This window comes from Bradyrhizobium sp. 1(2017), from assembly GCF_011602485.2.
In the GTDB taxonomy this organism is placed as follows: domain Bacteria; phylum Pseudomonadota; class Alphaproteobacteria; order Rhizobiales; family Xanthobacteraceae; genus Bradyrhizobium.
The window spans coordinates 2,668,650-2,783,992 of sequence record NZ_CP050022.2; the positions used below are offsets into that span (position 1 = coordinate 2,668,650).

Sequence of the window (115,343 nt, forward strand, 5' to 3'; positions counted from 1 at the left end):
ATCATCGCGCGCGGATTTTTCGCCGCCCATTCCCGCTGCACCACCGCCACCGAGGCAAGCTGCTCGTGCGTGATGCCATAGGTCTTCATGAAGCGCAGCACGGGAATCGGGAACATGCTGGGCGGGCCGTAGACGCCATAGGGCGCCTCGAACTGGCCGTTGAGGCTGTCGGCCGGCGTCGAGCGCGGCAGCTTGCCGATCATCGACTTGCCGCTCTCGGCATGGGTGATCAGCACGGTCTTGCACAGGCCCGCCTCGATCGCCGCGGCGGCGTGGCGGACGTGCAGCATGAACGAGCAGCCGCCGACCGAGGTGCCGTCGACCCAGGTCGGCTTGATGCCGAGATAATGGCAGACCTGCTGCGGCGTTTCGACCGCGGTGGCAAAGCCGTCGATGTCCGAGAGCTTCAGCCCGGCATCGGCGATGGCATTGAGGGCCGCATCGGCGTGGAGCTGAAGCTGCGAGGCGTTGGGGATGACGCCGAGTTCGGTGGTCTCGGCCGCGCCGACGACGGCAACCTGGTTCTTACGCATGGCTTATCCCTTCTCCGGACGGAAGACGGGGAGGGTGATCTTGTCGTCGAGTTTCTCGAAGGCGACTTCGAGCTTCATGTCGAGCTCGAGGGCCTCCGGCGTCTGCGGACAGTCGATGATGTTGCTCATCATCCGCGGTCCTTCGGCGAGCTCGACCACAGCGATCGCGTAGGGCGGCGTGAAGCCCGGCGCGGCAGGGCGGTGGTTGATCACATAGCTGTAGAGGAAGCCCTTGCCGCTGGCCTTGAAGACGGAGACCTTGCGCGAGGCGCAGGACGGGCAGAACGGGCGCGGCGGGAAGTAGACATGCGCGCAGGCGTCGCAGCGTTGCAGGCGCAGTTCACCCGCCTGCGTACCGTCCCAGAAATGCTGGGTCTCCGGCGTCGGTTTCGGTCGCGCGCGCTGCGGTTCGGCCATCTTGGCGGCTCCTCCAGAAAGACAGGCTTCGCGCCCGCCTGTTTCGATCTTGATGCGACAATCGACCATGGCGCGTCAACGGTCCAGCAATGCGCATGCATGCCATCATGCGCACAATGCTTGTGTCGTGCTGAGGCCGCGCTATAGATTGCGCGCGCCAATATTCCGTGAGACAGACATGCCCGATTTTCCGACGCTGGCGAAGCTCGCCGAAGACCTTGAAAGCGGCCGCACGACCTCCCGCAAGCTGGTCGAGGCCTGCATTGCCAGGATCGCCGATCCCGCCGGTGAGGGCCAACGCGCCTTCATCCACGTCGACAAGGATGCCGCGCTCGCGGCGGCGGATGCGATGGACGGCTTGCGCAAGGTGAAGGCGGCGCCATCGCGCTATGCCGGCATCCCGATCTCGATCAAGGATCTCTTCGATATCAAGGGGCAGACGACGCGGGCCGGCTCCCGTGCGCTCGACGATTCCGATCCGGCGGAACACGATGCGGCGGCGGTTGCGCGGCTGCGCCACGCCGGCTTCGTCGTGATCGGGCGGACCAACATGACCGAGTTCGCCTATTCCGGCATCGGCATCAATCCGCATTACGGCACGCCGAAGGGCGCCTGGAACCGGGCCGAAGGCCACGTGCCGGGTGGCTCGTCCTCGGGTGCGGCGGTGTCCGTGCTCGACGGCATGGCGCATGGCGCGCTTGGCACCGACACCGGCGGCTCCTGCCGAATTCCGGCCGCCTTCAACGGCATCGTCGGCTACAAGCCGACGCAGCGCCGCGTGCCGCTCGACGGCTCGGTGCCGCTGTCGTTCTCGCTCGACAGCATCGGGCCGCTGGCGCGATCGGTCAGCTGCTGTGCCATTCTCGATGCGGTGCTCGCGAACGAGCCGATCGTTCCACTCAAGCCTCGCCCCGTGAAAGGCATGCGGCTCGCGGTACCCACCACGATCGCGCTGGACGACCTTGATGCACAGGTTTCGGCGACCTTCGAGCGCGCGCTGAAATCACTTGCCGATCACGGCGCCATCATCGAGCGCATCGAGATGGCCGAATTCCACGACATCGGCCCGATGAATGCCAAGGGCGGCTTTGCCGCCTCCGAAAGTTACGCCTGGCATCGCTATCTCATCACGGCCAAGGGCGACATCTACGATCCCAGGGTCTTCGTGCGCATCATGCGCGGCGAGGCGCAGAGCGCGGCCGACTACATCGACCTCCTCAACGAGCGCCGCTCGCTGATCGCCCGCGTCAACGCGCGGATCGCGCCCTATGACGCGCTGGTGCTGCCGACCACCGCCAACACGCCGCCGAAGATTTCCGATCTCGCGGATGACAAGGCGTTCACCACCCAGAACCTGCGCGCGCTGCGCAACTGCACCCTGATCAACATGATCGACGGTTGCGCCATATCGCTGCCCTGTCATCGCGAGGGCGACGTTCCCGTCGGCCTGATGCTGGCGGGCGCGGGCGGGACCGACCGTCGTATCTTCGAGCTTGCTGCCGGCATGGAGGCCGTGATCCGTGTTTGACCTGACTTTCACCGTCGACGCCCAGGACACCACAACGCCGCTGACGCTGGCGATCGACCAGATGGTCATCGCCGGCTGGACCGGCCGCGACCCCGTCGCGCGTGACAAGCACATCGCGGAATTACAGGAGATGGGCATCGCTCCGCCGGCCTCGACGCCGATCTACTACCGCGCCTCGGCACGGCGGCTGACCCAGGAAGACAGCATCGAATGCACCGGCGGCGCTTCCTCCGGCGAGGTCGAGTTCGTGCTGATCGGCTGGCAGGGCCGCATATTCGTCGGCTGCGGCTCCGATCACACCGACCGCAAGGTCGAGGCCTACAGCGTCACCGTGTCCAAGCAGATGTGCGACAAGCCGGTCGCCTCCACCCTGTGGGAGCTCGAAGACGTCATCGGTCATTGGGACAGGATGATCCTGCGCTCTTACGCCACCATCAAGGGCGAACGGGTGCTCTACCAGGAGGGCACGCTGGATGCGATGCTGCCGGTGGCCGACCTCATCGCGCGCGGCTTTCCCGATGGGAAACTGCCCGACGGCTGCGCCATGTTCGGCGGCACTTTCGCCGCCAAGGGCGGCATCCGTTCCGCCGATCGCTTCGACTTTGAGCTGGAAGACCCCGTGCTGAAGCGCACGATCAGGCACGGCTATGACGTGACGACGCTGCCGGTGCGGGGCTAGGTCTACCCTCACAGTCATTGCGAGCCAACGGGTGCGCGCGAAGCGCGGCCCGATGACAGGCTCCGCGAAGCAATCCAGAATCCCTCCGCGGAACCAGTTTGGATTGCTTCGTCGCAGGGGTTCCTCGCAATGACGGGAGGACGGTTGTCGGAAATCGGGTGGTTACGGCCGTCAGGACTTGCGACACACTCTCCGTCATTCCGGGGCGCGCCTCTTGGCGCGAGCCCGAAATCCATCGCGCTGCAGCGTCGGCGGATGAATGGATTCCGGGCTCGCGACTTCGTCGCGCCCCGGAAGGATGGAGAGATAGGATCATTGCCATGGCACTCGCGAAACGTGTTCCGGCCGAAGCCGGTGAGGCGATCGACGTCACCTCCCATGTCGACGCCCTCGATTGGCCCCAAATCACCGGCGAACTCGACTCCCAGGGCTGCGCCGTCCTGAAGAACCTCCTCACGCCGGACCAGTGCCGCGCCATCACCGCGCTCTATCCGGATGACGGCAACTTCCGCAGCCGCATCGTCATGGGCCGCCATGGCTTTGGCCGCGGCGAGTACAAATATTTCTCCTATCCACTGCCCGATTTGATCGCGCAGCTGCGTCCGGCGCTCTATGCGCAGCTTCAGGGCGTCGCCAATCGCTGGAACGAGGCGATGGGGATCGACATCCGCTATCCCACAGCGCACGCGGCGTTTCTCAAGCGCTGCCATGAAGCCGGCCAGACCCGGCCGACACCATTGCTGCTGCAATACGAGGCCGGCGACTACAATTGCCTGCATCAGGATCTCTATGGCGAGCACGTGTTCCCGATTCAGGTTGCGATCCTCCTGTCCGAGCCCGGCCGTGACTTTGCCGGCGGGGAGTTCGTGCTGACCGAGCAGCGTCCGCGCATGCAGTCGCGCGCCGAGGTCGTGCCGCTGGCGCAGGGCAACGCCGTTGCCTTCGCCGTGCACCACCGCCCAGTGCAGGGGACACGCGGCACATACCGCGTTAACATGCGCCATGGCGTCAGTCGTATCCGATCCGGCCACCGCCACACGCTGGGTGTGATCTTTCACGATGCCAAATGAGTGGAGCGATTGACCGCGGATCTGTTCGATAGCGTTGCCGAGGCGCAGCCGTCGCGCGAGGAGATCGCCGACGGTGCCGTGCTGTTGCGCGGCTTCGTCAAGCCGATCGAGAGCGAGCTGGTCGACGCCGTGCGGGCGATCGTCGCCCAGTCGCCGTTCCGCCGCATGACCACGCCCGGCGGTCATCAGATGTCGGTGGCCATGACCAATTGCGGCGAGCGCGGCTGGATCACCGATCACACCGGTTACCGCTATGATCCCATCGATCCGCGAACCGGCGCGCCCTGGCCGGCGATGCCGTCCGTGTTCCGCGATCTCGCCCGCCGCGCGGCGGAGCAGGGCGGTTTCAAAGACTTCGCGCCCGACGCCTGCCTCGTCAACCGCTACGAGCCCGGCACGCGGCTATCGCTGCATCAGGACAAGGACGAGCTGGATTATTCGGCGCCGATCGTGTCGGTCTCGCTCGGCCTGCCCGCGACCTTTTTGTTCGGCGGCATGGCCCGTAGCGACAAGCCGCGCCGTTTCCGTCTCGTGCATGGCGACGTCGTAGTCTGGGGCGGGGCCAGCAGGCTCGCCTATCACGGCGTCGCGCCGCTCGCCGATGGCGAGCATGCGCTGTTGGGAAGGAAGCGGATCAATCTGACCTTCCGCAGGACGCGGTAACCTTCCTTCCCCCCTTGTGGGAGAAGGTGCCTTCCCGAAGGGAAGGCGGATGAGGGGTCTCTATCCGCGGAGACAGACCCCTCATCGTCTCGCTGCCGCTTCGCGTCAGCGATCCACCTTCTCCCACAAGGGGAGAAGGGAAGAGTCCCGGAACGGCGATGTTTCGTTTACGGCTTCGGCGGGTGAATGAATGCCCAGGGGCTGACTTCCGAATCCCTGGTCACCTCGATCGAGATCAGGTACGGCCCGCCGTGGCTCAGCGCCTTTTCCAGCACCGCCCTGAACTGGTCCGGCGCGGTGACGCGCGCCGCGGCGACGCCGAAGGACTCCGCGAGCTTGACGAAATCCGGATTGACGAGATCGGACGCCACCACGCGGCCGTCGAAGTGCTGGCGCTGGTCGCGGCGGACATTGCCGTAGGCGTTGTTGTTGAACACCAGCGTCACCACGCCGATGTTGAACTGCACGGCGGTTGAGAGCTCCTGCACGCCGAACATGAAGCCGCCGTCGCCGGTGATGGCCACCACCGGCTTGTCGGGATTGGCGACCTTGGCGCCGAGCGCGGTGGGAAAGCCCGAGCCGAGCGTGCCCTGATAGCCCGAGGTGATGAAGGTGCGCGGCTCGTAGATCGGAAAGCCGTACCAGGAGGCGAAGCCGACCTGGGATAGTTCATCGGTGACGATCGCATTCGCGGGCAGCACCTCGCGCAGGATGTTGAGATAGGCCATCTGCGGCTGGATGCGCTGGATCTCCGACTGCGCGGACGTCGTCGCCTCGCGGATGCCTTCGCGCCGGCCGCTGCGTCTCTCAAAGCCGGCCTTCTTCACGGCGGCGACGAGATCGGCCGTGCCGGCCTTGGCGTCGGCGACGATGGCGGTATCGGAGACGACCCGGCGCATCTCGGCCGGGTCGATGTCGATCCGGACGGATTTCAGCCCGTTCGGCTGATACGGCCAGCGGAAGCCCGAGGCCGGCAGCTCCGCGCGGGTGCCGATTGCGATCATCAAATCGGTCGTCGGCCAAAGCTTGTAGGCGGCTGCCATCGTGAGCCCGAGCTCGTGCGCATTGGAGACGATGCCGCGGCCGCTGCGGAATGCGACGACGGGCGCATCGATCGTCTCGGCGAGCTCGAGGATCTCCTCGCGCGCTTCGATCGCGCCGCTGCCGACGAAGATCATCGGCGCCTTGCTGGCCTTGATGAGCGCAGCCGCCTTCTTGATCAGGTCGGGATCGGGCTGCGGCGCGGGCAGCGGCTCCAGCACCGGTGCGGCGGCGGTGTCGGCACGCTGGGTGAAGACGTCCCAGGGCATCTCGACCGAGGCAGGGCCGCGCCGGCCCGACATCATCTCCTGGAACGCGCGCGCCACGACGGTCGGTGCGTTGCCGGGATATTCGATCCGGTCCGCCCATTTCACATAGGTGCGCAAGGTCGCGAGCTGATCCGGCATCTCGTGCAGATGGCCGCGGCCCTTGCCCAGAAAAGACGTCGGCACCTGGCCGGTGACGCACAGCACCGGCTCGTTGCAGCCGAACGCGGTGAGCAGCGCCGCGCTGGCGTTGAGCACGCCGGGGCCGGGGACGACGCTGAACACGCCGGGCTTGCCGCTGGAGCGCGCATAGCCGAAAGCCATGTAGCCGCAGGCCTGCTCGTGCCGCGCCCCGATCACCTTGAGCTGGGCCTGGTGAAAGGCATCGAACAGGCCGTAGACCTGCGCGCCGGGCAGGCCGAACACGGTGTCGACCCCGTGAGCAACAAGCCCGCTTACGATCGCTTCGCCGCCGGTGAGGGTGGTCATTGAGGTAAATCCACTTCTATTGGAGTTCAGAATTCCTCGACAACGCGCTCAGCAGAACGCGGAGCCCGCGGCGGCTGAGGAAGCGTCAGCCCGCGGGCGCCTGCGCTTTCAGGGCGTCGTGGATGTTGTTGCGCTTCCAGCTGGTGTCCTTGTCGTTGATCTGCATGTCGAACGACAGCGCGAACTTGCTGGCCGCGAAGACGGGATCGAGATGCTTGGAGAGCACCTGGAAGACGTGCTCGCCGGCCTTCTGGCGCGTCGGCAGATCGCGGCCTTCGCCGATGCGCAGCACCATGTCGAGAAAGCCGTAGTCCTGCCGGTTGTCGGCGATCGCATAATGCTCGCAGCGAATGGCGCGAACGCGAATGCCGCCGAGCGGGAAGATGCCGGTCTCGATCGCCGCCTTGCGCACGACTTCGCAGACCAAGGCCATGTCGAGGCGGCCGTCGAGATTGGCGGAATATTCGATGGTGAAATGCGGCATCGCGGTTTCACTCCCTTTCTTCTTGTTCGCCAAGCGAATTGTTGTCAGGCGAAGTAGCAGCTCACCGAGCCGTAGGCGCCATAGTCGGCCTGAATTGTGTCGCCCTTGCGGGTCTCGATCGGGCGGATGAAGGAGCCGGCGAGCACGACCTGTCCGGGCTCGAGAGCGAGCCCAAGCGGCGCGATCTTGTTGGCGAGCCAGGCAACAGCGGTGGCGGGATGATTGAGAACACCAGCGGCAAGGCCGGTTTCCTCGAGCTGGCCGTTCTTGAAGCACAGCGCACCGATCCAGCGCAGATCAGCATCAAGCGGGCGGATCGGCCGCCCCCCGAGCACGATGCCGGCATTGGCCGCATTGTCGGCGATGGTGTCGAAAATCTTTCGCGTCGCCTTGGTCTTGGGGTCGACGCGTTCGATGCGCGTGTCCAGAATCTCCAGCGCCGGCACGACGAAGTCGGTGGCGTTGAGGACGTCGAACAGCGTGCAGTCGGGTCCCGAAAGGCGCTTGCTCATGACGAAGGCAAGCTCGGCCTCGACTCGCGTCGCGATGAAGCGTTCGGTCGGCACCAGCCCGCCATCGGCGAAGAACATGTCGTCGAGCAGCACGCCGGAATCCGGCTCGTCGATGTTGAGCGCGCTCTGCATCGCCTTCGAGGTCAGGCCGATCTTGTGGCCTCTGACGAGGCGCCCTTCCGCAATCTTGACGTCGACCCACGCTTTCTGAATCGCGTAGGCATCGGTGATGGTGATGTCAGGAAAGTCCTGCGAGAGCTGCCGGATCTGGGTGCGGGTCTTCTCCGCCTGGTGCAGACGCCTCGCGCAAGCTTGGATATCGTCGTTGGAAAGCGCCATTTGTGATCTTACAAATCGGGGTGCCCCGAGATGCTTAACATGTTAAGTGAATGCGTCAAACACAATTCGGCTTGCTGCACCGCAAACGTCTTGCGGCTTGAAAGGGCGCCATGACCAAGAAATCCGCCGATCCCTCCAACGGAAGCGCGCCTGCCGCAGGACCTGCCGCACGGCAGGTGCCGATGCGCGACTTCTCGCGGTCATTGCCGATGTCGCTGCTGCGGGCGCGCGAGGCGGTGATGCGGCAATTCCGTCCGTCGCTGCGCGAGTACGGCTTGACCGAGCAGCAATGGCGCATCCTGCGGGCGCTGGCAGCCATCGAGGCGGTCGAGGTCACGGAACTCGCGCGCACCGCGTTCCTGCTCGGCCCGAGCCTGTCCCGCATCCTGCGTGACCTCGAGGCACGCAACCTGATCGAGCGCGAGACGGCGAAAACGGACCAGCGCCGCAGCATGGTCTCGATCTCGAAAGAGGGCGTGAAGCTGATGGCCTCCGTGGCGCCGACGTCGGAGGCGATCTATGCGGAGATCACGCGGCGCTTCGGCGCGCGCAAGCTTGCCGAGTTGCAGGAGATGCTCGGTCAGTTGGAGTTGTGCTTGGCTCCCACCCACGCGAGTGATGACATGGCGGATGAAGCGTGACGGCAAATTTGCATGATGACGTTCCTGCTGCGCATGACTGACATCATTGCACAGCGTGGGGCAGAGCGCGCGACGCCAAATGCACAAAAAGCCCGTAAAAAATAGCCGAAAATGGATCGCCGCAACAGGTGTTAGTCATCTTCGGGCGTGCGTTCTCCGCGCTTGGTGGATGCCATCTCAATATCAATTTACTCACGCCGGGAGAATCCGTAAGTAGCATCCGGCTCTGTATTCAGTCACACAGCCAAGACCAAGAAGGGCCGACAAGGATGCCCGGCTCCAGGGAGGAATGAATGAAACTGACGAGACGCGATTTTGCAGCCGGAATTGCTGCCGGCATTGCCGCGCCGTACCTCATCAAGAGCGCACGCGCCCAAGGCGCCACGATCAAGATCGGCATGTGTGCGCCCGTCACGGGGCCGGCCGCTGAATCCGGCGGCTACGCCATCAAGGGTGCCAGGCTCGCGCTCGAAGCCGTCAACAAGGCCGGCGGTATCCTGGGAAAGCAGGGCGAGCTGATCGTCGAAGACGACCAAACCACCAATCCCGGCATTGTGCTCGCTTTCTCCAAGCTCGCCGCGCAGTCCGACATCGTCGGGTTCCTCGGCTCGATCCGTTCGACACAGGTGCATGCGATGGCGCCCGACGTGATCAAGCTCGGCAAGCCCGTGATGATCGGCGGCACCGATCCGAACCTCACCCACATGGGCAATCAGTGGCTGTTCCGCTGCCGCCCCAATGACAGCTATTCCGGCCGCGTCATCGCCGAATACGGCGTCAACACGCTGGCCAAGAAGAAGTGGGCCGTGCTGCACTCGACCGACGCGTTCGGCACCGCCGGCGGCAAGGCGCTGACTGAAGCGCTGACCAAGCTGGGCGCGCCGCCGGTGCTCGATCAGGGCTACGCCAACCAGAGTCAGGATTTCACCCCGGTCGTGCTCGCAATCAAGCAGTCGGGCGCCGACATCCTCGGTTCCTACTTCACCTTCGAGAACGACCTCGGCATCTTCGCCCGCCAGCTCCGTCAGCTCGGCGTCAACATCCCGTGGGTCGGTTCGCCCTCGATCGTCAACATCACCGCGCTGAAGCTCGCAGGTCCCGCGCTATACAACACCTATGGCGTTGCCGACTATGCCGAGGATTCCAGCGAAGGCTCGAAGGCGTTCGGCAAAATCTACCGCGACGCGGTCAAGGTCGCGCCCGACAACCAGAGTTCCTGGACCTTCGACGCCATCAACGTGCTGGCGCAGGGCATCAACAAGGCCGGCACGACCGAGCCCGGCAAGGTCCGCGAGGCCATCCTCGCGATCAAGAAGTTCCCGGGCGCCGAGGGCGAATACAATTTCGATCAGAACGGTGACGGCCTCCACGGCTACAACATCGTGAAGAACGACAAGGGCAAGATCGTTTTCGACAAGCACATCGAGTTCAACGACTGACGTTGAAACGACCTCCCCGCCGGGCGGGGAGGTCGAAACGTCTTTCATTGGACGAATCTGACCTCCAACAGAACGCTTGTCATGGATCTCGCCCTACAACTCCTGTTTACCGGCATCGGTATCGGTGCCGTCTACGCGCTCGTCGCGCTCGGCTTCGTGCTGATCTTCCGTGCCACCAACGTGGTGAATTTCGCCCAGGGCGAGTTCTCCATGGTCGCGGCCTATCTGATGGTCGTCGCGATCGAAGCCGGTCTGCCCTATTGGGCGGCATTCATCGTCGCGCTGCTCGGCATGGCGTTGCTCGGTGTCATCTTCAATCTCGGTGTCTACTATCCGCTGCGCCATCGCACCTATCTGCCTGTGATCATCGCCACCATCGGCGCCTCGATCCTGCTGGCGAACTCCGTGCTCGCGATCTACGGCCCGCAGCCACAGGTGCTGGAAGGCTGGTTTGAGACGCCGGGCATCCAGGTCGGTCCGGTCTATCTCGACAGCCAGTACCTCCTGATCATCGGCGTCACGATCTGTCTGGTGATCTTCAATTTCTGGTTCTTCGAGAAGACGCTGCTCGGCAAGAAGCTGCAGGCGACCTCGCAGGACAAGGAGATGGCCTCGCTGCTCGGCATTTCCGTCTCCACCATGATCATGATCACCTTCATCTATTCGGCCGTGCTCGGTGGTCTGGCCGGCATCCTCGTCGCACCGGTGCTGTTCGTCTCGATCCAGATGGGCTCGACAATCGCGCTGAAGGCGTTCGCTGCCACCATCATCGGCGGCTTCGGCGACGTCGCCGGTGCCATCATCGGCGGCCTTGCGCTCGGCGTGATCGAGACGTTTGGCGCCGCCTATGTCTCGGTGCCGTATAAGGACGGCTTCGCCTTCCTGGTGCTGATCGCCTTCCTGATCTTCCGACCGCAGGGCATCTTCGGCGAACGCGTGGCGGAAAAAGCATGAGCGCCCCCAGCGACAACATGCCGATTCCGGCGCCCGCCATCCATTCGAAGCCGCTGCTCGTCCGGCACCTGCCATATTTCATCGGCGCCGCGATCATCGTCGCGCTCGCCGCGACCATGCGCTTCGACGGATACGTCCACAACATCCTGCTGCAGGCCACCACGTTCTCGATCGCGGTGTTCGGGCTTTCGGTCGTGCTCGGCCTGTGCGGCCAGATCAATCTGGCGCAGGCCGCGTTCTTTGGGCTCGGTGCCTATGCCGTCGGCATCGGCACGACGGATCTGCATGTCAGCTTCTGGCTCTGTCTCGTCGGCGGCTGCCTGATCTCGTTGTTGGCGGGCGCATTCCTCGGCATGTCGACATTGCGGCTCGGCGGTCACTATCTCGCAATGGTGACGATCTCGTTCCAGCAGATCGTCACGCTTGTGATGATCAACGCGATCTGGCTGACGCGCGGTCCCGACGGCGTTCCCAACATCAAGCGTCCGGAGCTGTTCCAGTCATCGCAGAGCTATCTGGCCTTCTGCGTCGCGATGCTGGCGATCGTCGGTTACCTCGTCTGGCATCTCGCCGATACCAAGCTCGGTCGCGCCATGCGCGCGGTGCGCGACAACGAGCTTGCGGCGGGCGTCAACGGCATCGACGTCTTCCGTACCAAGATCTACGCCTTCGCGCTCTGCGCGCTGCTCGGCGGTCTCGCGGGCGGTTTGTTCGCCGGCGGCTTCGCTTATGTCAGCCCCGATCAGTTCTCCTTCGCAGAATCGATCGTGTTCCTGACCATGTCGCTGCTCGGCGGCGTGGCCTCGCCGATCGGCTCGACGATCGGCACGGGCCTGCTGATTCTGATTCCGGAATGGCTGCGCTTCCTCAAGAGCGTACCGGGCCTGTACCTCGCCATCTACGGCCTGTTCGTGATCCTGATCATCCGCTTCATGCCCGACGGCATCTGGGGTTTTGTCGCCGATGCCTTCACGCGCTGGCGCGCCAAGACCAAGGCACCGCCCGCCGCGGCCGCGTTGCAGTTGAGGCCGGCGACCGTCGGCGGCGACACCGTGCTGGAAGTCACGGGTCTGTCGAAGCACTTTGGGGGTCTCAAGGCCGTCGATGGCGTCGATATCGCCGTGAAGCGCGGCGGCGTGCATGCGCTGATCGGGCCCAACGGCTCGGGTAAGACCACCACGCTCAACGTGCTGTCGGGTCTCTATGAGGCGACCGCAGGCAGGATCGTGCTGGATGGTACCGACATCACCCACATGCCGCCGCATCAGCGTACGGCTGCGGGCCTCGGGCGCACGTTTCAGAACATCCGCCTGTTCCGTTCGATGACCGCGCTGGAGAACGTCGAGATCGGCGCGGAGCGGCCCGGCAACACCATGGTCGGGAAGGGCGACGACGCCCTGACCGAGCGTGCGATGGAGGCACTCACCTTCGTCGGTCTCGGCAACCGCGCCAACGAGCTGATCTCGAGCTTCTCCTACGGCCATCAGCGCCTGATCGAGATCGCGCGTGCACTTGCCTCGAACCCGACGCTGCTGCTGCTCGACGAGCCCGCGGCGGGCCTCAATTCGACCGAGAAGCTGGAACTGCACGAGTTGCTCAAGCGCATCGCGGCGCAGGGCCTGACCATCCTGATCATCGACCACGACATGACGCTGGTCTCGGAAGCGGCCCAGCACATCACCGTGCTCAACTTCGGACGCCGCATCGCGGACGGCGAATCCATGGCCGTGCTGCGTCATCCCGACGTCGTCTCCGCCTATCTCGGGAGCGAATGATGCCGTTGCTCGAAATCCGCAACCTTGTCGTACGCTACGGCGAGATCGAAGCGCTGCGCGGCGTGACCTGCGCCGTGGAGCAGGGGCAGGTGGTGACGCTGCTCGGCGCCAACGGCGCTGGCAAGTCCACAACCCTGCGCGCCATCTCCGGCCTTGCCAAGCCGACCTCCGGCGACATTCTGTTCGACGGCAGGTCGATCGCGGGCCTCGGCCCCGAGGCGATCGTCCGCATGGGCATCAGCCACGTGCCTGAGGGACGCCGCGTCTTCCCGGGTTTGACAGTGAAAGAGAACATCATGCTCGGCGCGTCCAACCGCCGGGCGCCGACCTCGGAGATCTCGCGCGAGGCCGATGCGATGTTCGACCTGTTCCCGGATATCCGCAAATTCACCAATGCACTCGGCTGGACACTGTCCGGCGGTCAACTCCAGATGGTGGCGGTCGCGCGCGGGCTGATGGCCAAGCCGCGGCTGTTGCTGCTGGACGAGCCTTCGCTCGGCCTTGCGCCCGTGATCGTGCAGGCGGTGTTCAAGATCATCTCCGAGATCCGCCGCAACACGACCGTTCTGCTCGTCGAGCAGAATGCGCGCATGGGCCTGTCGGTGGCCGATTACGGCTATGTGCTGGAGACTGGCCGCATCGTGCTCGGCGGCAAGCCCGACGAGCTCTGGGGCAACGAAGCTATCCGTGCCGCCTATCTTGGCGGCCATGCCAAGGTGAGTGCTTAGCGCATGATCCGGAAAAGTGTGCAGCGGTTTTCCGAGAAGATCATGCGCGAACAATAACCGGGAGCTCAGTTCATGGTCACGATCCAAGTGCAGAACCTCATCGATTTCGTCGGCGAGGTCTTCGGTCACGCCCAGTCCTCCCCGGAGGAGGCGAAACGGATCGCGACTTATCTCACCACGGCGAATCTCACCGGTCACGACAGCCACGGCGTGATCCGCGTGCCCGTCTACATCCGCTGGCTGAAGACGGGCTTCGTGGTCCCGAACCAGACCGCGGAGGTCGTGGTCGACACGCCCTCGCTCGCTGTCGTCGACGGCAAGTTCGGCTATGGCCAGACCGTGACGCCGCAGGCGGTCCGGATCGGCATCGAGAAATGCAAGAAGGCGGGCCTCGCTGCTGTTGCACTGCGCAATGCCGGCCATATCGGTCGCGTCGGTGACTGGGCCGAGATGGCGGCCGCCGAGGGCCTCGTGTCCGTGCATTTCGTCAATGCCGCAGGCTCGCTGTTGGTGGCGCCGTTCGGTGGCGTCGAGAAGCGGCTCTCCACCGCGCCCTACTGCGTCGGTATCCCACGCGACGGCCAGGACCCGATCGTGCTGGATTTTGCGACCTCGGTCGTGGCCGAAGGCAAGGTGCTGGTCGCAAGCCGCGGCGGCAAGAAGCTGCCGAAGGGCGCGCTGGTCGATTCCGACGGCAGCCTGAGCGAGGATCCGGTCGTGCTCTACGGGCCGTTCACGCCGGACGGACCGCGCGATCACACCAAGGGAACGGGCGCCATTCGCGCCTTTGGCGACCACAAGGGCTCGGGCCTCGCCTTCATGTGCGAGCTGCTTGGCGGCGCGTTGACCGGAACCGGGGCCACCTCAAGCGGCCGCCGCTTCGCCAATGGCATGCTGGCGTTCTACGTCGATCCGAAGGTGATCGATACCTCCCATGTGTTCGATGCAGAGGTGTCGCGCTACACCGATTTCATCCGCGCCACCAAGCCGATGGCGGGGGTCGACCAAGTGCTGATTCCGGGCGATCCGGAGCGGAAAACCCGCGCTGAGCGCACCAAGAACGGCATCCCCTTGCCGGATGACACTTGGGCGGCGATAGTGAACACCGCCCGCGAGGTCGGCGTCAGCGAAGTCAGCATCCAGAGGGCGACCGCATAGGTCTTGCGTCATTGCGAGCGTAGCGCAGCGGCCCGGTTCGCGGTAACAGCTGGTCGTGCCGACGCGGCGCTCGTCATGGTGACGATGGCCCAAAGAACGCGGTCCAAACAACAAAGAAGGAAGGCAACGTGGCGAACAAGGTCAAGGAAATCTGGAAGTCGGGCAAGGCCGTGGTCAACGCGTGGCTCGCAATTCCCTCGGGCTTCTCGGCCGAGATGGTCGCGCAATGCGGCTTCGACAGCGTCACCGTCGACATGCAGCACGGCGTGCAGGACTATCTGTCGATGGTCCAGTGCTTCCAGGCCATGGACAAGCATCCGGTCACCCCGATGGTCCGCGTGCCCTGGAACGAGCCCGGCATCATCGGCAAGGTGCTCGACGGCGGCGCCTATGGCGTGATCTGCCCGATGGTCAACACGGCGCAGGAAGCGAAAAACCTCGTCTCCTATTCCAAGTATCCGCCGCAGGGTGTCCGCTCCAACGGCCCGATCCGTGCCGGCATGTATGGCACCGCCGGCTCCTACCAGAAGACCGCGAATGCCGACACCATCCTGCTGCCGATGATGGAAACGAAGACCGCGGTCGAGAACATGGAAGCGATCCTCGACGTCGAAGGCATCGACGGCGTCTATATCGGCCCGTCCGATCTCGGCTTCTCCTACGGTCTCGAACCCAAGCTCGACCGCAGCGAGCCGGAGATCCTCGCGATCTACGAGAAGATCATCAAGGAATGCGGCAAGCGCGGCCTCAATCCGGGCATCCATTGCAGCGGCGCCGAAGGCGCAGCGCGCGCCATCAACATGGGCTTCAAGCTGGTGACGCTGTCGAACGAGGTCGGCTTGATGACGACCTACGCCAAGATGCAGGTGAACGCGACCCGCAAGGATTCCGGCGGGAAGGCTTGAGTACATTCTCTGTGTCCCGGATGCGGCGCAGCATGCAGTGCCGCTCCGCAGAGCCGGGACCCAGAAGCCAGCGAAGCACATGACGTAACACCAGGCCCCGGCTCAGCAGCGCACCGTTTCACGCTGCGTCCGGGGCACGATAGTTTCGATATAGGAGACCCGCCATGACCATCAGCCCCGTCATCCGCCTGCATCCCGATGATGGCGTGCTGATCGCGCGCGCGAGCCTGCCGCCGGGCGCGGTGGTGGCCGACGGCGTGACCACGGTCGAGCGCATTCCCTCCGGCCACAAGGTCGCGATCAAGCCGATCGCCGTGGGCGAGCCGATCAAGCGCTACGGCCAGATTATCGGCTTTGCGACCCAAGCCATCGCGCCTGGCCAGCACGTGCACGTGCAGAACTGCGGCATGGGCGATTTCTCCAAGGACTATGCCTATTGCGCCGACGTCAAGCCGACACCGAACTTCGACCTGCCGGCGACCTTCGAAGGCATCCGCCGCCCGGACGGCCGCGTTGCCACGCGCAACTATATCGGCATCCTCACCTCGGTGAATTGCAGCGCGCATGTCGCGAGCCTCGTCGCCGACGTCTTCAAGAAGAATCCTTTCACCGGCGACAATCCGCTCGCTGACTTTCCAAATGTCGATGGCGTGGTCGCGCTGACCCACAAGACCGGCTGCGGGATGACGCAGAACGAGCCGCTGGCGCTGCTCCGCCGCACGCTCGGCGGCTACGCGCGGCACGTCAACTTCTCCCACGTGATCGTGCTCGGACTCGGCTGCGAGGTGAACCAGATCGGCGGCCTGATGGAAGAGCAGAAGCTCGCCGGCCGCCTGCGGGCGATGGACATCCAGGAGGTCGGCGGTACCCGCAAGACGGTGGAGGCGGGCATCGCCTTCGTGCGCGAGGCGCTGGCCGATGCCAACAAGGTGCAGCGTGAAACGGTGCCGGCGAGCGAGCTGACCGTGGCGCTGCAATGCGGCGGCTCGGACGGCTATTCCGGCGTATCGGCCAATCCCGCGCTGGGTGCGGCGAGCGATCTCATCGTGCGCCATGGTGGCACCGTGATTTTGTCGGAGACGCCGGAGACCTACGGCGCCGAGCATCTGCTGACGCGCCGGGCTGTCAGCCGCGAGGTCGGCGAGAAGCTGGTCGATCTCATGCGCTGGTGGGACGAATACACCGAGCGTGAAGGTGCCGAGATGAACGCCAATCCGAGTCCCGGCAACAAGGCCGGCGGTCTCACCACCATTCTCGAAAAGTCGCTCGGCGCGATGGCGAAGGCAGGCACCACCAATCTCGTCGACGTGCTCCGTTACGCCGAGCCGGTGACCAAGCGCGGCTTCGTGTTCATGGACACGCCCGGCTACGATCCGGTCGCAGCCACCGGTCAGGTCGCCGGCGGCGCCAATCTCGTCTGCTTCACGACGGGGCGCGGCAGCGTGTTCGGCTGCAAGCCCGCGCCCTCGATCAAGCTCGCGACCAACACGCCGATGTACAAGCGCATGGAAGAGGACATGGATGTCAATTGCGGCACCATCCTCGAAGGCGAGGAGAGCGTCGAGCAGTGTGGCCAGCGCATCTTCGAACTCATCCTGAAGACGGCCTCGGGCCAGCCGACCAAGAGCGAGAGTTTCGACTTTGGCGGCGCCGAGTTTGCGCCCTGGGTGCTGGGCGCGACGATGTGAGACAATCGTCATTCCGGGGCGATGCGAAGCTTCGAACTATGGTGCGCAATTGCGCACCTGAGGTCTGGTCATTCGGACCATCCCGGAATGACGGCCGGGGAGATATGGCGCTTCCGCAATGGGCAGGCACTGCCCGTTGTTAGTGCTTGATCGAGGTCACCAGCGGTGTTCTGCTCAAAAAAGCTGCTGGAGCACCGCACCCCGTGTCGATCTACGTCGCATTACATCACGTCACGCACTACAAATACGACCGTCCGATCGACCTTGGCCCGCAGACCATCCGCCTGCGGCCGGCGCCGCATACGCGCACGCCGATCCTGAGCTATTCGCTCAAGGTCACCCCATCCAATCACTTCGTGAACTGGCAGCAGGATCCGCAAGGCAACTGGCTCGCGCGCTATGTCTTTCCGGAGAAGACGACCGAGTTGAAGTTCGAGGTCGATTTCACGGCGCAGATGACGGTGGTCAATCCGTTCGACTTCTTCGTCGAGCCCTACGCCGACAGCTTTCCGTTCGAGTACCCGAAGGATCTGAAGACGGAGCTCGCGCCCTATCTCGAGACCATCAAGCCCGATCGCCTGTTCGCGCAATATCTCGACACGATTCCGCAGGAAGCGCCGAACACCGTCAACTTCCTGGTCGAGCTCAATCGCGAGCTGCAGCAGAAGATCCGCTACATCATCCGCATGGAGCCGGGCGTGCAGACGCCGGAGGAGACGCTCGCCTCCGGCGCTGGCTCCTGCCGCGACTCCGCCTGGCTCTTGATCCAGACGCTGCGTCACCTCGGTCTCGCGGCGCGCTTCGTCTCGGGTTACCTCGTCCAGATCCGTCCCGACATCGATCCGATCGAGGGACCGCCGGAGGTGGAGAGCGACTTCACCGATCTGCACGCCTGGGCCGAGGTCTATCTGCCGGGCGCAGGGTGGATCGGGTTCGATGCGACCTCCGGCATGCTCGCGGGCGAGGGACACATCCCGGTCGCGGCAACGCCGCATTATCGTTCCGCGGCGCCGATTTCCGGCGGTGCCGGCTTTGCCGAGGTCGAGTTCGCCTTCGACATGAGCGTGAAGCGTATCCGCGAGGCGCCGCGCATCACGAGGCCGTTCTCCGACGAATCCTGGGCACGGCTCGACGATCTCGGCGAGCAGGTCGACGGCGATCTTGCTGCGCAGGATGTGCGGCTCACCATGGGCGGCGAGCCGACCTTCGTCTCGGTCGACGATCTCGAAGCCGGCGAGTGGAATACGGAAGCGGTCGGTCCGACCAAGCGTGCGCTCGCTGACGATCTGATCCGCCGATTGCGCACGCGCTTCGCGCCCGGCGGTCTGCTGCATTACGGCCAGGGCAAATGGTATCCCGGCGAGAGCCTGCCGCGCTGGGCCTTTGGCCTGTACTGGCGCAAGGACGGCGTGCCGATATGGAAGAACGCTGACCTTATTGCCAAGATCGAGAACCCGCGGCGGCCCGAGGTCAAGGATGCCGAGGCGTTCATGGAAGGCACCGCGGCGCGGCTCGGCGTCGACCTCGGCTACATCATGCCGGCCTATGAGGATCCCGCCTATTGGCTTCAGAAGGAAGCCGAGCTCCCTGTCAACGTTGACCCCACCGACTCCAAATTATCCGATCCCGAGGCGCGGGTGCGCATGGCGAGGGTGTTCGACCAGGGCCTGAACACGCCGCGCGGCTTCGTGCTGCCGATCCAGCGCTGGAATGCGCCGCCGCGCTGGCGCAGCGAGCGCTGGCCGCTCCGTCGCAATCATCTGTTTCTGATGCCGGGCGATTCACCGCTCGGCCTGCGGCTGCCGATCGGCTCGCTCGGCTACGTGCCGCCCAATCAATATCCTTACATCATCGAGCAGGACCCGATGGAGGCGCGCGCCAAGCTGCCGGTGTTCACGCCGCCGGCGCGGCCGAAATCGCCGCCGCGGGAAGCGCCCGAGAAGCTCAACACGTCCGTCCCGGTCCGCACCGCGATGTCGATCGAAATCCGCGATGGTGTGATCTGCGCCTTCATGCCGCCGGTGGAGCGTATCGAGGATTATCTCGAACTGGTCGCGGCGCTGGAAGCCACTGCCGAGGAGATGCAGCTCCAGGTCCATGTCGAGGGTTATCCGCCGCCGTTCGATCCGCGCATCGAGGTCATCAAGGTGACGCCCGATCCCGGTGTGATCGAGATCAACATCCAGCCGGCGAAGAGCTGGCGCGAGGCGGTCGAGATCACGTCAGGGCTCTATGACGACGCAGCGAAGGTTCGGCTCGGCGCCAACCGCTTCCTGGTCGACGGTCGTCACACCGGCACCGGCGGCGGCAATCACGTCGTGGTCGGCGGCTCCTCGCCGCAGGATTCACCGTTCCTGCGCCGGCCCGATCTGCTGAAGAGCTTGGTCTTGTACTGGCAGCGGCATCCGTCGCTGTCCTACTTCTTCTCCGGCCTGTTCATCGGCCCGACCAGCCAGGCGCCGCGTATCGACGAGGCCCGGCACGACAGCATCTACGAACTCGAGATCGCGCTCTCGCACGTGCCGCCGCCGGGCTATCAGACGCCGCTGTGGCTGGTCGACCGGCTGTTCCGGCATCTGCTCGTCGACATCACCGGCAACACCCATCGCGCCGAGATCTGCATCGACAAGCTCTATTCGCCGGAGGGGCCCACGGGGCGCCTCGGCCTCGTCGAATTCCGCGCGCTCGAGATGCCGCCCGATCCGCGCATGTCGCTGGCGCAGCAGCTCCTGATCCGCGCGCTGATCGCAAAATTCTGGCGCGAGCCGCAACACGGCAAGTTCGTGCGCTGGGGCACCGCGCTGCACGATCGCTTCATGCTGCCTCACTTCATCTGGCAGGATTTTCTTGATGTGCTTTCTGAGTTGAAGCAGTCCGGCTATCCCTTTGAGCCGGAATGGTATCTGGCGCAGCTCGAATTCCGCTTCCCCGCCTTCGGCCGGGTCCATCATGGCGGCGTGACGCTGGAATTGCGCCAGGCGCTGGAGCCCTGGCACGTGCTGGGCGAGGAGGGCTCGGCCGGCGGCACCGTGCGCTATGTCGATTCATCGGTCGAGCGGCTCCAGGTCAAGGCGGAGGGCTTCGTCGAGGGTCGCCACATCGTCACCTGCAACGGCCGCCGCCTGCCGATGACCACGACCGGCCGTTCGACTGAAGCGGTGGCCGGCGTCCGCTTCAAGGCGTGGCAGCCGGCCTCCGGCCTGCACCCGACCATCCCCGTCCACGCGCCCCTGACCTTCGATCTCATCGATAGCTGGAACGGCCGCTCGCTAGGCGGCTGCGTCTATCACGTCGCCCATCCCGGCGGCCGCAACTACGACACCAAGCCGGTCAACACCTATGAGGCCGAGGCGCGGCGGCTGGCGCGCTTCCAGGACCACGGCCATACGCCGGGTCCGGTGCAGCCGCCGCCCGAGGAACGCACAAATGAGTTTCCGCTGACCCTCGACTTGCGGACCTCGCTCCTGCAATGAGTATGATGGTGGGGCAGGGAGAGGCGCATGGCCGAGGGCGCAGCCGAACAGGACGACAGGGCGGGGCAGGCGCAAGGCCAGCGTGAAGGCCGGCGCCGCCTGGCGCAATGGGTCCGCGACTATCGCCGCCTGCCCGGCATTCCCGACGAGTTCCTGGGGCCCGACGGCGCTCCGCGCGCGGTCTGGAGCCGCTTCTTCGATGCCTTCGGCGCGCTTGCACCCGACGAGGCCGAGCGGCGCTTTGCCATGGCGGACCGTCATCTCCGCGAGGCCGGCGTCACCTACCGCGCGCCCGGCGACAGCGCCGACCGGCCGTGGTCGCTCAGTCATCTGCCGCTTTTGATCGACGAGGCCGACTGGCGGCAACTCTCCGCCGGCATCACCCAGCGCGCCGAGCTGCTCGAGCTCGTGCTGCGCGACATCTATGGCGAGGGCCGTCTGGTCGCCGAAGGCGCGCTGCCGGCTGCGGCGATCGCCGGCAGCCCCGAATATCTCCGCCCCGTCTGCGGCGTGCCGCCGCCCGGGGGACGCTATCTGTCGATCTATGCCGCCGATGTCGGCCGCGGGCCCGACGGCCGCTGGTGGGTGCTCGGCGACCGCACCCAGGCTCCCTCGGGCGCGGGTTATGCGCTGGAGAACCGCCTGGTGCTCTCGCGCGCCTTCTCCGATCTCTACAAGTCGATGAACGTGCCGCGCGTCGCGCCGTTCTTCGAGGCGTTCCGCGACAGTCTGCGCGCGCGGGCCGACCGCGACGAGCCGCGCATCGGCGTGCTCACCCCCGGCAGCTTCAGCGAGACCTATTTCGAGCATGCGACGCTGGCGCGCTATCTCGGCTTCCTCCTGGTCGAGGGCGACGATCTCGCCGTCAGCGACGGCCGGATCCACATCCGCACCGTCGCCGGCCTCAAGCGGCTCGACGTGCTGCTCCGCCGCGTCGATTCCAACTCGCTCGATCCGCTCGAGCTCGATGCCTCCTCGCGGCTCGGCGTGCCCGGCCTGATCGACGTGCTGCGCAAGGACGGCGTCGTCGTCGCCAACATGCCGGGCTCGGGCGTGCCGGAGGCGCGGGCGCTGCTCGGCTTCCTGCCGGCGCTCAGCCGCCGCCTGCTCGGCGAGGAGCTGAAGATGCCGCACATCGCGACCTGGTGGTGCGGCCAGCGCGCGGCCCGCGACGAAGTGCTGGCGCGGCTCGACGAGGTCGCGATCGAAGGCGCCTACCGGCGCGGCGTGCCCGGCTTCGACAGCAACGGTCCGGTGCTCGCGAGCGAGCTCGACGCAAGCGACCGCCAGCGCCTGGTCGAGGCCATCACCACGCGCGGCATGGACTATGTCGGCCAGGAGGTGGTGCGGCTCTCGACCATGCCGGTGTGGGAGCAGGGCCAGCTCACGCCGCGCCCCTTCGTGCTGCGCGTATTCGCAGCCGCCACGCCCGACGGCTGGGCCATCATGCCCGGCGGCTTCTGCCGGATCGCCGAGCAGGCCGATGCACGCGCGGTGTCGATGGGCGACGGCGCCCGTGCCGCCGACGTCTGGGTGGTCTCGGACAAGCAGGTCTCGACGGCGACGCTGCTGCCGGCGACCGACAAGGTGCGCATCCGCCGCATCGCCGGCGTGCTGCCGAGTCGCGCCGCCGACAATTTGTTCTGGCTCGGCCGCTATCTCGAACGCGCCGAGGCGACGCTGCGGCTGGTGCGCGCGCTGGGCTCCCCGAGCGGGCCCAACAAGGGCACCGCCGCTTCGCTGCAAGCGGTCGAACGAATCCAGCGCCTTTTGGTCGCCTGGGGCGCGATCTCGCAGACGTCGCGCACGGGGCCTGGCCGCATCGTTGCCGAAGCCTTGCAGAGTCCCGAGCGTTTCGGCTCGGCACTGTCGCTGGTACGCGCGGCCCAGCGCACCGCGACCTCGTTGCGCGAGCGCCTGTCACCCGATGCCTGGCAGGTGATCACCGAAATGGCCGAGCGTCTCGCCTACGAGGTCGAGGACGACGACAGCGTGGTCAGCGCGGCCGAGCTGACCTTGCAGGAGCTGGCGAGCTTCGCGGGGCTTGCGCAGGAGAACATGAACCGCGCCGCCGGCTGGCGCTTTCTCGATATCGGCCGCCGCATCGAGCGCGCCATCAACACCACGCGCTTCACGCGCCAATTCGCCTATGACGAGGCCGGCGACGAGGATCTCGACATCCTGCTGACCCTGGTCGATTGCCAGATCACCTATCGCTCGCGCTATCTGCTGGCGCCGATCCTGGCGCCGGTGCGCGACCTCGCCGTGCTCGACGGCTATAATCCGCGTTCGGTGGCATTCCAGGTGACGACGCTGAACGAGCACGTCGCCGCCCTGCCGAGCCTGAAGGAGCACGGCCTGATCGAGAAGCCGCAGCGGCTTGCCGTGGCGATGCAGGCGATGCTTGCAACGGCGGAGGCCGAGAAGCTCGAGATCAAGATTCTGTTCGCGCTGGAGCAGGATCTGCTCAGCCTCGCCGAGGCGATCGGGCAGCACTATTTCCCGCACGGCCCCAATGCCAGCCGGCCGGAAAAGCTGACGGGGCTGGCGTGATCTACGACATCCGTCACGTCACGACCTACGAATATGAAAGTCCGGTCAGCTTCGCCCGCTGCACGCTGCGGCTTGAGCCGCGAAGCGGCAACGGCCAGGAACTGATCTCGCGCCGTGTCGAGATCCGGCCGCGTCCAACCGAGCGCCACGTCCGCCGCGATTTCTTCGGCACGCTCACCGAGAGCGTGGTGATCGAAGCTGCGCATCGCAACTTACGGATCGATTCACGCTCGCGTGTATCCGTCTTGCGACAGCCGCCGGCACGTGATGCCTCGAGCCCGCCCTGGGAGAGCATTCGCGACATTGCCTTCGAGGCCACGAGCCTCGGGCCATCCTCGCCGGTCGGCTACGTCTTTGCGAGCCCGCTGGTGCCGGTGCTGCATCCGGTCAGCGCCTATGCGGCTTTGAGCTTTGCGCCCGGTGCGGGCATCCTCGCCTGCGCCGTCGATCTCATGCGTCGCATCCGTAGCGAATTTCGCTACGATCCCAAGGCGACGGCGATCTCGACGCCGCTCGGCGAGGTCTTCGACAAGCGTCACGGCGTCTGCCAGGACTTTGCCCATGTGATGATCGCAGGGCTGCGCGGGCTTGGCCTGCCCGCGGCCTATGTCAGCGGATATCTGCGCACCATTCCGCCGCCGGGCCAGGCACGGCTGCAAGGCGCCGACGCCACCCATGCCTGGGTCTCGCTGTGGTGCGGGGCGGAGCTCGGCTGGATCGATTTCGATCCCACCAACGATCTCCTGGTCGCGGGCGACCACATCGTGCTCGCTGTGGGGCGTGATTTTTCCGACGTCTCGCCGGTCGACGGCATCATCGTCGGCTCGCCGAAACAGAAGCTCGGTGTCGCCGTCGACGTGGTGCTGGTGGAATAGTCGCAGGTCCCCCCGCGCCGCTCGCCGGCAGGTGTATCGCATTGCCACCGCAACCGCGATATCGCGGGGCACAATTCAACATATTTCCGTATTTTCGTTCCGGGGTTTGGCCCATCGGCCGAAGATGGGTTATGCTGCCGTGCGCCGAGGATAAGTCGAAACATCGGGAGTTGGCGTGGGACACCACCGACGAGCGGGGCTGCATCCATGATGACGTTACCGAGGCTGGCGGCCGAATCCCTCGAGAAGTTGCTCGGTACGTTCATGCGTCGCCGGTACGACGAGACCTCCGCAAGCATCGTCGAGAGCGCGACCCGGACCGCGATGGAATGCATCGGCAACAGCGATGCGCTCTATCACAACATCGAGCATACGATGCTGGTGACGCTGGCCGGTCATTCCATCCTCAGCGGCCGCAGTCTTCACACGCATCTGTCGGCTGCGGATTACGTCCATGTCCTGATCGCCTGCCTCGCCCACGATATCGGTTATGTGCGCGGCCTGTTCGAGGAGGACGACGTTGACGGCTTCGTGATCGATGCAACCGACACCAAGATCTCGCTGCCGCGCGGCGCGTCGGATGCGAGCCTGATGATGTATCACGTCGACCGGTCCAAGCTCTATGTGACGCGGCGGCTCCGCCATATCCCGGGCCTCGATCCGGAGCGTATTGCCCGCGCCATCGAGGGCACGCGGTTTCCGGCCCGCGAAGGCCAAGACTATGACGACGAGGCCTCGATTCTGCGCGCCGCCGATTTCATCGGCCAGCTCGGCGATCCCAACTATCTGCGCAAGGCCAATGCGCTCTATTACGAGTTCGAGGAGGTCGGCATCAACCGCCAGCTCGGCTACGACTCGCCCGCCGACATCGTGAACCGCTATCCACAATTCTACTGGAACAGCGTCGCACCGCACATCCAGACCGAGATCGGCTACCTCAACAAGACGGAGATCGGCCGGCAGTGGATCGCCAACCTCTACAGCAACGTGTTCCGCGCCGAACGCGACATCGCGCTGTCCGGTCCGCAGAGATAAGTCGGCCTCCGCGGTGCCGTAGCCCGGATGAGCGAAGCGATATCCGGGGCCGGCAGCTCCGCATCCCGGATGTCGCTTCGCTCATCCGGGCTACGAAAACGCAAAATCCCTCGGCAAATCATGCAACAGAAATCCATCACCACCGATGTGCTCGACATCGCCTATCTCGAGGACGGCCCGCCTGACGGCTGGCCCTGCATCATGGGCCACGGCTTTCCCTACGACGCGAACGCCTATGCCGCGACCGCGCCGATCATTGCAAAAGCCGGCGCCCGGGTGCTGGTGCCCTGGCTGCGTGGCTACGGGCCGACGCGGTTTCGCTCACCCGGGACGCTGCGCTCCGGCGAGCAGGCGGCGCTCGGTGCCGATCTCCTGGCCTTCATGAACGCGCTCGGAATCGAGCGCGCGGTCGTCGGCGGCTATGATTGGGGCGGCCGCGCGGCCTGCGTGGTCTCGGCGCTCCATCCGGAGCGCGTGATCGGCCTCGTCTCCGGTAATTCCTACAACATCCAGAACATCGCCCGCGCCATGGAGCCGGCCTCGCCGCCGGAGGAGGCCGCGCTCTGGTATCAATATCTGTTCCATAACGAGCGTGGCCGCCGCGCGCTGGAGCGCAACCGGCGCGGCTTTGCCCGCCAGCTCTGGTCGATGTGGTCGCCGAAATGGGCCTTCGACGACGCCACTTTCGAGCGAAGCGCTGCGTCTTTTGACAATCCTGATTTCGTCGATGTCGTGATCCATTCCTACCGGCACCGCTATGCGCTGGTCGACGGCGACCCCGCCTATGCCGCGATCGAGGCAAAGCTTGCCGCGCAGCCGCCGATCCGCGTCCCGACCATCGCCATCGACGGCGACAGCGACGGCGTCAATCCCGGCACCGCCCATCACGCACGCAAGTTCGAGGGCTTCTTTGAGCGGCGCGTGTTCGCAGGCGCCGGTCACAACCTGCCGCAGGAGCGCCCGGCCGAATGGGCGCGCGCCGTGCTCGACGTTCGGACAACGGCTGAGCAATAAGCCGGTCTCGAGGGCAGGCGTCCCATCGACCCTGCCATCCTTCCGATTTTTCCTGATCCTGGGAACCTTTTCCGATTGCCGCCGTCCAAGCTGTGGGGCCGCTTTTGTATGCGGCTCGTTGCAGGGGAGGTTTTCGATGACGTCACAGCCGCGTCGGTTGGAACGTGTTGCGGTTGCGCAGGCACCGAGCGAACGGCCTGACAGGGCGGAGGTCGAGCAGGCGATCCGGACCATGATCCGCTGGGCCGGCGATGATCCCGCGCGCGACGGTCTGCGCGAGACGCCGGACCGGGTCGCCCGTGCCTTCGAGGAATATTTTTCCGGCTATGCGCAGGATCCGACGGAAATCCTGCAAAAGACCTTCGAGGAGATCGAGGGCTACGACGAGATGATCGTGCTGCGCGGGGTGCGCTTTGAAAGTCATTGCGAGCACCACATGGCGCCCATCGTCGGTCGCGCCTGGGTTGCCTATATCCCGCAAGGGCGTGTGGTCGGCATCTCCAAGCTCGCGCGTCTCGTGGACATCTACGCCAAGCGTCTCCAGATCCAGGAGAAGATGACCGCGCAGATCGCCAACACGATCAACGACGTGCTGAGGCCCGAAGGCGTCGGCGTCATCATCAAGGCGACGCATCACTGCATGACCACGCGCGGCGCGCACAAGCCGGGGACCGATCTCGTCACCAGCCGCATGCTCGGCGTGTTCCGTGACAATGCGCTGACACGTCAGGAGCTGCTGGGGCTTGCCAATTCGGACGATTGATCCCCCGCGAGCCGAAAGGAGACGTCACCATGACCGAGGACAACAAGCCGAGCGGACCCGACCTGACCCAAGGCGTGTCGCTGACCGAATTCAAGGACGGCAAATTGCTCGGCCATGTCGGCGAAGAGGATGTTCTCCTGGTCCAGACCGGCGACGAGATCTTCGCGATCGAGCCGTCTTGCAGCCACTACCACGGCCCGCTCGCCGAAGGCCTGGTGGTGGGCGACACCATCCGCTGCCCCTGGCATCACGCCTGCTTCGCCTTGCGGACGGGCGAAGCCACTCGCCCGCCGGCATTGACTGCGCTGGCGGTATGGGACGTCTCGCGCGATCGGGACAAGATCGCCGTCCAGCGCAAGCGAGAATCACCGAAATCGCCAGCTGCACATCGGACCGCGCCGACGGCGGAAAGATTCGTCATCGTCGGCGGCGGCGCAGCCGGCTTCGCGGCGGCGGAGACGCTTCGGTGCGAGGGCTTCGCCGGGGCCATCACCATGCTCAGCAATGACGGTGCGATGCCGGTCGATCGGCCGAACCTCTCCAAGGATTACCTCGCCGGCAACGCGCCGGAGGATTGGCTGCCGCTGCGCGGCGAGGACTATTATCAGGATGCAGGCGTCGATCTCAGGCTGAACGTGAACGTCTCCGCGATCGACCCGAAGGGGCGAAACGTCACGCTGGGCAATGGCGAGAGATTGCCGTTCGACCGGCTGCTGCTTGCGACCGGCGCCGAGCCGGTCAAGCTGCAGATTCCGGGCGCAGACCAGCCGCATGTCCACACCCTGCGGTCCGTCGCCGACAGCCGCGCCATCATCAAGGCAGCCGGCAGCGCGAAGCGGGCGCTGGTGATCGGGGCGAGCTTCATCGGCCTCGAAGTCGCCGCGTCCTTGCGGGCGCGCAAGCTGGAGGTCCACGTGGTCGCGCCCGAGCAGCGGCCGATGCAGAAGGTGCTCGGCGCCGAGATGGGCGATTTCGTCCGGTCGCTGCATGAGGAGAATGGCGTTGTCTTCCATTTGAAGGATACGGTGGAAAAGCTCGACGGCATGCGCGCGACGCTGAAGAGCGGCGCGGTGATCGAGGCTGACCTCGTCGTGGTCGGCATCGGCGTCAAGCCGCGCCTTGCGCTCGCCGAGCAGGCGGGGCTCGCGGCCGATCGTGGCGTCAGCGTCACCGAATATCTGGAAACCAGCATAGCCGGCATCTTCGCCGCCGGGGACATCGCGCGCTGGCCCGATCCGCATTCACGACAAACCATCCGTGTCGAGCACTGGGTGGTGGCGGAGCGGCAGGGCCAGACCGCGGCACGCAACATGCTCGGCAGGCGCGAACGCTTCGACGCGGTGCCGTTCTTCTGGTCGCAGCACTATGACGTGCCGATCAACTATGTCGGCCACGCCGAGAGCTTCGACGACGTCGCGATCGACGGCAGCATCTCCGGCAAGGACTGCCTGCTGAAATACCGCAAGGCCGGACGCGTGCTGGCGGTCGCCTCCATCTATCGCGATCTCGACAACCTGAAGGCCGAGCTCGAAATGGAGCGGTCGCGGGCTTGACGCGCCGCATTCGATCCTTGATTTGCGTCAATGTTGCTGCCGGCGAGGGCTGCTTTGCTGGCTGTCGTTCCGGCACGGCTCGTGCTATCCTGGCGTGTGCCTCCGGGCTTCGCATGCAGGAGTGGCCTCATGACAACTGCTTCGGATACCCCACAACATCTCGGTCTTGGCTCGGGCATCGCTGCGCTGCATGCCAAATGGGGCTGGATCGTCGCGCTTGGTGTCGTCTACCTCATTGCCGGCTTCATCGCGCTTGGCAGCGTGATGATGGCGACGGTGGCGAGCGTGATCGTGGTCGGCGCCATGATGATCGTCGCCGGCGCTACCGAAATCATCGGCGCGTTCCAGATGAAGAGCTGGGGCAAGTTCCTGATCTGGGCCTTGCTCGGTGTGCTCTATGTCATTGCGGGCTTCCTGACCTTCGAAAACCCGCTGTTCGCGGCAGTGCTGCTGACGCTATTCCTGGGCGCGTCGCTGATCGCCTCGGGCGCCGTCAGGCTGTTTCTCGCCTTCAGCATGAAGCGTGAAACGCCATGGGTGTGGGTGGCGCTCTCCGGCGCCATCACGCTGCTGCTCGGTCTGTTGATCGTAGCGCGCTGGCCGGTCAACAGCGTCTACATCCTCGGCCTGTTCCTCGGCATCGATCTGATCATGGCCGGTGCCGGATGGATCAGCCTGGGCTTCAGCCTGAAGCAACGGCGCTAGGCCGCCTCGCCGGAGGGAGATCGTCATGCGGTGGTTTCACCTCGCCGTCATCGTGCTACTTGCTGCGGCGACGTTGATCTTCGCCGCGCAGAATTTCGATACAGTGACGATCTCCTTCTTCAGGATGAACTTCAGCCTGCCGCTCGCGCTCCAGACGCTGATCGTCTATCTGCTCGGCGCCGCAACCGGCGGCAGCCTGTTTGCCCTGCTGCGGCGCTCCTACGCGGGCTCGAAGCGAGGTGTCGGGTAAACCAGCAACTCGACGCAAGACCATCTTACGGAACTCCGCTGATCTGACGCGCTGACAAAAAGCAGCACGCCGCGTGAGCGCTTCGCGCGGCGATGATCATCGGGGAGAAACCATGAAAGCCGCTTTGGTCCTGGCCGCAGCGCTGGCTGCCGCCTGCCTGTCCACGCCCGCCGCCGCGCAAAAATCCTACGGTCCCGGCGTCAGCGACACCGAGATCAAGATCGGCAACACCATGCCCTATAGCGGGCCGGCTTCTCCGCTCAGCATCACCGGCCGGGTGATCGCGGCCTATTTCGACGACGTCAACGAGAAAGGCGGGGTCAATGGCCGCAAGCTCAATTTGATCTCGCTGGACGACGCCTTCTCGCCGCCCAAGACCATGGAAGCGGCGCGGCGGCTGGTCGAAGGCGACGGCGTCGCCTTCATTTTCGCCACCATGGGCACCGCGCCGAGCTCGGCGATCGCAAAGTACCTGAACAGCAACAAGGTGCCGCAGCTGTTCCTGATCAGCTCGGCCTCGAAGTGGAACGATCCCGCCAACATGCCCTGGTCGATGGCGCTGCCCTGGGCGCCGAACTACACCAGCGAGGCCGCGATCGACGTCGCCTATGCCCGCGCCAAGAATCCGAATGCGCGCTTTGCGGTGCTCTACCAGAACGACGACGCCGGAAAGGAATATCTGCGCGGCGTCAAGGAGGCGCTCGGGGCGGACGCCGACAAGGCGATCGCGATGGCCTCCAGCTTCGAGGTCGCCGATCCCACCGTCGATTCCCAGGTGCTGACGCTCGCCAACACCAAGGCCGACGTCTTCATGATCTACTCGGTGACGCCGCGCGCCTGCGCGCAGGCGATCCGCAAGGCCCACGAGGTCGGCTGGCAGCCGACGCGCTTCCTCGCCAGCGGCTGCGCCAACAAGGCGACCGTGATGGTGCCGGCGGGCCTCGACGCCGGCAAGGGCGTGCTCTCGCTCGGCGCGCTCAAGCCGTTTGTGGCGGAGCCGAAGAACGATCCGGCGATGACGGCCTATATCGAGTTCATGAAGAAGCGCCTGCCCAATGCCGACATCAACAACGTTGCCGGCCTCTACGGCTACACCGTCGCCGAGGCGCTGGTGGTCCTGCTCAAGCAGTGCAAGGACAATCTGACCCGCGAGAACATCATGGCACAGGCCGCGAACATGAAGAACGTGCCGCTGTCGCTGCTGATGCCCGGCATCACCCTCAACACCACGCCGCAGGATTTCCGCCCGATCAAGGACGGTTACATGCTCCAGTTCGACGGCAACGACTGGGTCGTGGCGAGCGAGCTCCTGCGCGGGACGTGAGGTGAGGGTGAGCCGGCGGCCTCTCTCCGCGAGCTCGGAATCGTAGGGTGGGCAAAGGCGCACTTGCGCCGTGCCCACCACCGGTCCAACACAGCAACAAAAAGCGGTGGGCACGCTTCGCTTTGCCCACCCCACGATACTGGCGCGAAGGTCAGCGAGCGGGAGGACTAAAATGGACTTTCAACATTCCCTCCGTTCGCTGGAGCTGCAGGACCGTGTTCGCCAGTTCATGCAAGCTCATGTCGAGCCGGTCGAGGATCTCTATTACGAGCAGGTCAAGCCTGAAGCCGTGCGCTACAGGACGCCGCCTGTGCTCCAGGACCTCAAGCGGCTGGCACGGGAGCAGGGGCTGTGGAACCTGTTTCTCTCCGGCGAGCACGGGCCCGGGCTCACCAATCTCGAATACGCGCCCGTGAAGGAGATCATGGGCCGCATCCTCTGGGCCCCCGAGGTCTTCAATTGCTCGGCCCCCGATGTCGGCAACATGGAGGTGCTGGCGAACTACGGCACGAAGGCGCAGCAGGAGCGCTGGCTGCAGCCGCTGCTGGAGGGACGTATCCGCTCCGGCTTCTCGATGACGGAGCCGCAGGTCGCCTCCAGCGATGCCACCAACATCCAGTGCGAGATCCGACGCGACGGCGGCGACTACGTCATCAACGGGCGGAAATGGTTCACGTCAGGCGCGATGAACGAGGATTGCGAGATCCTGATCGTGATGGGCAAGACCGCGCCGGATGATCCCGACCGTCATCGCCAGCAATCCATGATCCTGGTGCCGAAAGCGACGCCAGGCGTGCGCATCGTCCGCGACATGCTCACCTACGGCTATGACGACGCCCCGGTCGGTCACCCCGAGATCGTCTACGAGAATGTCCGCGTGCCCGCCGAGAACATCCTGCTCGGCGAAGGCCGCGGCTTCGAGATCGCGCAGGGCAGGCTCGGGCCCGGCCGCATCCACCATTGCATGCGGCTGATCGGCTGCGCCCAGCGTGCGCTGGAATTGATGTGCCGGCGCGCGGTCTCCCGCACAGCCTTCGGCAAGCCGCTGGCCGAGCAGGGCTCGGTGCGCGAGGACATCGCGCATTCCTTCTGCGAGATCGCGCAGGCGCGGCTCTTGACCCTGCAAGCCGCCGACAAGATGGACCGTGAGGGCAACAAGGCCGCGCGCGACCTGATCGCCGCCGCCAAGATCGTGGTGCCCAGCATGGCCGCCCGCGTCATCGATCGTGCGATCCAGATCCATGGCGCCGCCGGCGTCTCGCAGGACACGTTCCTCGCCCGCGGCTACGTCTACGCCCGCTTCATCCGCATCGGCGACGGCCCCGACCAGGTGCATCTGGCCGCGGTGGGGAAAGAGCTGGTCAAGCGGGGCGGGGTGATGGTGTAGGGCGGTACGCCGCCGGGACCGGCAACTCCCACGCGCCGGCCATGAAGTCCTATTGTTTCAGATCATTGTAGTACAATGGTAACTACTCCTGATTGAGAGTGGCGCTGAGCAGGCTATGGCAGGTTCGCGCAATTGAGAGAGAATGGACCGCTGGAGGAGAAGGCTTCTGCTGATATCATGAGCAGCGGTCACGCCCGCGGTTGGGCGGCAAGCATCCTCCTCAACACGGGTTTGCGCTGGACGATCGTGGCGGCGATCCTCCTCGTCGTCCTGCTCATTCAGATTCCTGTCGTTCTCAATGCGGATCTGGCTTGCCTGCTGACTGAAGGTGAGAAAGTTCTCGATGGCCGGAAGCTTGGGGTCGACCTCTTCGAGCTGAATCCGCCGTTGTCGGTCTACCTGTATATGCCGGCATCGATGCTTGCGCGAGTGACCGGTATTGCGCCTGAGATCATCGTGATCATCCTGGTGATGATCGAGATCGTCGGCGCCCTCTTCATGATCGATCGCGCCGCTGCCGCGGCGAAGCTGGGAGCCGGAGAAAGAAGCGTTTCGACATACTTGTTCGTATTCCTGTTTGCGATTCTTCCGGTCGGCGTATTCGGGCAACGTGAACACATAGCCGTCATTGCACTCGCTCCTTTTGTCGCCATCACTGCGATCCGCTGGCGCGGGCTTGCACCTGGACCCATTGCGGTTTTGGCCGGGCTGGCTGCCGGCCTGGCCATGAGCATCAAGCCCCAGCTCGCGCTCGTGCTGGGCTTTCCGATCATCCTTGGTGTCTTCCGCCAGCGTTCGGTCAAGCCGTTGTTCACCCCCGAAGCCTGTGCGGCCGCTGCCGTCGTCATCGGCTATGGGGCGGTGGTCGTTCTCGTCTTTCCCGATTATCTGTTGACCTATGCGCCGATGGTGACTGCGGCTTATCTGCCGTTGCGGATGAGTTTGGTCGAACTGCTTCCTTTCCCGGTCGCGGTGATAGGCGCTTCGGTCGCGTTTCTGCGCCTCGTGGCTCCCCAGGACTTCAAGATGGGAGGCGACGCGACGCCGTGGCTGGCCGCAGCGGTCGGCGGAGCCGCGAGCTTCATTCTCCAAGGCAAGCATTGGGGATACACGGCGTTTGCGCTTTGCGTGTTTGCGATTGCTGCGCCGATGCTCCATGCGCACGTCCGGACGTTGCGGATGCCGGTCATCACCGCTGGCCTCGTTGCCGTCGCGTTCATCGGGTACTGCCTGTCCGTGCAGGTCCGGCCCTTCCCGCCATTGCAGGGGCGTATTCAGGCTCTTGCAAAGCATCCGCGGCTGATCACGATCGGTGATCACGTGGCTCTGGGGCATCCTCTCGTTCGTCAGATCGACGGGACGTGGGTGGGCAGCTCTTGTGTGCAATTGCTGGCGGCCGGCGCGATGCTGCTCCAGAACAGTTCGCAGCCAACTGTGGGCGAACGCGCAAAACTGGACGGCATCATACATTTCGAGCGGCGGCAGTTGTTGGCGGACCTGCGCGCCGGTCGACCGGACGTCATCCTCGTGGATACCTATCTGCTGAGCTCGTTCCGGTTCGACTGGCTGGCCTGGGCCAACTCCGATCCTGAGCTCCGGACAGAGTTGAGTCGCTACCGTGAAGTCGAGGACGTCGGCGGTCGCGTTCGGATACTGGTCGCGGAATCCAGTTCGGAACGATAGTCCCGCCTCGTTCGAGAAAACCGGCGCGGGCATGGGCAAACCGTAGCCCCGCCACGATGACATCATGCCAGTGTTTTGCCCGACGCGTCAAATGAAATTCGTAAAATCAGCAGTGCCTTTGCGGCGCCCGCCAAGCCATTGAAAAACCTCCTCCCGTCTACTGTGCATGGGGTTGTTTTTTCATTTTTTGTTTTGGGCGGTCCACCTTGCCGCCTTCGCCGCGGTCAGCGGTCCGTCATCCCGCCCTGGCGATCCTGCCATCCGCCGATCCCGCGCGCAGGTTCTGGAAGAACTTCTCGACCTCGCGCGACAGCGTGTCCGCCGTCTCGGTCAGGCTGCTCGCCGCCGTCAGCACCGAGGTTGCCGCGGTGTCGGTCTCGCCGATGGCGTCGCGCAGCGACGTGATGTTGGCGACCAGCGTCTCGTTGCCCTGCGCGGCGCTTTGCGCGTTGGACGAGATCTCGCGTGTCGCCTGGTCCTGCTGGCCGATGGCGCCGGCGATCGCCGAGGTGACCTCGTTGATCTCGCGCACCGCGCCGCCGATCTCGCGGACGGCGTCGACCGCGTTGCGCGTGGAGGCCTGGATCATCGAGACGTTCTCGCCGATCTCGGCGGTGGCCTTGGCGGTCTGGCCGGCGAGCGCCTTGACCTCGTGGGCGACGACGGCAAAGCCGCGGCCGGCTTCGCCGGCGCGGGCGGCCTCGATGGTGGCGTTGAGCGCGAGCAAATTGGTCTGCTCGGCGATCGCCTGGATCAGGTTGAGCACGCCGTCGATGCGTTGCGTGGCCGCGGCGAGGCTCTCGATCTCGGAGATCGACTTCTCGGTGCGCTGGCCGGTCTGCTCGACCGCGCCGGCGGATTGCCGCACCTGGCGGCCGATCTCTTCCACCGAGGCCGACAGCTCCTCGGCGGCGCTCGCCACCGCCGTGACGTTGTGCGAGGCCTGCTCGGTGGCGTTCGCGGCGGTGCCGGCGCGGCTGTTCGCATCCGCGGTGACGCGCGTGATGGTCTGCGCGGTCTCGCGCATGGTGGAGGCGTTGTCGCTGAGGCCGCGCATGATGGCGCCGATCGCCTCGCGGAACGCCTCGACCGATGTCTCGATATGGCGGGCGCGCTCCTCGCGCGCGGCGGAGTCGTTCGAGACCTGAGAGGCGAGATTGCGGTTGCGGCCCATCGCCTCCTGGAAGACCTCGATCGCGCGTGCCAGTGCGCCGATCTCGTCGGCGCGGTGGCTATAGGGCACCACGACGTCCTCGCTCCCGTCGGCGACCTGCTTGATCGTCGCCGTGATGGCCGAGAGCGGCCGTGCGATCGAGCGGGCGATGATGACGATGCCGAGCACGACCAGGACCAGCGCAAGGCCGCCGAGGCAGGTCAGGACGAAAGACAGCGTGCGATTGGTCTCGGTCTGCCGGGCGATCTGCTTGGCGCGCTCGGCGTAGACCTTCGAGAGGGCTTCGAGATCCTTGTTCAGCGCCGACCGCACGCTGCGATTGGCGTCGTTGTCACCCCATTCGCGGCCGGCGGCCGCATTGATCTCGACGCCGCGGCGTACCAGCTCCTTGCGGAACTCGACGAACTGCTCGATGCGCTTCTTGAAGGTGGCGAACTGCTCGGCATCGTCGTCCCTGACGATGGTCTCCCAGCGCCTCACGACGTCGAGGATCTGCGCGTTGAACTTGAGCAGGCCATCGCCGTATTTCTTCACGACGGCGGGCTCCGTCGACATGTAGACGCCGCGCGATTCCATCACGACCGCGTAGACCAGCGAGTTGACGCGCTCGACGTTCAGCGCGGCGGCATTCGCCGTCTCGATCGCGCTGGTCAGGTCGGCGCTGCGGCGGCTGTTGTAGTCGGACAGCATCGCGATCGCCGCCGTCAGCAGCGCGAACAGTGCGAAGATCGCATAGAGTTTGGCGGCAAGCGTGAAGCGGCCGGCAAGGCGGGCGGCATTCCCAGATCGGTCAGATGGCATGGTGTTCAAGGAGCCCGAGATGGCCTGGAGCGGCCGGTGAGCACGGTCGTGCAAATTGATGCAAAACTATGCAGAACGAAGATGGATGCGCCGTTAACGGCCAGGGGTTGGCCCTTCGCCCTTGGCGGAAAGAAAGGTAAGATATTTCAGCGTCTTGATCTGAAGGTATAGTCTTGGGATCGCGCTGGACTCGGCCGCTGGCCGACGAACCCGGAGGGGCCTTTGGTCTACCGCCACACCATCGACGCCACGACCTACGCGTTCCCGGACCTGCGCGACCTGCTCGCCAAGGCGACGCCACCGCGCTCCGGCGACCGGCTGGCCGGGGTCGCCGCCGCCAGTGCCGAGCAGATGATCGCGGCGCGGATGGCGCTTGCCGATGTCCCGCTCGGACGATTCCTCCAGGAAGCCGTCATCCCCTATGAGGCCGACGAGGTCACCCGCCTCATCATCGACAGCCACGATGCCGGGGCCTTTGCGCCGGTGGCCGCGCTCACGGTCGGCGGCTTCCGCGACTGGCTGCTGTCGGATGCCGCCACGGCCGAGGCGTTGAAGAAGCTCGCGCCCGGCATCACGCCCGAAATGGCGGCGGCGGTCTCGAAACTGATGCGCAACCAGGACTTGATCCTGGCGGCGCGGAAATGCGAGGTCACCACCGCCTTCCGCAACACCATCGGGCTGAAGGGGCGGATGAGCACGCGCCTCCAGCCCAACCATCCCTTCGACGATGCCAGGGGCATCACCGCCTCGATCCTCGACGGCATCCTGCTGGGCGCCGGCGATGCCTGCATCGGCATCAATCCCGCGAGCGACGATCCCGCGATGATCGCGCAATTGCTGCGGCTGCTCGACGAGATCATCGCGCGGCTGAAGATCCCGACCCAAGCTTGCGTGCTGACCCATGTCACGACGACCTTGTCGCTGATCGGGCAGGGCGTGCCGGTCGATCTCGTCTTCCAGTCGGTCGCGGGCACCGAGGCCGCCAACCGCAGCTTCGGCGTCGACCTCGCGCTTCTGAAGGAAGCGCAGGAGGCCGGGCTGTCGCTGGGGCGCGGCACGGTCGGCGAGAACGTGATGTATTTTGAGACCGGGCAGGGCTCGGCCTTGTCGGCCAACGCCCATCACGGCGTCGACCAACAGACCTGCGAGGCGCGCGCCTATGCCGTCGCCCGCGCCTTTGCCCCGCTCCTGGTCAACAGCGTGGTCGGCTTCATTGGCCCGGAATATCTCTATGACGGCAAGGAAATCATCCGGGCCGGGCTGGAGGATCATTTCTGCGGCAAGCTGCTCGGCCTGCCGCTCGGGGTCGATATCTGCTACACCAACCACGCCGAGGCGGACCAGGACGACATGGACAATCTGCTGACGCTGCTCGCCGCCGCCGGCGTCACCTTCATCATGGGCGTCCCCGGCGCCGACGACGTCATGCTGAACTACCAGTCGACGTCTTTTCACGACGCGCTCTATGTCCGCGACGTCTTCTCCCTGCGCCGCGCGCCCGAATTCGACGACTGGCTGGTGCAGACGGGCATTGCGGGTGCCGACCTCCGCCTTGCCGGGGATGCAGGCCTGCTGCCCGATTTTGCCTCGCGGCTGATCGCATGACAGAAGCTGCGAGCTTTCAGGAAACCAATGCTTCCTCTTGGAATTATGCTTGTGCCACAATATTGAGAAATTCCGGCGACAGCGTTACGCTATGTGTCTGGCTGGCAATTTCCGCACCATTCGGTCGAGCGTGGCGGGGGAGCTTTGATGCGAGCTGAAAGTAACGGTACGTCCCGGCGGATTCTCTGTGTGTTTCCGCGCTACACCTCCTCGTTCGGGACGTTCGAGCATTCCTATCCCCTGACCGACGGCGTTCGCGCCTTCATGCCGCCGCAGGGGCTGCTGCTGATCTCCGCCTATCTTCCGAAAGACTGGCAGGTCAAGTTCGTCGACGAGAATCTGCGCCGCACGACCAGCGAGGAGTTCGAATGGGCGGAAGTGGTCTTCGTCAGCGGGATGCACATCCAGCGCCAGCAGATGAACGACATCTGCCGCCGCGCCCATGAATTCGATCTGCCCGTTGCGCTCGGCGGTCCCTCCGTCAGCGCCTGCCCGGATTACTATCCCTCGTTCGACTATCTGCATGTCGGTGAGCTCGGCGATGCCACCAACCAGCTGATCGACATCCTGTCGCGCGATACCTCGCGGCCCGAGCAGCAGGTGGTGCTGACCACCAAGGACCGCGTGCCGATGACGGAGTTTCCGATCCCGGCCTACGAGCTCGTCGACGTCAAGAAGTACTTCCTCGGCAGCATCCAATATTCCAGCGGCTGTCCCTATCAGTGCGAGTTCTGCGACATCCCCGGCCTCTACGGGCGCAATCCGCGCATCAAATCGCCGGAGCAGATCATCGCCGAGCTCGACCGCCTGCGCGAATGCGGCATGACCGACACGGTCTATTTCGTCGACGACAATTTCATCGGCAACCGCAAGGCTGCAATGGACCTGCTGCCGCATCTGATCGAATGGCAGAAGCGGACCGGCTATGTCGTCCGGCTCGCCTGCGAGGCCACGCTCAACATCGCCAAGCGGCCCGAGATCCTCGAGAAGATGCGCGAGGCCTATTTCATCACCATCTTCTGCGGCATCGAGACGCCCGATCCCGATGCGCTGAAGGCGATGCACAAGGACCACAACATGATGGTCCCGATCCTGGAGGGCGTGCGCACCATCAACTCCTACGGCATGGAGGTCGTGTCCGGCATCATCATGGGGCTCGACACCGACAAGCCGAACACGTCAGAGGCGCTGCTCTCGTTCGTCGAGGACTCCCGGATTCCGCTGCTCACGATCAATTTGCTCCAGGCCCTGCCGAAGACGCCGCTGTGGGACCGGCTGGAGCGCGAGGGGCGCCTGGTCGAGGACGACGGGCGCGATTCCAATGTCGACTTCCTGCTGCCTTACGACGAGGTCATCGCATCCTGGAAGCACGCCATGGCGGTCGCTTACGAACCCGAGAAGGTCTATGCGCGCTTCCAGTATCAATGCGACCAGGTCTACGTGCATCGCCTGAAGATGCCGGTCCCGGACGAGATGAAGACCTGGCGCAACATCAGGCGCGGCCTTGTCATGCTGCGCAACATCTTCTGGAAGGTGGGCGTGCTCGGCGACTACAGGCGCGTGTTCTGGACGTTCGCGCTGGGACGCATCAAGCGTCGTGACATCGAAGGCCTGATCGGCTGCACGCTGATCGCGCACCATCTCATCACCTTTGCGCGCGCGGCCTCCAGCGGCAAGCAGAATGCCTCGAACTATTCGATCCGCCTGCGCGAGGCCGCCGTTCCCGCCGAGTAATGCGAATGCCTGATCCGGCTCCGCCGCGCCGTCCGACGCTCGACCTGCGGACGCTCACGCCCGCACGCGTTGCGCTGGGCCGCAGCGGGGCGAGCGTGCCGACGCGCGCGCTGCTCGATTTCACGCTGGATCATGCCCGCGCCCGCGATGCCGTGCATGCCGCCTTCGATGCGCCAGGTCTGATCGCCGAGCTCGCCGGGCTTGGCCTCGTGGTCACCGAGGCGAGGAGCAGGGCGGTCGACCGCGCAGACTATCTGCGGCGGCCGGATCTGGGACGGCAGCTCGATGCCGAATCAGTCGAGGCGCTGACCCGGGTCGCTTCGGCGCCGTGCCAGCTCGCGATCGTGATCGGCGACGGCCTGTCGGCGGCCGCGGTCCACGCTCATGCGGTGGCGCTGCTGACGCGCCTGATGCCGTGGCTCGCAGCCGGCGATGGTGTCGCGATCGGCCATGTCGTCGTCGCCTCGGGCGCGCGCGTCGCGCTTGGCGACGAGATCGGCGCGATTCTCCATGCGCGCATGGCCCTGATGCTGATCGGCGAGCGGCCGGGCCTGTCGGCGCCCGACAGTCTCGGCGCCTATCTGACCTTCGGGCCGCAGCCCGGCCGCACCGATGCCGAGCGCAATTGCGTGTCGAACATCCACCATGCCGGGTTGAGCTATGACGAGGCCGCCTTCAAGATCGCCTGGCTCCTCCGCGAGGGGCTTGCCCGGGCAACCACCGGCGTGGCGCTGAAGGACGAGAGCGCGGACCGCGTGCCGCGTCGAATTGGCACATCCGCGCCCGGATGACCTGTGGGCAGGCCCCAAAATCGCCGCATCTTGATCGCTTTGCCCGCACTTCGCCTGCTTGCGAGAAGGGCGATTGACCTGCTAAACCCCGGGCGGCGATTTTCCGCGCATTTTCAAAGGGCAAGCCTCTCCCATTGGTATGGCGTTTTCAAGCCGTTCGCGGGGCGCAATAAGCTCTCAGACCGAGTCGATCTAGGAACTGGATAAGGCATGCTCGAAAAGCACAGCGAGAATGAGGTTCATGTCGACAAGGTCGAGCAGGGACCTACGTCCTCGATCGCCTTCGGGCTGGAGCGTCTCGGGCTGATCGCCGTCCGGGCGCCGATCGTCTCCTGCATCGTCCTGATCGTCCTGATCGTCGGCGCCGTGTTCGGCATCCACCGGATCAAGATCGACGATTCGCTGTCGCAGCTGTTCCGCTCCGACACCAAGGAATTCAAGCAGTACGAAGAGGTCACCAAGAAGTTCCCGGCGGAGGAGTTCGATGTCCTCGTCGTGGTCGAGGGCAAGACCCTGCTGGCGCGGAACAACCTCGAGAAGCTGCGCGACTTCGTCACCGACCTGCAGCTGGTCGAAGGCACGCGCGGGCTGGTCTCGCTGTTCTCGGCGCGCCAGGCGCCGGCCCCGGGCAAGCTGCCTGCGGCGCTGTTCCCGGCCGAGCTGCCCGAGGGCGCGGCCTATGACAAGTTCATCGAGACCGTCAAGAACAACGAGATCATCCGCGGCAAGCTGTTGTCGGAGGACGGCACGCTGGCCCTGATCGTGCTGTCGCTCGATCCGGAGGTGGTCGGCTCCAACAAGCTGACCAAGACCGTCGGCGACATCCGCGCGCTGATGAAGGAGGACCTTGGCGACACCGGGCTCAACGTGCAGCTCTCCGGCGTGCCGGTGATGCAGCTCGAGATCCGCAACGCGGTCGAGCGCGACGGACTCACCTACAACATCCTCGGCATCCTCGCCGGCTGCATCATCGCGATCATCTTCTTCCGCAAGATCTCGTTCATGGTTGCCGCGGCGTTCCCGCCGATGATCGCGATCCTGCTGGCGCTCGGCGCACTCGGCTGGGCCAATTTCAACCTCAACATGTTCCTGAACGTGATGACGCCGCTCATCATGGTCATCAGCTTCTCGGACTCGATGCAGCTGACCTTCGCCGCGCGCGACCGGCTGATCGCGGGGCAGGACAAGTTCACCGCGTTCAAGAACGCGGTGCTGGTGGTGGGCCCGGCCTGCGTACTGACGCACGGCACCGCCGGCATTTCCTTCATCGCGCTCCAGTTCTCCGACTCCGACCTGATCCGCAAGTTCGGCGAGGCAGGGCTTGCCGCCACCATCATCGCGCTGGTCGCGGTGCTGTCGCTGGTGCCGGTGTTCGGCGTGCTGCTGGTGCGCAACGAGAAGGTGTTCGCGGTCAAATTCCAGGGGGCCGATGCCGGCGTCCAGGCGCTGCGCAATTTCTGCTACTGGATCGCGGTGCGCATGGTCGGCCGTCCCGGCCTGTTCAGCCTGATCGCAGTGCTGTTCGTCGGCGGCCTCGGTGTCATCTACGCCAATCTGGAGCCGCGCTACCGGCTCGCCGACCAGGTGCCGGACAAGCGTCAGGCGGTCGCCGCCAGCGACCGGCTCGACGCCAAGCTGACCGGTGCCAATCCGGTCAACGTGCTGATCCAGTTCCCCAAGGGTGAGACGCTCTATTCGCCGGAGACGCTCCAGACCATCGCCGACGTGCATGCGACCGTGGAGAAGGCGGCCGGCGTCGGCAACGTCTGGTCGCTCGAGACGCTGCGCCGCTGGCTCGCGGAAAAGGCCGGGAGCGCCGACGTCGCGACGCTGAAGGAATATGTCAACGTCATTCCCGAGCATCTGGTGCGGCGCTTCATCGATGCCAAGCAGGATGCCGTCGTGGTCGCCGGCCGCGTGCCGGACAAGGATTCCAGCCAGCTGCTGCCGATCGTCGACAAGCTCGACAGCGAGCTCGACGCCGTCCGCAAGAAGCATCCCGGCTACGAGATCGCGGTGACCGGCCTGGCCGCCATCGCCGCGCGTAATTCGGCCAGCATGATCGAGAAGCTGAACCATGGCCTCACGATCGAATTCGCGCTGGTCGCGATCTTCATCGGGCTCGCCTTCCGCTCCTGGGTGGTGACGCTCGCCTGTATCCTGCCGGGCATCTTCCCGGTGGTGATGTCGGGAACGGTGCTGTGGGCGATGGGCGAGGGGCTGCAATTCGCCAGCGTCGTCGCGCTCACCGTCTCGTTCGGCCTGGGCCTCAGCGCCACCATCCATTTCCTCAACCGCTTGCGGCTCGAGAACAAGCCGGGCGTCGGCTCGGCGCTGGCGGTGGAGCGGGCGACCGTGCTGGTCGGCCCCGCGCTGATTCTGACCACGGTGGTGCTGGCCTGCGGCCTCGTCGTCACCGTGTTCTCCGACCTGCCGTCGCTGCGGCTGTTCGGCTGGCTCAGCGCCTTCTCGATGGTGATGGCCCTCGTTGCCGACCTCTTCATCCTGCGGCCGACGGCGATGTGGCTGATCAACCTGCACGCCAAGCTGCAGGGCCCCGACAAGCCGGCGATCTGAGTGGCGGGGCAGCGGAGGCTGCCCAGCGCCCTCACGCGTCGATACGGATGATTCCGTAGGGATTGAACTTGAAGTCGCCCTCGGCGTAATCCTGCTCCCGCGACAATTTGAGCTTGCGGTCGCGCAGCGTCGCCTCGATGCCGCGCTCGCCCATCGCGTCCGCGACTGCATCCATCAGCTTCACCGCGTCGCGGTCGCTGCCGCGCGATTTCGCCACGTAGATATCCGGCAGCCCGACGAGGTGGAAGCCGACGCTTTCGTTGTAGGTGTCGCCGCCGAGCGGACGCTTGGCGAAGGCGAGGCGGCAGGTCCGGCCCATGGCCGCCGTCATCGTGAGGCCCTGGTTCGTGGTCGCTGCGGCCTTGCACTCCCTGGCCAATTGCATCCATCGCGCGAGACCGTGAGCAACGCCCGCGCTTTCGCCCTTCACGGCCGTTGCGCCGGCCTCGATCATCTCCTCGACGATGCGCAAGGCGGCGGCCGAATAAGCGACCGTCTTCTGCTGCTCCATCGGTGGGCCCAGCACGTAGAGCACCGCCTTGTGGTTGGCCACGGCGGCTTCGTCCGCCGCGGACCATGCGTTCGGGAAGACCCGGTCCCAGCACACGCCGAACGAGCGCTCCATGTGCGGATCGGGTTTGGCTTGCGAATAGGTGCGGTCGATCTCGAAGTTGAAATCCGCGATCGTCTTGGCCACCGCCTTCGGCGGTTGCAGCAGGCTGTCGTCCTTGCCGAGGAAGCAGAGTACGTGACGCGGCTTCACTGACGAAGGCTGCATGTTCGCTCCGGGCCGATCATTGGCGAAGGCGCGCGTGGCCACCAAGATTCCCGCGGCCTTGAGCAGATGTCTGCGAATCGGGTCCATGTCCACGACACTGTCAGCAAAAAGCCCCCGGCTCGCGAGAACCGGAGGCTGAACTCGTTTCGAAGGGAAGGCCGCCTCAGCCCTTCGTCATCGTGATGTTGACGCCGCGGATCTCGCCCTTGGAGGAGATCTGCACCGTCTGCTTGGTGCCGTTGGTGCGCAGCGACAGATTGGCGGCAAAGCCGTTGGCCTCGACGAACACGTCGATCTGGCCGCCGCCGGCGGTGCCCTGCAGATTGCCGAAGATGTTGCGGTTGGTTTCGCTCCAATTGCCGGAGATCCGCTCGCCCTGGCTCGTCACGTCGCTGGTGAGGTCGAACTTGTAGCTGTCGGACGCGCAGTGCAGGGCCTGCTTGAGGGCGAGGCCGCTGCCGGCGACCTTGTAGTCCGCCTTGCAGCGGATGCGCTCGGTGGAACCGTCTGACAGCGAGACCGTGCCGGTGCCCGTCCATGCGCCGTCGAAACCGGCAAATGGACCGGACGACTGAGCGTGGCCTGCCGAAACCGAAAAGAGCAGCGCAGCCCCGATGCCAGCCGCCTTGATTGCCAGTCCAGAACGCTCAAAAAATGTCATCTCAAATATCCCGTTTTGGAACGACGTTCGCCCAGATCGAGAACGTCTCGCCACATCGAAAGTTTAGTGCGCCGAGCCAGTGTCAGGTTCAAAGCCCGACGGCCGGAGAGGGCGGTTCACGGCACCTCGCGTCATGCCTTCGACCGGCGATTTGGCGTGTTTCAGGGTGTTTCCGGCGGGACAAGCAGGGTGAAGAGATGCAGCCCTGCAACAGGCATGCAGTAAAATGCGGAGCTCCCGAATTATGACGTAGTATCAAGCCCTTACATCTGCGATTGAAGACGCAGGGAAGACCTGATTCGGCGGGCGCGGCGCCAATTTGGCCGCATTTGCCAGTGCTTGTGCCTTCTCTGAGGCCGCTACTCCCGCGGCGACTTGCCATCAGAACAATCCGTTCCGGCCATCCGCCCTGTGCAGCCCGGGATCGGTGCGATTCTGCCGTCAGAATGAAGGAATACAATGCGTAAGCTTCTCGTCGCTCTCACCCTGCTGTCGGCCTCCCTTTCGACGGCCGCGTTCGCCCAGCAAGGGCGTGGCACGGACGCCGAGCAGAAGGCCTGCACCCGTGATGTGCAGAAGTTCTGCCGTCCGGTCATCGACCAGGGCGATTTCACCGTCCTGGCCTGCCTCAAGGAGAACCGGGCCAAGATCTCCCAGGCCTGCGACCAGGTCCTGAAGAACCACAATCAGTAAGCTCGGCCGTTGGCCTATGAAGGCGGCCCTGGAGGCCGCCTTTTCGGGCGCAATCCGCCAAGGGCAGCCATCGAGAGACAGGATTGGTTTTGCGGCCGTATTCCCCTATATGGGGGCCGCGGCGGCACTGCCGGCATGAGCCCGCGCGAGCGAAAAACCCTTCCTGTCCAACCGATTGTAAACCAGCCCTCGATGACCTCTGCGAGCGAATTGCGATCCGGCAAGGGTGACCGCGACGAGAATTTTCCCGTCGCGTCCTGGATCATTCATCCGCGTCATCGCGCCCTGATCCTGGCGTATTACAATTTCGTCCGCACCGCCGACGACATTGCCGACCATTCGACGCTGCCGGCCGACCAGAAGCTCGCTTATCTCGATCTGCTCGAGGCGGAACTGCTCGGCAAGGGCGATACCCAGGCCGAGGCCGTGACGCTGCGCGGTGCGCTGGCCGAGCGCGGCATGGCGCCGCGTCATGCGCTCGACGTGCTCATCGCCTTCCGCATGGACGTGACCAAGCTCCGTTACGAGAATTGGGACGAGGTCATCCATTATTGCCGCTATTCGGCGATGCCGGTCGGCCGCTTCATGCTCGACGTTCATGGCGAGAGCACATCGACCTGGGCGGCGTCGGATGCGCTCTGCGCGGCGCTCCAGATCAACAACCATCTGCAGGATTGCGGCAAGGATTTCCGCGAGCTCAACCGCGTCTATCTGCCGCGCGATGCGCTGGCTGCGAGCGGCGCCTCGGTCGAGCAGCTCGGGCTGACGCAGTCGCCGCCGGCGATGCTCGCCTGTCTTCAGGCGCTCGCTGTGCGCAACGAGGCGCTGCTGAACGAGAGCAAGTCGCTCAGCGCGGAGGTGAAGGATTTCCGCCTCGGCGTCGACATCGCGGTGATCCAGGCCTATGCCGACCGCATCGTGCGCCTGCTCAGGGTGCGCGATCCCCTGCGCGAGCGCGTGCATCTGAACAAGCTCGAGCTTCTCACCTTCAGCCTCGCCGGCATGATCGGCGAAGTCGGCCGTCGCGCGATCGGACGCAAGGCCATTTCCAGACCGGGGACTGCACATGACGCTTGAGGCGACCTCGCCCGGCGCCAATTATGGCTCGACCGCATCCGGCAGCTCGTTCTACGCCGCGATGCGCATTCTGCCGCATGACCAGCGCGAAGCGATGTTCCAGATCTACAGCTTCTGCCGCCAGGTCGACGACATCGCCGATTCCGACGGCCCGCGCGAGGAGCGGCTCGCCGCGCTTCAGCAGTGGCGCAACGACATCGATGCCCTCTACCAGGGCAATCCGCCGCCGCGGCTGAAGGACTACGTCGCCTCGGTGAAGACCTTCGGGCTGAAGCGCGAGGATTTCCTCGCCATCGTCGACGGCATGGAGATGGACGTGCCGCAGGACATCCGCGCGCCCGACATGGCCACGCTCGATCTCTATTGCGATCGCGTCGCCAGCGCCGTGGGGCGCCTGTCGGTGCGGGTGTTCGGCCTGCCGGAAGAGGACGGCATCCTGCTCGCCCATCATCTCGGGCGCGCGCTCCAGCTCACCAACATCCTGCGTGACATCGACGAGGATGCGGGCCTTGGCCGGCTCTATCTGCCGCGGGAGGCGCTGCTGCACGCCGGCATCACCTCCGATGAGCCCAACCGCGTGATCGTCGAGCGCGCGCTGCCGAAGGTCTGCCAGCCGCTGGCGCAGCGCGCGAAATCGCATTTCGAGAAGTCGGACGAGATCATGAACCGCAACAAGCGCCGCGCCGTGCGCGCGCCGCGGGTCATGTCGAAATACTACCATTCCATTCTGGACCTCCTGATCGCGCGCGGTTTCAATGCGCCGCGCGAGCCGGTGCGTGTGTCGAAGGTCACGCGCCTCCTGATCCTGCTCCGTTACGCTTTCATCTGATGCAAAACACAGCTCACATCATCGGCGCCGGAATTTCCGGTCTCTCCGCCGCCGTGCGGCTCGCCAATGCCGGCTTCAAGGTCGCCGTGCACGAGGCGACGCACCAGGCTGGCGGCCGCTGCCGGTCCTATTTCGACGGCGCCACCAACCTCACCATCGACAACGGCAATCATCTGCTGCTGTCGGGCAACGGTCATGCCCGCGCCTATGCGCGCGCGATCGGCACCGAGGCGGGACTGGTCGGCCCCGAGAGCGCGCAGTTTCCCTTCGTCGACATCAAGACCGGGCAGCGCTGGCAGATCGATCTCGGCACCGGCCGGCTGCCGACCTGGGTGCTCGACGAGAGCCGCCGCGTCCCTGATACGGGTCTCACCGATTATCTGAAGCTGGCGCCGTTGATCTGGGCGTCGGAGGAGACGCTGGTCGGCAAGTCCATTCCGACCGAGGGCGTGCTCTATCAGCGCCTGGTGCAGCCGCTGCTGCTGGCCGCGCTCAACGTCGATCCGCCCGAGGGCTCGGCGGGGCTCGCCGGCGCGATCGTGCGCGAGACGCTGCTCGCGGGCGGGCAGGCCTGCCGCCCGTTGATCGCGCGCGACGGGCTCAGCGCCGTGCTGATCGAGCCCGCGGTGAAGTTTCTGCAGGAGCGTGGCCACAGCGTTCAGCTCGGCCATGAGCTGCGCTCGTTTGCGACCAGTGACGGCAGGACCAGCGCGCTGAATTTCGGCGGCGAGGACGTGATCGCGCTCGGTGAGGGCGACGTCGTGATCATGGCGGTGCCGCCGCGCGCCGCCGCCAGCCTGTTGCCCGGCCTGAAGACGCCGACCGAATTCCGCGCCATCGTGAACGCCCATTTCCGCTTCGAGCCGCCGCCGGGCTCGGCGCCGATCCTCGGCGTGATCGGCGGCGTGGTGGAGTGGCTGTTCGCGTTCCCGAACCGGCTTTCCGTCACCATCAGCAATGGCGACCGTCTGGTCGACATGCCGCGCGAGGAACTCGCGCAGGCGATCTGGAACGATGTCTGCAAGGCCGGTGGCGTGTCCGGTGAGCTGCCTGCGTGGCAGATCGTCCGTGAGCGCCGTGCCACATTTGCGGCGACGCCTGCGCAGAATGCCCTGCGTCCGGGGCCGGTCACTGCGCTGAAAAACCTGTTTCTTGCGGGGGATTGGACTGCTACGGGATTGCCTGCAACCATCGAGGGATCGGTCCGGTCGGGCGATCGCGCCGCCGATCTGGTTTTGGCCGCAAAGCGGCCCTGACGGGCCAATGACCCGGTCAATTTCAATCGACTATCGGAGCAATCGAACGACATGGATTCCGTGAACGCGACCAGCCGCGAAACCTTGGAATCGAAAACCTTGGAATCGAGCATTGCGTCGGCTACGCAAGGCGTCCTCGAATTCCAGCAATCCGACGGCCATTGGGTGTTCGAGCTCGAGGCCGATTGCACGATTCCGGCCGAATACATCCTCTTGCGCCACTATCTCGCAGAGCCGGTCGACACCGCGCTCGAGGCCAAGATCGCCAATTATCTCCGCCGCGTGCAGGGCGCCCATGGCGGCTGGCCGCTGGTGCATGACGGCGAGTTCGACATGAGCGCCAGCGTGAAGGCGTACTTCGCGCTGAAGATGATCGGCGACTCCGTCGACGCGCCGCACATGGTGCGCGCGCGCGAGGCGATCCATGCCCGTGGCGGCGCCATCAACAGCAACGTGTTCACCCGCTTCCTGCTCGCGACGTTCGGCGTCGTGACCTGGCGCGCGGTCCCGGTGCTGCCGATCGAGATCGTGCTGCTCCCGTTCTGGTCGCCGTTCCACCTCAACAAGATCTCCTATTGGGCGCGCACCACCATGGTGCCGCTGATGGTGATCGCGGCGCTCAAGCCGCGCGCGCGGAATCCGAAGGGCGTCGGCATCGACGAGCTGTTCCTGCAGGATCCGCGCTCGATCGGCATGACCGCGAAGGCGCCGCACCAGAGCATGGCCTGGTTCGTGCTGTTTCGCTCGCTCGATGCCATTCTGCGCGTGATCGAGCCGATGTTTCCCAAGAGCCTGCGCAAGCGCGCCATCGACGCGGCGCTCGCCTTCACCGAAGAGCGCCTCAACGGCGAGGACGGCATGGGTGCGATCTACCCGCCGATGGCCAACATCGTCATGATGTATGACGCGCTCGGCAAGGACGAGAATTATCCGCCGCGGGCGACGACGCGCCGCGGCATCGACAAGCTGCTCGTCATCCACGGCGAGGAGGCCTATTGCCAGCCCTGCGTCTCGCCGGTGTGGGACACGACGCTGACCGCCCACGCGCTGCTGGAAGCCGGCGGCGACAAGGCGGTGCCGGCGGCCAAGCAGGGCCTCGACTGGCTGATCCCCAAGCAGGAGCTCGAGGTGAAGGGCGACTGGGCGGTGAAGCGGCCCGACGTGCGCCCCGGCGGCTGGGCCTTCCAATACAACAATGCGCATTATCCCGATCTCGACGACACCGCCGTCGTGGTGATGTCGATGGACCGCATGCGGCGGGAGCACGGGGTTGCCGGCTACGACGCCGCGATCGCCCGCGGCCGGGAGTGGATCGAGGGCATGCAGAGCCGCGACGGCGGCTGGGCCGCCTTCGACGTCGACAACCTCGAATATTACCTGAACAACATCCCGTTCTCGGATCACGGCGCGCTGCTCGATCCGCCGACCGAGGATGTCACCGCGCGCTGCATCTCGATGCTGGCCCAGCTCGGCGAGACCGAGAAGACCAGCAAGCACGTGGCCGACGGCGTTGCCTATCTCCGCAAGACCCAGCACCCCGAGGGGTCCTGGTACGGACGCTGGGGCATGAACTTCATCTATGGAACCTGGTCGGTGCTCTGTGCCCTCAACATGGCCGGCGTCGACCACAAGGACCCCATGATTCGCAAGGCCGCGGGCTGGCTGGCCTCGATCCAGAACGAGGACGGTGGCTGGGGTGAGGACGCCGTCAGCTATCGCCTGGACTACAAGGGCTGGGAGGCTGCGCCCTCGACCGCCTCGCAAACGGCATGGGCCTTGCTTGCCCTGATGGCGGCAGGCGAGGTCGATCACCCCGCCGTCGCCCGCGGGGTGGAGTACCTGATTGCAACACAGAACAAAAAAGGACTGTGGGACGAGCAGCGGTACACCGCCACAGGCTTCCCCCGCGTGTTCTATCTACGTTATCATGGTTATCCAAAGTTCTTTCCGCTGTGGGCGTTGGCGCGGTATCGGAACTTGCGGAACACCAACAGCAGGGTGGTAGGGGTCGGAATGTGACTTTGGGGACGGGGGACTATTTTTCCGTGGGGAATACCATCGACCCGCGGCCGATATTGATCGTGACTGGACTGGTTCAGGAGGCCCGCATTGCGGCCGGGCCTGGAATGGCGGTCATCTGTTCATCCAGCAGCCCGACCCAGTTGCGGGCGCTGCTGACGGTGGTGGATCCCAATACGATTCGCGGCGTGATCTCGTTCGGCGTGGCCGGCGGGCTTGACCCGACGCTGCGCTCCGGCGACGTCGTGCTGGCGACCGAGGTGCTCTCCGGTGACACCCGCTGGGCCGCCGGGCTGTCGCTCGGCGACGACCTCATCGATCGCCTGACCTCGGGGCGCCGCCGCGTGGTGCGCGGCAGCCTCGCCGGTGCCGAGGAAGTGGTCACGAAGCGCTCCTGCAAGGCGGCGCTGCATTCCGAGACGGGCGCTGCGGCGGTCGACATGGAAAGCCACATCGCGGCCGCCTACGCCGCCGAGGCCGGGCTGCCCTTCGCCGCGGTCCGCGTCATCAGCGATCCCGCCCATCGCGCGCTGCCGGCGCTCGCCCGCGCCGCCATCAAGCCGAACGGCCAGATCGACCTTGCGGCCGTGCTGCGCGGCATCGTCCGCAACCCGGCGACGCTGCATGCACTGGTCTCGACCGGCATCGACTTCAACCGCGCCCTGCGGTCTTTGCGCGGCTGCCGCGACTACCTGATCGGCACCGAGTTCACCGACAGCGATCTCACCGGCAGCGACGCCGTGATCTCCAAGGCGGCCTGAGCGGTTTCGTCCAGCTGACACAGAAAAGGCCCGGTCGCCATTGGCGATCGGGCCTTTTTCGTTGATGCCGCAGCCCGGATGGAGAGTGCGGTCCGGGCTCCAGGCCGTGTCTCGCTTACGCGGCGGTCGAAGCCTTCTGCGCCGCCTTCGCCTGCGCGGCGGCGGCTTCGTCCTTGCGGATCTCGGAGAGCTTCTTCTGGACCTGCTCGGAGAAGATGTACTGCGCCGGGCGCTGCTTGGACATGTCGATCTCCGGCGCCATCGGGCCCGAGGTCTTGATGCCGCGCAGCGACACCCACATCGCCTTCAGCGGGTTGTTGAGGGCAGCGGTCGCCGCCGTCGGCTCGTAGCCGCAATGGGCCATACAGTCGGCGCACTTCTCGTACTTGCCGGTGCCGTAGGTTTCCCAGTCGGTGGTGTCCATCAGCTCCTTGAAGGTCTTGGCGTAGCCTTCACCGAGCAAATAGCAGGGCTTCTGCCAGCCGAAGATATTGCGCGCGGGCATGCCCCACGGCGTGCACTCGTATTCCTGGTTGCCGGCGAGGAAGTCCAGGAACAGGCCGGAATGCATGAAATTCCACTTCTTGCCCTTGCCCATGGCGAAGACGTCGCGGAACAGCTTCTTGGTCTTGGTGCGGTTGAGGAAGTGCTCCTGGTCCGGCGCGCGCTCATAGGCGTAGCCCGGCGACATCGAGACGCCGACACCGAGCTCGACAGTCAGGTCGAGGAATTTCGCGATCTCCTCGGCCGGGTGGCCGTCGAAGATGGTGGCGTTGACGTTGACGGTGAAGCCGCGCGCCTTGGCCGCCTTGATCGCGGACACGGCGCGGTCGAACACGCCCTTCTGCGACACGGCCTTGTCGTGATGGTCCTTCAGGCCGTCCAGATGCACCGAGAAGAACAAATACGGGGAGGGCGTGAACAGGTCGAGCTTCTTCTCGAGCAGCAGCGCGTTGGTGCAGAGCGAGACGAACTTCTTACGTTCGACGAGGCCGCGCACGATCTCGCCGATCTCCTTGTGGATCAGCGGTTCGCCGCCGGGGATGGCGACCATCGGCGCGCCGCACTCGTCGGCCGCGTCCCAGCACTCCTGCGCCGTCATGCGGCGGTTGAGGATCGCATCGGGATAATCGATCTTGCCGCAGCCGACGCAGGCGAGGTTGCAGCGAAACAGCGGCTCCAGCATCAGCACGAGCGGATAGCGTTTGCGGCCAAGCATTTTCTGCTTGAGCAAATAGCCGCCGATGCGCATTTCCTTGAAGAAGGGGATAGCCATTACAAGTTTCTTTCTGGGATTGGAATTCGGGTGGGTCAGCTCGCAGCCAGTTGGGCCGGAAGCCGGAATTCGATGTTTTCCTCGCGTCCCGGCAGCACCGAGACCTGCACTGGTCCGATTCGCCGCATCGCTTCGATCACGTCATCCACGAGTACCTCGGGCGCCGAAGCGCCGGCCGTGACGCCGACGGTCCTGGCATCTTTCAACCACTCCGGATTGAGCTCGCTGCCGTCGGCAATCAAATAACTCGCGACCCCGGCTTCAGTGCCGATTTCGCGGAGCCGGTTCGAGTTCGAGCTGTTGGCAGCGCCCACCACCAAGATCACGTCGACCAGCTTGCTCAGATCCCTTACCGCAGATTGGCGGTTCTGTGTCGCATAGCAGATATCCCGGATATCTGGACCTTGAATATCTGTAAAGCGGGCCTGGAGGGCCGCGATGATGTCCCTGGTGTCGTCGACCGACAGGGTGGTCTGGGTGATGTAGGCCACTGGCGTATCCGCGGGCAGCGTCAGGGCCTTAACCTCTTCAACGCTTTGAACAAGTAGCACCGGGGCGGGAACCTGGCCCATCGTGCCCTCGACCTCAGGGTGTCCGGCATGGCCGATCAGGATCAAGATGCGTCCCCTGCTGACGTAGCGCTTCCCCTGATTGTGAACTTTCGTGACCAGCGGGCAGGTGGCATCGAGCACCGGAAGGTCGCGCGCCGCGGCCTCGTCCTCGACGCTGCGAGCGACGCCATGGGCGCTGAACACCGTCACGGCCTTCGGCGGCACCTCGGACAATTCCTCGACGAAGATCGCGCCCTTGGTCTTCAGGCTCTCGACCACGTACTTGTTGTGCACGATCTCATGGCGCACGTAGACGGGCGGGCCGTACTTCTCCAGGGCCCGTTCCACGATCTCGATCGCGCGCACCACGCCCGCGCAGAAGCCGCGCGGCTGCGCCAGATAAACTTCCATGGGACGTCCATCACGCAAGTTGCACCAATCCGCTTCAAGTTCCCGGCAGCACCCCGATACTGACCCGTACGGTGCAATATCCGCACCATCGGTCTCGCACGCGGTAGCCAACCACCCCCGTCGGGCTCCGGCGCATGGAGGCGCAATGCTTTGTGTCAAAAAATCGGCAGAAAGGGAAGGTGGAATGAACCCGGGGTTCCCAATCCGATCGATTTTACGGTATTATGGTGTGTGACTTCTGGAAGGCAAGAGGGCGACATTTGTGCTCACCCCTTCGTCACTTTCCCGCCTCAACTCCCCGGCTATACCGACCGCCCCGCATGATTTTGCCACGGTCTCCGCCGTTTACCTCGAACCTGCTGGCGGCGAGTGCCACTCAAAACAGCAATAGGTTTCGCCCGGGAACTCCGATAAACAGCGGGCGTTTCCGGCAAGCTGTTAACCGCAGAAAGAAAAGAAGTGCTGCAAAGCGTAGTCGTTGCCATTGTCAGGGCCTGCACCCGGTTTGCCTCCCTCGTCGTCGTTCTCGGGCTCCTGCTGTCGGTGGGAGCGAGCTATTACGCTGCGCGCCACTTCGCCATCAACACCGACATCAATTCGCTGATTTCTCAAAATCTCGACTGGCGCAAGCGTGACCAGCAGTTCGACAAAGCGTTCGATCAGAACGAAACGATCCTCGCCGTGGTCGAGGCCCGGACGCCGGAAATGGCGAGCGCAGCGGCGGACGCGCTCTACACCAAGCTGAAGGACGACAAGACCAACTTCCTGTCGCTGCAGCAACTCGGCAGCGGCGAGTTCTTCGAGAAGAACGGCCTGCTGTTCCTGCCGACGGAGGAAGTCGGCAAGATCACCGGTCAGTTCGAATCCGCCGCGCCCCTGATCGAGATCATGGCTGGCGATCCCTCGATCCGCGGCCTCACCGGCGCGCTGGAGACCGGACTTGCCGGCGTCAAGCGCGGCCAGGTCAAGCTCGACAACACCGAGCGTCCGTTCAACCTGATCGCGCAGACGGTCGAAACCGTGCTCAACAAGGGCAATGCGAGCTTCTCCTGGCGCGAACTCGTCAGCGACGAGCCGCTGAAGGATTCGGACAAGCGCGCTTTCATCGAGTTCAAGCCGATCCTCGACTACAACGCGTTGGAGCCCGGCAAGGATGCCACCGACGCGATCCGGAAAGCGGCGGCCGATCTCGATTTTGCAACCAAGTACCAGGCGCGGGTGCGGCTCACCGGCCCGGTGCCGATCGCCAACGAGGAATACGCGACCGTTCAGGAAGGCGCCGTCGTCAACGGCATCGGCACCATCCTGGTCGTGCTGCTCATCCTGTGGCTGGCACTGCATTCGGCCAAGATCATTTTCGCAGTGTTCATCAATCTCTTCGTCGGCCTTGCGCTGACGACCGCGGCCGGCCTGATGATGGTCGGATCGTTCAATCTGCTGTCGATCGCGTTCGCGGTGCTGTTCGTCGGCCTCGGCGTCGATTTCGGCATCCAGTACAGCGTCCGCTACCGCTCGGAGCGCTACAAGCACAACGACCTCTCGGGTGCGCTGGTGCTGGCCGCGAAGCGCTCGGCGGTGCCGCTGTCGCTCGCCGCGATGGCCACGGCGGCCGGCTTCCTCTGCTTCATGCCGACCGACTACAAGGGCATCGCGGAGCTCGGTCAGATCGCCGGCGTCGGCATGCTGGTGGCGTTCCTTTCGTCGATCACCGTGCTGCCCGCGCTGCTGAAGCTGCTGAACCCGCCCGGCGAGATGGAGCCGGTCGGCTATGCCTTCCTGGCGCCGCTCGATCACTTCCTGGAGACACACCGCGTGCTGATCGTGGGCGGCACTCTGCTGCTGGCGCTCGGCGGCCTGCCGCTGCTGTACTTCATGAAGTTCGACTTCAATCCGATGAATCTGCGCAATCCGCGCGCCGAATCGATCGCGACCTTCCTCGACCTGCGCAAGGATCCCAACACCGGCGCCAATGCCATCAACGTGATGACGACGTCGGAAGAGCAGGTGAAGCAGATCGAGGCGAGGCTCGAGAAGGTGCCCGAGGTGCTGCGCGTGATGTCGCTCGACAGCTTCGTGCCGCAAGACCAGCCGCCGAAACTGAAGCTGCTCGCGCAGGGCGCCAAGGTGCTGAATCCCGCGCTCAATCCCGACCAGATCGACCCGGCGCCATCGGATCAGGAGAACGTCGAGGCGTTGAAATCCTCGGTCGACAACCTGCGCCGGACCGCGGGCGACGCGAAGGGGCCGGGTGCCGTCGCCTCGCGCCGGCTCGCCGACGCGCTCGAGAAGCTCGCCAATGGCGACGAGGCCACGCGCAACAAGGCGCAGGATGTGTTCGTCGCGCCGATGAAGATCGTGTTCGGCCAGCTCAGGAACGCGATGCAGGCCGAGCCGGTCACGTTGAAGTCACTGCCGCCGGATCTCGTCAGCGCCTGGAAGAGCAAGGACGGCATCATCCGCGTCGAGGCCTTGCCGAAGGGCGATCCCAATGACAACGACACGCTGCGCAGATTTGCTGCGGCTGTGCTCGAGGCGGAGCCGACCGCGATCGGCGGCCCGGTCTCGATCCTGAAATCGGGTGACACCGTGGTGAAGGCGTTCATCCACGCCGGCATCTATGCGCTGCTGGTGATCGGCCTGCTGTTGTGGATCACGCTCCGCCGCTTCGTCGACGTGCTCATGACGCTGGTGCCGCTCCTGGTGGCCGGCGCGGTGACGCTCGAGATCTGCGTGCTGATCGGCCTGCCGCTCAACTTCGCCAACATCGTCGCATTCCCGCTGCTGCTCGGCGTCGGCGTCGCCTTCAAGATCTACTATGTCGTGGCCTGGCGCTCCGGCAGAACGAATCTGCTCCAGACCAGCCTGACACGCGCGATCTTCTTCAGTGCGCTGACCACCGCGACGGCGTTCGGCAGCCTGTGGCTGTCGAGCCATCCCGGCACGTCGAGCATGGGCAAGCTGCTCGCACTCTCGCTGGTGACGACGCTTGCCGCCGTGCTGCTGTTTCAGCCGGCCCTAATGGGCAAACCCCGCAATCTCAGGGAGTAGGCAGATGTCGCCGACCTGGTCGGCGCCCTTCTGACCGGGCTTGGCGGCCGCCTTCGGGGCGGCAGGCGCAGGTGCAGGCGCTGTGGCCCCGGTCGTTGCGGGGGCTTTCGGTGCCGCGCCGGTGGACTTCGGCGCGCCCTTGGCGATGGCGTTGGCGGAGCTCAAGGGAATCGGCGGGCCAACGCGGGTCCAGGTCTCGCCCCCGCACAGGAAGCCCATCACGCAGCCCTTGATCTCGAGCTGGTCGGGGCCTGCGGGCGTGATGGTCGCGCTATAGAGCTGCCCGTCCTTCGCGTTGTAGACCTGACCTTCCCACTGATCGACGCCGGGCTTCTTCTTCATGTCGATCAGGGTCGCCATGCCCAGCGTCGGCCTGTTCTTTTTTGAAGCATCCGGATTGTTCTCGTCGCGGCCGCCGGGCTGTTTTTCCCAGGAAACCGCGCCCCACATGCTGCCACTGCATTGGGCGACACGGATGTTGGCGACGCCGTCGGCGACCCGCCAGTCGCCGGTCGGGTCCGCGGCGAGCGCGGGGGTCAGACAGGTGAAACCGCCAGCCAGTATAATTCCGGTGTAAAGGGCTAAACGCATGGGTGTTCCTTGGCCGTGCAACATGGTCTAAAGCTCTGCTTGCGAAGATGGTCCGAAAAAGGGCAAAAGGCCGCACAGAGCCTTTTCGACGGCGGTCCGTTTTCAGTTGACGGGACGGCCCTCAACCGAAGTATGTAGCGGATGCACAGTCCAAATCCAGACATGTCTCAGCTGTTCGCGGACCGTCAGGCCCAGCGCAGCACCCTGCATAACCGATACCTGAACGAGCAGATGGTTCGGGTCCTCAAGACGATCGGCTACGACGTCGGTTTCCAGAAGGGGCAGGGGCAGTATCTCTACGACCGCGAGGGGGCGCGCTATCTCGACCTCCTGTCCGGCTTTGGCGTGTTCGCAATCGGGCGCAATCATCCCGTCATGCGCGAGGCGCTCAAGAGCGTGCTCGATGCCGACCTGCCCAACCTCGTCCAGTTCGACGTCTCGACGCTGGCCGGCGTGCTGGCCGAGCGCCTTCTGAAATACGTCCCTTATCTCGACAAGGCGTTCTTCGCCAATTCCGGCGCGGAATGCGTCGAGGCCGCCATCAAGTTCGCGCGCGGCGCGACCGGCCGTCCCGGCATCGTCTATTGCGCCCACGGCTATCACGGCCTGACCTATGGCGCGCTGTCGCTGACGGGTGATTCGAACTTCCGCACCGGCTTCGAGCCCCTGCTGCCGGGCTGCACGTCGATCCCGTTCAACGATCTGGCCGCGCTGGAAAAGGCGCTGGCCTCGCGCGAGGTCGCGGCCTTCGTCGTCGAGCCGATCCAGGGCAAGGGCGTCAACATGCCCAACGACGAATTCCTGCCCGGCGCGGCTGCGCTCTGCAAGAAATACGGCACGCTGTTCGTCGCCGACGAGATCCAGACCGGCATGGGCCGTACCGGCCGCTTCCTCGCGGTCGAGCACTGGAACGTCGAGCCCGACATGGTGCTGCTGTCGAAGTCGCTGTCGGGCGGCCACGTGCCGGTCGGTGCGGTGCTGACGCGCAAGGCCATCTTCGACAAGATCTTCAACCAGATGGACCGCGCGGTGGTCCACGGTTCCACCTTCTCCAAGAACGACCTCGCGATGGCCGCAGGCATCGCCACGCTCGACGTCATGGAGTCCGAGAAGCTGATCGAGTCCGCCGCCAAGCGCGGCGCCGAGCTGCGCCTCGCCCTGACGCGCATGGTGCCCGGCTACGAGCTGATGAAGGAAGTGCGCGGCAAGGGCCTGATGATCGGCGTCGAGTTCGGCCCGCCGAAATCGCTCCGCCTGCGCGCCTCCTGGAACGTGCTGGAGACCGCCAACAAGGGCCTGTTCTGCCAGCTCATCACCGTGCCCCTGTTCAAGGATCACAAGATCCTGACCCAGGTGGCTGGCCACGGCAGCCATACCATCAAGCTCTTGCCGCCGCTCACGATCACCGAGGAAGATTGCAGCTGGATCGAGAAGGCGTTCGACGACGTCATCGCCGGCAGCCACAAGGTCCCCGGCGCGATCTGGTCGCTCGGCAAGACCCTGGTGGACAACGCGGTGAGAAGGTCGGCCTGATTTCGCCGAGCATTTTCGACGATCGTCATTGCGAGCGTAGCGAAGCAATCCAGAATGTGTCTGAGGATGCATTCTGGATTGCTTCGTCGCTTCGCTCCTCGCAATGACGGTGGAGACCGCTACCCCTCCACATTCGCCTTCATCGCCGTCTCGAACTTCGCGACGAACTCGGCGAGCTCGTCGGCGCCGAGATCGCTGACGGCCCAGAAGTTCAGGCCGCGATTGCCCCAGCGGCGGCAGTTGAAGCCCTGCATGGTCTCGGTCTTCGGCGCGCGATATTCCGCGTTCGATGTCTGCGATACGAACAGGTTGATGACGTGCTGGCGGCGCTTGTAGACGACGGCGCCGATGGCGCGGGCGTCGATGTAGTCGAGCCGGCCGCCGACCAGCGTAAAACCTTGCGCGGTGAGGTCGATCACGGGCGGGGCGACGTCGAGCTTGCCATTGAACCAAGGTTTGACCGTGTGCTGATCGGTCGAGATCACGTCGGTGAGGTGGCCGGCCTGAAGCGAGCGCAGATGCGCGGAGACGACCTCCGACAGAATGCGCTGCTGGTCGTCCTGGCGCAGCACCACGGCGACGACGCCGGAGGCCGCGAGCGCAGAGACCGCCGAGCCCATCGCAAAGCCACGCAGCACGGAGCGGCGGGTCGGTTGCCGGCGCTGCGGCTCAGGCAGCGAGGCTTCGATGCGCGCGCGCAGGCTGGCCGGCGCGGTGTAGCGCAAATTGGTATCTTTGAGGACGCGCTGCATCTCGCGTTGCGCCGCGAGCTCTGCCGCGCAGTCCGGGCAACCGGCGATATGGGCTTCGACCTCGCGCGCATGGCCGGCATCGAGCTCGTTGTCGAGCAGCGCGTGAAGCAGGATCCTTGCTTCGTCGCAGGTCATCTCGCTTGCTCCTCTTCCGCCGTCCAGGCCGCGCGCAGCATGGCGCGGGCGCGGGCGAGGCGGGACATCACGGTGCCGACGGGCGCGCCGACGGCCTCGGCAATTTCACGATAGGACAGGTTGTTGATCTCCCGCAGCACGAAGGTTTCCCTGAACGGTTCGGCGAGTGCGTCGATCAGCTTGCGGATCGCGCCGGCATCGCGGCTGCGCAGCACTTCGGTCTCCGGGCTCATCCCAGTCTCCTGCCAGATCGGCGTCTGCTCGGCGGCGCCGGGCGTATCCTCGATCGCGCTGGGCCTGTGCGCACGCCGCGCATATTCTGCGTTGCAGACGTTGCGCAGGATCGCGAACAGCCAGGGCTTCATCGCCGGTCCGCGATAGCTGTCGAAGTGCTTCAGGGCGCGCAGATAGCATTCCTGCACCGCATCCTCGGCGTCGGATGGATCGCGCAAGAGATAGCGCGCGAGCGTGTAGACGTCGTCGAGATAGGGCAGAGCTGCCTCCCGGAAGCGCTGCGCCTTCTGTACATCGTCGGTGGCCGGCATCGCTCCTCGCTCTGCCTCTTGCTTTGCTTCTTCTTTTACCGTGATCGAAGACGCCCGAGCCCGGCCGGCGTGGGACCACCAGCCGGGCAGGACGTTGATGCCTTGGTTGGAGACGTTACTCAACCTTGATCATCCCCGTCATGTGCGGATGCAACGAACAAAAATATTTGTAGTCGCCCGCATTGGTGAAGGTGAAGGAGAACTTGTCGTCGGTGTCCAGGGTCTTGGACCTGAACTTGCCGGCCGAGACGATCGTGTGGGGAATGTCGTCCCGGTTGGTCCAGGTCACGGTAGTGCCGACCTTGATCTTGAGCTCGGCCGGCTGGAAAACGAAGTTGTCGATATGGACTTCCATGTCGTCGGCACGGGCGCTCGTTGCGGGCAGCAGGATGGCCGCGGCCAAAGCGAGACCGAGGTCGACACCGAAGTCGCGGCGATTGAGTGTCTTCATGGTCAGTTTCCGTCAGCCCTGCAGCGGCGTGTCGATGATCGCGAGCCGCTGCTCGTTCTGCTTGAAGTTGACGCTGGCGACCCCGAGCATCGAGCGCAGCCTTGCGTCCTCGACGTTCATCGGTCCGGGCGAGGGGGCGGCCCCCGGCGCCGGCTGCGGGAAGGCGGTCGAGCGCGCGGTGTGGAAGGTGACGTTGCCCTCGACCTTCTGCATCACCTGGTGGATGTGCCCGTTCAGCACGGTGACCGAGCCAAAACCCTTGACGTATTCGAGCGCTCGGCCACCGTCCTCGGTGCCCCAGCCCCATTCGGGATAGACGGTCCAGAGCGGGATGTGGGCGAACAGCACGATCGGCGTCGACTTGGATTTGCCGCGCAGATCGTCCTCGAGCCAGGCGAGCTGCTCGGCGCCGAGATTGCCGAGCCCGCCGGCCTTGAGGTCGACGACGTTGACGAGCCCGATGAAGTGCACGCCGCCGGCGTCGAACGAGTACCAGCCCGCACCCTTGGTGCCGCGGCCATAGCGCTCGCGATAGAACTTCACCTCCTCGTCGAGGAAATCATGCTCGCCGGGCACGTAGTGCACGTCGAGCTTGCTCTGCGAGATGATGCGCTCTGCATTGTCGAACTCGGCGGCCTTCGACAGATGCGTGATGTCGCCGGTGTGGATCATGAAGGAAGGCTTTGCCGGCATCGCGTTGATCTTGTTGACCGCTTCCTCCAGCGTGCCGAGCGCGTTGGGGTTGGCCGGCTTGTCGAAGCCGACATGGCTGTCGCTGATCTGGAGGAAGGTCATGCCCGGCGCGGCGGCAGTCTTAGCTTGCGCGGAATCGATGATGCCGAGCGAGCGCGGCACCCCGCCGGTAATGGTCCAGAGCACCCCGGTGCCGGCCCAGGTCATGCATTCCAGCACCGTGCGGCGGCTGACGCCGTCGTCCCCGTGATCGTGTCCGCTCATCGCGCATTTCCTCCGGCCCGGAATTGGGCGTCGTGGAGGTGATTGGGGGAGCGGGGGACTTATTCCCGGATGGGATGACGATTTCGTGAGGTAACGAGAATAGCAGCCGGCATGGCACGAAGCGGCATGCGGGGCCAGATCTGCGATAGTCCCCGGATTGCGCTTCGTTTGATCCGGGCTATGGACAGGGCTTCGCGAATTCCCGCACAGCCTCCACTACGCGCGCAGGCACTTCCTGCGCCACACAATGTCCGGCGTCGTCGAAGACGAACGTGCTGACGCGCGGAATCAGCGACACGGCGCGTCGCGCCATCTCCTTGTAGATCGGCCCCGATTTCGCGGCGGTCGTGACGCGCACGGGGCAATCGATCTCGGCCAGCGAGGCAAACGGATTGCCGCGAGCATCGCCAACGTAAACCTGCTCCATGGCCTCGTAGATCGGACGCAGGATCGCCGCCTCGATCTCGGGCGTGCAGCAGAGCCGCACCCGGCCATCGTCGAACGCCGTGAAGCCGTGGCGCACATAGGCCCGGAGCGAGGTCTCGGTCCAATCCGCGAACGTCGGCGCTGTGCGGTAGCGTTCGAAGACGGCGTCAGCACTGTCGAACTCGGCGCGTCGGCGCAGTGCGCCCTGCACACGGGACAAGGACTCTTCGTTCAATCCGCCGGAGCGCGCCACGCGCGGGTCCATCACGGTCGGCTCCATCACGAACAGGCGTGTGAACCGCGCAGGCAAGAGTTTTGCCGCGAGCAGCAGGTCGGTCGCGCCGGCGCTGTGGCCGATGCCGTAGACGGCGCGCAGATCGAGCGCGTCGATCACCCGGCAGACGTCGTCGGCATAATCCAGGAAGTGATAGGCGCCCGTCTTGTGACTGGCGCCGTGGCCGCGGCGGTCGAGCGCATACACGGTGCAAGTGGAAGGCAGATCGCGTGCGACCTCGTCCCAGACTTGGGCGACGAACCCGGTGCCGTGCACGAGGAGCGCGGGCGGTTTCCCGCTCTCGCCCCATTGCAGCATGGCGATTTGCGCGTCGGCCGGGCCGATTGAAAAACCGTGTGCGTTGATCATAGGGAAAGGGATGCTACCTTGCATCCTCCAGGATCATCGTCGCGCCCTTCTCGGCAATCATCGCCGTCGGCGTGTTGGTGTTGCCGGAGGTGATCGTCGGCATGATCGAGGCATCGACGATGCGCAGGCCGTCGAGCCCGTAGAAGCGCAATCGCTCGTCCACCACCGCCATCGGATCGTTCGCCGTGCCCATCTTCGCCGTGCCGACGGGATGGAAGATGGTGGTGCCGATATCGCCGGCGGCCTTGGCGAGCGAGGCATCGTCGTCGCCGACCGTGGGTCCGGGCAGATATTCGATCGGGCGATATCTTGCCAGCGCCTTCTGCTGCATCAGGCGGCGCGTGGTGCGGATAGCGTCGGCGCCGACCTGGCGGTCGTCGTCGGTCGACAGATAGTTCGGCGCGATGATCGGCTTTTCGTCCGGGCCCGCCGAGCGCAGGCGCACCGTGCCGCGCGAGGTCGGCTGGAGATTGCAGGCGCTCACCGTGATGGCGGGAAAGCGATGCAGGGGATCGCCGAACTTGTCGAGCGACAGCGGCTGCACGTGGAACTGGATGTTGGCCCGCGCGCGCGTCGCATCGGAGCGCGTGAAGATGCCGAGCTGCGATGGCGCCATGGTCAGCGGGCCGCGACGGCGGAAGGCATAGTCGAGCCCCATCAGGCCGCGGCGGAACAGGTTGTAATAGGTCTCGTTCAGCGTGCGCACGCCTTCGACCTTGTAGATCGCGCGCTGCTGCAGATGGTCCTGGAGGTTGCGACCCACGCCGGGCTTGTCCATCACGATGTCGATGCCGAGCGGCGACAGCCAGTCGGCCGGGCCAATGCCGGAGCGATGCAGCACCTGCACCGAGCCGATCGAGCCGGCCGAGAGGATCACCTCGCGCTTCGCCCGCGCCTCGATGATCTCGCCGTTCTGGATGAAGCGCACGCCCACCGCGCGGCCCTGCTCGATGATGAGACGGTCGACCAGCACATGCTTCTCGAGCCGCAGGTTCGGACGGTTCAGCGCGGGCTTGAGGAATCCGCGTGCCGACGACCAGCGCCGGCCACGCTTCTGGTTGACGTGGAAATAGCTGGTGCCTTCGTTGTCGCCGGTGTTGAAATCGGGGATGCGCTTGATGCCCATCTCCGCGGCGGCATCGCCCACGGCGTCGAGAATGTCCCACGACAGCCGCGGCGCCTCGATGCGCCAGCCTCCGCCGGCGCCGTGATGCTCGCTCGCGCCCAGGAAGTGATCCTCCAGCCGCTTGAACAGCGGCAGCACATCGTCATAGCCCCAGCCGGTCATGCCGAGCTGGCGCCAATGATCGTAATCGGCGGCCTGGCCGCGCATCGAGATCATGGCGTTGATTGCGGAGCAGCCTCCGATCACCTTGCCGCGAGGGTAGGCGAGCGACCGGCCATTCAAGCCCGGCTCGGCCTCGGTCTTGAACATCCAGTCCGAGCGCGGATTGCCGATGGCGAAGAGGTAGCCGACGGGGATGTGGAACCAGATCCAATTGTCGTCGCCGCCGGCTTCGAGGATGAGGACGCGGTTGTTGCGGTCGGCCGACAGCCGGTTCGCAACGATGCAGCCAGCCGTGCCGGCCCCGACGACAATGTAGTCGAACTCACCTTCGAGCCGTCTCGGCATTCGTTTCCCCGGATCGTCACTTAACGTTCCGTTCTAATAGGCAGACGCAGCGGGCCGGGACAAGCCCGGCCATGACGAGAGCACAGGGCTACCCTCGATCCGCGGGAGTTAGGTGGACCGGCGCTTGCATGGTAGACAGTCCTGCATTCTCAAACACAGCTCGAGAGCCTTCATGCCCATCGTGAACCGCGTCGCCGACCTCCAACCCGATATTCAGGCCTGGCGCCGGGACATCCACCAGCATCCGGAACTGCTGTACGATGTACACCGCACCGCAGCATTCGTTGCGGACCGCTTGCGCGAATTCGGCTGCGACGAGGTCGTGACCGGGCTCGGCCAGACCGGTGTGGTCGGCGTGATCAAGGGCAGCAAGCCGGCCGGCGAGGGGCTCAAGACGATCGGCCTGCGCGCCGACATGGACGCGCTTCCGGTCGAGGAGCAGACCAACCTGCCTTACGCATCCAAGAATCCCGGCAAGATGCACGCCTGCGGTCATGACGGCCACACCGCGATGCTGTTGGGAGCGGCCCGCTACCTCGCCGAGACCCGCAACTTCGCCGGCGACGCCGTGGTGATCTTCCAGCCCGCCGAGGAAGGCGGCGCCGGCGGCGCGGCCATGGTCAAGGATGGCCTGATGGAGCGCTTCGGCATCGAGCAGGTTTACGGCATGCATAACGGTCCGGGCATCCCGATCGGCTCGTTCGCGATCCGGCCGGGCCCGATCATGGCGGCAACCGACGAGGTCGACATCATGATCGAGGGACTCGGCGGCCACGCCGCGCGTCCGCACAAATGCGTCGATTCCGTGTTGGTCGGTGCGCAGGTCATCACGGCGCTGCAGTCGATCGTCGCGCGCAGCGTCGATCCGCTGGAATCGGCGGTGATCTCGATCTGCGAATTCCACGCCGGCAACGCCCGCAACGTCATTCCGCAGACCGCGACGCTGAGGGGCACCATCCGCACGCTGTCGCCGGAGGTGCGCAAGCTGATCGAGAAGCGCGTGCACGAAGTGGTCGCGGGCGTGGCCCAGATCACCGGCGCCAAGATCGATCTCCATTACAAGCGCAACTATCCCGTGGTGAACAACCACGCCGCGGAGACCGAGGTGGCGCGGCGGATTGCGAGGCAAGTCGCGGGCGAGACCAACGTGCACGAGATGCCGCCGCTGATGGGCGGCGAGGACTTCGCCTATATGCTGGAAGCGCGCCCCGGCGCCTTCATCTTCTGCGGCAACGGCGACAGCGCCGGCCTGCATCACCCCGCCTACAATTTCAACGACGAGGCGATCGTGTTCGGCACGTCCTACTGGGTCAAGCTGGTCGAGGAATCGCTGGCGGCATCGTAAGAGCTTCCGTCGTCATTCCGGGTTCGGCTCTTCGATTCGCCCCGGAATGACAACCTCGAATGCAAATGGCCGGGACGAGCCCGGCCATTCGCGTTGATGGAGCGTCGTTCCTCTCAGAAGATTCGCGAGAAGATCACGTAGAGCGTGGCCGACAGCATGATCGCGCAAGGCAGGGTCAGCACCCAGGCCATCAGCAGGTTGCGAATCGTCGACCATTGCAGGCCCGAACCATTCGCCGCCATGGTGCCGGCGACGCCCGACGACAGCACGTGGGTGGTCGAGACCGGCAGGCCAAACACGTCGGCGGCGCCGATCGTGGCGGCGGCCACGAGCTCGGCCGAGGCGCCTTGTGCGTAGGTGAGATGGCTCTTGCCGATCTTCTCGCCCACGGTGATGACGATGCGCTTCCAGCCGACCATGGTGCCGAGGCCGAGCGCGATGGCGACCGCGATCTTCACCCAGGTCGGGATGAACTTCGTGGCGGCGTCGAGCGAGCCCTTGTAGGCGTTGAGGGTCGCGACCTCCTCGTTGTTGAGATCGTTCTCCTTGTCCTTCATCAGGAAGCGGATCGCTTCCGAGGTCAGGTACATGTCGTTGCGGGTGTTGCCGACGACTTCGGCCGGCACCTTGTTCAGCGTGCCGTATTTGGCGACCTGATCGCCGACGTCCTTCACCAGCACCGCGAGCGAGGGATAGGTGCCCTCGTTGATGTGGCGCTGCGTGATGTATTGCGTCACCGCCGGACGGGGATCGCCGATGATGCTGTGGCCGGCGCCTTTCGCCGAGATCACCTTGGCGGCGGCCTCCGAGGTCGTCTGGAACTGAGCCACCTGGGATTCCGGCAGCGCGCGGTTGAGCGCGTAGGCCGTCGGCACGGTGCCGATCAGGATCAGCATGATCAGGCCCATGCCCTTCTGGCCGTCGTTCGAGCCGTGCGCGAAGCTGACGCCGGTGCATGTTGCGATCAGCAGGCCGCGGATCCAGAGCGGCGGCGCCTTGTTGCCTTCGGGCGCGGCATAGAGCGCCGGGTTGCGCACGACGAACTTGAGCAGCAGCAACAGCGTGGCCGCGCAGATGAAGCCGAACAGCGGCGACAGCAGCAGCGCGTAGCCGATCTCGGTCGCCTTGGTCCAGTCGACGCCGGAGGTGCCGTCGCGGCCGCGCATCACGGCGTTGGCGACGCCGACGCCAATGATCGAGCCGATCAGCGTGTGCGAGGAGGAGGCGGGCAGGCCGAAGAACCAGGTGCCGAGATTCCACAGGATCGCGGCGATCAGCAGCGCGAAGACCATGGCGAAGCCGGCGCTGGAGCCGACCTGGAGGATCAGCTCGACCGGCAGCAGCGAGACGATGCCGAACGCGACCGCGCCCGAGGAGAGCAGCACGCCGAGGAAGTTGAAGAAGCCCGACCACATCACCGCAACTTCGGCCGGCAGCGAATGGGTGTAGATCACGGTCGCCACCGCATTGGCGGTGTCGTGGAAGCCGTTGACGAATTCGAAGCCGAGCGCGATCAGCAGCGCGACGAACAGGAGGATGTAGGGCAGGTAGGTCGTCACCCGCATGCCGGTGGCGTTGACGTCGGCATAGATGCTGTAGGCGACGAACAGCAGGCCCGCGGCGAGGATGCCGAAGAACAGGATCATCGTCAGCGGGTTGAAGCCCTTGTCGAGATTGGGCCGGGAAGCCGGCTGGACGGGCGTCGGATCGCCTACCGCACGGTCGAATGCAACGTCTGTCATGTCTGGACGCCCCTTAACTTTCAGGTAAGGGTATTGTCCGCGATGCATTTGAAGGCTGCATGACAACCGGGACGTGAAAGCCGTTTCCCACCCGCTATCTAGGCGGCCCTCACCGCTTTCTTCTGCATGCCGGCGGCGATCTTTAGATCTTCGACAAAGCGCTGATACTCCAACACCTTGGCTTCCGGATCGGGCAGCCGCAGCAGATAAGACGGGTGCACCGTCACGAGAGCCTTGCGTCCGTCGGGGAGGTCGATGAGCCGTCCGCGGGTCTTGCCGATGGGCGTGATCTTGCCGAACACGCTTTGCGCGGCGGTGGCGCCCATCGCCACGACGAGATCGGGCTGAACGGCCGCCAGCTCCCGCTCATACCATTGCCGGCACGCCCGGATCTCCGGCGTATTCGGCTTCTGGTGCAGGCGGATCTTTCCACGCGGCACGAATTTGAAGTGTTTGACCGCGTTGGTGACATAGACCTTCTTGCGATCGACGCCGGCTTCCTCCAGCGCGCGGTCGAGCATCTGGCCCGCCGGACCGACGAAGGGATGGCCGGCGAGATCTTCCTTGTCGCCGGGCTGCTCGCCGACCAGCATGATGTTGGCGGATCGCGGTCCCTCGCCGAACACCGTTTGGGTCGCGTCCTTGTAGAGATGACAGGCGCGGCACTGCGCGGCTTCTTCGCGGAGCGCTTCGAGATCGTCGGCGGCGGTCTTGCGCTTCATGGGAGCCTCCGGCCGCTTCTGAGGCTTGTGCGGATCGGTTGCGGCATTGGCGATCATGGCGCCGGTCATGCGCTCGGCGTCCTCGATCAGAGGCTTAATGATCGAGGCCTCTGGCAGGTTCCTCCAGTATTTCTTCGGCATCTCGGCCTGCATCGCCTTCACCTTGAGCCGGGCCGGATTGAAGATGCTGGCGTAGTAGCGCCGCCAGGTTTCCTCCAGCCGGTCTTCGCTCGGCGCCTCGCTCTTGCTGACGCCCGGTGTGAACGAGAGCGCGTGGCCATCCCAATGTGCGCAGAGGTCCGGGGTCAGGATCGACCAGGGCATGTCGGCGAAGCGCTTGGCGAAGAACGGCGCGGCGAGCTCGACGATGTGATGCTCCGGCTCGAACCAGGCGACGTAATGCGCCTCGCGTTCCCTGCCGATCTCGCGGAAGCGCACGAAGGCGTGCATCTTGTGCTCGTCGCGATGGACCGCTTTCGCCATCGCCGTGACCTGCGCGACGTCAGGGTCGGTCGCGACCTCGATAAGATCGTGATTGTCCTTCAGTCGAAACAGCAGGCGATAGAGAATCGCAAACCGCTCGCCGTCGCGATGCAGGACCGCGGCCTTGGCGAGCGCGACGAATTTTGCCGGCACGTTGAAGGTGCCATCATTCGCTTCGAGCATCGGAGAGGGCGAGGGCGCTGCGAACAAATCGGCTTCGCCGCCCTGCACGGTCCAGGTGACATCGCGCGGCTCCACGTGACGCAGCACGAGCGATCGCGCGGCTTTGCGCCAGCCGTCGAAATCGGATTCGGTGTCCAGGGTGATATATTGCATCAGAAGCCAAATCCCAATTGCGTTGCCTTCGGCTTGAACCGTTCGATCAGCCGCGCCTCGTCGAGGCGATGCGGCGTCGGCCGGTGATCGCTGAGGACGATGAACGGCATCGCCTTGTTCCTGGGGACGTGCAGCCGCGCGAGATCGGCGAGGCGGATCGTTGTCGTGCGCCGCGTCGCGATGATACGTTCGACGGTCTTGGTGCCGAAGCCGGGCACGCGTAGCAATTCCTCGCGGCTGGCGCGGTTGACGTCGAGCGGGAAACGGTCGCGGTGGCGCAACGCCCAGGCGAGCTTCGGATCGATGTCGAGCGGCAGCATCGCGCTGTCGTCGACGATCTCCGCAACGTCGAAGCCGTAGAACCGCATCAGCCAGTCGGCCTGGTAGAGCCGATGCTCGCGCAGCAAGGGCGGCTGGACCAGAGGCAAGGCGCGGCTCGCATCCGGGATCGGGCTGAAGGCGGAGTAGTAGACACGCCGGAGCCGGTAGGCGCCGTAGAGATTGGCGCTGGTGTGGAGAATTGTCTGATCGGAGGCCGCGTCGGCACCGACGATCATCTGCGTGCTTTGGCCGGCGGGCGCGAAGCGCTGCGGCTTCGCTTTCGTTTTGGCGCTGCGGTCTTCCTCGGCCTCGTCGAGCTTTAGCCGCAGCCGGCCCATGGTGCGGCGGATCGCGCGCACGTCCTTCTCCGGCGCGAATTGCTGCAGGCTCGTCTCCTCTGGCATCTCGATGTTGATGGAGAGACGGTCGGCATATTTGCCGGCCTCCGCGATCAGCGCATCGTCGGCCTCCGGAATGGTCTTCAGATGGATGTAGCCGCGGAAGCGATGCTCCTCGCGCAGTTTTCGCGCGACACTGACCACTTGCTCCATCGTATAGTCGGGGCTGCGGATGATGCCGGAGGAGAGGAACAGGCCCTCGATGTAATTGCGTCGGTAGAAGTCGAGCGTCAGCTTGACGATCTCGTCGATGGTGAAGCGGGCGCGCGGCACGTTCGAGGAAGCGCGGTTGACGCAATAGAGGCAGTCGTAATTGCAGGCATTGGTCAGCAGCACCTTGAGCAACGAGATGCAGCGCCCGTCCGGCGCGTAGGAATGGCAGATCCCCATGCCGGGCGCGGTCGAGCCCATGCCCTTGCCGTCGCTGGAATCCCGCTTCTCGGTGCCGCTGGAGGCGCAGGACGCGTCGTACTTGGCGGCGTCTGCCAGGATTTCCAGCTTGCGTTGTACGTCCATGTTTGAATCCCGTTGATTCCGCTCATGAATCCGACGGAGCGCCAATTCGGTTGACTCAAGGCATCCCGTTAGCTTTATATTAGAACATATCATGAACAAATGAGCCAGCCGTTGGTTCTTCTTTTTGAAGACCACCCGGCACCAATCTCTGAAGGAGCGACGAGCATGAGCGGCGCACGTATGAGCGCGCTTGCGACCTTGCGCGGCCAGATCGAGCGCATCGAGGCGGCGGAGGTCGTGCATCAGCGCGATCGCGTCGCGCTCGGCCATGACGAGGTCGACAGCGCGCTGAAGGGCGGGCTCGCGCGCGCGGCGATCCATGAGGTGTTTTGCGAAGGGCGGCAGGGCGCCGCCGCGACGGGTTTTGTCATGGGGCTTGCGGGCCGCGTGACGGCCCGCAAGCCGCTGCTGTGGGTGCGACAGGATTTTTCGGCGCTCGAAACCGGCGCGCTGTCGATGAGCGGGCTTGCCGAGCTTGGCCTCGATCCACGCCGCGTGGTGATGGTGCGCGCCGCCGATGTCGAGAGCGCATTGCGCACCTCGGCGGACGCGCTCGCATGCGATGCGCTCGGCGCCGTCGTGCTCGAGCTCTGGGGCGAGACCAGGCAGTTCGATCTGGTGGCGAGCCGCAAGCTGACGCTTGCCGCGCAATCTTCCGGCGTCACCGGGCTGCTCCTGCGCATGGCCGCGCAACCTTTGCCGTCGACTGCGGAGACCAGATGGATGCTGCGCGCGGCGCATTCGCCGCCGGGGGCGGCTTGGAGTGCCTGGGGGGCGCCAGTGTTCGATGCCGAGCTCTTGCGCAATCGTCATGGCCCGTGTGGCCGGTGGATCATGGAATGGAATTGTGATGAGTGCCAGTTCAGTGAACCGTCGACGTATTCTCAGTCTGTGGCTGCCGCGCCTGCCCATCGACCGGATTCAGCGGTTCTTCAACGCCGGGCCGGGTAACACCAATGACCCCAGCATCGTCGTCCTCAAGGACAACAATGCGCTGGTGATTCATGCGCTGGACGAGGCTGCCGAGCGCCTCGGCCTGTATATCGGCCAACCGCTGGCCAATGCGCGGGCGATGTGCCCGGACTTGCGTGTGTTCGACGCCGATACCGTCGCCGACGCGAAGACGCTCAGCGACATCGCCGACTGGTGCGACCGCTTCACGCCGCTGGTGGCGCTCGATCCGCCGCACGGCCTGTTCCTCGACATCACCGGCTGCGCGCATCTGTTCGGCGGCGAGGCTGCGCTGTTGCGGACGCTGGTCCGTGCATTGGCCCGGCAGGGTTTTGTCGTCAGCGCAGCGATCGCCGGCACCTCGATCTGCGCGCGCACGCTGACGCGGCAGGCCACGGGCACCATCGTGGCCGATGGAGCGGAGGCGGAAGCGATCAGCCGGTTTCCGATCTCCGCGCTCGGTGCCGGCGAGACCGTCACCACCGGCCTGCGCCGCGCCGGCTTGAAGACCATCGGCGATGTCGCCTCGCGCGCGCCGAGCGAGATCACGGCGCGCTTCGGCGCGCGCTTCTCCACGCTGCTCGCGCATGCGCTGGGGCAGGGCGATGCGCCGATCAACCCGCGAAAGCCGCTGCCCGATTATATCGTCGAGAGGCGCTTTGCCGAGCCGATCGCGACCGACACCATGATCGCGATGACGTTGTCGCGGCTTGCCGACACGTTGATCGTATCCATGGAGAAGCAGGGCAAGGGGGCCCGCCGCCTGGAAGCCGCGTTCTTCCGCACCGACGGCGTGGTGCGCGCGATCACGGTCGAGACCGGACGCCCGGTGACGCGAAGCGCGGTGATCGACCGCCTGTTTCGCGAACGTCTCGATGCGCTCGCCGATCCCCTCGATCCCGGTTTCGGTTTCGACATGGTGCGGCTGTCGGCGAGCCGCACCGAGATCGTGGTGCAGGAGCAGCGCGATCTCGACGCCCATGTTCACGACAATGACGAGCTTGCCGCGCTGATCGACCGCATCGCCGCGCGCATCGGGGGAAAACGCGTCGTCGTTCACTTGCCGCAGGACACCCATATCCCCGAGCAAGCGGTGCTGGCCGCGCCGGCGCAGCATCATCTCGCTGCTGCCGTGCAGGCCGAATGGCCGGCACGGGTCGAGAGCGAGCCGCCGCTGCGCCCCCTGCGGCTGTTCGACAAGCCGGAACTGGTCGCGGTACCGTTCGCGACCGTGCCCGACGGCCCGCCGCATCAATTCACCTGGCGCCGCGCGCTGCATGCCGTGATGCGGGTGGAAGGACCCGAGCGTGTCGCGATGGAGTGGTGGCGGCAGGACGGCAGGCAATTGACGCGGGACTATTTCCGCATCGAGGATGCCGAGGGCCTGCGCTTCTGGATCTTTCGCGACGGTCTCTATGACGAGCTGATTGACGCTGAGGGCAAATCCATTCCCGCGAAATGGTATGTACACGGTCTCTTCGCATGATCACGCCTGCCTATGCCGAGATCGGCATCACCACCAATTTTTCCTTTCTGCGCGGTGGCTCTGATCCGCGCGCCTATGTGCATCAGGCGAGCAAGCTCGGCATTCCCGCAATCGGCATCGCCGATCACAACACGCTCGCCGGCGTGGTGCGCGCCTACAAGGAGCTCGACAATGACAAGGTGCTGCAGAAGCCGAAGCTTTTGATCGGCGCACGCATCGTCCTCGTCGACGGCACGCCCGACATCCTGGTCTATCCGCGCGATCGCGCGGCCTATGGCCGGCTGTGCCAGCTTCTCACCAGGGGCAAGCGCGGCGACGACATCACGCGGATCGAGAAGGGCGAATGCCGTCTCACCTTCGCCGATCTGCTGGAGTTTGCCGAAGGCCAATTGCTGGTCCTGACGCTGCCGCATCGCTTCGAGTCCGCGCAGGTACTGGATGTCCTGGCAAAGCTCAGGGACAGCCGCGCCGCGGGCGTGTGGCTGGCGGCGAGCCTGGTCTATCGCGGCGACGACCGGCGCCGTCTGGCGCGGCTCGATGATCTCGCGATGAAAGCGAAGGTCCCGCTGCTCGCGACCAACGAGGTGCTCTATCACGATCCCGCACGCCGTCCTCTCCAGGACGTGCTGACCTGCATCCGGGAAAAGACCACGATCGAAGCGATCGGGCGGAAGCTCGAAGCCAATGCCGAGCGCTTCCTGAAGACGCCGCGCGAGATGGCGCGGCTGTTCCGCGATGTCCCTGATGCGATCGCGGAGACCATGCGCTTTACGGACAAGATCGTTTTCTCGCTCGACCAGCTCAAATACCAATATCCGGACGAGCCGGTGCCGCCGGGCAAGACCGCGCAAGGACATCTGGAGGATCTGACCTGGGCGGGTGTCGACAAATATTTCGGCGGCGAGATCGACGACAAGTTGCGCGCCACGCTCAAGAAGGAGCTCGCGCTGATCGCCGAGCTGAAATACGCGCATTACTTCCTCACCGTGCACGACATCGTGCATTACGCGCGCAGCCAGAACATTTTGTGCCAGGGCCGGGGATCGGCGGCGAATTCGGCCGTGTGTTACGTGCTCGGCGTTACCTCGGTTGATCCGACCAAGGTCGATCTGCTGTTCGAGCGCTTCATCTCCAAGGAGCGGCTGGAGCCGCCCGACATCGACGTCGATTTCGAGCATTCGCGGCGCGAGGAGGTGATGCAATATGTCTATCGCCGCTACGGCCGCCACCGCGCCGCGATCATCGCCACCGTGATCCATTATCGCCCGCGCAGCGCCATCCGCGACGTCGGCAAGGCGCTGGGCCTGACCGAGGACGTCACCGCCGCGCTCGCCGACACCGTCTGGGGAAGCTGGGGCAAGGGCCTCAACGACATGCAGGTCAGGCAGGCCGGGCTCGATCCCGACAATCCCATGATCAACCTCGCGGTCGAGCTTGCGACCGAGCTAATCGAATTCCCGCGCCATCTCTCCCAGCATGTCGGCGGCTACGTGCTCACCCAGGACCGGCTCGACACCTATGTGCCGATCGGCAACGCCGCGATGGACGACCGCACCTTCATCGAATGGGACAAGGACGACGTCGACGCGCTTCATATGATGAAGGTCGACGTGCTGGCGCTGGGCATGCTGACCTGCATCAGGAAATGTTTCGACTTGATCGCGGGCCACAAGGGGGAGCGCTGGGTACTGGCAAGCGTCCCGCAGGACGATCCTCATGTCTATGACATGCTATGCCGCGGAGAATCGCTTGGCGTGTTTCAGGTCGAAAGCCGCGCGCAGATGAACATGCTGCCGCGCCTGAAGCCGCGGACGTTCTACGATCTCGTCATCGAGGTCGCGATCGTGCGGCCGGGACCGATCCAGGGGGACATGGTGCATCCTTATCTGAGGCGGCGGAACGGGCTCGAGAAGGTGAGCTATCCCTCGCCGTCGCCTGAGCATGGCCCCGCGGACGAACTCTACAAGGTGCTCCACAAGACAAAGGGTGTTCCCCTGTTTCAAGAACAGGCGATGCGCATTGCGATCGAAGCGGCAAAATTCACCTCCGAGGAAGCCAACGGTCTGCGCCGCTCGATGGCGACTTTCCGCAATGTCGGCACCATCGGCCAGTACGAGGAGAAGCTGATCGGCAACATGGTCGCGCGTGGCTACGATCCCAATTTCGCCAGAAGCTGCTTTGACCAGATCAAGGGCTTTGGCTCCTACGGTTTTCCGGAGAGCCATGCCGCGAGCTTCGCGCAGCTCGTCTACATCTCGTCATGGTTGAAGCATTATCACCCCGACGCCTTCTGCTGCGGTCTTTTGAACTCGCAGCCGATGGGCTTTTACGCGCCTGCGCAAATCGTCGGCGATGCCCGCAACAACGGCGTCGAGGTGCGCGACATCGACGTATCGTTCAGCTTTGCGCAGAACACGCTGGAGGAGGGGAGCGGTAAGTATTGCGCCGTGCGCCTCGGCTTCCGCCAGATCGATGGTTTCAACTGGATCGATCCGGATGAGGAGAGGCTAAAGCGCTCTCAGCTGTCACTCCGGGGCGCGCCACCTGGCGCGGGCCCGGAATCCATTGGGCCGCATTCACCTGGAGACATGGATTCCGGGCTCGCCGCTGACGCGACGCCCCGGAATGACAAGAGAGAGGACTGGGCCGATCGCATCGTCGCCGCTCGCAACCGCCGTCCCTTCACCTCGCTCGAAGATTTTGCGCGCGATACCGGTTTGCCCAAACGCGCACTGATCCTGCTGGCGGATGCCGACGCGTTCCGCTCGCTCGGGCTCGACCGCCGCGAGGCGCTATGGCAGGTGCGGCGGCTGCCCGACGATGTGCCGCTGCCGCTGTTCGAGGCGGCGACCGCGCGCGAGCAGCCGGATGAAGGCGCAAAACCACTGCCTGTGATGCCGCGCGCGGAGCAAGTGGTCGCCGATTACCAGACTATCCGCCTGTCGCTGAAGGGGCATCCGATGGAATTCTTGCGCGAGATGTTCTCGCGGGAGCGCGTCGTCGCCTGCAAGGATGTCAACCATGAGAACGAGCGGCGCCGCGTCCGCTGTGCCGGTGTAGTCCTGGTGCGGCAGCGGCCGGGCAGCGCCAGCGGCGTCGTGTTCATGACACTGGAGGACGAGACCGGCATCGCCAATGTCGTGGTCTGGCCCAAGATCATGGAGCAATACCGCAAGGAGGTGATGGGCGCGCGCCTCATCCTGGTCGAAGGCTACATCCAGAGCAGCCCGGAAAAGGTGACGCATCTCATCGCCCAGCGCATGATCGACCGCTCGCACGATCTGGTCGGCCTCGCGGGCGATGCTTTGAGCCGCAAGCATCCGGTGCCGGCAGGCGCCACCGTGGTCGAGCCGCTCAACGAAGACCCCCGCGCCCTCGCGGACATGCCGGCGCAGAAAGTCCGTCACCCCCGCAACGTTCGCATCCTGCCGCCATCGCGGGATTTTCATTGAGGTCTGGCGCGGGGCGCCGTGGACCCGTTGGCTCGCAATGACAGATCTGCTGAGAGACTGCGCGCCACAGTCGTCATGCCCGGGCTTGACCCGGGCATCCACATCTTTCCGAGTGCGCAGTGGCGGGTGGATGGCCGGATCAAGCCCGGCCATGACGGCGGAGGGAGCCTGAACGAACGTCCTAGAAATTCACCCGGTTCGAGATCGCCCCATCCACGACGAGGTTCGATCCCGTGGTGAACCCCGACACCGGGCTCGCCAAAAACACGGCCGCGCTCGCGATTTCCTGCGGCGTGGCCATGCGGCCGGTCGGGTTGCGCTTCATCGCGTCGTTGTAACGCTCGGGCATGTTCTGCTCGATCATGTTCCAGACGCCGCCTTTGAAATAGACGGTGCCGGGCGAGACCACGTTGACGCGAATCTTCTTCTTCGCGTATTGCCGCGCCAGGCCCTTGGCCATGTGGATCAGCGCCGCCTTGATCGGGCCGTAGGAGCTGTCCGTGTCCGCCTGCGCCGCGGAGATCGACGAGATGATCACAAAGGCCGCATCGCCGCTTCTGGCGCCGTTCGCTTCGAGGAACGGCCGGGCGGCATCGAACGCATGCACGGCGCCGAGCACGTCGAGCCGAAAATTCTGCTCCCACGATGCGGGATCGCCGCCCTGCGCCATCGCGCCGGCATTGGAGAACAGCAGATCGATGCCGCCGAGTTCCTTTGCCGCGCCTTCGATCCAGCTTTTCAGCGCAGCGCCGTCGGTGACGTCGACCGTGCCGCCAGTCGCGTTGACGCCGCTCGCCTTCAATTCAGTGACGGTCGCCGCAACCTGATCGGCGTTGCGCGCGCATACCGCGACATTGGCGCCTTCGCCGGCCAGCGTCGCCGCGATCGCCCGCCCGATGCCGCGCGTGCCGCCGAGCACGATGGCGTTCCTTCCTTTGAGGCCGAGATCCATTGTCTGGTTTTCCTTTTTGTTGCGCGAATGAGACGGAGTGCCTCTCCAATGTCATCCTGGCGAAAGCCAGGACCCATTACCACAAATCTCTGTTGTTGCGACGATGTCGTGGCCAATGTGCATGTCAACGACATTCGCCGGGGTCATGGGTCCTGGCTTTCGCCAAGACGACACCGCGTGTGTCGTTGACAGCGAGGCTCACTCCGGCGCCGCGCCCACCGGTGGGCCGCCGGGCGGACGATGCAGGAAGGTCAGCGAAGCGTAGGCGCCGGCCCAGGACCCGATTGCCGCGAAGGCGACATAGAAGGGGTTATCGGTGTAGCTGATCACCGCGTAGGAGGACAGCATGTACCAGATCGCGCTCCAGTTCGCCGCCGGGATGCGCTTGCGCGCGATCACGGCCGAGGTGAACATGACATAGACCGCGTCGGTGGCAGCCGTTGCGATGAATACGGCGCCCGCGGTGAGGGGATCGATGGCGGCCATTGCAATCCTTTCTGCGATCGTGGGAAGGTGAAAATTAGAGCATGATCCGGAAAAGTCTGCAGTGGTTTTCCGAGTACAATGCGCATCCGAACGGGAGAGAAGCGGCCATGCTAAGCCCCGCCGACATTCTCGAGGACATCTGGACCTCCGCAGGCGGTGACGCGGCCGCCCTCGGCCACGTGCGGCTGACGGGTGAGGAGCCCCAGATCCCGTCCTCGTTTCGCGTCGCGGTTGCCGGGCAGACGACGATTGCCGCCGCTGGTCTCGCCGCCGCCGAAATCTGGCGAATGCGCGGCGGCGAGGTGCAGGACGTCTCCGTCGACATGCGCCACGCCGTCGCCGAATGCCGCTCGGAGCGCTATTTGCGCCTCGACGACAAGCCGCCGCCACCGGCCTGGGACGCCATCGCCGGCGTCTACAGGACCGGCGACAATCGCTTCGTGCGCTGTCACACCAACTTTCCGCACCACCGTGACGCAGTCTGCAAGGTGCTGGCTTGCGAGCCGGAGCGCGAGAAGGTGCAAACCGTGCTGATGCAATGGAAGGGCGAGGATTTCGAGACCGCGGCTTACGCGGCGGGCGGTGTCGTTGCCCTGATGCGCAGCTACGACGAATGGTCTGCATTGCCGCAGGCGCGTGCGCTCGCGCAACTACCGCTGATCTCGATCGAGAAGATCGGCGAGGCCCCGCCAAAGCTGTGGCCGCAAAGATCATCGAACGGTGACCGTCCACTCGCAGGTCTTCGCGTGCTCGATCTCTCCCGCGTCATCGCGGGTCCCGTCGCTGGCCGCACGCTCGCCGCGCATGGCGCCGATGTGCTGCTCGTCTCAGGACCGGAGCTGCCCGCGATCGACTGGCTGACCATCGACACCGGCCGCGGCAAGCTCAGCACCTTCATCGAACTGAAGAGCGAGACAGGCAGGGCGCAGCTGCGCGAGATGTTGAAGGACGCAGACATCTTTTCGCAAGGCTATCGCCCGCGGGCGCTAGCGGCTCTTGGCTTCTCACCTGAAGACGCCGCGAAAATCAATCCGGGCATCGTCTACGTGACCTTGTCAGCCTACGGCCATGCCGGTCCCTGGGCCGAGCGGCGAGGTTTCGACTCGCTGGTGCAGACCGCGACGGGCTTCAACCATGCCGAGGGACAGGCTGCAGGTATTGACGGTCCCAAGGAATTGCCGGCGCAGATGCTCGACCATGCCACCGGTTATCTGATGGCGTTCGGCGCCATGATGGCCAAGGCACGCCAGGCCCGCGAAGGCGGCAGCTGGCACGTGCGCGTGTCGCTGGCGCAAACCGGGCGATGGCTGTGGAATCTCGGCCGGCTCGACGGCGGACTGAACACCCCGGATCTTACGGGCGAGGCCGTACATACTGCGTTCATGGAAAGCATGCCATCTGGCTTCGGCATGTTGAAGGCAGTGCGCCATTCGGCGCTGCTGTCGACGACGCCGGTACAATGGAGCCGTCCGGCAATGCCGCTGGGCAGTCATCCGGCACAGTGGCCGGTGCGAAGCTGACATGAAGCTTACACGTCGCAAACTTTTAACGCCAACCGCAAGGCGTCCTGCGCTTTTTAGGTTGTCTGAAATCAGAATTCGGCACTATTAGCGCGACCGATGAGGCAATCATTTGCCGAGATCGTCGCAGAAACGACCGGGCTCAATGGTAGTTGAAAATACCAAGCGATTGCAGGTATTTACAAAACGACGGATGATCACCTCCGTAGTTTTACTTGCGCTTGCCGGTGCCGGTGCCTACGGCTTCCCGTATTCGGGAGCCAAGCAAAAGAAGCATTCCGAGCTCTCGAGCCAGTCGCGCAAGAATGCGCAGAGCTTCACGCCGACGCCGTCCGAATGGGCGACGCTGACGATCGAGCCGGTCAAGGCCAAGAGCTTCCGGGCAGAGTATGTCACCGAAGGCAAGGTCGCGGTCGACGAGGACCGCTCGACGCCGGTGTTCTCCCCTTATGCAGGTCGGGTCACCAAGCTGCTCGCCAAGGCGGGCGAGATGTTGAAGCAAGGCCAACCACTGTTCACGATCGAAGCCGCCGACACGGTGCAGGCCCAGAACGATTTCATCGCCGCGATGACCTCGCAGAACAAGGCGAGGTCGGCGCTCGAGCTCTCCGATATCCAGTTCAAGCGCGCAAAGGACCTCTATGAGGGCCACGCCATTCCGCTGAAGGACTATCAGCAGGCGGAAGCGACCCAGGTCCAGGCGCGTAACGACATGCGCTCCTCGGGAACGGCGCTGGAAGCCGCGCGCAACAAGCTGCGCATCCTCGGCTTTACCGACGAGACCATCTCTGCGTTTCAGGAGAAGGGCGTCATCAACCCGGAAATCACGATCTATTCGCCGATCTCGGGCACCGTCGTGCAGCGCAAGATCGGCCCCGGCCAGTATGTCAACTCCGGGGCCAGCGATCCGGTCTTCGTGATCGGCGACCTCTCCACGGTCTGGCTCACTGCGTTCGTGCGCGAAAGCGATGCGGCGGCGATCTGCATCGGCCAGGACATCACCGTCAACGTCATGGCACTGCCGGGTCGGCCGCTGTCCGCCCGTATCAACTACGTCGCCGCTGCGATCGATCCCGGCACCCGCCGTCTCCTGGTCCGCGCCACCATCGACAACAAGGACGGCCTGCTCAAGCCGGAGATGTTCGCCAACGTCACGATCTACTCGGCCGGCGACCGCGCCGCACCAGCGGTGCCGAAACAGGCTTTGATCTATGAAGCCGACAAGGTCCGCATCTGGGTCGCGCGCGACGACAAATCGGTCGAGCTGCGCCAGATCAAGACCGGCCTCATCAACGGCAACCTTGTCGAGGTCACCAGCAATCTGAACCCCGGCGAGCAGATCGTCACCAAAGGCAGCCTGTTCATCGACCGCGCGGCGTCCGGCAGCTGATCGACGACCCAAGAAATTGAAGACCTGAATGGATCGTCTCGTCGCTCTTGCCGTCAACCGGCGCTTCCTGATGGTCGGCATGTTCGTCGCTGTCTTGATCGGCGGCCTGATCGCGTTCAACCAGCTCAACATCGAGGCCTATCCCGACCCGACCCCGCCCATGGTCGACATCGTGACGCAGAGTCCCGGCCTGTCGGCGGAGGAGATCGAGCGCTACATCACGATCCCGATCGAGACCCAGGTCGCAGGTCTGAAGAACATCACGACCATCCGTACCATCTCGCTGTACGGCCTTTCCGACGTCAAAATCCAGTTCTCCTTCGCCTACACCTATGACGAGGCCCAGCAGCAGGTCTTGAACCGGCTGGCGCAGCTTTCGCCGCTGCCGGGCAATGTGCAGCCGCAGATCTCGCCGCTCAGCCCGATCGGCGAGATCTTCCGCTATCGTCTGGTGGGCCCGCCGAACTACAGCGTGCTCGACCTCAAGACCATCCAGGACTGGATCCTCCAGCGTCGTTTCCGCGCCGTGCCCGGCGTGATCGACGTCACCGGGTGGGGCGGCAGGAGCAAGACCTACGAGATCCAGGTCGACTTCAACAAGCTGGTCGCCAACGGTCTGACGCTGCCGCAATTGCTCCAGGCGGTTGGCAACTCCAACGTCAACGTCGGCGGCAACACCGTCAATATCGGCCAGCAATCGGCCGTGGTGCGCGGTGTCGGCCTGATCCGCTCGATCGACGATCTCGCGAACACCATGGTGGCGCAGAGCGGCGGCAATCCCGTGCTTGTCAAGGATGTCGCAACGGTCACGGTCGGCCAAAATCCGCGTCTCGGCATCGCCGGTCTCAACGATTCCGACGACATCGTGCAGGGCATCGTCCTGATGCGCCGCGGCGAGCAGAGCACGCCCACCATCAAGCGGGTCGAACAACTCGTCCAGCAGATCAACAATTCCTCCATCCTGCCGCCGGGCGTGCGCATCGAGCGCATCTACGACCGCAAGGACCTGATCGACCTCACCACCCACACCGTGCTGCACAACATGGTCGTCGGCATTCTGCTGATCGTGCTGCTGCAGTGGATGTTCCTCGGCGATCTCCGCAGCGCTTTGATCGTCGGCGCCACCATTCCGTTCGCGCTGTTCTTCGCGGTGATCATCCTGGTGCTGCGCGGGGAATCGGCCAATTTGCTGTCGGTCGGCGCGATCGATTTCGGTCTGATCGTGGACGCCACCGTCATCATGGTGGAGGCGATCTTCCGCCGCCTGACGCAGACGACGCCGATGTCGGAGACCGAGCAGATGTCGCCCGAGACGCTGTTCGGCATGAAGAGCCACGCCATCCTGAGCGCGGCCGCCGACGTCTCGCGATCGATCTTCTTCGCCGCGGCGATCATCATCGCGGCCTTTCTGCCGCTGTTCACGCTCTCCGGCGTCGAGGGCAACATCTTCGGGCCGATGGCCCGAACCTACGCCTATGCGCTGGCCGGCGGGCTGCTCGCGACGTTCACCGTTACGCCGGCGCTGTCCGCGATCATCCTGCCGGCACATGTGGAGGAGACCGAGACCAGGGTCATGCGGTTCCTGCACCGGGTGTATTCGCCGTTGCTACATTGGGCGGTCGCCAACCGCAAGATCGTGCTCGGTGGCGCCGTCGGCCTCGTGCTGCTGACGGTGGCGCTCAGCCGGCTGCTCGGCCTCGAATTCCTGCCGAAGCTGGAGGAGGGCAATCTCTGGATCCGCGCCACGCTGCCGCCGACCATCTCGCTGCAGGAAGGCAACAGCTATGTCAACGAGATGCGCAAGCTCATCGGCGCCCGACCGGAGGTCGAATCCGTCGTGTCGCAGCACGGCCGTCCCGACGACGGCACCGACGCCGCCGGCTTCTTCAACGCCGAGTTCTTCGCGCCGCTCAAGCCCGTGAGCCAATGGCCCGGCACGCGCGACAAGGAAGAGCTGACCGCGGAGCTGCTCAAGCAGCTCGATGACCGCTTTCCCGGCGTCGAGTTCAACTTCTCGCAATATCTCCAGGACAACGTCTCCGAGGCGGTCTCCGGCGTGAAGGGCGAGAACTCGATCAAGCTGTTCGGCAGCGATCTCCAGGCGCTGACCGACACCGCCAACAAGATCAAATCGGTGCTGGCCACCGTGCAGGGCGTCACCGACCTCGCCGTGTTCACCTCGCTCGGGCAGCCGACCATCCAGATCGACATCGACCGCGCCAAGGCCGCCCGCTATGGCCTTTCGCCAGGCGACATCAACGCCACCATCAAGGTCGCGGTCGGCGGCGATATTGCGGGCGATCTCTATGAGCCGGGCAGCGACCGTCACTTCCCGATCATCGTCCGCCTCGCGCCGGAATATCGCAGGAGTGCGGAGGCGATCCACAATTTGCGGGTCGGCGCGCCCGGGCCGAACGGCACCGTCACGCAGGTTCCCCTGAGCGAGGTCGCCAGCATCAATCTCGTCTCCGGCGCCGCCTACATCTATCGCGAGCAGCAGGAGCGCTATCTGCCGATCAAGTTCTCGGTGCGCGAGCGTGACCTCGGCAGCGCGATCCGCGAGGCGCAGCAGAAGATCGCCGAGCAGGTGCAGCTGCCGCCCGGCTCTCACATGGACTGGGTCGGCGAGTTCGGTAATCTGCAGGACGCGATCCGCCGGCTGTCGATCGTGGTGCCGATCTCGCTGGCGCTGATCGGCGTCCTGCTCTGGTTTAATTTCGGTTCGATGACCGATACGCTGCTCGCGATGAGCGTGATCCCAATGGCGATCTTCGGCGGTGTGCTGGGGCTGTTGATAACAGGCACGGCGTTCAGCGTCTCGGCGGCGATCGGCTTCATCGCGCTGTTCGGCATCGCCGTGATGGACGGCATCATCATCCTGTCGCAGTTCAACCAGCTCATCGAAGAAGGCATGGACCGCATGAGCGCGGTGATCCGCACCGGCGAATTGCAACTTCGGCCGGTGCTGATGACCTGCGTCGTCGCGGGCGTCGGCCTGTTGCCGGCGGCGCTTTCGGAAGGCATCGGCTCGCAGGTGCAGAAGCCGCTCGCGGTCGTGGTTGTCACGGGGATGATGCTGGCGCCGATCGTGATCCTCGTGACCTTGCCGGTCCTGATCTCCTTCTTCTCCCGCCGCGCGCGCTGACCGTCAGAACCCGTAGAGCCGCGCCGGATTGTCGACCAGGATCTTCTTGCGCACACCCGCGTCCGGCGCCCACACAGGTAGCTGGTTGAGCAGCCGGCCGTCGTCGATCTGATAGAGCGGCGCGATGTCGATGGGCTTGCGTCCCTCGACGCGGCTGGAATCCGGATGCGGCCAGTCCGTGCCCCAGACGATGCGGTCGGGATTGGCCGCAATCAGCGCCTGCGCGAACGGCACCATGTCCTGATAATCGGGCGAGAGCGTCGATGACCGGTAGGCACCGGAGATTTTGACATAGGCCTTGCCGGACTTCACCAGCGCAACGAGATCGGAGAAGCCCGGCTGCACCAGGCCTCGGGAAGCTTCAAGACCGCCAAAATGGTCGAACACGACGGGCACCGGCGCCGTCTCCACGAGATCCTTGATCGCCGAGATCATGGCTAGCGTGGTGTAGAGCTGCACGTGCCAGCCGCGCGCCTTCATGCGCTCGACGGCGGCGGTGAAGCGCGGCCGGCCGACATTGGGATCGTTGACGCCTCCTGTTGCGAGATTGAGGCGGACGCCGCGGAAGCCGTCCTGATGCATTGCATCGAGCGCGCTCTCGCTGGTCTTGTCGTCGATCACGGCGACCCCGCGCGCATTCGCGCCGCGGGCCTTCATGCCGAACAGGCTGGACGCATTGTCGGTGCCGTAGACGCTCGGCGTCACAATCACCACGCGCTCGATGTGCAGCGCCTTGTGCAGCGCGGCCATCTCTTCGGGGCTCGCCGGCTCCGGCGTGTAGACGCGTCCGGCGAAGAACGGAAATTTTTCGACGTCGCCATGGATGTGCGTATGACAGTCGCAGGCATGCGCCGGAACCTCGAAATTGATGGGCGTGGCGGGCTGGGCCGCGCGGGCATGGGCTTTGCTGGTCATGGCTGCTCCGGCGGCAAGGGGGGCGAAGAGCACGCCGCGTCGGCTGAGCATGGTTTCACTCCTGCTTCGTTGTTGAACAGCGACTATAGCACACGCGGAAGGCGCGTGGGATTTCGACACGTTCAATGTCGACGCCGCGAGGTCACGTTCGCAGGAGCGAAAGGAAGTGTTTCGACGGCTACTGCCCCGACGGCGTTCGCAGGCCGTGCCAGGCGTCGCGGACCTGATGGTAATGCACCTCGGGCAGGTAGTCCGGCGTATTCAGATTCAAGGTCTTGACGTCGAGATGGCCGGTCGCGCTGAGCAGCGTGTAGGAGGCGATCACGCGGTCGCGCAATGCGCCGATCAGGCGGGCCTTGGCCTGGATCAGGTCGGCCTGCGAGTTCAGCACGTCCACCGTCGTGCGCTGCCCGCCGGCGGCCTCGCGCTGCACGCCCTGCAGCGCGACGGTCGCCGCCTTCACCTCGGACTCCGAGGCCGAGACCGTGACCTTGGCGCCTTCATTGGCAACCCAGGCGCTGACAGCCGCCGTGCGCGCCTGATTGCGCACCTGGTCGAGCACCAGCCGGCTCTGCGCCGTGATCTCCTTGGCCTGCCGGGTCTGCGCCGCGGCCTGGCCGCCGTCATAGATCGGCGCGGTGACGTTGGCGACGATCGAGGCCTGGTCCTCGGCGAAAGTACCGAGCGTCGGGTCGTTGTTGCGGCTCTTGCTGGCGCTGCCCTGGATGCTGGCGCTCGGCAGCAGCGTGCCTTCGGCGATGCGGATGTTGGTGGAGGCAACATCGACGTCGAAGCTTGCGGCCATCACCGCCGGATGCTGGCGGATCGCCATCGTCATCGCGTCTTCGCGGCTCTTCGGCAGATAGCGGTCGACGGCTTCGGCGGGCCGAAGCTGCGACGGCGCGTTGCCGATCACCTGCGCATAGGTTGCCTGGCTGACGGCGAGCGCGACTTCGGCCGCGTTGAGATCGGCAAGGCCGCGGTTGAGGCGGGCTTCAGCCTGGGCGGTATCGGTCGGCGTGACATCGCCGGCGTTGAGGCGGCGCTGGGTGACGGAGAGTGTTTCGCGCAGGAAAGCGACGTTGGAGCGCTGGGCTTCGACCAGCGACTGGTTGGCGAGCACGTTGGTGTAGGCGGTGACCGCATCGAGCAGCACGCCCTGGCCGACGTTGCGCAGCGCCTCGCGGCCCGACTGAACCTGGAGCTCCGCAGCCCGCACGCTGTTGGCGGTGCGGAAGCCGTTGAACAGGGTCTGCGTCACGGTGACGCCGATGATCCATGGCTTCAGATTGGCGGTCTGGATGGTGTTGTCGGGCAGCAGATTGCGCACCGATTGCAGGCCGGCGCTGAGGCTGGCCAGGATCTGCGGCCGGTAGCCGGCGAGCGCCTGCGGCACGTTCTCGTCGGTCGCGCGCTGCCGCGCCCGCTCGGCATTGAGCTGCGGATTGGTCTGGTAGGCCTTGGCGAGCGCCTCGGGCAGCGCTTCGGCCCAGGCGGAGGAGGAAAGGGCGCAAGAGAGCGCCAGTGTGGTCCATGTCGCAAGCACAGGAGCCAGGCCCGATCGATGCCGCATCATCACGCGACCAGCTCTGGCGGCACGCCCAATCATGTAATTCCGCAAACCCTGACTGTCCGCCCCCGCCGACCGCGGCTCTCTTAACTGTTTAACCAGCGCAGGTCCCGCAGGCAAACTGCCGCGGGGGAAACCCCCATGAAATCCGTGCTTGTTGCAGCTTCGTCACAGGGGTTCCGCGGTGGGACGAGAGAGGCTTACACCGGCCTTACCGCGGGCGGTCACTACCGGTTCTTGTTCACCGGCTTGCGCTTCTCGATGAAGGCCGCCATGCCCTCGGAGCGGTCCTCCAGCGCGAAGGTCGAGTGGAACAGGTTGCGCTCGACGCTCATTCCCTCGGCCAGCGTGGTCTCGAACGCGCGGTTCACCGCTTCCTTGGCCATCGCGGCGGCGGGGCGCGACATCGCCGCGATCTTCTCGGCTGCCGCCATCACCTCGTCCATCAGCTTGTCGGCCGGCACGATGCGGCTGACGAGGCCGCTGCGCTCGGCCTCCGCGGCATCCATCATGCGGCCGGTGAGGCAGAGGTCCATCGCCTTCGATTTGCCGATCGCGCGCGTCAGGCGCTGGGTGCCGCCGATGCCCGGAATGGTGCCGAGCGTGATCTCGGGCTGGCCGAACTTTGCGGTGTCGGCGGCGATGATGACATCGCACATCATGGCGAGCTCGCAGCCGCCGCCGAGCGCATAACCCGCGACCGCAGCAATGGTCGGCTTGCGGCAGCGCGCGACGCGGTCGCCGCCGATCGCGGCAAAGTCCTCCGAGAACATGTCGATGAAGCCCTTCGGCTGCATCTCCTTGATGTCGGCCCCGGCGGCAAAGGCCTTCTCGCTGCCGGTCACGACGATGCAGCCGATGGCATCATCGGCCTCGAGGTCGTCGACGGCGGCCGCGATCTCGCGGAAGACGCCGAACGAGAGTGCGTTGAGCAGCTTCGGGCGGTTCAGCTTGATGATGCCGACCGCGCCTTTGCTTTCGACGATGATGTGTTCGAACGTGCTCATGCTCCACCCACGCTTTTGATCAGGCGGGCAATGTGCCCGCTGGCGCGGTGGGCTTCAAGGGGGCGGACGACGCAGGACGCGCGGGGCCGCGCGTCCTGGCGGAACCGGCAATCAGGCCATAAACATGCGCGCGGCCGAGGCGAGCGTCAGCAGCGTGCCGACGCCGATGAAGATCTTGCCGATCAGGGAGCTCTGGTCCCAGGCCGAGCTCTGCTGGCTGCCTGCCATCACCGGCGCGGGGCGCGGCTGCGCTTCAGTCGCGGCGATCACGGCCTTCTGCACCGGCGGGTCGCCCTGTTGCAGGGCGCGATCGATGTCGTTGAGCTGATCCGGAGCCACCACCTGCGGCTCGGCGTTGGGGGCGGCACCATTGGCGGTATCACCGGCCGCTGCCTGGACGTTGTCGTTGGCCCGGCCCGTCATCGCGGAGGCCGCAGCCGCGGTCGGGGTATCGGCGGCAGCGAGCTGCGCATTGGCGTTGGCAACCTCCGGCGGCATCCGGTTGGAGGCCGGCACGTCGTTTTCGGCCTTGGTCTGGTCGGCCTTGCTCTCGTCGGCTTTTGCCGCGCTGTCCTGCTTGTCGGTCTTGTCGCCCGCTTTCACCGCGGACTTGCCATCGCCGGTCCGGCGAGACTCGTGGCGCCGGTGCTTGCTCGGCTTGGCCGTGTCGGCCTGCTTGCCCGCGCTGTCCGGTTGGCCGTTTGAACTCGGCGCCGCCTGTGCAGCGCCGCTCGACAGCAAGAAAATCCCGGCCACGAGGATCAGGGCCGCGCGCCCGCTGGCTTTGATCATGTCGACGATCTCCCCAATTCCCTGTCCCACGAACGAACAGAGACCTTGGGGCGTGACGACAACGGGGCAGAAAATGGGAATCTTCGAGCTTCGCCGGGCAAAAACGGGGCAGGCCGCCCCAGCGCGGCCGGGCCGCTCGTGCGGAGGGGACCGATCGGTGTTATGAGCCGTCGCGGATTCCCACGGCCGTGTCGGACAGTGGCATTGCGAGATCACGAATTCGTGATCGCGCGATGCCTGCGTAACAAATTGAAAGAGCGGTCGAATTGCATGGTGAGGGGCGCGCGTGCGCGGACGTGAGGATGAATGGACCGGCCTGATGCGGTCGGCCATGGCAGGCGATGATGCGGCGTATCATCGCCTGTTGAAGGCGGTCACGCCTGTGCTGCGCGCCGCTGCGAGGCGCGGGCTGGCGCGGGCCGGCCAGCCTCCCGACCAGGCCGAGGATATCGTGCAGGAGATTCTGTTGGCGGTGCATCTGAAGCGGCACACCTGGGACAGCGAAGCTCCATTCGCGCCCTGGCTGTTCGCGATCGCCCGCAACAAGCTGATCGATGCGCTGCGGCGGCGCGGCAGGCGTGTCTTCGTCAATATCGACGATTTCGCCGAGATCTTGCCCGGCGAGGCGCCGCAGGAGACGGCGTCGGCGGGCGAGGTTGCCGCGCAGCTCAGCACCCTGCCGCAGCGCCAGCGCGACGTGTTGCAATCCATCGCGGTCGAGGCCGCCTCGATCAAGGATACGGCGGCAAGGTTTGCAATGAGCGAAGGTGCGGTCCGGGTCGCGCTGCATCGCGGACTTGCTGCGCTGACTGCCAAACTGCGGGACCAGTAGTCATGGATACCGATCAACTCATTCGCTCGCTTGCGGCCGACAACGTCCATCGCGCGCCGCGCGTCGGCGCCGTGCTGACCATGGCGCTGCTGGTGGCCGCGCCGCTTTCGATCCTGATCTTCGCCACGTTCCTCGGCGTGCGGTCGGATGTGATGAGCGCGATGGGCAACCCGTTCTTCGACATGAAGTTCGCGGTGACGCTCTCGCTCGCGATCCCCGCCATCATCGTCAGCCTGCATCTGTCGCGTCCAGAAGCCCTTCTGCGCGGTTGGGGCTGGCTCCTGCTGCTTCCCGTCGGCCTGCTTGCGGTCGCGATCGGCGGCGAGATGATGATGGCGCCGGCGATGCCGATGACGATGCGCCTGATGGGCAAAAACTCGAGGGTATGCCTGTTCGCGATCCCCGCGATGTCGCTGCCGCTGCTTGCGGGAGCGCTGTTCGGCCTACGCCACGGTGCGCCCTCGCGCCCCGCGCTCGCCGGTGCGCTCGCTGGCCTGGTGTCGGCCGGGCTCGCCGCGACGCTCTACGCCTCGCACTGCACCGACGATTCCCCGCTGTTCGTCGCGACCTGGTACACGCTCGCGACCGCGGTGGTGACCGCGATCGGCGCGGCGGTTGGATCGAGGGTCCTGAGATACTGACTGCCCGGCCTTCACGCCGGCGTCGTGCTCTGCTGCATGCGGTGGAAGCGCAGCACCTGCTGCGCGGTCGATGAGCGCAGGGCTTCGTAGGTGTCGCGCAGCGTCAGCATGTCGGTCTGCGAGCCGCCGGAGAGCTTCTCGCGCATGGCGATGATCGCGCGCACGCTCGGCCACGACAAGCCCGCGACCTTGGCGAGGATCATCACGCCCTCGGTGCGGCTCTCGATCATCATCCCCTCGGCGGTCTCGACGGCGACGCCCGCGAGCGCGGCGAGTCCCGCATTGGTCTCGTCGAACTTGCCCTGCTCGGCAAAGGTGGTGACCTGGGATTCGGTGAGACGGCCGTCCTCATGCAGCGATTTCACCAGCGCGCGCGCCATCTCGGTCTGCCTGGTCGTGGCGGCGGCGCGGACGCGCTGGGCCGCCTCCTGGACCACGCTCGACACTTCCTCCGCGAGCTCGGGGTGCGCGGCCTCCAGCTTCCTGCGCACGCTCAAGGAAGCTTTCGCGACCAGCTTCAGATAGTGATGACGCGGCAGGTCGGGCCGCAGGCCCATGCAGGTGGCGAGGTCGTCGTCGCGTTCGGCGCGGGTGACGAGGTCGGCGAGACTTCCCTCGGAGAGGCTCGCGCCAGGATTGCTGACGGTCGATTGCACGACATCCTCGTTGCCGCGCGTCACCAGCACGTCGGTCAACGCCTCCGACAGCACCCGCCGCAGCGAGATCGCCTTGAGATGCGCCTGGCCCCTGGTGCGCGCGACCTCAATGAGCGTCGCCTCGTCCAGTCGTTCCGATTTCGACAGCACGGGCCCGGACACCTCGATCAGCTCGTCGAGCGCCAGGGTCCGGATGATCCTGGGCGGTGCGGCCGCGATCGGTGCGAGGCGGTCGGCCAGCAGTGCCTTGGCCGAGGTCTCGATCTGTTCGATGAGGCACTGGAATACGTCGTCGAACACGCGGACATGGTCGTCGGAATAGTCCATCGCGTTGCCGACGAAGAGATCGGTGACCCGGCGCAGCGTCTCGACCCGGCGCGCGACGGTGCCGTGCGAGAGCGCAGCCTGCAATTCCTCGAGCAGGTTCTCGGATGGTTTCATGGATTTTGATCTCATTGCCCTGTCCTGGAGCGTTTGTTCCGGCGACGTCTTCTCACGCGCCGGAAAAAATGAATTGGTCAGTTCGTCGAAATGCGGTTGCGCCCTTGTGCCTTGGCGGAATAGAGCGCGCTGTCGGCGCGGGCGAGAAACGTGTCTGCAGTATCGGCGTCGCGCAGCGTCACGACGCCCGCGGAAATCGTCACGCGCATGCCGGGAGAGAATGCGCTCCAGTCGAGATCGGCAACGATGCCGCGCAAGCGCTCGAGCATGCTTGCCGCCGCCTCGCCGTCGGTTCCCGGCAGCAGCAGCAGGAACTCCTCGCCGCCATAGCGGCCGAAGCTGTCGGCTGGGCGGATGTTGGCGAAAACGGTGATCGCGAAGGTGCGCAGCACCTCGTCGCCGACGGGGTGCCCGTGAGCGTCGTTGATGCGCTTGAACCAGTCGAGATCGATCAGCGCGATCGCGCAAGGCGCCGATGCCTGCCGGGATGTTTCGATCGCGGCATCGAGAAGCCGCATGATGCAGCGACGGTTGTAGGAGCCGGTGAGCTCGTCGAGCTCGGCCAATTCCTCGATGCGCTGATAGGCGGCCTTCAGCTCGATGCTGCGCCGATACAGGACCTTGCGCAGCGTGGCGCCGAACAGGCCGAGGAAGGCGCACTGGCCGATCACCAGCACGAAGCAGAGCATGGAGGCGGTCCGCTGCAGCCGCGTTGCGACGGGCAGGCCGATCGGGAGGTCGGACGCGAGGAAGACCGCGGCAAGGCCTGCGGTCGCGATCGCCCAGGTCAGCATCGTCTGCGCCGAGGTCATGCGCAGCGAGCCGAAGGCGAAGATCAGGAACAGCACGCTGATGAAGGTGACGCCGATGGTCGGCACCGACAGCAGGAACACGAACTGCAGCGCCGTGTGCGCCGAAATCTGGAATACCGTGAGATAGTGGTCGCTGAACCTTTCACCGACACCGGCTTCGGATAGCACGGCGAACGCGCCGATGATCAGGAGCCCGCCGAACCAGAACAACGAGGCAACGTCGAGGGAGATCGCGCCGTCGAAGGCGTAGAGCAACAGGACCAAGGCGCCGAGCGAGTAGCTTGCGACCTGGCCGACATACATCTGGCGGCGCTGCCGGGTCCGGCGCATGCGGACTTCGGGCGCGGCGGCCTCGGGTGTGAGGACGAGATCCGCGACTTCAGCGGCATTCCTCTCCGGAAAGGACGTCGCGGCCGTGCTCATTGTCCCGCCAATGGTGGATGTCAGCTCAAAAATCTACGTGGCAAGCCTTTAGGTTTGGTATCCTTTTGAAATCGAATCCGTCCGTTGCTTCCGGCCATGGGACATCGATCGGCAAGATCGTTTGCCGGCGATTAGGCATCGGGTGCGATGCGGTCGAGCCAAAACGGGGGTTCGCGAGACATACGTCGTGCAGGGCTGCTATGGGGAACCAGACTTGGCTGGACTTGGCCGCGCCGCCTGTGCCGGACGGCCACTGCAGGGAAATGTTCAGTATTATGCTACCGATCTGGACCGAAACGGCCGACCGCCAGGGGCGGAACACGGAAAATGCGCGTATGTGGGGTAGATCACACAGGCTTCCGTATGACTGCGGTAGGCTGAAGAATTTCGCCCCTCCCGTCGAACCGTCCGCCGCACCGACCCGACCAACCTTGCGAGACGGCCATTGAGCGCGACACAGGCGGCTTCGGACGAGGTCCTGATCGCCAGGATCGCTCAAGGCGACCGGCTCGCCATGCAGGTGCTGTACGGGCGGCACCATGTCAGGGTTTACAGGTTCGGTCTCAGGCTCGTCCGGAACGAGCAGGCGGCGGAAGACCTCATCAGCGAGGTGTTTCTCGACGTCTGGCGTCAAGCCGGCAAGTTCGAGGGCCGATCCGCCGTTTCCACCTGGCTGCTGGCAATCACCCGCTTCAAGGCCCTGTCTGCGCTCAGGCGCAGGAAGGATTTCGAACTGGACGAAGAGGCCGCCAACGCGATCGAGGACACGTCCGACGATCCGGAAACGGTGGTGCAGAAAAAGGATACCAGTGAGGCGTTGCGGGAGTGTCTGACGGGCCTCTCGCCGGACCACCGGGAAATCGTCGATCTCGTCTACTACCACGAGAAGTCCGTGGAAGAGGTGGCCGAAATCGTCGGGATACCGGAGAACACTGTGAAGACGCGCTTGTTCTATGCGCGCAAGAAACTGGCCGAACTGCTGAAGGCAGCCGGCGTTGAGCGAGGCTGGCCATGATGGCTTTGAGCAAGAAGATGCTGGAGCAAGAGCCCAGTGAAATTGAACTGCTGCTGCCCTGGCACGCCGCCGGCACGCTGAACGCGCGCGATGCCCGCCGCGTCGAGGAAGCGCTGGCGCGCGATCCGGAGCTCGCCAGGCAGTATGCCGCGATCCGCGGCGAGTACGAAGAGACCATTCATCTGAACGAGAGCCTGGGAGCTCCGTCGTCGCGCGCGATGCAGAAGCTGTTCGCCGCGATCGACGCCGAGCCCGCGCGGGCAGTCGGCTCGCTGCCGCTGTCGGCGCGCATCTCGACCTTCTTCGCGAGCCTGTCGCCGCGCACGCTGGCCTGGTCGGCGGGACTCGGTGCCGTCGCGCTCGTGCTGCAGGCCGGAATCATCGGCGCCGTGCTGATGAAGAACCAGCCGGCGACCTTCCAGACGGCTTCGCTCTCGACCAGTGCGCCGATCACACGTGAACTTGGCAACACGGCCACGCCGGCGCGCGCGCTGGTGCGCTTCACGCCGGAGGCGCGCATCGCCGACATCACCGCGCTGCTCGAAAGCTACCAGGCCTCGATCGTCGACGGTGCCAAGGGCGGCATGTTCCGCCTCCAGTTCAACAAGGCGATGAGCCAGGACGAGCTCGCCTCGCTGCTCGGCAAGATGCAGCGCGAGAAGTTCGTCAATCTGGCCGTCGCGGCGCCCTGAACGCGCCGCTGAACCGATGACGCGCAAATCCGAGAGCAGGGGACGCGCCGGGGCCTACGCTTCGTCGGTCGGAGCCGCGCTTTTGTTTGCAGCCTGTCTCGGCGTCGAGATGGCACAGGCGCAGGCGATCATGCGCACGCCCACGATCAGCGTTCCCTCGCGCACGCCGACCATCTCTCCGAGCATTGCTCCGCGTGTCAGCGCCAGCGTCGCGGCGCGCGCGGTCAGCGTCGACCGCGGCCCGCGCACGATGGCGGCCATTCCCCGCACCACGACGTCGCGCCTGCGGCCGACGACGCCGGTGCTGCCCTATGCGCGCTATTCGCCGAACCTCTATCCTGCCTGCACCGCACCCTATCGTGATGCCGACGGCGAGTGCACGGGCCAGCCGAACGCAGGCGGCCAGGGCACCGGAAAATCAAGCAAGAAAAGCGCTGGCAAGGGGCGCGGCAACACCACGCAGGTTGCGACCACCTCGCGCAGTTTCGCCAACGAATTCGTCGCCGAGATCGACGGTGCGCTGTCGTCCACCGAGGCCGACGAGCTTGCGCGTCGCCACGGCCTGACGCGCATCGCCTCCGAAAATTTTCCGCTGATCGGCGCCACTTTTGGCCTGTTCCGCATCAGCGACGGCCGGCCGTACGAGACGGTGCGGCGCGAATTCGCCGCCGACGGCAGCGTCCGCTCGCTCCAGCCGAACTTCCGCTACGTGCTTCAGGACCAGAGATCGTCGCGGACGACCGAGGGAGATCCCGCGCAATACGCGCTGACGAAGCTCCGCCTGCCGCAGGCGCATGCGCTGGCGCACGGCGCCAACGTCACGGTGGCCGTGATCGATTCCGGCATCGACGCCAGCCATCCCGAGCTCGCCAACTCCGTCGCCGACAGTTTCGACGCGCTCGGCAGCGCCGAGGGACCGCACGTTCACGGCACGGGCATTGCGGGCGCCATCGTGGCGCATGGCCGGCTGATGGGCAGCGCGCCCGAGGCGCGCATCATCGCGATCCGCGCCTTTGGCGGCACCGCGGGCGGCGCCGAGAGTTCGTCTTATGTCATCCTGCGCTCGCTGAACCATGCCGCCGAGCACGGTGCGCAGATCGTCAACATGAGCTTTGCCGGTCCGAAGGACGCGGTGATCGAGCGCGCCATCGCGGCGACCGCTGCGCGGGGGCTGGTGCTGATTGCGGCCGCCGGCAATGCCGGCGCGAAATCGCCGCCGCTCTATCCCGCGGCCAATCCCAACGTGATCGCGGTCAGCGCCACCGACCAGCAGGACAGGCTGTTCACCGCCTCCAACCGCGGCAACTACATCGCGGTCGCGGCCCCCGGCGTCGACATCTTCCTGCCGGCACCCGAGGGCAAATACCAGATCACGTCGGGAACCTCGTTCTCGGCGGCCTATGTCTCCGGCGTCGCGGCGCTGCTGCTCGAGCGCAACCACGCCTTGAAGCCGGAAGCGCTGCGCTTGGCGCTGGTGAAGACCGCGCGCGACCTCGGTTCGCCCGGCCGCGACGATCTGTTCGGCGACGGCCAGGCCGATGCGTTTGCCGCGGTCATGGCCGTTCCCGCCGACAGCGCGACGCCGGTTGCCGCAGCATCCGGTACAACAAAACGTGAAGATACCGGCACGCGCCGCAATCAGCCGGGTAGCCGCGCCATCGACCAACCCTCGCTGTCGAGCGCGGACGAATAAATCCAAGATTTCTCAGGCGGATAGGCCGGCGCCCCGGTCGCGGCTGCGACAAAGATGCGCGCAGGGCCGTCGCCAAAAAAGCAAACGCCCCCGTTGAACGTTCAGCCAGCTGCCACGACCAAATTATGTGGGAGCGGTCATCCCTCCCCATCGGTCATATCAGGCGCGAGCGCCCATCCACCCCAAGCGCCCATATGGCTTTGACCCGTCCGGTTGTCCCCCCGGACGGGTCTTTTCTTTCCAGAGCCGTTTCGAGCGAAGTGGATTCTCGGTTCGCCTGAAGAAAACGCGTCAAAACAAGAATCTAGAGCTTCAGTTCTGATGCAATCAGAACCGAGGCTCTCGGCATCCGATTTTTTGAAGTCTCGTGCTCGCGCAGCTTGCGGTTGAGAGATCGCGGCTGCGCTGGCGGCGATCGGCCGCTCGGCACGCCGCAAGCCCGTTATGCTTGTGCGGAGCTTGACTCGAAAACCCAGAAATCTCCGCGCGACTACGGTGTTTGATGACGGATGCGGTGTCGTTGCTGGACAAGTCAAAACTTTTCCACAAAATAATCATGTCGCGTCTAAATTGATTCGTGTGCGTTGCGTCCTCCGCGTCCGTATTTTCCCCTGACGGGCTGGTTCATGACACATCGCCAAGAAGTCGTTCGCGACGCTGTTAGCCGCGACATTGCCGCACGCTGGTGCGCTCTCGCCGAGCAGCGGCTGCAGCATCTTTCCGAAATGTTCGAGACCGGCCGCTGGCGCCGCTATCACTCGGAGATCGCATTTCTCGAGAATATCCAGGAGGCCAAGCGCGCGGTCCAGACCTGGCGGGCGCTTGCGACCGGCGCAGACGTCGCCGAGGCGGCCGCCAGCGTCATTCCCGCCTTCGGCTGGTCTCCGGCGACGATGCCGCGCGTGTTTCCGCGCGAGCAACAGGCGCAGACCGTACAGCCGAAAGCCGTGCACATCGCGCCCGAGACCGCCGTGCCGGTCCGGCTCGATCCCAAGCCGGACGTTCTCGCCGAGGTCACGGACGTCCCGATCGCACCGATCTCCGTGCCGCCCGCGATGGCGCCGGCGACGGCACCTGCCGCGGTGGCATCGTACACCGCCCCTGCAGAGATGCCACCGCTCAGGGCTCCCGCTGCGCGGGCGCCGCTGACCGCACCGGTTGTGAGGCCACCGGTCGCCACGCCCGCCGCGATGGCGCCATTCACCGCGCCCGTTGTGAGGCCGCCCGTCGCCGCGCCTGCCGCGATGGCAGCACTCCTGCCGCAGTTCGCGCCGCCCGCCGCCGAAATCGTCGCGGCCCCCGACCGCGTCGTCGAATTCACCTTCAGCCTCGACGGCCTGGAAGCGAAATACCCGCTGCTCAGGAACGCGTTCTAGCGCCGCACCGCATTCCCACCGACCACGACCTGCGCGAAGCGCTGGGCGCCATCGGCTGATAGATCCGGCGTCACCGCACGCGCATGGTCCAGCCCCACCACGGCGCCGCGCGGGGTCTCGGATATTATGTTGTTGTTGACGAGCGCGGTGCCGGCACCCGGCACGACAGAGACGCCGACGCCGGCCAGCGCCTTGCGGATCACGTTGCCCGTGATCGCGACGTCGCGCAGATATTTACCCCAGCCGGCGACGATGCCGTAGGACGGTGCGTTCTCGATCACGTTGCCGGTCACGGACGAATCCGCCTCGATATAGATGCCGACGCCGGCATCGTCGTCCGGCGCGGTGCCGATCGGCCGTTTCGGGATCAGGTTGCGGATGATGTTGCCCTGGACCACCGCGATGCGGCCGCCTTCGTTGAAATTGCAGACGGAGACGCCGACGGCGGCGCCATCCACCGTGTTGTTGGCAATCACCGCGGCTTCGAACGCGAACTCGGAATAAAGCGCGACCTCGCGCACGTCGCTGACGCTGTTGCCTGATATGTGGATGTTGGAGGCGGAGTTGCCGCGCACCGCCGAATAGTCGCAGTTCCTGATGCGGTTGCCCCGCACGATCACGTTGCCGGCGCGGAAGGCGTTGATGGCGTTGCCGTACTGGCCGGAGCCGCCGGGACCTGCCTTGATGTCCTCGATGCGGTTATCTGCGACCAGCGTCCCGTCGTCGCCGATCGCGGTACGCAGGATCTCGATGCCGTTGTCGTTGGTGCCGGTAATGGTGTTGCGGGACACGCTGAGCCCCCTGGCGTCGAACGAGACCACCGCCGTCAGCGCGATGTTCGTGAAAATGTTGCCGGAGATGTCGCCCGACACTTGCTCGAGCCAGATGCCGCTGCCGCCGGAATCGATGATTTCGCAATTGGTGATGCGGGCGTCGCGTCCGCCCAGGATGTGGATCAGGCCGCGCCGGGCCGGCAGCGGAAACTTGCCGCCGTCGAAGGTGATGCCGGTGAGGCCAATCGCGTCGGAACCGTCGCTCTGGATCGCCGACGCTCCGCCCGTGAAGAGGAGCTTGGTCGCGCCGCGCACGCCAATCAGTTGCGCGCCGTTCGGCAGCCGCAACAGGCCGGTCCGGTAGACGCCCGGCGGCAAGGCGAGCGGCATTTGCGCCCGCGCGGCCTCGTCGATCGCACGCTGAAGCGCTCGGGTCTGATCCTCGCTGCTGCCGGGACGCACGCCGTATTGCGTGGCGTCGCGGCCCAGCAGCGACGTCAGCGGCGCGGCGCGCGCAGCGTCGGCCGGCATGGCGAGCGCACCGGCGATGCCCGCGGTCGAAGCCCCGATGAGATGACGGCGATTGAGGTCCATGACGCGTCCTCCGGCGGACGCGGGAGATGTCCGCAGCGGTTAGGTAGCGCAGCGCGGCTCAGGGCGTCTGGATTGTTCGCGGTAGGGTTAAATGTTTACGCAAAAGACGGTGTCGTAGGGTGGGTTAGCCGTAGGCGTAACCCACCACGGTCTCTGTCCGCGGACATAGAAGAGGTGGATTATGCTTCGCTAATCCACCCTACGAGACCGAGGTGTTCCGCGTCTTCCGCGCCAACTGCACCATCTCCATCAGCATCGCTTCCCCCGCATCCACGAGTTCCTCCAGCGTGATCCGCGGTGCGCCCTTGCGTCGCACCGCGCCGCTGCGCGCGAGCAGGGGAATGTGGATGAACGCGGCAAGCTGCGGGCCGCCGGCTCTCACGTTCTCGATCGCGCGCCAGCTCAGATAGTTGCAGAGATAGGCGCCGGCATCGCGCGAGGCGCGGGCATCGATGCCGGTGAGGCGCGCGGTGCGCAGCAGCCGTGCGGTGTGCGGGCCGAACATCATGGCATCCGCATGACCGGCGATGCCGCGTTTGCTGGAGCGGGTGTTGGCGGCATCGGGCCAGAGCATGGTGACGGCGTTGCGCGCGCGGGTCTCGATCCGAAGGTAAGGCGTGCGCGCGGCGAGGCCGAACATCAGAAGCGCACGCGGCTTCACCTTCGCGAGCACCTCGGGCAATTGCCGGTCGACCGCGGCATAGGTGACCGGAAAGATGTGGCTGGCGATCGCGACGTCGTCCAGTGCCGGGCGGCGCAGTTGCGCTAACCGCGCGACCAGCGGCTGGGTCGGGTTATAGGGCGCGCCGGGGAACGGCCCGAAGCCGGTGAGGAGAATGCGGAGCTTTTCGCTCATTGCAGCAACTCCAGGATCTGCTCGGCGGCGACGGCTGGTGTGAGATGACCGTCGGCGACTTCAGCCTCGATCCTCCGGACTTTCGTTCGCACCGACGCCTCGCTGCGCAGCCGTGCCAGCATGCGCTGCTCCAGCATCGACCACATCCACTTCACCTGCTGATCGCGCCGCCGTGCGGCGAAATCGCCTGATGCGTTCATCGCCTTGCGGTGATCCAGGATCTTCTGCCAGATCTTTGCGATCCCATCGCCGGTGAGCGCCGAATAGGTCTCGACCGGGGGATGCCAATGCTCGGACCGGGGGCTGAGGATGTGCAGCGCGCCGCGGTAGTCTGCGGCGGTGATCTTGGCACGCTTGAGGTTGTCGCCATCGGCCTTGTTGACGGCGATCATGTCGGCGAGCTCCACCAGGCCCTTCTTGATGCCTTGCAACTCGTCGCCGCCGCCCGGCAGCATCAGGGCAAGGAAGAAATCGGTCATGTCGCAGACCGCGGTCTCGGATTGGCCGATGCCGACGGTCTCGACCAGCACGACGTCGAAGCCGGCGGCTTCGCACAGCAGCATCGCCTCGCGCGTTTTCGCGGCAACGCCGCCGAGCGTGCCCGAAGACGGCGAGGGCCGGATGAACGCATCGCTGGAGGCCGACAGCCGCGCCATCCGCGTCTTGTCGCCGAGGATCGAGCCGCCGCTGCGCGCCGAGGACGGATCGACCGCGAGCACCGCGACCTTGTTGCCTTGCTCGATCAGATAGGTGCCGAGCGCATCGATCGTGGTGGACTTGCCGACGCCGGGAGATCCCGTGATGCCGACGCGCACCGCCTTGCCGGTGTCGGGCAGCAGCATCTGCACCAGTTCGCGCGCCAGCGCTTGGTGGTCGGCACGCCGGCTCTCCACCAGCGTGATCGCCCGCGCCAGCGCCGCGCGGCTGCCGGCGCGCAAGTCGCGAGCGAAGGATTTGATGTCGAGCGAGGCCTTCTTCTCAGTCATGCCCTGCTTTACAACGCCCCGGCAGGGCAGGCGAGGGCCGCCCGGCCGATATCACCGTGATGTTGCCACCGCTGTCTGAGGCGGCTTCACCTTGCGCCACACCCACACCATCACCGGCCACAGCAGGGCGCCGATCGCCATCGCTGCGAGGATCGCGGCGACCGGGCGCTCGAAGAACGGCAGGATGCTTCCGTCGGACTTGATCAGCGAGGTGACGAAAGCCTGCTCGACCATGGTGCCCATGACGATGCCGAGCACCATGGCGGCGACGGGATAGCCGTTCGCCTCCATGACATAGCCGATCACGCCGAAGGCGGCGACGGTGACGACGCCGAACATGTTGTTGCCGATTGCGAACGAGCCGACCGCGCAGCACAGCATGATGATCGGCATGATGGCCGAGCGGGGCGCCAGGAGGATGTAGGCGGCGACCCGGATCATGGCGATGCCGAGCGGGATCATCATGATGTTCGCGATGATGAACATCAGATAGATGGCGTACATGCTCGACGCCTTCTCGGTGAACAGCGTCGGGCCGGGATTGAGGCCCTTCATGTAGAGCACGCCGATCGCGATCGCGGCGATGGTGTCGCCGGGGATGCCGAACAGCAGCGACGGCACCCAGCCGGAGGCGATGCTGGCATTGTTGCTGGCGCCGGCTTCGACCAGGCCCTCGACATGGCCGGTGCCGAACTTCTCCGGTTCCTTGGAAAAGCGCTTCGACATCGCATAGGAGACCCACGCCGCCATATCGGCGCCGGCGCCGGGCAGCACGCCGATGATGATGCCGACGATGTTCCCGCGCGTCATTTGCCAGTGATACAGCTTGGTCAGCTTCCACTGGCCGGCCATGATGCTTCCGAACTTGCGCCGCGGCAGCGGCGGCGGCTCGGGCGTCAGCATCGCGCGCATCACCTGCGCCACCGCGAACACGCCGACCAGCGCCGGGATCGGCTCGATGCCGCCGAACAGATCGGTGATCCCGAAGGTGAAGCGCGGCACGCCGCCGGGATTCTCGATGCCGATGCAGGAGACCAGCAGGCCGATGAACATGCCGGCGATCGCCTTCACCGGCGAGGAGCGTGCGACCAGTGTGGCGCACATCAGGCCGAGCAGCGCCAGCCAGAAATATTCGAAGGTCGAGAACGACAGCGCGATCTCCGCGAGCGGCGGCGCCAGGATCATCAGCGAGAGCACGCCGGCGATGCCGCCGACTGCGGAGAACCAGACGCCGGCGCCGAGCGCAAGCTCCGCCTGGCCCTTGCGCGTCATGGCATAGGCTTCGTCGGCGTAGGCGGCGGACGCGGGCGTGCCGGGAATGCGCAGCAGCGCGCCGGGAATGTCGCCGGAGAAGATTGCCATCGAGGAGGCCGCGACGATGGTCGCGATCGCCGCGATCGGGGAAAGGTAGAAGGTGACGGGGACGAGCAGGGCGGTTGCCATCGTTGCCGACAGGCCGGGCAGCGAGCCGATCACCAGCCCGTAGACGGAAGCGGCGAACATCGAGATGATGACCTCCCAGGTGGAGATCAGCGCGAACGCATCAATCAGGGTTTTCAGCATGGGTCACCAGGGCGTCGGCAGCAGGCCGACCGGCAGCGGCACGCGGAGCAGCTTGCCGAAGATCAGGTGGATGGCGAACGGCGAGAGCGCCGCGAGCGGCAGCGCGAGCTTCCACTTGGCCCCTAACGCGGTCGAGGTGATGTAGACCATGATCGCCGCGGTGATGATGAAGCCGAGCCGGTCCGCGGCAAGGACGTAGAACAGCAGCAGCGCCGGCGGCAGCAGCGCGCGCAGGCCGTAGAGCTTGCCCTGCGGCGGCGGCGCGGCGGCCTGACCGTCCTCGAACGGGATGAGTTCTTCCTCCTCCTCGAACGAATGGCCGATGCCGAACACGATCGCGAGCCCGCACAGCGCGAGGCCGCAGCCGATCACCAGCGGGAATACGTTGGGGCCGACCGGCTGCCCCGGCACCGGCGGCAAGATCCAGCCGCCATAGGCGGCCGCAGCGCCGAGTGCGACGAGAAACGATCCCGTGACGGAGTCGGGAAGACGCATGGGGAGAAATCCTGTCAGAGGTGCACTTCCTCTCCCCGCGTGCGGGGAGAGGGCATAGGCGGCGTTGGCCGCCGTCGTTGAAGAGCGCCGATGCGCCGCATCGGCTTTGGTGAGGGGGAGTCTCCGCGAGGTAGGTGAGAGTTGGCGTCGCGGAGAGTCTCCCTCGCCCGGAATCCGCGCGTCGCGCGCATTCCGGCCTCTCCGCGCAGGCGGGGAGAGGCGATCAGAGCATTGCAGGCGCAGATCACGCCTTGCTCAGGCCGGCCGCCTTCATCGCCTCGCCCATCTGGGCGTCGCCCTTGTCCATGAAGCTGGCGAAATGGGCGGCATCGCCCCACACGGTGCCGAAGCCGCGATTGCTCATGAAGTCCTTGAACTCGGCGGAGTCGTAGACCTTCTTCAGCGCCGCGGTGAGCTTCGTTGCGATTTCAGGCGGCAGATTCTTCGGCCCGGCGATGCCGCGCCAGGCGCCGGTCGCATAGTCGATGCCCATCGCCTCCTTCAGCGTCGGCACGTCCTTGAAGATCGGGTTGCGCGCCGGTGCCATGATGGCAAGGCTCCTGGCCTTGCCCGCCTCGATGATGGCGCGCGCTTCCGGCACCGAGCAGGTGGTGAGGTCGAGACCGCCGGCGGCGAGATCCTGCATCGCGGGCGCCGCGCCGTTTGACGGCACCCAGGCCACCTGGTTGGCGGGCAGGCCCATTGCCTGCATCCAGCCGACCAGCGCCAGATGCCAGATGCCGCCCTGGCCGGTGCCCGAGGCCTTGAACTTGCCGGGAGGCGCGGCCTTGATCGCATCGGCGAGCTCCTTGACCGTCTTATACGGCGAGGACGAGGAGACCTGGATGCCGGGGGGATCCTCGTTCATCAGCGCCAGCGGCGTATAGCTCTTCGGCGTCAGCTCGGTGAGCCCCTGCCAGTGCATCATCGAGATTTCGACCGTCAGCATGCCGATGGTGTAGCCATCGGGCTGCGCGGTCGCGATCGCGCTATGGCCGACGACGCCGGAGCCGCCGGTGCGGTTGACCACGTTGAAGGGCTGGCCGAGGTCCTTTTCCAGCAGCGCCGCGACGATGCGCGCCGTCGCGTCGGTGCCGCCACCCGCGCCCCACGGCACGATCACGGTGACCGGCCGCGCCGGATAGGCTTGTGCGCGTGCGGGCTTGAAGCCGAATGCGGCGGATGCCGCAACTGCGGCGGAAGAGGCCGCAAAGGTGCGGCGCGAAATCTTGGACATTGAATGGCCTCCCAGCGGCGCCCGTGACGTCGGGCGCTCTTGTCAATGGCGGCATTCTAGTCGGCTTTGCGCCGCCCCTGCAAGGTAGCGCTACCAACGAGATCGCCATGTTGTGCGAAAGCTGGAAGCCCATCGGATAGGCATTCGGAAATCGGGTGGGTTTTGCCTGCGCAAATCGCCAACCTCAGCGCGTAACGAAAGCCAAAGGCACACCTCCGATGACCCAAGCCTATTACAGCGCCGTGCTGGACCACCCACTGGACGATGTCTGGTCGCTGATCCGCGATTTCAACAACTACCCCGCTTACATCGACGGAGTGAGCGAGAGCCAGATCGAGGACGACAAGCGCGGCGATGAAGTCGGCGCCATCAGGCGCTTCTGCTATCTCGGAAACTGGATCCGCCAGCGCCTCGTCGATCACTCGGACGGGCAGCACCGCTTGACCTATGCCGGTCTCGAAGCGCTGCCATATCCGCAAGATGATGCGAGCCAAATGGGAAGCCAGCCGCCGGCGCCGACGCGCTACCAGGGCACCATGCATTTGCGCCCGATCACCGAGGGTGACCGCACCCTCATCGAATGGTCGGTCGCCCTCGACACCGCGCCTGCGGACGCAGACCGCTGGCAAACGCTGTTTGGCTCCTGGATCCCCGATTGGACGGATTCACTGGCGCGGACACTGGCTCGCTCCCGTCCGCGATCCAGTTAGCGATGGCTCACGGCGCGTCCGCGTCGCCCTTCGGCCGCGCGCCGCCGAAGATGCGCGTGCCTTCCGCGGTGAGAAAAGGCTTCAGGGTCTCCCACGGCACGAACGCAACATATTCGCCTTCGGCGTAAGGGCCGACCGCATAGGGCGGATAGTGGAAGGTGAGGCCGGAGCTCTTGCCGGGCTCGGTCGAGGGCGCAAGCGTCACCGCGCCGATCTTGAGCAGGCTCGGCGCGAGTTCCTTGAACCACTCGTCGGTCGCGGTCTCGCTGGCGCCGCGCTTCGTCTTTTCAGCCTCGAGCGAGGCGATGATCCCTTTCACCATCGCCTTCATGTTCGGCCCGTTGTCGGCGGTCTCTGTGAAGAACGGGCGGATCGAGATGCGTTTATTGTTGGCCCTGTCCCACAGGATCGTGTTGACGTCCGAATTGGGGTGAGCGCCGCGGGTGTTCATGTAGTCGTTGCGGAGGATGCTGACGTAGCGGTCGGCAACGACGGAGCGGATCGTATATTTGCGCTCGAAATCCCAGCCGCCGTCGCGGAAAAACTGCGGGTCCGCCTTGCGGGAAGCGGCGGCCTCTGCTGCGCTCTTGTCGAGCCATTGCTTGCCTTCGGCAAGGCAATCGGCCGCGAGAGGTGCGTCAGCCTTGATCTTGTCGTCGAGGACGATGCGGGCGTCGATGCTCCTGCTCTTGATGACGGCGTCGGGCCTGGGCTCGGCGGCCAGCACGGGGCCGGCCAGGGCGCACCAGACCGCGGCCGCGACCAGGGCGCGCATGAACGTTGGCGCGAGAAACATCACGCGAAATCCTTTTGTCGGAAGATCGGCGGCGAAGCTACTCCGCCGCCTCGCTATGCCCCAGCCGCGCATTCAGCTTGCGGATCAGCTCCTCGGCGGCGTCCGCGATCACCGTGCCCGGCGGGAAGATCGCCTCCGCGCCGGCGGCATAGAGTGCGTCATAATCCTGCGGCGGCACCACGCCGCCGACGATGATCATGATGTCGTCGCGGCCCTGCTTCTTCAGCGCGGCCTTCAATTCAGGCACGGCGGTGAGGTGGGCGGCGGCCAGCGAAGAGACGCCGAGAATGTGCACGTCGTTCTCGACCGCCTGCCGCGCGGCCTCGTCGGCGGTCGCAAACAGCGGCCCGATGTCAACGTCGAAGCCGATATCGGCGAATGCGGATGCAATCACCTTCTGGCCGCGGTCGTGGCCGTCCTGGCCGATCTTGGCGACCAGGATGCGCGGGCGGCGGCCCTCCGCTTCCTCGAAGGCATCGATCAGCGCCTGAACCTTCTCGACCTGGTTGCCCATGCTGGACGCCTCCCGCTTGTAGACGCCGGTGATGGATTTGATCTCGGCGCGGTGCCGGCCGAACACCTTCTCCATCGCCTCCGAAATCTCGCCGACGGTCGCCTTGGCGCGCGCGGCGTCGATCGCGAGCGCCAGCAGATTGCCGTTGCCTTCGCCCGCCGAACGCGTGATCGCGGCGAGCGCGGCCTCGACGTCCTTCTGGTTGCGCTCGGATTTCAGCCGCGTCAATTTGTCGATCTGCAAGCGCCGGACATTGCTGTTGTCGACCTTGAGGATGTCGATCGGCGCCTCGTCAGTCGGCTTGTACTTGTTGACGCCAATCACCGCCTGCTTGCCGGCATCGATGCGCGCCTGGGTCTTGGCCGAGGCTTCCTCGATGCGCAGCTTCGGCACGCCGGCCTCGATGGCCTTTGCCATGCCGCCGAGCTCTTCGACCTCCTGGATGTGGGCCCACGCCTTGGCCGCAAGATCGCGCGTGAGCCGCTCGACATAGTACGAGCCGCCCCAGGGGTCGATGATGCGGGTGGTGCCGCTCTCCTGCTGCAGGAACAGCTGGGTGTTGCGGGCGATGCGCGCCGAGAAATCGGTGGGCAACGCCAAGGCTTCGTCGAGCGCGTTGGTGTGCAGCGACTGGGTATGGCCTTGCGTCGCCGCCATCGCCTCCACCGTGGTGCGCATCACGTTGTTGAAGACGTCCTGTGCGGTCAGCGACCAGCCTGATGTTTGCGAATGCGTGCGCAGCGACAGCGAGCGCGGGTCTTTGGGATTGAACGGCTTGAGCAGCTTTGCCCAGAGCAGGCGCGCCGCGCGCAGCTTGGCGACTTCCATGAAGAAGTTCATGCCGATCGCCCAGAAGAACGACAGGCGCGGCGCGAAGCGGTCGACGTCGAGGCCGGCGGCAAGGCCAGCGCGAAGATATTCGACGCCGTCGGCAAGCGTATAGGCGAGCTCGAGGTCCTGCGTCGCGCCGGCCTCCTGCATGTGATAGCCGGAGATCGAGATCGAATTGTATTTCGGCATCTTCGTGGAGGTGTAGGCGAAGATGTCCGAGATGATCCGCATCGAGGGCGCGGGCGGATAGATATAGGTATTGCGCACCATGAACTCTTTCAGAATGTCGTTCTGAATGGTGCCCGAGAGTTTTTCCGGCGGCACGCCCTGTTCGCCCGCGGCCGCGACGTAGAGCGCGAGGATCGGCAGCACCGCGCCGTTCATGGTCATGGACACGCTCATCTGGTCGAGCGGAATCCCCGCGAACAGCGTGCGCATGTCGTAGATGGAATCGATGGCCACGCCGGCCATGCCGACGTCGCCGCCGACGCGCGGATGATCGCTGTCATAGCCGCGGTGCGTGGCGAGATCGAACGCGACCGAAAGGCCCTTCTGTCCGGCCGCGAGGTTGCGGCGGTAGAACGCGTTGGAATCCTCCGCCGTGGAGAAGCCGGCATATTGCCTGACGGTCCAGGGCTGGTTGACATACATGGTCGGGTAGGGGCCGCGCAGGTAAGGCGCGATGCCCGGATAGGTCTCGAGGAAATCGAGCCCCGCGAGATCGGCCTCGCCATAAGCGGGCTTCACCAGAATGCCCTCGGGCGTCAGCCACGGCTCGGCGCTACCTGATGGCGTTGCGGTGGCAGCGCGCTCGAAGGCGATGTCGGCGAAATTGGGAATGCGGCTCATGGTTTCAACCATATCATGGACGCTCAATCATGATCCGGATGCTGATGGCTGACGATGGTCGCCATCTTCTCCGGTCCGTAATTCTGCTGCGTGGTCAGGCTCGGCAAATTGGAGATGCCGACCACCCAGCCGAGGCGGGATTCGGTGCCGAACTGCCGCGTCGGGATGACGCGGTCGGGGTGATCGAAGGCGCCGGTCATGATCTCGATCCGGTCGCCGTCGATGCGGCCAAAGCTCAGCGGCGTGCCGCAGGCCGCGCAAAAGCCGCGTTCGGCGATTGAGGAGGAGCGGAAGAACGACGGCCGTCCCTTGGACCAGGCGAAATCCGTCTTGGTGATGTCGGCAAAGGAGGCGAACGGCGCGCCGGCTGCTTTCTGGCACATCCGGCAATGGCAGATCGACACCCTGGTCGGTGCCGCCGTCACTCCAAAGCGCACGGCGCCGCATTGGCAGCCGCCGGTGAGAACGGGTTTGCTGGTGTCGGTCATGCCTGCTCCATCCGATGGTAGGCGTCTTGCAGTGTTGCAAGCGCATCGCCTCCGGCGAAGACAAAACCGGTGACGCCGGCTGCGCGCAGGGCCGCCTCGGCATCCGTCGGGCGGCCTGCAAGATAGATATGTCGCGCGCCGGCCGTTTGCAGGGCCTTGGCCGTGGCTTCGGCGTGTTCCGCATAGACCTTGTCGCTGGAACAAAGACAGGCGAGTCCGGCGCCGGAGGCCTTGAAGGCGGCGGCGAGCTTGGCCGGATCGGCAAAACCCTCGCTGTCGACGGCCTCGATGCCGCCGGCCTCGAAGAGGCTCTTGGCAAAAGTCGCGCGCGCCGTGAAATCGGCAGGCGTGCCGAGATTGGCCAGGAACACCTTTGGCCGGGCGCCCCGCGCCTTCAACGCCGCATCCGACTTGTCGCGCAGCGCCTCGAACGGTTCCGCCAGCCGGATCGGTGGCAGCGCCTCGAATTTGAACTTCTGTTCGCCATAGGGCGCGAGCGCGACCGGTGTCGCTTTCAATACGGTGGCCTCGCTCTCGTGCAGGTTCGGAAACTCGCTGGCGCCGGTCAGCACGTCGCGGCGCTTTGCGATGTTGCCGTCGCGCGCCTTTCGCGCCGCCGCCACCTTGCTCTGGAATACGCCCTGCTGAAGCGCGGCAAAGGCGCCGCCGGCTTTCTCGCTCTCCTGGAACAGCGCCCAGGCCGCATCGCAAAGCTGCGCCGTCAGCGTCTCGATGCCGCCTGCGCCCGCCGCGGGATCGCTGACCTTGGCGAGGTTGCTTTCCTCCAGCAGCAGGAGCTGCGTGTTGCGTGCCACGCGGCGCGCGAAAGGATCGGGCAGCCCGAGCGCGAGCGTGTGCGGCAGCACCGTGATCGCGTTGGCGCCGGCGAGCCCTGCCGCGAACGACGCGATGGTCGCGCGCAGCATGTTCACGTAGGGATCGCGCTGCGTCAGCATGCGCCAGGCGGTGTCGGCGGCAATGAACAGCGGCTTTGGCGTCAGGCCGCAAGCCGTCTCGATGCGCGCCCATAGCAGCCGCAGCGCGCGGAATTTCGCCATGGTCAGGAACTGGTCGGCGTGGGCGGCGAGCCGCGCATAGACCATGCCTTGCGCGGCTTCCATCGGGATGCCGGAGCCTTCGATCGCGCGCAGATAGGCGACGCCGCAGGAGAGCACGAAGGCAAGTTCCTGCACCTCGGAGCCGCCGGCATCGTGGATCGCGCGCCCGTCGGCGGACGCGAAAGGCCCCTTGAAGCCAAGCGCGGCGAGGCCCTTGATCGCGCCGGCGACGGCGGGAATGATTTCCTCCCACGTATAGGGGCTGTGACCCCACACTGCGAGGGCTGCGAGCGGATCGAGCCCGAAGCGGATGTCACAGGCGGCGGGATCGAGGCCTGCGCTCTTCACATATTCCGCGACATGGATCGCGGCCATCCGCGATTGCGGGCCGATCTCGAGCTCGAGGCCGATGCCGGCGTCGAGATGGATGTCCTTCAAGACCTTTGCGACCGCATCGGCAGAAGGTTCCAGGCCGAAACCATGCGCGCCGCTGCCGCCGGCGAACACCAGCGCGAGACCGGTCGCGCCGCTCTCGAGATCCTGCAACGCCTGCGCATTCGCGAGCGCCGCATCGGGATGGTCGATTCGCTGGATGATCTGCCAGGGCGCAGCGGCCGGCCGCCCCACGACCGGCGCGACACCCTTGGCGCGCGGATAGAGCGGGTCGATCTTGATTCCGTCATAGGTCTTGCCGACCAGCTTCTCAAACGGCGCGCCCTTCAGCACGCCGTCGACCAGCTTGCGCCAATCCTCGACGGTCGCCTTGGGGAAATCCGCCGCCAGCGGCAGGTCGTCAGTCACGGAGGTCATGCGGCGCGGGGCTCCCGAAAAACTTGTTGTTCGCAGGCGAAATTGCCACGGCGGACCGTCCCTGCAAACGGTTGTTTTTGGTTAACCGGTATCCGGAAGCCGCTCAATGCCTTGCGTCGAGACGCTGGCGAGCCCGTCGCGCACACGAATGCCTGAGATCACGCGCTCGGGCGCAATTTCCGCCAGCGGGACCAGCACGAAGGCCCGTTCGAACAGGCGCGGATGCGGCAGGGTCAGATCGGGCTTCTGCAAAGAGACATCGTCATAGGCGATCATGTCGAGATCGAGGGTGCGCGGACCCCAGCGCCGCTCCTTGTTCCGCGTGCGTCCGAACTTCTGCTCGACCTTCTGCAGCACGAACAGCAGCGCATGCGGATCGAGGCCGGTCTCGATCTCGATGCAGGCATTGATGAAGGGCGCCTGCTCCTCGTCGCCCCAGGGCGGCGTTGCGTAGTCCGACGACCGCGCGATCAGCGCGGCCTGCGCCATGCCGCAGACATGAGCGATCGCCTTGCCGAATGTCGCGCGGACATCGCCGACATTGCCGCCGAGTGCGATCAGCACGCTCGCCATGTCAGGGATGCCGCGAGCGCGTCAGCATGATGCCGACATCGTCGAAGATGGCGGCGATCGGTGCATGCGGCTTGTGCACGGTGATCTTCACGGCGCGGATGCGCGGGAAGTGCGACAGGATGGCATCGGCAACGGCGCCGGCCGCGCGCTCCAGCAGCTTGTAATTGGTGTTCTTGAACGCAGCCGTCGTGGTCGCCACGACCTCCGCATAGGACACGGTGTCGGCGAGCCGGTCGGTGCGCGAAGGCTCGGACAGGTCGGTGTAGAGCTCGAGGTCGATGACAAAACGCTGGCCGACTTCGGTTTCGTGATCCATCACGCCGTGGCGGGCGTGGATCGACAGGCCGGTCACGAAGATCGTATCGGTCATTGCTTGCTCTCGATTGCATGCGCGACCCGCAGGGCCTGCAAGGTCTCGGCGACGTCATGGGTGCGGATGATTCTGGCGCCGCGCTGCGCGGCGATCAGATGTGCGGCGATCGACCCGGCGAGGCGCCCCGATGGCTCCGACGGCGAGACCGAGGCGATGAAGCGCTTGCGCGAGGCGCCGACCAGGATCGGCAGGCCGAACATGTCGAGCTCGCGCAGCCGCGCCAGCGCGATCATGCTCTGCTCGGCCGTCTTGCCGAAGCCGATACCGGGATCGAGCACGATCTTTTCACGTGCGATGCCGGCCCTGGCGGCGATATCCAGCGAACGAAGGAAAAAGGTCTTCATGTCAGTGACGATGTCGATGCTGGGATCGGCATTGTCGCGGTTGTGCATGACGATGACCGGAACGCCTTTCGCTGCGACCAGCGGCGCCATGGCGGCGTCGCGTTGCAGGCCCCAGACGTCGTTGACGATCGCCGCGCCCTGGTCGAGTGCAAAGGCCGCCACCTCCGCCTTCATGCTGTCGATCGAGATGGGCACGCCGAGCGCCGCGACGCCAGCGAGGACCGGCTTCAGCCGGGCGAGCTCGTCGTCCGCCGTGACCGGCTGGGCGCCGGTGTAGGGCCGGGTGGACTCGGCGCCGATGTCGATGATGTCGACACCATCGGTGATCATCGCCCGGGCCCGCGCGAGCGCCTGCTCGGGCGCGATGAACTTGCCGCCGTCGGAGAAGGAATCGGGGGTGACGTTGAGCACGCCCATCACGGCCGGGACGGGCCGTTCCAGCAGCGTCCGCAGCACATCAGGCCCGGCCGAGCCGGCCGGCGGGACTGATGGGAAGGGCGAGGCATTCATGCGCGTGGCATTGCGCTGTCGGGGAGGGGGAGTCAAGGAGGGATTGGCGGGCTTTGGGCGTGGCCGGACGTTACGCAGGATGACGCTCTCGTGGCCGGACGCAGCGCTTTTTCAGCGGTGCGCTGCAGAGCCGGGGCCTATGTGTCGCCGAGAGCTGTTTGCGTGGTATGGGTCCCGCTCTGCGCAGCAACGCGAAGGGCGTTGCAGCGCGTCCGGGACATGAGGCCGAACGTCCGCGGCTAATACGTGATCTTCGGCGGCAGCTTCTTCGCCTTGGCGATGATGTCGCTGACGGACTTCTCGGACGGCAGGATGCGGAGGAGCTTCTTCTTCTCGTTGGCGTCCCGCATGCTCTGGGCGAGCCTTGCCGGATTGCGATAGGCGAGCTCGCGCACGGTGGTGACGCCGGCGGCGCGAACGAGGTTGACCTTGGCCCGGCCCATGCCGGGGATGCGCATGTAGTCGGAGACGTTGGCCCATTCCAGCAGCAGCTGTTCGCTGATGCCGGTCTTGGCGGACAGCGCCTTGCGGCCCTTCACGGTGGAGGCGGCCTCGAGCAGCGCGTCGGTGGTGCGGATTCCCTGCGCCTTCAACTTGTTGGCGGCAAAGACCGACAGGCCCTCAATCTCGGAGATCGGATATGTCATGATGCTCGATATGAAATGCGTGGCTTCAGGCGAATTGGCTGAGGCCCGGCGTCCCCGCGATGATCTTGCCCATCTGATCCGCTCCGATTTTGTCTCGGCCGAAGCGGAAAAGTTCACGGGCGACGTTTTGAATCTCCGACATGCCGAGTCCAAGGCCCATCAGGCGCGTGCCGACGGCCATCAGGCTGCCGCCCATCAGCCGCGACAGTCCGCCGCCGCTCCTGGACGCCTCGATCGCGGCGTCCGCACCGGGAATCTGGTCGATCAGGGCCTGCACGCTGTCGGAAGGACCCTCGCTGCGGAGAAAGCCCAGGATAATGCCCACGGTCTTTTCGGCGACAGCACTATCTATGCCGGCGTTTGTCGCCAGCCGTCCGATCAGCTCGTCCATATGGCCTGCCCCTCAGCCGGTTCACATGCCGGAATATTGCTTTCGAAAAATGATCTTGAGCCGGTGCGATGTGAATTTCAAGCGATGAACGCCGGCGTGGCCCTCGAACGCGCGTAAAGTGTTGCAGCGGTGCAAGAGCGGAGATGGAATCGGCAAGAAATTGCCGCGGTGCGAACGCACCGTTGCGACTTTCGGACGATGCCGCCCCGTCGTGTCCGACAATGTCGCATGCTCAGCTCGCCTCATGGCGCGTTGAATGATTTTAATCGACGCACAACATACGTTAAACTACGGAACTGGTGCATTCGAGTTTCCAGACGCGAAACGTGCAGAGAGATCAGAGAGAACAATGACCGCACAGGACAGCAAGCTCGGCGACACCGACGGCAAGATCTTCGTCGGCAAGGGCGACGAGCAGGCCTGGCTGACGCTGGCGCTCGCCAATCGCCACGGCCTCGTCACGGGTGCAACCGGAACCGGCAAGACGGTGTCGTTGCAGGTGATGGCGGAAGGATTTGCGCGCGCCGGTGTTCCGGTCTTCGCCTCCGACATCAAGGGTGACCTCTCCGGCATCTCCGAGGCCGGAGAGGCCAAGGACTTCATCGTCAAGCGCGCCACCGAAATGGGGCTGACGTTCCAGCCCGACCAGTTCTCGACGGTGTTCTGGGACGTGTTCGGCGAGCAGGGCCACCCGGTGCGGGCGACTGTCACGGAGATGGGGCCGCTTCTGCTCGCGCGCATGCTCGATCTGAACGACGTGCAGGAAGGCGTGCTCAACGTCGCCTTCCGTGTCGCCGACGACAACGGTCTCACCCTGATCGACATGAAGGACCTGCGTGCGTTGCTCGACGCCATCGTGCCCGACAGCGCGAGGAAGGGGGCGGACGCGGAGGCGGATCCGTTCACCGCCATCCGCAAGGCCGCGCAGGGTTTCGGCAACGTCAGCAAGGCCACCGTCGGCACCATCCAGCGCCAGCTCCTGGTGCTGGAGAACCAGGGCGGCACCAAATTCTTCGGCGAGCCGGCGTTGACGCTGAAGGATTTCATGAAGACCGATCGCGACGGCCGCGGCATGGTCAACATCCTCGTCGCCGACAAGCTGCTGCAGAGCCCGCGGCTTTATGCGACGTTCCTGTTGTGGATGCTGTCGGAGCTGTTCGAGGAGTTGCCCGAGGCCGGCGACCTGCCCAAGCCCAAGCTCGTGTTCTTCTTCGACGAGGCGCATCTTCTGTTCAACGATGCGCCCAAGGCGCTGATGGACAAGATCGAGCAAGTGGTGCGCCTGATCCGCTCCAAGGGCGTCGGCGTCTACTTCGTGACGCAGAACCCGGTCGACGTGCCCGACCGCGTGCTCGGACAGCTGGGCAACCGGGTCCAGCATGCGCTGCGCGCCTTCACGCCACGCGACCAGAAGGCGGTCGCTGCGGCGGCCCAGACCTTCCGGCCCAATCCGAAGCTCGACACAGCCAAGGCGATCACGGAGCTCGGCAAGGGCGAGGCCCTGGTCTCCTTCCTCGAAGGCAACGGCACGCCTTCGATGGTCGAGCGGGTGATGATCCGGCCGCCGACGGCCCGGATCGGATCGATCACGCCGGAGGAGCGCAAGGCGATCATGGATGCCAGCCCATTCAAGGGCAAATACGACACCGCCGTCGATTCCGAGTCGGCCTACGAGATCCTTCAGAAGCGCATCGCCGGTACGGCGGTGACGGCCGATAGTGCGACCGGTGGAAGCGGTGGCGGCATCCTCGGCCAAATCGGCTCGATCGTCGGCAGCATTTTCGGCACCAACGTCAAGCGCGGCCGTCTGTCGGCCGGTCAGGTCATTGCGCGCGACGTGACGCGATCGGTGACCAACCAGGTGATCGGCGGCATGGCCGCCAATATCGGCAAGTCGGTTGGCGGCCAGCTCGGCGGCTCGATCGGCCGCACGCTGGTGCGCGGCGCGCTCGGCGGGTTGCTGCGGCGGTAGGCCGCAACCCCGGCGGAAGGGCAGCACGCGATGCTCGGGTGGTATTCGGTTGTCCTGACGAGAGACTGCTAATCGCAGGCGGCACAAATTGCGGTGAGGGGCTCTCCAAGCGCCCTTCCGTCTGCTACGTGCTAGTCCCGACGCCGACTGGACGCACCCTTGACCTCGACCGCCTCCTTAGCCAAACCCGATGCGCCGCGACGCCTGTCGCTGCGTGCGCCGCTGGACCTGCTTTTCCTGTTCTGCTGCGTCCTCCTGACCGCCGACGTGCTCGTCCCCGAGATCTTCGGCCACGGCAAGACCAAGGATTACGGGCTGTGGTACTGGGCCGGGCAGCAGGTCTTGCAGGGGCAGCCGCTCTATCCTGGCCAGGCCAACGCGTATTTCGACTTCATCTATCCCCCGCTGCCCGCGATCCTGCTGGCGATCCCGAGCTGGTTCGGCAAGACCCCGCTCTATGTCGTCCTGTCGATCCTGAATGCGGTTGCGTGGTGGTACACCGGGATGTTCTCCCAGGCCTTGGCCGGATCGGACCGCAAGCCCGGTCCCTGGCTGGAAGCGCTGCCAGCCTTGGTCACCGTGACCTTCGTGTTCGACATGTTCGACCTCGGTCAGCCGAACCTCGTGCTGCTGGCGATGATGCTCTACGGCTTCTGGAGCCTGCGGCAGCAGCGGTCCTGGCTTGCAGGCTTCATGTTCGCGCTCGCCACCGCCATCAAGGTGTTTCCGATCGCGGTGCTGCCCTATCTGGTCTGGCGGCGGAAATGGTCGGCCGTCGTCGCGACGGTCGCCTTCACCGGCATCCTGCTCTATGTCGTGCCGGCGCCGATCCGCGGCTTCGAGCGCAACGCCGCCGAGCTTGCGACCTGGTACCAGGCCATGGTCGGGTCGAGCTCGGAAAGAGGCTTCGGCCAGCGCGACGAGCAGAACTGGTCATGGGTCAACCAGTCCCTCATTGCCGTCACGCATCGGCTGGTCCGGCCGATCAACTACAATCAGGAAGATCCCAACAAGCCGCCGCGGACGATGAATATCATCGACGTCGATTACAGGACGGCGAACTGGATCGTGCTGGCGCTGTCGGCCGTCCTCGGACTCGGCTTCGTCGCGATCATGCCGCGGCAAGCGCGACGAACGGCGCGCTCCGATGCCGAGGAACTCGGCATCCTGTTCTGCCTGATGACGATCGCCTCGCCTCTGGCGCGGCAATACTATTTCATGTGGCTGTTCTTTCCGATCACGGTGCTGACGCTTCGGGCCGCCTTCGACGCGCGGGCGCATGTGCGGCTGGGAACCTGGCTCGCTTTGGGCGCGGCCGGCATCCTCATGCTGCTGTCGCTGCCGTGGTTTCCCAACGTCATCCAGGCCTGGGGCAATAACCTCATTGCGACCGCAATCCTGGCCGGTAGCCTCGCATGGCACATCCGCCATCCGCCGGTTGCGGCTGGCTCCGAACCGGCGGCAGAGCTAAAAGCGCAAACGTCTTGAGATTCACCAGCCAGGAACACGCCATGCCCAACGCGCAGCTTCAATCCGTGCTCGACCACATCGACAAGGATTTTGACAACAGCCTGGAGCGCCTGTTCTCGCTGTTGCGGATCAAGTCGATCTCGGCCGATCCGGCCTTCGCCGCCGACTGCAAGGCGGCAGCCGAGCACCTCGCCAAGGACATTGCGAGCCTCGGTGTTGCCACCGAGGTGAGGCCGACCGCCGGCCACCCGGCCATCGTCGGCAAGACCGGAGCAGGCGGACGTCCGCACGTGCTGTTCTACGGCCATTACGACGTGCAGCCGGTCGATCCGCTCGATCTCTGGCACCGCCCGCCGTTCGAGCCCGTCGTCACCGACCATGCCGATGGCCGCAAGATCATCGTCGCGCGCGGCGCCGAGGACGACAAGGGCCAGGTCATGACCTTCGTCGAGGCGTGCCGCGCCTGGAAGAAGGTGACGGGCTCGCTGCCGATCGACGTCACCTTCCTGATCGAAGGCGAGGAGGAGGTCGGCTCGAAGAATTTCGTGCCCTTCATCGAGGCCAACAAGGACGAGTTCAAGGCCGACTACGTGCTGGTCTGCGACACCGGCATGTGGGACCGCAACACGCCGGCGATCACGACCTCGCTGCGCGGCCTGCTCTATGAAGAGCTGAAGATCACCGCCGCCAATCGCGACCTGCATTCCGGCGTGTTCGGCGGCAGCGCGATGAATCCGATCCGCCTGCTGACGAAAATCCTT

At 65.3% G+C, this 115,343-nt stretch carries 95 protein-coding genes and 1 pseudogene (2 of these 96 cut by a window edge); 53 read left to right on the top strand and 43 right to left on the bottom strand.

What is annotated here, in order from left to right; all coding sequences use genetic code 11:
• Together HAP40_RS12680 and HAP40_RS12685 are read right to left on the bottom strand one after the other, a co-directional pair.
• Positions 1–533, bottom strand: partial view of a thiolase C-terminal domain-containing protein gene (locus tag HAP40_RS12680; protein ID WP_166817484.1) — the 5' portion only. It extends 607 nt beyond the left edge of the window; 533 of the gene's 1,140 nt are visible here — the first part of the coding sequence; its start codon is at positions 531–533; its stop codon lies off the left edge, out of view.
• A 3-nt stretch (positions 534–536) separates the two neighbouring features.
• Positions 537–950: a Zn-ribbon domain-containing OB-fold protein gene (locus HAP40_RS12685; RefSeq protein ID WP_166817483.1), complete on the bottom strand. Its 414-nt coding sequence runs from the start codon at positions 948–950 to the stop codon at positions 537–539.
• Positions 951–1,128: 178 nt separating this feature from the next.
• Here HAP40_RS12685 and HAP40_RS12690 point away from each other — a divergent pair, with 178 nt between their 5' ends.
• The 4 genes from HAP40_RS12690 to alkB all read left to right on the top strand — a co-directional run bounded on the left by HAP40_RS12690 (position 1,129) and on the right by alkB (position 4,890).
• A complete protein-coding gene (locus tag HAP40_RS12690) occupies positions 1,129–2,478 on the top strand; it encodes an amidase (RefSeq protein WP_166817482.1) in 1,350 nt (449 codons plus the stop codon).
• On the top strand, positions 2,471–3,157 hold the full coding sequence (locus tag HAP40_RS12695) for a DUF2848 domain-containing protein (protein WP_166817481.1): 687 nt from the start codon (positions 2,471–2,473) through the stop codon (positions 3,155–3,157). Before HAP40_RS12690 ends, HAP40_RS12695 begins: the two co-directional genes overlap by 8 nt.
• Before the next feature lie 320 nt (positions 3,158–3,477).
• On the top strand, positions 3,478–4,227 hold the full coding sequence (locus HAP40_RS12700) for a 2OG-Fe(II) oxygenase (RefSeq protein WP_166817480.1): 750 nt from the start codon (positions 3,478–3,480) through the stop codon (positions 4,225–4,227).
• A gap of 9 nt (positions 4,228–4,236) precedes the next feature.
• Positions 4,237–4,890 (top strand): DNA oxidative demethylase AlkB, encoded by a 654-nt coding sequence (gene alkB, locus HAP40_RS12705; protein ID WP_166819527.1) that lies wholly within the window; start codon positions 4,237–4,239, stop codon positions 4,888–4,890.
• A gap of 167 nt (positions 4,891–5,057) precedes the next feature.
• Here alkB and HAP40_RS12710 read toward each other — a convergent pair whose 3' ends face one another.
• The 3 genes from HAP40_RS12710 to hpaH all read right to left on the bottom strand — a co-directional run bounded on the left by HAP40_RS12710 (position 5,058) and on the right by hpaH (position 8,021).
• Positions 5,058–6,686: a thiamine pyrophosphate-dependent enzyme gene (locus tag HAP40_RS12710; RefSeq protein ID WP_166817479.1), complete on the bottom strand. Its 1,629-nt coding sequence runs from the start codon at positions 6,684–6,686 to the stop codon at positions 5,058–5,060.
• A gap of 85 nt (positions 6,687–6,771) precedes the next feature.
• Positions 6,772–7,170, bottom strand: coding sequence for a 5-carboxymethyl-2-hydroxymuconate Delta-isomerase (locus HAP40_RS12715; protein WP_166817478.1), 399 nt, complete (start codon positions 7,168–7,170; stop codon positions 6,772–6,774).
• A gap of 44 nt (positions 7,171–7,214) precedes the next feature.
• Positions 7,215–8,021: a 2-oxo-hept-4-ene-1,7-dioate hydratase gene (gene hpaH / locus HAP40_RS12720; RefSeq protein WP_166817477.1), complete on the bottom strand. Its 807-nt coding sequence runs from the start codon at positions 8,019–8,021 to the stop codon at positions 7,215–7,217.
• A 110-nt stretch (positions 8,022–8,131) separates the two neighbouring features.
• Here hpaH and hpaR point away from each other — a divergent pair, with 110 nt between their 5' ends.
• The 20 genes from hpaR (at position 8,132) to HAP40_RS12820 (ending at position 33,924) form a co-directional block, all read left to right on the top strand.
• Complete coding sequence (gene hpaR, locus HAP40_RS12725; protein WP_166817476.1) at positions 8,132–8,662, top strand: homoprotocatechuate degradation operon regulator HpaR; 531 nt, start codon at positions 8,132–8,134, stop codon at positions 8,660–8,662.
• A 293-nt stretch (positions 8,663–8,955) separates the two neighbouring features.
• Positions 8,956–10,101 carry an ABC transporter substrate-binding protein gene (locus HAP40_RS12730; protein WP_166817475.1) on the top strand — a complete coding sequence of 382 codons (1,146 nt, stop codon included), beginning with the start codon at positions 8,956–8,958 and terminating at the stop codon, positions 10,099–10,101.
• Positions 10,102–10,182: 81 nt separating this feature from the next.
• Positions 10,183–11,055: a branched-chain amino acid ABC transporter permease gene (locus tag HAP40_RS12735; protein ID WP_014496848.1), complete on the top strand. Its 873-nt coding sequence runs from the start codon at positions 10,183–10,185 to the stop codon at positions 11,053–11,055.
• The gene (locus tag HAP40_RS12740; RefSeq protein ID WP_166817474.1) at positions 11,052–12,830 is read left to right on the top strand and encodes an ABC transporter permease subunit; all 1,779 of its coding nucleotides are present in this window, start codon (positions 11,052–11,054) and stop codon (positions 12,828–12,830) included. The genes HAP40_RS12735 and HAP40_RS12740 overlap by 4 nt, the downstream gene beginning before the upstream one ends.
• Positions 12,830–13,558: an ABC transporter ATP-binding protein gene (locus tag HAP40_RS12745; protein WP_166817473.1), complete on the top strand. Its 729-nt coding sequence runs from the start codon at positions 12,830–12,832 to the stop codon at positions 13,556–13,558. Before HAP40_RS12740 ends, HAP40_RS12745 begins: the two co-directional genes overlap by 1 nt.
• Before the next feature lie 72 nt (positions 13,559–13,630).
• Positions 13,631–14,716, top strand: a complete 1,086-nt coding sequence (locus HAP40_RS12750; RefSeq protein ID WP_166817472.1) for a malate/lactate/ureidoglycolate dehydrogenase — start codon at positions 13,631–13,633, stop codon at positions 14,714–14,716.
• A 128-nt stretch (positions 14,717–14,844) separates the two neighbouring features.
• Positions 14,845–15,621, top strand: a complete 777-nt coding sequence (locus HAP40_RS12755; RefSeq protein WP_166817471.1) for an HpcH/HpaI aldolase family protein — start codon at positions 14,845–14,847, stop codon at positions 15,619–15,621.
• Between the two features lie 164 nt (positions 15,622–15,785).
• Entirely contained in the window at positions 15,786–17,309 is a 1,524-nt protein-coding gene (locus HAP40_RS12760) for a UxaA family hydrolase (protein ID WP_166817470.1), read from the top strand.
• Between the two features lie 203 nt (positions 17,310–17,512).
• Complete coding sequence (locus HAP40_RS12765) at positions 17,513–20,782, top strand: DUF2126 domain-containing protein (RefSeq protein WP_166817469.1); 3,270 nt, start codon at positions 17,513–17,515, stop codon at positions 20,780–20,782.
• Positions 20,783–20,809: 27 nt separating this feature from the next.
• Positions 20,810–23,335 (top strand): circularly permuted type 2 ATP-grasp protein, encoded by a 2,526-nt coding sequence (locus HAP40_RS12770; RefSeq protein ID WP_166817468.1) that lies wholly within the window; start codon positions 20,810–20,812, stop codon positions 23,333–23,335.
• Positions 23,332–24,210, top strand: a complete 879-nt coding sequence (locus HAP40_RS12775) for a transglutaminase family protein (RefSeq protein WP_166817467.1) — start codon at positions 23,332–23,334, stop codon at positions 24,208–24,210. The genes HAP40_RS12770 and HAP40_RS12775 overlap by 4 nt, the downstream gene beginning before the upstream one ends.
• Before the next feature lie 207 nt (positions 24,211–24,417).
• The gene (locus HAP40_RS12780) at positions 24,418–25,245 is read left to right on the top strand and encodes a 3',5'-cyclic nucleotide phosphodiesterase (RefSeq protein WP_166817466.1); all 828 of its coding nucleotides are present in this window, start codon (positions 24,418–24,420) and stop codon (positions 25,243–25,245) included.
• 120 nt (positions 25,246–25,365) lie between these two features.
• Positions 25,366–26,259 (top strand): alpha/beta fold hydrolase, encoded by an 894-nt coding sequence (locus HAP40_RS12785; protein ID WP_166817465.1) that lies wholly within the window; start codon positions 25,366–25,368, stop codon positions 26,257–26,259.
• A gap of 136 nt (positions 26,260–26,395) precedes the next feature.
• Positions 26,396–27,022, top strand: a complete 627-nt coding sequence (folE, locus tag HAP40_RS12790; protein WP_166817464.1) for a GTP cyclohydrolase I FolE — start codon at positions 26,396–26,398, stop codon at positions 27,020–27,022.
• A 29-nt stretch (positions 27,023–27,051) separates the two neighbouring features.
• Complete coding sequence (locus HAP40_RS12795; protein ID WP_166817463.1) at positions 27,052–28,575, top strand: FAD-dependent oxidoreductase; 1,524 nt, start codon at positions 27,052–27,054, stop codon at positions 28,573–28,575.
• Positions 28,576–28,704: 129 nt separating this feature from the next.
• Entirely contained in the window at positions 28,705–29,280 is a 576-nt protein-coding gene (locus tag HAP40_RS12800; protein ID WP_166817462.1) for an HdeD family acid-resistance protein, read from the top strand.
• 25 nt (positions 29,281–29,305) lie between these two features.
• A complete protein-coding gene (locus HAP40_RS12805) occupies positions 29,306–29,530 on the top strand; it encodes a hypothetical protein (protein WP_166817461.1) in 225 nt (74 codons plus the stop codon).
• 112 nt (positions 29,531–29,642) lie between these two features.
• Positions 29,643–30,854: an ABC transporter substrate-binding protein gene (locus HAP40_RS12810; RefSeq protein WP_166817460.1), complete on the top strand. Its 1,212-nt coding sequence runs from the start codon at positions 29,643–29,645 to the stop codon at positions 30,852–30,854.
• Positions 30,855–31,026: 172 nt separating this feature from the next.
• Positions 31,027–32,241, top strand: a complete 1,215-nt coding sequence (locus HAP40_RS12815; RefSeq protein ID WP_166817459.1) for an acyl-CoA dehydrogenase family protein — start codon at positions 31,027–31,029, stop codon at positions 32,239–32,241.
• Positions 32,242–32,373: 132 nt separating this feature from the next.
• Positions 32,374–33,924 carry a hypothetical protein gene (locus tag HAP40_RS12820; protein ID WP_246741118.1) on the top strand — a complete coding sequence of 517 codons (1,551 nt, stop codon included), beginning with the start codon at positions 32,374–32,376 and terminating at the stop codon, positions 33,922–33,924.
• A gap of 235 nt (positions 33,925–34,159) precedes the next feature.
• On the opposite strand, the gene HAP40_RS12825 is transcribed toward HAP40_RS12820, so the two are convergent.
• A complete protein-coding gene (locus HAP40_RS12825) occupies positions 34,160–35,899 on the bottom strand; it encodes a methyl-accepting chemotaxis protein (protein WP_166817458.1) in 1,740 nt (579 codons plus the stop codon).
• Between the two features lie 222 nt (positions 35,900–36,121).
• Here HAP40_RS12825 and HAP40_RS12830 point away from each other — a divergent pair, with 222 nt between their 5' ends.
• From HAP40_RS12830 to HAP40_RS12845, 4 genes are all read left to right on the top strand, one after another.
• The gene (locus tag HAP40_RS12830) at positions 36,122–37,504 is read left to right on the top strand and encodes an ethanolamine ammonia-lyase subunit EutB (RefSeq protein WP_166817457.1); all 1,383 of its coding nucleotides are present in this window, start codon (positions 36,122–36,124) and stop codon (positions 37,502–37,504) included.
• Between the two features lie 147 nt (positions 37,505–37,651).
• A complete protein-coding gene (locus tag HAP40_RS12835) occupies positions 37,652–39,238 on the top strand; it encodes a B12-binding domain-containing radical SAM protein (protein WP_166817456.1) in 1,587 nt (528 codons plus the stop codon).
• Positions 39,239–39,243: 5 nt separating this feature from the next.
• Entirely contained in the window at positions 39,244–40,029 is a 786-nt protein-coding gene (eutC, locus tag HAP40_RS12840; RefSeq protein ID WP_166817455.1) for an ethanolamine ammonia-lyase subunit EutC, read from the top strand.
• Between the two features lie 210 nt (positions 40,030–40,239).
• The gene (locus HAP40_RS12845; RefSeq protein WP_166817454.1) at positions 40,240–42,606 is read left to right on the top strand and encodes an efflux RND transporter permease subunit; all 2,367 of its coding nucleotides are present in this window, start codon (positions 40,240–40,242) and stop codon (positions 42,604–42,606) included.
• A 31-nt stretch (positions 42,607–42,637) separates the two neighbouring features.
• On the opposite strand, the gene HAP40_RS12850 is transcribed toward HAP40_RS12845, so the two are convergent.
• Both HAP40_RS12850 and HAP40_RS12855 read right to left on the bottom strand, forming a co-directional pair.
• Positions 42,638–43,471, bottom strand: coding sequence for a hypothetical protein (locus HAP40_RS12850; protein WP_166817453.1), 834 nt, complete (start codon positions 43,469–43,471; stop codon positions 42,638–42,640).
• A gap of 76 nt (positions 43,472–43,547) precedes the next feature.
• Positions 43,548–44,045, bottom strand: a complete 498-nt coding sequence (locus tag HAP40_RS12855; RefSeq protein WP_166817452.1) for a hypothetical protein — start codon at positions 44,043–44,045, stop codon at positions 43,548–43,550.
• 459 nt (positions 44,046–44,504) lie between these two features.
• Here HAP40_RS12855 and HAP40_RS12860 point away from each other — a divergent pair, with 459 nt between their 5' ends.
• The 6 genes from HAP40_RS12860 to HAP40_RS12885 all read left to right on the top strand — a co-directional run bounded on the left by HAP40_RS12860 (position 44,505) and on the right by HAP40_RS12885 (position 50,680).
• The gene (locus tag HAP40_RS12860) at positions 44,505–44,738 is read left to right on the top strand and encodes a hypothetical protein (RefSeq protein WP_166817451.1); all 234 of its coding nucleotides are present in this window, start codon (positions 44,505–44,507) and stop codon (positions 44,736–44,738) included.
• 192 nt (positions 44,739–44,930) lie between these two features.
• On the top strand, positions 44,931–45,815 hold the full coding sequence (gene hpnC / locus HAP40_RS12865) for a squalene synthase HpnC (protein WP_166817450.1): 885 nt from the start codon (positions 44,931–44,933) through the stop codon (positions 45,813–45,815).
• Positions 45,805–46,644, top strand: a complete 840-nt coding sequence (gene hpnD / locus HAP40_RS12870) for a presqualene diphosphate synthase HpnD (RefSeq protein ID WP_166817449.1) — start codon at positions 45,805–45,807, stop codon at positions 46,642–46,644. The genes hpnC and hpnD overlap by 11 nt, the downstream gene beginning before the upstream one ends.
• Complete coding sequence (hpnE, locus tag HAP40_RS12875) at positions 46,644–47,900, top strand: hydroxysqualene dehydroxylase HpnE (RefSeq protein ID WP_166817448.1); 1,257 nt, start codon at positions 46,644–46,646, stop codon at positions 47,898–47,900. Before hpnD ends, hpnE begins: the two co-directional genes overlap by 1 nt.
• A gap of 51 nt (positions 47,901–47,951) precedes the next feature.
• On the top strand, positions 47,952–49,919 hold the full coding sequence (shc, locus tag HAP40_RS12880; RefSeq protein ID WP_166817447.1) for a squalene--hopene cyclase: 1,968 nt from the start codon (positions 47,952–47,954) through the stop codon (positions 49,917–49,919).
• Positions 49,916–50,680 (top strand): phosphorylase, encoded by a 765-nt coding sequence (locus tag HAP40_RS12885; protein WP_166817446.1) that lies wholly within the window; start codon positions 49,916–49,918, stop codon positions 50,678–50,680. Before shc ends, HAP40_RS12885 begins: the two co-directional genes overlap by 4 nt.
• A gap of 115 nt (positions 50,681–50,795) precedes the next feature.
• Here HAP40_RS12885 and hpnH read toward each other — a convergent pair whose 3' ends face one another.
• Positions 50,796–51,956, bottom strand: a complete 1,161-nt coding sequence (gene hpnH / locus HAP40_RS12890) for an adenosyl-hopene transferase HpnH (protein WP_166817445.1) — start codon at positions 51,954–51,956, stop codon at positions 50,796–50,798.
• Between the two features lie 35 nt (positions 51,957–51,991).
• A complete protein-coding gene (ispH, locus tag HAP40_RS12895; RefSeq protein ID WP_166817444.1) occupies positions 51,992–52,918 on the bottom strand; it encodes a 4-hydroxy-3-methylbut-2-enyl diphosphate reductase in 927 nt (308 codons plus the stop codon).
• Positions 52,919–53,377: 459 nt separating this feature from the next.
• On the opposite strand from ispH, the gene HAP40_RS12900 reads away from it, so the two are divergent.
• On the top strand, positions 53,378–55,966 hold the full coding sequence (locus HAP40_RS12900; protein WP_166817443.1) for an MMPL family transporter: 2,589 nt from the start codon (positions 53,378–53,380) through the stop codon (positions 55,964–55,966).
• Here the strand turns inward: HAP40_RS12900 and HAP40_RS12905 are convergent.
• Positions 55,934–56,557 carry a DUF2147 domain-containing protein gene (locus HAP40_RS12905; protein WP_166817442.1) on the bottom strand — a complete coding sequence of 208 codons (624 nt, stop codon included), beginning with the start codon at positions 56,555–56,557 and terminating at the stop codon, positions 55,934–55,936. The genes HAP40_RS12900 and HAP40_RS12905 overlap by 33 nt on opposite strands.
• Positions 56,558–56,698: 141 nt before the next feature.
• Between HAP40_RS12905 and hpnO the strand changes: the two genes are divergently transcribed.
• Complete coding sequence (gene hpnO / locus HAP40_RS12910; RefSeq protein ID WP_166817441.1) at positions 56,699–58,090, top strand: aminobacteriohopanetriol synthase HpnO; 1,392 nt, start codon at positions 56,699–56,701, stop codon at positions 58,088–58,090.
• Positions 58,091–58,209: 119 nt separating this feature from the next.
• On the opposite strand, the gene HAP40_RS12915 is transcribed toward hpnO, so the two are convergent.
• The 6 genes from HAP40_RS12915 to HAP40_RS12940 form a co-directional block, all read right to left on the bottom strand.
• Positions 58,210–58,977, bottom strand: coding sequence for an anti-sigma factor family protein (locus HAP40_RS12915; protein ID WP_166817440.1), 768 nt, complete (start codon positions 58,975–58,977; stop codon positions 58,210–58,212).
• Entirely contained in the window at positions 58,974–59,522 is a 549-nt protein-coding gene (locus HAP40_RS12920) for a sigma-70 family RNA polymerase sigma factor (RefSeq protein WP_166817439.1), read from the bottom strand. Before HAP40_RS12920 ends, HAP40_RS12915 begins: the two co-directional genes overlap by 4 nt.
• Positions 59,523–59,637: 115 nt before the next feature.
• On the bottom strand, positions 59,638–59,973 hold the full coding sequence (locus HAP40_RS12925) for a cupredoxin domain-containing protein (RefSeq protein WP_166817438.1): 336 nt from the start codon (positions 59,971–59,973) through the stop codon (positions 59,638–59,640).
• Positions 59,974–59,985: 12 nt separating this feature from the next.
• Positions 59,986–60,930, bottom strand: coding sequence for a metallophosphoesterase family protein (locus HAP40_RS12930; protein ID WP_166817437.1), 945 nt, complete (start codon positions 60,928–60,930; stop codon positions 59,986–59,988).
• A 178-nt stretch (positions 60,931–61,108) separates the two neighbouring features.
• Positions 61,109–61,999, bottom strand: coding sequence for an alpha/beta fold hydrolase (locus HAP40_RS12935; RefSeq protein ID WP_166817436.1), 891 nt, complete (start codon positions 61,997–61,999; stop codon positions 61,109–61,111).
• Between the two features lie 13 nt (positions 62,000–62,012).
• Positions 62,013–63,632 (bottom strand): GMC family oxidoreductase, encoded by a 1,620-nt coding sequence (locus HAP40_RS12940; RefSeq protein WP_166817435.1) that lies wholly within the window; start codon positions 63,630–63,632, stop codon positions 62,013–62,015.
• Between the two features lie 172 nt (positions 63,633–63,804).
• On the opposite strand from HAP40_RS12940, the gene HAP40_RS12945 reads away from it, so the two are divergent.
• A complete protein-coding gene (locus HAP40_RS12945; protein ID WP_166817434.1) occupies positions 63,805–64,977 on the top strand; it encodes a M20 aminoacylase family protein in 1,173 nt (390 codons plus the stop codon).
• Between the two features lie 113 nt (positions 64,978–65,090).
• Here the strand turns inward: HAP40_RS12945 and HAP40_RS12950 are convergent, their stop codons facing one another.
• From HAP40_RS12950 to HAP40_RS12960, 3 genes are all read right to left on the bottom strand, one after another.
• Positions 65,091–66,719 carry an inorganic phosphate transporter gene (locus HAP40_RS12950; RefSeq protein ID WP_166817433.1) on the bottom strand — a complete coding sequence of 543 codons (1,629 nt, stop codon included), beginning with the start codon at positions 66,717–66,719 and terminating at the stop codon, positions 65,091–65,093.
• Positions 66,720–66,817: 98 nt separating this feature from the next.
• Positions 66,818–68,260 (bottom strand): UdgX family uracil-DNA binding protein, encoded by a 1,443-nt coding sequence (locus tag HAP40_RS12955; RefSeq protein ID WP_166817432.1) that lies wholly within the window; start codon positions 68,258–68,260, stop codon positions 66,818–66,820.
• Positions 68,260–69,495 (bottom strand): putative DNA modification/repair radical SAM protein, encoded by a 1,236-nt coding sequence (locus HAP40_RS12960; RefSeq protein WP_166817431.1) that lies wholly within the window; start codon positions 69,493–69,495, stop codon positions 68,260–68,262. Before HAP40_RS12960 ends, HAP40_RS12955 begins: the two co-directional genes overlap by 1 nt.
• A gap of 165 nt (positions 69,496–69,660) precedes the next feature.
• Here HAP40_RS12960 and HAP40_RS12965 point away from each other — a divergent pair, with 165 nt between their 5' ends.
• From HAP40_RS12965 to HAP40_RS12975, 3 genes are read left to right on the top strand one after another with little or no spacing between them, the layout of a single operon-like run.
• Positions 69,661–70,446, top strand: coding sequence for an ImuA family protein (locus HAP40_RS12965; RefSeq protein WP_166817430.1), 786 nt, complete (start codon positions 69,661–69,663; stop codon positions 70,444–70,446).
• Positions 70,346–71,932, top strand: coding sequence for a Y-family DNA polymerase (locus HAP40_RS12970; RefSeq protein WP_166817429.1), 1,587 nt, complete (start codon positions 70,346–70,348; stop codon positions 71,930–71,932). The genes HAP40_RS12965 and HAP40_RS12970 overlap by 101 nt, the downstream gene beginning before the upstream one ends.
• A complete protein-coding gene (locus HAP40_RS12975; RefSeq protein WP_166817428.1) occupies positions 71,929–75,384 on the top strand; it encodes an error-prone DNA polymerase in 3,456 nt (1,151 codons plus the stop codon). The genes HAP40_RS12970 and HAP40_RS12975 overlap by 4 nt, the downstream gene beginning before the upstream one ends.
• 181 nt (positions 75,385–75,565) lie before the next feature.
• Here HAP40_RS12975 and HAP40_RS12980 read toward each other — a convergent pair whose 3' ends face one another.
• Positions 75,566–76,336: an SDR family NAD(P)-dependent oxidoreductase gene (locus HAP40_RS12980; protein WP_166817427.1), complete on the bottom strand. Its 771-nt coding sequence runs from the start codon at positions 76,334–76,336 to the stop codon at positions 75,566–75,568.
• A gap of 198 nt (positions 76,337–76,534) precedes the next feature.
• Positions 76,535–76,822, bottom strand: a complete 288-nt coding sequence (locus tag HAP40_RS12985; protein WP_166817426.1) for a hypothetical protein — start codon at positions 76,820–76,822, stop codon at positions 76,535–76,537.
• Between the two features lie 107 nt (positions 76,823–76,929).
• Between HAP40_RS12985 and HAP40_RS12990 the strand changes: the two genes are divergently transcribed.
• The 3 genes from HAP40_RS12990 (at position 76,930) to HAP40_RS13000 (ending at position 82,877) form a co-directional block, all read left to right on the top strand.
• On the top strand, positions 76,930–78,342 hold the full coding sequence (locus HAP40_RS12990) for a CoA transferase (RefSeq protein ID WP_166817425.1): 1,413 nt from the start codon (positions 76,930–76,932) through the stop codon (positions 78,340–78,342).
• Positions 78,343–78,487: 145 nt separating this feature from the next.
• Positions 78,488–79,732 (top strand): efflux RND transporter periplasmic adaptor subunit, encoded by a 1,245-nt coding sequence (locus HAP40_RS12995; RefSeq protein ID WP_166817424.1) that lies wholly within the window; start codon positions 78,488–78,490, stop codon positions 79,730–79,732.
• 28 nt (positions 79,733–79,760) lie between these two features.
• Positions 79,761–82,877, top strand: a complete 3,117-nt coding sequence (locus HAP40_RS13000; protein ID WP_166817423.1) for an efflux RND transporter permease subunit — start codon at positions 79,761–79,763, stop codon at positions 82,875–82,877.
• 3 nt (positions 82,878–82,880) lie between these two features.
• Here the strand turns inward: HAP40_RS13000 and HAP40_RS13005 are convergent, their stop codons facing one another.
• The 4 genes from HAP40_RS13005 to HAP40_RS13020 all read right to left on the bottom strand — a co-directional run bounded on the left by HAP40_RS13005 (position 82,881) and on the right by HAP40_RS13020 (position 87,161).
• Entirely contained in the window at positions 82,881–83,843 is a 963-nt protein-coding gene (locus HAP40_RS13005; protein WP_166817422.1) for an amidohydrolase family protein, read from the bottom strand.
• 127 nt (positions 83,844–83,970) lie between these two features.
• A complete protein-coding gene (locus HAP40_RS13010) occupies positions 83,971–85,401 on the bottom strand; it encodes a TolC family outer membrane protein (protein WP_414645382.1) in 1,431 nt (476 codons plus the stop codon).
• Between the two features lie 188 nt (positions 85,402–85,589).
• Entirely contained in the window at positions 85,590–86,369 is a 780-nt protein-coding gene (locus tag HAP40_RS13015) for an enoyl-CoA hydratase (protein ID WP_166817420.1), read from the bottom strand.
• A gap of 111 nt (positions 86,370–86,480) precedes the next feature.
• Positions 86,481–87,161: a hypothetical protein gene (locus HAP40_RS13020; RefSeq protein WP_166817419.1), complete on the bottom strand. Its 681-nt coding sequence runs from the start codon at positions 87,159–87,161 to the stop codon at positions 86,481–86,483.
• A gap of 286 nt (positions 87,162–87,447) precedes the next feature.
• On the opposite strand from HAP40_RS13020, the gene HAP40_RS13025 reads away from it, so the two are divergent.
• Both HAP40_RS13025 and HAP40_RS13030 read left to right on the top strand, forming a co-directional pair.
• Entirely contained in the window at positions 87,448–87,993 is a 546-nt protein-coding gene (locus HAP40_RS13025; RefSeq protein ID WP_166817418.1) for a sigma-70 family RNA polymerase sigma factor, read from the top strand.
• Between the two features lie 2 nt (positions 87,994–87,995).
• Positions 87,996–88,634 carry an NrsF family protein gene (locus HAP40_RS13030; protein ID WP_166817417.1) on the top strand — a complete coding sequence of 213 codons (639 nt, stop codon included), beginning with the start codon at positions 87,996–87,998 and terminating at the stop codon, positions 88,632–88,634.
• Positions 88,635–88,645: 11 nt separating this feature from the next.
• Here HAP40_RS13030 and HAP40_RS13035 read toward each other — a convergent pair whose 3' ends face one another.
• Positions 88,646–89,746 (bottom strand): DUF2336 domain-containing protein, encoded by a 1,101-nt coding sequence (locus HAP40_RS13035; protein ID WP_166817416.1) that lies wholly within the window; start codon positions 89,744–89,746, stop codon positions 88,646–88,648.
• 62 nt (positions 89,747–89,808) lie between these two features.
• Positions 89,809–90,966, bottom strand: a complete 1,158-nt coding sequence (locus HAP40_RS13040) for a GGDEF domain-containing protein (protein WP_166817415.1) — start codon at positions 90,964–90,966, stop codon at positions 89,809–89,811.
• Positions 90,967–91,411: 445 nt separating this feature from the next.
• Here HAP40_RS13040 and HAP40_RS13045 point away from each other — a divergent pair, with 445 nt between their 5' ends.
• The 4 genes and pseudogenes from HAP40_RS13045 to HAP40_RS13060 all read left to right on the top strand — a co-directional run bounded on the left by HAP40_RS13045 (position 91,412) and on the right by HAP40_RS13060 (position 95,742).
• Complete coding sequence (locus HAP40_RS13045) at positions 91,412–91,981, top strand: sigma-70 family RNA polymerase sigma factor (protein ID WP_166817414.1); 570 nt, start codon at positions 91,412–91,414, stop codon at positions 91,979–91,981.
• A complete protein-coding gene (locus HAP40_RS13050) occupies positions 91,978–92,673 on the top strand; it encodes a hypothetical protein (RefSeq protein WP_166817413.1) in 696 nt (231 codons plus the stop codon). The genes HAP40_RS13045 and HAP40_RS13050 overlap by 4 nt, the downstream gene beginning before the upstream one ends.
• 16 nt (positions 92,674–92,689) lie before the next feature.
• Positions 92,690–94,403: pseudogene (locus HAP40_RS13055) on the top strand (S8 family serine peptidase); the annotation flags it as partial.
• A gap of 589 nt (positions 94,404–94,992) precedes the next feature.
• Positions 94,993–95,742, top strand: a complete 750-nt coding sequence (locus HAP40_RS13060; RefSeq protein ID WP_166817412.1) for a TIGR03809 family protein — start codon at positions 94,993–94,995, stop codon at positions 95,740–95,742.
• On the opposite strand, the gene HAP40_RS13065 is transcribed toward HAP40_RS13060, so the two are convergent.
• From HAP40_RS13065 to HAP40_RS13090, 6 genes are all read right to left on the bottom strand, one after another.
• Positions 95,739–97,109 (bottom strand): TIGR03808 family TAT-translocated repetitive protein, encoded by a 1,371-nt coding sequence (locus HAP40_RS13065; protein ID WP_166817411.1) that lies wholly within the window; start codon positions 97,107–97,109, stop codon positions 95,739–95,741. The genes HAP40_RS13060 and HAP40_RS13065 overlap by 4 nt on opposite strands.
• 199 nt (positions 97,110–97,308) lie before the next feature.
• Positions 97,309–97,965 (bottom strand): pyroglutamyl-peptidase I, encoded by a 657-nt coding sequence (locus tag HAP40_RS13070; RefSeq protein ID WP_166817410.1) that lies wholly within the window; start codon positions 97,963–97,965, stop codon positions 97,309–97,311.
• Positions 97,962–98,951 carry a methylmalonyl Co-A mutase-associated GTPase MeaB gene (meaB, locus tag HAP40_RS13075; RefSeq protein ID WP_166817409.1) on the bottom strand — a complete coding sequence of 330 codons (990 nt, stop codon included), beginning with the start codon at positions 98,949–98,951 and terminating at the stop codon, positions 97,962–97,964. The genes HAP40_RS13070 and meaB overlap by 4 nt, the downstream gene beginning before the upstream one ends.
• Before the next feature lie 51 nt (positions 98,952–99,002).
• Positions 99,003–100,514, bottom strand: a complete 1,512-nt coding sequence (locus HAP40_RS13080; RefSeq protein ID WP_166817408.1) for a tripartite tricarboxylate transporter permease — start codon at positions 100,512–100,514, stop codon at positions 99,003–99,005.
• Positions 100,515–100,517: 3 nt separating this feature from the next.
• Complete coding sequence (locus HAP40_RS13085; protein ID WP_166817407.1) at positions 100,518–101,009, bottom strand: tripartite tricarboxylate transporter TctB family protein; 492 nt, start codon at positions 101,007–101,009, stop codon at positions 100,518–100,520.
• 244 nt (positions 101,010–101,253) lie between these two features.
• Positions 101,254–102,246 (bottom strand): tripartite tricarboxylate transporter substrate binding protein, encoded by a 993-nt coding sequence (locus HAP40_RS13090; protein WP_166817406.1) that lies wholly within the window; start codon positions 102,244–102,246, stop codon positions 101,254–101,256.
• A gap of 155 nt (positions 102,247–102,401) precedes the next feature.
• Between HAP40_RS13090 and HAP40_RS13095 the strand changes: the two genes are divergently transcribed.
• Entirely contained in the window at positions 102,402–102,956 is a 555-nt protein-coding gene (locus HAP40_RS13095; RefSeq protein WP_246741117.1) for an SRPBCC family protein, read from the top strand.
• Positions 102,957–102,963: 7 nt separating this feature from the next.
• Here HAP40_RS13095 and HAP40_RS13100 read toward each other — a convergent pair whose 3' ends face one another.
• The 9 genes from HAP40_RS13100 to HAP40_RS13140 all read right to left on the bottom strand — a co-directional run bounded on the left by HAP40_RS13100 (position 102,964) and on the right by HAP40_RS13140 (position 111,140).
• Positions 102,964–103,731: an RsiV family protein gene (locus HAP40_RS13100; RefSeq protein ID WP_246741367.1), complete on the bottom strand. Its 768-nt coding sequence runs from the start codon at positions 103,729–103,731 to the stop codon at positions 102,964–102,966.
• Between the two features lie 58 nt (positions 103,732–103,789).
• Positions 103,790–105,946 (bottom strand): methylmalonyl-CoA mutase, encoded by a 2,157-nt coding sequence (gene scpA, locus HAP40_RS13105; protein WP_166817404.1) that lies wholly within the window; start codon positions 105,944–105,946, stop codon positions 103,790–103,792.
• 23 nt (positions 105,947–105,969) lie between these two features.
• A complete protein-coding gene (locus HAP40_RS13110; protein WP_166817403.1) occupies positions 105,970–106,434 on the bottom strand; it encodes a GFA family protein in 465 nt (154 codons plus the stop codon).
• Positions 106,431–108,302, bottom strand: a complete 1,872-nt coding sequence (locus tag HAP40_RS13115) for a methylmalonyl-CoA mutase family protein (protein ID WP_166817402.1) — start codon at positions 108,300–108,302, stop codon at positions 106,431–106,433. Before HAP40_RS13115 ends, HAP40_RS13110 begins: the two co-directional genes overlap by 4 nt.
• A gap of 81 nt (positions 108,303–108,383) precedes the next feature.
• On the bottom strand, positions 108,384–108,875 hold the full coding sequence (gene folK, locus HAP40_RS13120; protein WP_166817401.1) for a 2-amino-4-hydroxy-6-hydroxymethyldihydropteridine diphosphokinase: 492 nt from the start codon (positions 108,873–108,875) through the stop codon (positions 108,384–108,386).
• 1 nt (position 108,876) lies between these two features.
• Positions 108,877–109,245 (bottom strand): dihydroneopterin aldolase, encoded by a 369-nt coding sequence (gene folB / locus HAP40_RS13125; RefSeq protein WP_027544155.1) that lies wholly within the window; start codon positions 109,243–109,245, stop codon positions 108,877–108,879.
• Complete coding sequence (folP, locus tag HAP40_RS13130; protein ID WP_166817400.1) at positions 109,242–110,102, bottom strand: dihydropteroate synthase; 861 nt, start codon at positions 110,100–110,102, stop codon at positions 109,242–109,244. The genes folB and folP overlap by 4 nt, the downstream gene beginning before the upstream one ends.
• Before the next feature lie 239 nt (positions 110,103–110,341).
• Positions 110,342–110,749 (bottom strand): DUF4332 domain-containing protein, encoded by a 408-nt coding sequence (locus HAP40_RS13135; protein ID WP_166817399.1) that lies wholly within the window; start codon positions 110,747–110,749, stop codon positions 110,342–110,344.
• Between the two features lie 25 nt (positions 110,750–110,774).
• Positions 110,775–111,140: a DUF2267 domain-containing protein gene (locus tag HAP40_RS13140; protein WP_166817398.1), complete on the bottom strand. Its 366-nt coding sequence runs from the start codon at positions 111,138–111,140 to the stop codon at positions 110,775–110,777.
• Between the two features lie 349 nt (positions 111,141–111,489).
• Between HAP40_RS13140 and HAP40_RS13145 the strand changes: the two genes are divergently transcribed.
• The 3 genes from HAP40_RS13145 to HAP40_RS13155 form a co-directional block, all read left to right on the top strand.
• The gene (locus HAP40_RS13145) at positions 111,490–113,112 is read left to right on the top strand and encodes a helicase HerA-like domain-containing protein (RefSeq protein ID WP_166817397.1); all 1,623 of its coding nucleotides are present in this window, start codon (positions 111,490–111,492) and stop codon (positions 113,110–113,112) included.
• A gap of 159 nt (positions 113,113–113,271) precedes the next feature.
• The gene (locus HAP40_RS13150) at positions 113,272–114,600 is read left to right on the top strand and encodes a glycosyltransferase family 87 protein (protein WP_166817396.1); all 1,329 of its coding nucleotides are present in this window, start codon (positions 113,272–113,274) and stop codon (positions 114,598–114,600) included.
• 23 nt (positions 114,601–114,623) lie between these two features.
• Positions 114,624–115,343, top strand: the 5' portion of a protein-coding gene (locus tag HAP40_RS13155; RefSeq protein ID WP_166817395.1) for a M20/M25/M40 family metallo-hydrolase. Its footprint extends 675 nt past the window's final position; only the first 720 of its 1,395 coding nucleotides appear in the window; the start codon lies at positions 114,624–114,626; its stop codon lies beyond the right edge, outside the window.

Bases quoted from the DNA above. Each gene is read 5' to 3' on its own strand.
- folP (WP_166817400.1), bottom strand. From the start codon at position 110,102: ATGAATGCCTCGCCCTTCCCATCAGTCCCGCCGGCCGGCTCGGCCGGG.
- HAP40_RS12975 (WP_166817428.1), top strand. From the start codon at position 71,929: ATGATCACGCCTGCCTATGCCGAGATCGGCATCACCACCAATTTTTCC.
- HAP40_RS12920 (WP_166817439.1), bottom strand. From the start codon at position 59,522: ATGCCGGCCACCGACGATGTACAGAAGGCGCAGCGCTTCCGGGAGGCA.
- HAP40_RS12925 (WP_166817438.1), bottom strand. From the start codon at position 59,973: ATGAAGACACTCAATCGCCGCGACTTCGGTGTCGACCTCGGTCTCGCT.
- HAP40_RS13100 (WP_246741367.1), bottom strand. From the start codon at position 103,731: ATGCGCGCCCTGGTCGCGGCCGCGGTCTGGTGCGCCCTGGCCGGCCCC.
- HAP40_RS12825 (WP_166817458.1), bottom strand. From the start codon at position 35,899: ATGCCATCTGACCGATCTGGGAATGCCGCCCGCCTTGCCGGCCGCTTC.
- HAP40_RS12800 (WP_166817462.1), top strand. From the start codon at position 28,705: ATGACAACTGCTTCGGATACCCCACAACATCTCGGTCTTGGCTCGGGC.
- HAP40_RS12985 (WP_166817426.1), bottom strand. From the start codon at position 76,822: ATGGCCGCCATCGATCCCCTCACCGCGGGCGCCGTATTCATCGCAACG.
- HAP40_RS12815 (WP_166817459.1), top strand. From the start codon at position 31,027: ATGGACTTTCAACATTCCCTCCGTTCGCTGGAGCTGCAGGACCGTGTT.
- HAP40_RS12855 (WP_166817452.1), bottom strand. From the start codon at position 44,045: ATGACATTTTTTGAGCGTTCTGGACTGGCAATCAAGGCGGCTGGCATC.
- folE (WP_166817464.1), top strand. From the start codon at position 26,396: ATGACGTCACAGCCGCGTCGGTTGGAACGTGTTGCGGTTGCGCAGGCA.
- HAP40_RS13070 (WP_166817410.1), bottom strand. From the start codon at position 97,965: ATGAGCGAAAAGCTCCGCATTCTCCTCACCGGCTTCGGGCCGTTCCCC.
- HAP40_RS12805 (WP_166817461.1), top strand. From the start codon at position 29,306: ATGCGGTGGTTTCACCTCGCCGTCATCGTGCTACTTGCTGCGGCGACG.
- HAP40_RS12905 (WP_166817442.1), bottom strand. From the start codon at position 56,557: ATGCGTTTAGCCCTTTACACCGGAATTATACTGGCTGGCGGTTTCACC.
- HAP40_RS12940 (WP_166817435.1), bottom strand. From the start codon at position 63,632: ATGCCGAGACGGCTCGAAGGTGAGTTCGACTACATTGTCGTCGGGGCC.
- HAP40_RS13140 (WP_166817398.1), bottom strand. From the start codon at position 111,140: ATGGACGAGCTGATCGGACGGCTGGCGACAAACGCCGGCATAGATAGT.
- HAP40_RS12945 (WP_166817434.1), top strand. From the start codon at position 63,805: ATGCCCATCGTGAACCGCGTCGCCGACCTCCAACCCGATATTCAGGCC.
- HAP40_RS12780 (WP_166817466.1), top strand. From the start codon at position 24,418: ATGATGACGTTACCGAGGCTGGCGGCCGAATCCCTCGAGAAGTTGCTC.
- HAP40_RS13040 (WP_166817415.1), bottom strand. From the start codon at position 90,966: ATGAGCACGGCCGCGACGTCCTTTCCGGAGAGGAATGCCGCTGAAGTC.
- shc (WP_166817447.1), top strand. From the start codon at position 47,952: ATGGATTCCGTGAACGCGACCAGCCGCGAAACCTTGGAATCGAAAACC.
- HAP40_RS12850 (WP_166817453.1), bottom strand. From the start codon at position 43,471: ATGGACCCGATTCGCAGACATCTGCTCAAGGCCGCGGGAATCTTGGTG.
- HAP40_RS13110 (WP_166817403.1), bottom strand. From the start codon at position 106,434: ATGACCGACACCAGCAAACCCGTTCTCACCGGCGGCTGCCAATGCGGC.
- HAP40_RS12715 (WP_166817478.1), bottom strand. From the start codon at position 7,170: ATGCCGCATTTCACCATCGAATATTCCGCCAATCTCGACGGCCGCCTC.
- HAP40_RS12860 (WP_166817451.1), top strand. From the start codon at position 44,505: ATGCGTAAGCTTCTCGTCGCTCTCACCCTGCTGTCGGCCTCCCTTTCG.
- HAP40_RS13050 (WP_166817413.1), top strand. From the start codon at position 91,978: ATGATGGCTTTGAGCAAGAAGATGCTGGAGCAAGAGCCCAGTGAAATT.
- HAP40_RS12995 (WP_166817424.1), top strand. From the start codon at position 78,488: ATGGTAGTTGAAAATACCAAGCGATTGCAGGTATTTACAAAACGACGG.
- HAP40_RS12745 (WP_166817473.1), top strand. From the start codon at position 12,830: ATGCCGTTGCTCGAAATCCGCAACCTTGTCGTACGCTACGGCGAGATC.
- HAP40_RS13010 (WP_414645382.1), bottom strand. From the start codon at position 85,401: ATGATTGGGCGTGCCGCCAGAGCTGGTCGCGTGATGATGCGGCATCGA.
- HAP40_RS12810 (WP_166817460.1), top strand. From the start codon at position 29,643: ATGAAAGCCGCTTTGGTCCTGGCCGCAGCGCTGGCTGCCGCCTGCCTG.
- HAP40_RS13035 (WP_166817416.1), bottom strand. From the start codon at position 89,746: ATGAGATCAAAATCCATGAAACCATCCGAGAACCTGCTCGAGGAATTG.
- HAP40_RS12950 (WP_166817433.1), bottom strand. From the start codon at position 66,719: ATGACAGACGTTGCATTCGACCGTGCGGTAGGCGATCCGACGCCCGTC.
- meaB (WP_166817409.1), bottom strand. From the start codon at position 98,951: ATGACTGAGAAGAAGGCCTCGCTCGACATCAAATCCTTCGCTCGCGAC.
- HAP40_RS12980 (WP_166817427.1), bottom strand. From the start codon at position 76,336: ATGGATCTCGGCCTCAAAGGAAGGAACGCCATCGTGCTCGGCGGCACG.
- HAP40_RS12690 (WP_166817482.1), top strand. From the start codon at position 1,129: ATGCCCGATTTTCCGACGCTGGCGAAGCTCGCCGAAGACCTTGAAAGC.
- HAP40_RS12970 (WP_166817429.1), top strand. From the start codon at position 70,346: ATGAGTGCCAGTTCAGTGAACCGTCGACGTATTCTCAGTCTGTGGCTG.
- folB (WP_027544155.1), bottom strand. From the start codon at position 109,245: ATGACCGATACGATCTTCGTGACCGGCCTGTCGATCCACGCCCGCCAC.
- HAP40_RS12990 (WP_166817425.1), top strand. From the start codon at position 76,930: ATGCTAAGCCCCGCCGACATTCTCGAGGACATCTGGACCTCCGCAGGC.
- HAP40_RS12750 (WP_166817472.1), top strand. From the start codon at position 13,631: ATGGTCACGATCCAAGTGCAGAACCTCATCGATTTCGTCGGCGAGGTC.
- HAP40_RS13015 (WP_166817420.1), bottom strand. From the start codon at position 86,369: ATGAGCACGTTCGAACACATCATCGTCGAAAGCAAAGGCGCGGTCGGC.
- HAP40_RS13020 (WP_166817419.1), bottom strand. From the start codon at position 87,161: ATGATCAAAGCCAGCGGGCGCGCGGCCCTGATCCTCGTGGCCGGGATT.
- HAP40_RS12960 (WP_166817431.1), bottom strand. From the start codon at position 69,495: ATGGACGTACAACGCAAGCTGGAAATCCTGGCAGACGCCGCCAAGTAC.
- HAP40_RS13135 (WP_166817399.1), bottom strand. From the start codon at position 110,749: ATGACATATCCGATCTCCGAGATTGAGGGCCTGTCGGTCTTTGCCGCC.
- hpnE (WP_166817448.1), top strand. From the start codon at position 46,644: ATGCAAAACACAGCTCACATCATCGGCGCCGGAATTTCCGGTCTCTCC.
- HAP40_RS12735 (WP_014496848.1), top strand. From the start codon at position 10,183: ATGGATCTCGCCCTACAACTCCTGTTTACCGGCATCGGTATCGGTGCC.
- HAP40_RS13000 (WP_166817423.1), top strand. From the start codon at position 79,761: ATGGATCGTCTCGTCGCTCTTGCCGTCAACCGGCGCTTCCTGATGGTC.
- HAP40_RS13005 (WP_166817422.1), bottom strand. From the start codon at position 83,843: ATGCTCAGCCGACGCGGCGTGCTCTTCGCCCCCCTTGCCGCCGGAGCA.
- hpaH (WP_166817477.1), bottom strand. From the start codon at position 8,021: ATGGCGCTTTCCAACGACGATATCCAAGCTTGCGCGAGGCGTCTGCAC.
- HAP40_RS13080 (WP_166817408.1), bottom strand. From the start codon at position 100,514: ATGCTGAAAACCCTGATTGATGCGTTCGCGCTGATCTCCACCTGGGAG.
- HAP40_RS12760 (WP_166817470.1), top strand. From the start codon at position 15,786: ATGACCATCAGCCCCGTCATCCGCCTGCATCCCGATGATGGCGTGCTG.
- HAP40_RS13090 (WP_166817406.1), bottom strand. From the start codon at position 102,246: ATGTCCAAGATTTCGCGCCGCACCTTTGCGGCCTCTTCCGCCGCAGTT.
- HAP40_RS12785 (WP_166817465.1), top strand. From the start codon at position 25,366: ATGCAACAGAAATCCATCACCACCGATGTGCTCGACATCGCCTATCTC.
- hpaR (WP_166817476.1), top strand. From the start codon at position 8,132: ATGACCAAGAAATCCGCCGATCCCTCCAACGGAAGCGCGCCTGCCGCA.
- HAP40_RS12685 (WP_166817483.1), bottom strand. From the start codon at position 950: ATGGCCGAACCGCAGCGCGCGCGACCGAAACCGACGCCGGAGACCCAG.
- eutC (WP_166817455.1), top strand. From the start codon at position 39,244: ATGCCTGATCCGGCTCCGCCGCGCCGTCCGACGCTCGACCTGCGGACG.
- HAP40_RS13115 (WP_166817402.1), bottom strand. From the start codon at position 108,302: ATGACCTCCGTGACTGACGACCTGCCGCTGGCGGCGGATTTCCCCAAG.
- hpnC (WP_166817450.1), top strand. From the start codon at position 44,931: ATGACCTCTGCGAGCGAATTGCGATCCGGCAAGGGTGACCGCGACGAG.
- HAP40_RS12845 (WP_166817454.1), top strand. From the start codon at position 40,240: ATGCTCGAAAAGCACAGCGAGAATGAGGTTCATGTCGACAAGGTCGAG.
- HAP40_RS12770 (WP_166817468.1), top strand. From the start codon at position 20,810: ATGGCCGAGGGCGCAGCCGAACAGGACGACAGGGCGGGGCAGGCGCAA.
- scpA (WP_166817404.1), bottom strand. From the start codon at position 105,946: ATGAGCCGCATTCCCAATTTCGCCGACATCGCCTTCGAGCGCGCTGCC.
- HAP40_RS13085 (WP_166817407.1), bottom strand. From the start codon at position 101,009: ATGCGTCTTCCCGACTCCGTCACGGGATCGTTTCTCGTCGCACTCGGC.
- HAP40_RS12930 (WP_166817437.1), bottom strand. From the start codon at position 60,930: ATGAGCGGACACGATCACGGGGACGACGGCGTCAGCCGCCGCACGGTG.
- HAP40_RS12835 (WP_166817456.1), top strand. From the start codon at position 37,652: ATGCGAGCTGAAAGTAACGGTACGTCCCGGCGGATTCTCTGTGTGTTT.
- ispH (WP_166817444.1), bottom strand. From the start codon at position 52,918: ATGGAAGTTTATCTGGCGCAGCCGCGCGGCTTCTGCGCGGGCGTGGTG.
- HAP40_RS13145 (WP_166817397.1), top strand. From the start codon at position 111,490: ATGACCGCACAGGACAGCAAGCTCGGCGACACCGACGGCAAGATCTTC.
- HAP40_RS12700 (WP_166817480.1), top strand. From the start codon at position 3,478: ATGGCACTCGCGAAACGTGTTCCGGCCGAAGCCGGTGAGGCGATCGAC.
- hpnD (WP_166817449.1), top strand. From the start codon at position 45,805: ATGACGCTTGAGGCGACCTCGCCCGGCGCCAATTATGGCTCGACCGCA.
- hpnO (WP_166817441.1), top strand. From the start codon at position 56,699: ATGCACAGTCCAAATCCAGACATGTCTCAGCTGTTCGCGGACCGTCAG.
- HAP40_RS12935 (WP_166817436.1), bottom strand. From the start codon at position 61,999: ATGATCAACGCACACGGTTTTTCAATCGGCCCGGCCGACGCGCAAATC.
- HAP40_RS12915 (WP_166817440.1), bottom strand. From the start codon at position 58,977: ATGACCTGCGACGAAGCAAGGATCCTGCTTCACGCGCTGCTCGACAAC.
- HAP40_RS13060 (WP_166817412.1), top strand. From the start codon at position 94,993: ATGACACATCGCCAAGAAGTCGTTCGCGACGCTGTTAGCCGCGACATT.
- HAP40_RS12730 (WP_166817475.1), top strand. From the start codon at position 8,956: ATGAAACTGACGAGACGCGATTTTGCAGCCGGAATTGCTGCCGGCATT.
- HAP40_RS12740 (WP_166817474.1), top strand. From the start codon at position 11,052: ATGAGCGCCCCCAGCGACAACATGCCGATTCCGGCGCCCGCCATCCAT.
- HAP40_RS12955 (WP_166817432.1), bottom strand. From the start codon at position 68,260: ATGCAATATATCACCCTGGACACCGAATCCGATTTCGACGGCTGGCGC.
- HAP40_RS12965 (WP_166817430.1), top strand. From the start codon at position 69,661: ATGAGCGGCGCACGTATGAGCGCGCTTGCGACCTTGCGCGGCCAGATC.
- HAP40_RS13030 (WP_166817417.1), top strand. From the start codon at position 87,996: ATGGATACCGATCAACTCATTCGCTCGCTTGCGGCCGACAACGTCCAT.
- hpnH (WP_166817445.1), bottom strand. From the start codon at position 51,956: ATGGCTATCCCCTTCTTCAAGGAAATGCGCATCGGCGGCTATTTGCTC.
- HAP40_RS12710 (WP_166817479.1), bottom strand. From the start codon at position 6,686: ATGACCACCCTCACCGGCGGCGAAGCGATCGTAAGCGGGCTTGTTGCT.
- folK (WP_166817401.1), bottom strand. From the start codon at position 108,875: ATGGCGAGCGTGCTGATCGCACTCGGCGGCAATGTCGGCGATGTCCGC.
- HAP40_RS13065 (WP_166817411.1), bottom strand. From the start codon at position 97,109: ATGGACCTCAATCGCCGTCATCTCATCGGGGCTTCGACCGCGGGCATC.
- HAP40_RS12795 (WP_166817463.1), top strand. From the start codon at position 27,052: ATGACCGAGGACAACAAGCCGAGCGGACCCGACCTGACCCAAGGCGTG.